Source organism: Asaia prunellae JCM 25354, assembly GCF_000613885.1.
Lineage (GTDB): Bacteria > Pseudomonadota > Alphaproteobacteria > Acetobacterales > Acetobacteraceae > Asaia > Asaia prunellae.
The window spans coordinates 1-115343 of record NZ_BAJV01000002.1; the positions used below are offsets into that span (position 1 = coordinate 1).

At 56.1% G+C, this 115343-nt stretch carries 99 protein-coding genes, 4 tRNA genes, 1 other RNA gene and 14 pseudogenes (1 of these 118 running past the window's edge); 54 read left to right on the forward strand and 64 right to left on the reverse strand.

Annotated elements, in window-relative coordinates; all coding sequences use genetic code 11:
- Window positions 1-46: 46 nt before the first annotated feature.
- The 9 genes from JCM25354_RS19640 to JCM25354_RS01395 form a co-directional block, all read right to left on the reverse strand.
- Window positions 47-601, reverse strand: coding sequence for an alpha-hydroxy acid oxidase (locus JCM25354_RS19640; protein WP_084294590.1), 555 nt, complete (start codon window positions 599-601; stop codon window positions 47-49).
- Window positions 573-1223: an alpha-hydroxy-acid oxidizing protein gene (locus tag JCM25354_RS19645; protein WP_051537155.1), complete on the reverse strand. Its 651-nt coding sequence runs from the start codon at window positions 1221-1223 to the stop codon at window positions 573-575. The genes JCM25354_RS19640 and JCM25354_RS19645 overlap by 29 nt, the downstream gene beginning before the upstream one ends.
- Before the next feature lie 18 nt (window positions 1224-1241).
- Window positions 1242-2006, reverse strand: a complete 765-nt coding sequence (locus tag JCM25354_RS22875; protein ID WP_199899881.1) for an MFS transporter — start codon at window positions 2004-2006, stop codon at window positions 1242-1244.
- A 5-nt stretch (window positions 2007-2011) separates the two neighbouring features.
- Entirely contained in the window at window positions 2012-2527 is a 516-nt protein-coding gene (locus JCM25354_RS22880; protein WP_199899882.1) for an MFS transporter, read from the reverse strand.
- A gap of 73 nt (window positions 2528-2600) precedes the next feature.
- Window positions 2601-3527 carry a sugar phosphate isomerase/epimerase family protein gene (locus tag JCM25354_RS01375; RefSeq protein ID WP_025884681.1) on the reverse strand — a complete coding sequence of 309 codons (927 nt, stop codon included), beginning with the start codon at window positions 3525-3527 and terminating at the stop codon, window positions 2601-2603.
- Window positions 3528-3569: 42 nt separating this feature from the next.
- Complete coding sequence (locus tag JCM25354_RS01380) at window positions 3570-4919, reverse strand: MFS transporter (RefSeq protein WP_025884682.1); 1350 nt, start codon at window positions 4917-4919, stop codon at window positions 3570-3572.
- A gap of 78 nt (window positions 4920-4997) precedes the next feature.
- Window positions 4998-5984 carry a D-erythronate dehydrogenase gene (denD, locus tag JCM25354_RS01385; protein WP_025884683.1) on the reverse strand — a complete coding sequence of 329 codons (987 nt, stop codon included), beginning with the start codon at window positions 5982-5984 and terminating at the stop codon, window positions 4998-5000.
- Between the two features lie 68 nt (window positions 5985-6052).
- Window positions 6053-7006 carry a LysR family transcriptional regulator gene (locus JCM25354_RS01390; RefSeq protein WP_025884684.1) on the reverse strand — a complete coding sequence of 318 codons (954 nt, stop codon included), beginning with the start codon at window positions 7004-7006 and terminating at the stop codon, window positions 6053-6055.
- 55 nt (window positions 7007-7061) lie between these two features.
- Complete coding sequence (locus JCM25354_RS01395; protein ID WP_025884685.1) at window positions 7062-8030, reverse strand: LysR family transcriptional regulator; 969 nt, start codon at window positions 8028-8030, stop codon at window positions 7062-7064.
- 147 nt (window positions 8031-8177) lie between these two features.
- Here JCM25354_RS01395 and JCM25354_RS01400 point away from each other — a divergent pair, with 147 nt between their 5' ends.
- The 7 genes and pseudogenes from JCM25354_RS01400 (at window position 8178) to JCM25354_RS01420 (ending at window position 15608) form a co-directional block, all read left to right on the forward strand.
- Window positions 8178-9167: a 3-hydroxyacyl-CoA dehydrogenase family protein gene (locus tag JCM25354_RS01400; protein WP_025884686.1), complete on the forward strand. Its 990-nt coding sequence runs from the start codon at window positions 8178-8180 to the stop codon at window positions 9165-9167.
- A 500-nt stretch (window positions 9168-9667) separates the two neighbouring features.
- Window positions 9668-10213 carry a biliverdin-producing heme oxygenase gene (locus JCM25354_RS19650; protein ID WP_148301343.1) on the forward strand — a complete coding sequence of 182 codons (546 nt, stop codon included), beginning with the start codon at window positions 9668-9670 and terminating at the stop codon, window positions 10211-10213.
- Window positions 10206-10607 carry a hypothetical protein gene (locus tag JCM25354_RS22885; RefSeq protein ID WP_199899883.1) on the forward strand — a complete coding sequence of 134 codons (402 nt, stop codon included), beginning with the start codon at window positions 10206-10208 and terminating at the stop codon, window positions 10605-10607. The genes JCM25354_RS19650 and JCM25354_RS22885 overlap by 8 nt, the downstream gene beginning before the upstream one ends.
- Window positions 10604-11875 (forward strand): GAF domain-containing protein, encoded by a 1272-nt coding sequence (locus JCM25354_RS21525; RefSeq protein WP_199899884.1) that lies wholly within the window; start codon window positions 10604-10606, stop codon window positions 11873-11875. Before JCM25354_RS22885 ends, JCM25354_RS21525 begins: the two co-directional genes overlap by 4 nt.
- Window positions 11821-12750 carry a response regulator gene (locus JCM25354_RS21530; protein ID WP_199899885.1) on the forward strand — a complete coding sequence of 310 codons (930 nt, stop codon included), beginning with the start codon at window positions 11821-11823 and terminating at the stop codon, window positions 12748-12750. Before JCM25354_RS21525 ends, JCM25354_RS21530 begins: the two co-directional genes overlap by 55 nt.
- A 128-nt stretch (window positions 12751-12878) precedes the next feature.
- Window positions 12879-14109, forward strand: a pseudogene (locus JCM25354_RS15820) (putative DNA modification/repair radical SAM protein).
- Window positions 14106-15608: a UdgX family uracil-DNA binding protein gene (locus JCM25354_RS01420; protein ID WP_025884688.1), complete on the forward strand. Its 1503-nt coding sequence runs from the start codon at window positions 14106-14108 to the stop codon at window positions 15606-15608. Before JCM25354_RS15820 ends, JCM25354_RS01420 begins: the two are co-directional and overlap by 4 nt.
- Here the strand turns inward: JCM25354_RS01420 and JCM25354_RS01425 are convergent, their stop codons facing one another.
- Both JCM25354_RS01425 and JCM25354_RS01430 read right to left on the reverse strand, forming a co-directional pair.
- Window positions 15609-17270: a glycoside hydrolase family 13 protein gene (locus JCM25354_RS01425; protein WP_025884689.1), complete on the reverse strand. Its 1662-nt coding sequence runs from the start codon at window positions 17268-17270 to the stop codon at window positions 15609-15611.
- Between the two features lie 110 nt (window positions 17271-17380).
- A complete protein-coding gene (locus tag JCM25354_RS01430; RefSeq protein ID WP_456303677.1) occupies window positions 17381-18856 on the reverse strand; it encodes an ABC transporter substrate-binding protein in 1476 nt (491 codons plus the stop codon).
- Window positions 18857-19211: 355 nt separating this feature from the next.
- On the opposite strand from JCM25354_RS01430, the gene JCM25354_RS01440 reads away from it, so the two are divergent.
- The 12 genes and pseudogenes from JCM25354_RS01440 (at window position 19212) to JCM25354_RS15830 (ending at window position 30745) form a co-directional block, all read left to right on the forward strand.
- Window positions 19212-19739, forward strand: a complete 528-nt coding sequence (locus JCM25354_RS01440; RefSeq protein WP_159103428.1) for a Spy/CpxP family protein refolding chaperone — start codon at window positions 19212-19214, stop codon at window positions 19737-19739.
- A 196-nt stretch (window positions 19740-19935) separates the two neighbouring features.
- Window positions 19936-21333, forward strand: coding sequence for a signal recognition particle protein (gene ffh / locus JCM25354_RS01445; RefSeq protein WP_025884692.1), 1398 nt, complete (start codon window positions 19936-19938; stop codon window positions 21331-21333).
- A gap of 50 nt (window positions 21334-21383) precedes the next feature.
- Window positions 21384-21719: a 30S ribosomal protein S16 gene (gene rpsP, locus JCM25354_RS01450; protein WP_025841964.1), complete on the forward strand. Its 336-nt coding sequence runs from the start codon at window positions 21384-21386 to the stop codon at window positions 21717-21719.
- 31 nt (window positions 21720-21750) lie between these two features.
- Window positions 21751-22308 carry a ribosome maturation factor RimM gene (gene rimM / locus JCM25354_RS01455; RefSeq protein ID WP_025884693.1) on the forward strand — a complete coding sequence of 186 codons (558 nt, stop codon included), beginning with the start codon at window positions 21751-21753 and terminating at the stop codon, window positions 22306-22308.
- Entirely contained in the window at window positions 22305-23006 is a 702-nt protein-coding gene (trmD, locus tag JCM25354_RS01460) for a tRNA (guanosine(37)-N1)-methyltransferase TrmD (RefSeq protein WP_025884694.1), read from the forward strand. The genes rimM and trmD overlap by 4 nt, the downstream gene beginning before the upstream one ends.
- Before the next feature lie 24 nt (window positions 23007-23030).
- A complete protein-coding gene (gene rplS, locus JCM25354_RS01465) occupies window positions 23031-23411 on the forward strand; it encodes a 50S ribosomal protein L19 (protein ID WP_025884695.1) in 381 nt (126 codons plus the stop codon).
- Window positions 23412-23434: 23 nt separating this feature from the next.
- Window positions 23435-24853: a 3-isopropylmalate dehydratase large subunit gene (leuC, locus tag JCM25354_RS01470; protein ID WP_035446599.1), complete on the forward strand. Its 1419-nt coding sequence runs from the start codon at window positions 23435-23437 to the stop codon at window positions 24851-24853.
- The gene (gene leuD / locus JCM25354_RS01475; protein ID WP_025884697.1) at window positions 24853-25485 is read left to right on the forward strand and encodes a 3-isopropylmalate dehydratase small subunit; all 633 of its coding nucleotides are present in this window, start codon (window positions 24853-24855) and stop codon (window positions 25483-25485) included. Before leuC ends, leuD begins: the two co-directional genes overlap by 1 nt.
- Window positions 25482-26591 carry a 3-isopropylmalate dehydrogenase gene (gene leuB / locus JCM25354_RS01480; RefSeq protein ID WP_025884698.1) on the forward strand — a complete coding sequence of 370 codons (1110 nt, stop codon included), beginning with the start codon at window positions 25482-25484 and terminating at the stop codon, window positions 26589-26591. The genes leuD and leuB overlap by 4 nt, the downstream gene beginning before the upstream one ends.
- 19 nt (window positions 26592-26610) lie before the next feature.
- Window positions 26611-27812: pseudogene (locus tag JCM25354_RS15825) on the forward strand (pyridoxal phosphate-dependent aminotransferase).
- Window positions 27813-27822: 10 nt separating this feature from the next.
- A complete protein-coding gene (locus tag JCM25354_RS01490) occupies window positions 27823-29028 on the forward strand; it encodes a pyridoxal phosphate-dependent aminotransferase (RefSeq protein WP_025884699.1) in 1206 nt (401 codons plus the stop codon).
- A gap of 36 nt (window positions 29029-29064) precedes the next feature.
- Window positions 29065-30745: pseudogene (locus JCM25354_RS15830) on the forward strand (M3 family oligoendopeptidase).
- Window positions 30746-30787: 42 nt separating this feature from the next.
- Here JCM25354_RS15830 and JCM25354_RS01500 read toward each other — a convergent pair.
- The gene (locus JCM25354_RS01500) at window positions 30788-31336 is read right to left on the reverse strand and encodes a thioredoxin family protein (protein ID WP_025884700.1); all 549 of its coding nucleotides are present in this window, start codon (window positions 31334-31336) and stop codon (window positions 30788-30790) included.
- Between the two features lie 112 nt (window positions 31337-31448).
- Here JCM25354_RS01500 and JCM25354_RS01505 point away from each other — a divergent pair, with 112 nt between their 5' ends.
- Window positions 31449-31760, forward strand: coding sequence for a hypothetical protein (locus JCM25354_RS01505; protein ID WP_025884701.1), 312 nt, complete (start codon window positions 31449-31451; stop codon window positions 31758-31760).
- On the opposite strand, the gene JCM25354_RS01510 is transcribed toward JCM25354_RS01505, so the two are convergent.
- The gene (locus tag JCM25354_RS01510) at window positions 31733-32119 is read right to left on the reverse strand and encodes a DUF423 domain-containing protein (RefSeq protein ID WP_025884702.1); all 387 of its coding nucleotides are present in this window, start codon (window positions 32117-32119) and stop codon (window positions 31733-31735) included. The two genes, JCM25354_RS01505 and JCM25354_RS01510, sit on opposite strands and share 28 nt — an antisense overlap.
- 91 nt (window positions 32120-32210) lie before the next feature.
- Here JCM25354_RS01510 and JCM25354_RS15835 point away from each other — a divergent pair, with 91 nt between their 5' ends.
- The 3 genes from JCM25354_RS15835 to JCM25354_RS01525 all read left to right on the forward strand — a co-directional run bounded on the left by JCM25354_RS15835 (window position 32211) and on the right by JCM25354_RS01525 (window position 34374).
- The gene (locus JCM25354_RS15835; RefSeq protein ID WP_025884703.1) at window positions 32211-32771 is read left to right on the forward strand and encodes a DUF4142 domain-containing protein; all 561 of its coding nucleotides are present in this window, start codon (window positions 32211-32213) and stop codon (window positions 32769-32771) included.
- 13 nt (window positions 32772-32784) lie between these two features.
- Window positions 32785-33324 (forward strand): cob(I)yrinic acid a,c-diamide adenosyltransferase, encoded by a 540-nt coding sequence (locus JCM25354_RS01520; protein ID WP_025884704.1) that lies wholly within the window; start codon window positions 32785-32787, stop codon window positions 33322-33324.
- Window positions 33325-33762: 438 nt separating this feature from the next.
- Window positions 33763-34374 (forward strand): hypothetical protein, encoded by a 612-nt coding sequence (locus tag JCM25354_RS01525; protein WP_025884705.1) that lies wholly within the window; start codon window positions 33763-33765, stop codon window positions 34372-34374.
- Between the two features lie 79 nt (window positions 34375-34453).
- Here JCM25354_RS01525 and JCM25354_RS01530 read toward each other — a convergent pair whose 3' ends face one another.
- From JCM25354_RS01530 to JCM25354_RS19655, 5 genes are all read right to left on the reverse strand, one after another.
- Window positions 34454-36394 carry an OPT family oligopeptide transporter gene (locus JCM25354_RS01530; protein WP_025884706.1) on the reverse strand — a complete coding sequence of 647 codons (1941 nt, stop codon included), beginning with the start codon at window positions 36392-36394 and terminating at the stop codon, window positions 34454-34456.
- A gap of 50 nt (window positions 36395-36444) precedes the next feature.
- Entirely contained in the window at window positions 36445-36825 is a 381-nt protein-coding gene (locus tag JCM25354_RS22890) for an alginate export family protein (RefSeq protein ID WP_279379526.1), read from the reverse strand.
- Window positions 36720-38138, reverse strand: a complete 1419-nt coding sequence (locus JCM25354_RS15840; RefSeq protein ID WP_279379527.1) for an alginate export family protein — start codon at window positions 38136-38138, stop codon at window positions 36720-36722. The genes JCM25354_RS22890 and JCM25354_RS15840 overlap by 106 nt, the downstream gene beginning before the upstream one ends.
- 92 nt (window positions 38139-38230) lie before the next feature.
- Complete coding sequence (locus JCM25354_RS15845; protein ID WP_051537156.1) at window positions 38231-38599, reverse strand: hypothetical protein; 369 nt, start codon at window positions 38597-38599, stop codon at window positions 38231-38233.
- On the reverse strand, window positions 38596-38796 hold the full coding sequence (locus tag JCM25354_RS19655) for a hypothetical protein (protein ID WP_051537157.1): 201 nt from the start codon (window positions 38794-38796) through the stop codon (window positions 38596-38598). The genes JCM25354_RS15845 and JCM25354_RS19655 overlap by 4 nt, the downstream gene beginning before the upstream one ends.
- A 223-nt stretch (window positions 38797-39019) precedes the next feature.
- Between JCM25354_RS19655 and ispH the strand changes: the two genes are divergently transcribed.
- The 3 genes and pseudogenes from ispH (at window position 39020) to rnhA (ending at window position 41509) form a co-directional block, all read left to right on the forward strand.
- Window positions 39020-40033 (forward strand): 4-hydroxy-3-methylbut-2-enyl diphosphate reductase, encoded by a 1014-nt coding sequence (ispH, locus tag JCM25354_RS01545; RefSeq protein WP_025884707.1) that lies wholly within the window; start codon window positions 39020-39022, stop codon window positions 40031-40033.
- A 45-nt stretch (window positions 40034-40078) separates the two neighbouring features.
- Window positions 40079-41040 (forward strand): annotated as a pseudogene (thrB, locus tag JCM25354_RS15850) (homoserine kinase).
- Window positions 41033-41509, forward strand: coding sequence for a ribonuclease HI (rnhA, locus tag JCM25354_RS01555; protein WP_025884708.1), 477 nt, complete (start codon window positions 41033-41035; stop codon window positions 41507-41509). The pseudogene thrB and the gene rnhA overlap by 8 nt, the downstream one beginning before the upstream one ends.
- Before the next feature lie 39 nt (window positions 41510-41548).
- Here the strand turns inward: rnhA and JCM25354_RS01560 are convergent, their stop codons facing one another.
- A complete protein-coding gene (locus JCM25354_RS01560; protein WP_025884709.1) occupies window positions 41549-42151 on the reverse strand; it encodes an ABC transporter substrate-binding protein in 603 nt (200 codons plus the stop codon).
- A complete protein-coding gene (locus tag JCM25354_RS01565) occupies window positions 42106-42525 on the reverse strand; it encodes a substrate-binding domain-containing protein (protein WP_025884710.1) in 420 nt (139 codons plus the stop codon). Before JCM25354_RS01565 ends, JCM25354_RS01560 begins: the two co-directional genes overlap by 46 nt.
- Before the next feature lie 112 nt (window positions 42526-42637).
- On the opposite strand from JCM25354_RS01565, the gene JCM25354_RS01570 reads away from it, so the two are divergent.
- Window positions 42638-42713 (forward strand) — tRNA-Asn (locus tag JCM25354_RS01570).
- Between the two features lie 19 nt (window positions 42714-42732).
- Here JCM25354_RS01570 and JCM25354_RS15855 read toward each other — a convergent pair.
- Window positions 42733-43992, reverse strand: a pseudogene (locus tag JCM25354_RS15855) (MFS transporter).
- A gap of 96 nt (window positions 43993-44088) precedes the next feature.
- On the opposite strand from JCM25354_RS15855, the gene JCM25354_RS01590 reads away from it, so the two are divergent.
- The 4 genes from JCM25354_RS01590 to JCM25354_RS01605 all read left to right on the forward strand — a co-directional run bounded on the left by JCM25354_RS01590 (window position 44089) and on the right by JCM25354_RS01605 (window position 45166).
- Complete coding sequence (locus JCM25354_RS01590; protein WP_025884712.1) at window positions 44089-44442, forward strand: hypothetical protein; 354 nt, start codon at window positions 44089-44091, stop codon at window positions 44440-44442.
- Window positions 44442-44924 carry a xanthine phosphoribosyltransferase gene (gene gpt, locus JCM25354_RS01595; RefSeq protein ID WP_025884713.1) on the forward strand — a complete coding sequence of 161 codons (483 nt, stop codon included), beginning with the start codon at window positions 44442-44444 and terminating at the stop codon, window positions 44922-44924. The genes JCM25354_RS01590 and gpt overlap by 1 nt, the downstream gene beginning before the upstream one ends.
- Window positions 44925-44988: 64 nt before the next feature.
- Window positions 44989-45065: transfer RNA gene (locus tag JCM25354_RS01600), tRNA-Pro, on the forward strand.
- A 24-nt stretch (window positions 45066-45089) separates the two neighbouring features.
- Window positions 45090-45166 (forward strand) — tRNA-Arg (locus JCM25354_RS01605).
- Between the two features lie 91 nt (window positions 45167-45257).
- Here JCM25354_RS01605 and JCM25354_RS01610 read toward each other — a convergent pair.
- The gene (locus JCM25354_RS01610; RefSeq protein WP_025884714.1) at window positions 45258-46190 is read right to left on the reverse strand and encodes a restriction endonuclease; all 933 of its coding nucleotides are present in this window, start codon (window positions 46188-46190) and stop codon (window positions 45258-45260) included.
- 1061 nt (window positions 46191-47251) lie between these two features.
- On the opposite strand from JCM25354_RS01610, the gene JCM25354_RS01625 reads away from it, so the two are divergent.
- From JCM25354_RS01625 to JCM25354_RS15860, 5 genes are read left to right on the forward strand one after another with little or no spacing between them, the layout of a single operon-like run.
- On the forward strand, window positions 47252-47767 hold the full coding sequence (locus tag JCM25354_RS01625; RefSeq protein ID WP_025884716.1) for a hypothetical protein: 516 nt from the start codon (window positions 47252-47254) through the stop codon (window positions 47765-47767).
- Complete coding sequence (locus tag JCM25354_RS01630) at window positions 47764-48360, forward strand: hypothetical protein (RefSeq protein WP_025884717.1); 597 nt, start codon at window positions 47764-47766, stop codon at window positions 48358-48360. The genes JCM25354_RS01625 and JCM25354_RS01630 overlap by 4 nt, the downstream gene beginning before the upstream one ends.
- A complete protein-coding gene (locus JCM25354_RS01635) occupies window positions 48344-48706 on the forward strand; it encodes a hypothetical protein (RefSeq protein WP_025884718.1) in 363 nt (120 codons plus the stop codon). The genes JCM25354_RS01630 and JCM25354_RS01635 overlap by 17 nt, the downstream gene beginning before the upstream one ends.
- A gap of 46 nt (window positions 48707-48752) precedes the next feature.
- A complete protein-coding gene (locus tag JCM25354_RS01640) occupies window positions 48753-49265 on the forward strand; it encodes a lysozyme (RefSeq protein ID WP_025884719.1) in 513 nt (170 codons plus the stop codon).
- Between the two features lie 44 nt (window positions 49266-49309).
- Window positions 49310-49546: a hypothetical protein gene (locus tag JCM25354_RS15860; protein WP_051537158.1), complete on the forward strand. Its 237-nt coding sequence runs from the start codon at window positions 49310-49312 to the stop codon at window positions 49544-49546.
- Window positions 49547-49838: 292 nt separating this feature from the next.
- On the opposite strand, the gene JCM25354_RS15865 is transcribed toward JCM25354_RS15860, so the two are convergent.
- Together JCM25354_RS15865 and proP are read right to left on the reverse strand one after the other, a co-directional pair.
- Window positions 49839-51224 (reverse strand): Hint domain-containing protein, encoded by a 1386-nt coding sequence (locus JCM25354_RS15865; RefSeq protein WP_025884721.1) that lies wholly within the window; start codon window positions 51222-51224, stop codon window positions 49839-49841.
- 338 nt (window positions 51225-51562) lie between these two features.
- Complete coding sequence (gene proP, locus JCM25354_RS01655) at window positions 51563-53017, reverse strand: glycine betaine/L-proline transporter ProP (RefSeq protein ID WP_025884722.1); 1455 nt, start codon at window positions 53015-53017, stop codon at window positions 51563-51565.
- Between the two features lie 439 nt (window positions 53018-53456).
- On the opposite strand from proP, the gene JCM25354_RS01660 reads away from it, so the two are divergent.
- From JCM25354_RS01660 to JCM25354_RS01680, 4 genes are all read left to right on the forward strand, one after another.
- The gene (locus JCM25354_RS01660) at window positions 53457-54629 is read left to right on the forward strand and encodes a GAF domain-containing protein (protein WP_025884723.1); all 1173 of its coding nucleotides are present in this window, start codon (window positions 53457-53459) and stop codon (window positions 54627-54629) included.
- Window positions 54626-54793, forward strand: coding sequence for a hypothetical protein (locus tag JCM25354_RS21270; protein ID WP_159103429.1), 168 nt, complete (start codon window positions 54626-54628; stop codon window positions 54791-54793). Before JCM25354_RS01660 ends, JCM25354_RS21270 begins: the two co-directional genes overlap by 4 nt.
- The gene (locus JCM25354_RS19660) at window positions 54790-55083 is read left to right on the forward strand and encodes an HWE histidine kinase domain-containing protein (protein ID WP_025884724.1); all 294 of its coding nucleotides are present in this window, start codon (window positions 54790-54792) and stop codon (window positions 55081-55083) included. Before JCM25354_RS21270 ends, JCM25354_RS19660 begins: the two co-directional genes overlap by 4 nt.
- Window positions 55084-55366: 283 nt before the next feature.
- A complete protein-coding gene (locus JCM25354_RS01680) occupies window positions 55367-55750 on the forward strand; it encodes a response regulator (protein WP_025884726.1) in 384 nt (127 codons plus the stop codon).
- 21 nt (window positions 55751-55771) lie between these two features.
- Here the strand turns inward: JCM25354_RS01680 and JCM25354_RS15875 are convergent, their stop codons facing one another.
- From JCM25354_RS15875 to JCM25354_RS01845, 30 genes and pseudogenes are all read right to left on the reverse strand, one after another.
- On the reverse strand, window positions 55772-56701 hold the full coding sequence (locus JCM25354_RS15875) for a DMT family transporter (protein ID WP_243443825.1): 930 nt from the start codon (window positions 56699-56701) through the stop codon (window positions 55772-55774).
- Window positions 56702-56761: 60 nt separating this feature from the next.
- Window positions 56762-58336 carry a PepSY domain-containing protein gene (locus JCM25354_RS01690; RefSeq protein ID WP_025884727.1) on the reverse strand — a complete coding sequence of 525 codons (1575 nt, stop codon included), beginning with the start codon at window positions 58334-58336 and terminating at the stop codon, window positions 56762-56764.
- A 25-nt stretch (window positions 58337-58361) separates the two neighbouring features.
- A complete protein-coding gene (locus JCM25354_RS15880) occupies window positions 58362-58973 on the reverse strand; it encodes an isochorismatase family protein (RefSeq protein WP_243443826.1) in 612 nt (203 codons plus the stop codon).
- A complete protein-coding gene (locus JCM25354_RS01700; RefSeq protein ID WP_025884728.1) occupies window positions 58957-59904 on the reverse strand; it encodes an HlyD family efflux transporter periplasmic adaptor subunit in 948 nt (315 codons plus the stop codon). Before JCM25354_RS01700 ends, JCM25354_RS15880 begins: the two co-directional genes overlap by 17 nt.
- A 13-nt stretch (window positions 59905-59917) precedes the next feature.
- The gene (locus tag JCM25354_RS01705) at window positions 59918-60112 is read right to left on the reverse strand and encodes a DUF1656 domain-containing protein (RefSeq protein ID WP_035446625.1); all 195 of its coding nucleotides are present in this window, start codon (window positions 60110-60112) and stop codon (window positions 59918-59920) included.
- Between the two features lie 33 nt (window positions 60113-60145).
- On the reverse strand, window positions 60146-62221 hold the full coding sequence (locus JCM25354_RS01710; RefSeq protein ID WP_243443827.1) for an FUSC family protein: 2076 nt from the start codon (window positions 62219-62221) through the stop codon (window positions 60146-60148).
- Window positions 62222-62330: 109 nt separating this feature from the next.
- A complete protein-coding gene (locus tag JCM25354_RS01715; protein WP_025884731.1) occupies window positions 62331-63671 on the reverse strand; it encodes a hemolysin family protein in 1341 nt (446 codons plus the stop codon).
- Between the two features lie 85 nt (window positions 63672-63756).
- A complete protein-coding gene (gene ligA, locus JCM25354_RS01720; protein ID WP_408734973.1) occupies window positions 63757-65826 on the reverse strand; it encodes an NAD-dependent DNA ligase LigA in 2070 nt (689 codons plus the stop codon).
- Window positions 65823-67538 (reverse strand): DNA repair protein RecN, encoded by a 1716-nt coding sequence (recN, locus tag JCM25354_RS01725; RefSeq protein WP_025884733.1) that lies wholly within the window; start codon window positions 67536-67538, stop codon window positions 65823-65825. The genes ligA and recN overlap by 4 nt, the downstream gene beginning before the upstream one ends.
- Before the next feature lie 78 nt (window positions 67539-67616).
- Window positions 67617-68431 (reverse strand): annotated as a pseudogene (locus tag JCM25354_RS15885) (outer membrane protein assembly factor BamD).
- Between the two features lie 142 nt (window positions 68432-68573).
- Window positions 68574-69581 carry a UDP-3-O-acyl-N-acetylglucosamine deacetylase gene (lpxC, locus tag JCM25354_RS01740; RefSeq protein ID WP_025884734.1) on the reverse strand — a complete coding sequence of 336 codons (1008 nt, stop codon included), beginning with the start codon at window positions 69579-69581 and terminating at the stop codon, window positions 68574-68576.
- 168 nt (window positions 69582-69749) lie between these two features.
- Window positions 69750-71239: pseudogene (gene ftsZ, locus JCM25354_RS15890) on the reverse strand (cell division protein FtsZ).
- Window positions 71240-71323: 84 nt separating this feature from the next.
- Window positions 71324-72724, reverse strand: a complete 1401-nt coding sequence (gene ftsA / locus JCM25354_RS01750; RefSeq protein WP_025884735.1) for a cell division protein FtsA — start codon at window positions 72722-72724, stop codon at window positions 71324-71326.
- Window positions 72606-73742 carry a cell division protein FtsQ/DivIB gene (locus JCM25354_RS15895; protein ID WP_025884736.1) on the reverse strand — a complete coding sequence of 379 codons (1137 nt, stop codon included), beginning with the start codon at window positions 73740-73742 and terminating at the stop codon, window positions 72606-72608. Before JCM25354_RS15895 ends, ftsA begins: the two co-directional genes overlap by 119 nt.
- Window positions 73739-74677 carry a D-alanine--D-alanine ligase gene (locus tag JCM25354_RS01760; RefSeq protein WP_025884737.1) on the reverse strand — a complete coding sequence of 313 codons (939 nt, stop codon included), beginning with the start codon at window positions 74675-74677 and terminating at the stop codon, window positions 73739-73741. The genes JCM25354_RS15895 and JCM25354_RS01760 overlap by 4 nt, the downstream gene beginning before the upstream one ends.
- The gene (gene murB, locus JCM25354_RS01765; RefSeq protein ID WP_035446601.1) at window positions 74674-75570 is read right to left on the reverse strand and encodes a UDP-N-acetylmuramate dehydrogenase; all 897 of its coding nucleotides are present in this window, start codon (window positions 75568-75570) and stop codon (window positions 74674-74676) included. Before murB ends, JCM25354_RS01760 begins: the two co-directional genes overlap by 4 nt.
- Window positions 75567-76985: a UDP-N-acetylmuramate--L-alanine ligase gene (gene murC / locus JCM25354_RS01770; RefSeq protein ID WP_025884739.1), complete on the reverse strand. Its 1419-nt coding sequence runs from the start codon at window positions 76983-76985 to the stop codon at window positions 75567-75569. The genes murB and murC overlap by 4 nt, the downstream gene beginning before the upstream one ends.
- A 51-nt stretch (window positions 76986-77036) precedes the next feature.
- Window positions 77037-77789, reverse strand: a complete 753-nt coding sequence (locus JCM25354_RS15900; RefSeq protein WP_369345707.1) for a glycosyltransferase — start codon at window positions 77787-77789, stop codon at window positions 77037-77039.
- Entirely contained in the window at window positions 77786-78151 is a 366-nt protein-coding gene (locus JCM25354_RS21915; RefSeq protein WP_243443828.1) for a glycosyltransferase, read from the reverse strand. The genes JCM25354_RS15900 and JCM25354_RS21915 overlap by 4 nt, the downstream gene beginning before the upstream one ends.
- The gene (locus tag JCM25354_RS01780; RefSeq protein WP_025884740.1) at window positions 78148-79341 is read right to left on the reverse strand and encodes an FtsW/RodA/SpoVE family cell cycle protein; all 1194 of its coding nucleotides are present in this window, start codon (window positions 79339-79341) and stop codon (window positions 78148-78150) included. Before JCM25354_RS01780 ends, JCM25354_RS21915 begins: the two co-directional genes overlap by 4 nt.
- Before the next feature lie 28 nt (window positions 79342-79369).
- Window positions 79370-80720 (reverse strand): annotated as a pseudogene (murD, locus tag JCM25354_RS15905) (UDP-N-acetylmuramoyl-L-alanine--D-glutamate ligase).
- 1 nt (window position 80721) lies between these two features.
- A pseudogene (gene mraY / locus JCM25354_RS15910) lies at window positions 80722-81812 on the reverse strand (phospho-N-acetylmuramoyl-pentapeptide-transferase).
- Window positions 81812-83171 (reverse strand): annotated as a pseudogene (locus JCM25354_RS15915) (UDP-N-acetylmuramoyl-tripeptide--D-alanyl-D-alanine ligase). The pseudogenes mraY and JCM25354_RS15915 overlap by 1 nt, the downstream one beginning before the upstream one ends.
- On the reverse strand, window positions 83168-84637 hold the full coding sequence (locus JCM25354_RS01810) for a UDP-N-acetylmuramoyl-L-alanyl-D-glutamate--2,6-diaminopimelate ligase (RefSeq protein WP_025884744.1): 1470 nt from the start codon (window positions 84635-84637) through the stop codon (window positions 83168-83170). The pseudogene JCM25354_RS15915 and the gene JCM25354_RS01810 overlap by 4 nt, the downstream one beginning before the upstream one ends.
- 3 nt (window positions 84638-84640) lie before the next feature.
- The gene (locus tag JCM25354_RS01815) at window positions 84641-86623 is read right to left on the reverse strand and encodes a peptidoglycan D,D-transpeptidase FtsI family protein (RefSeq protein WP_025884745.1); all 1983 of its coding nucleotides are present in this window, start codon (window positions 86621-86623) and stop codon (window positions 84641-84643) included.
- Between the two features lie 127 nt (window positions 86624-86750).
- Window positions 86751-87716 carry a cell division protein FtsL gene (gene ftsL / locus JCM25354_RS01820; protein WP_025884746.1) on the reverse strand — a complete coding sequence of 322 codons (966 nt, stop codon included), beginning with the start codon at window positions 87714-87716 and terminating at the stop codon, window positions 86751-86753.
- Window positions 87713-88714 carry a 16S rRNA (cytosine(1402)-N(4))-methyltransferase RsmH gene (gene rsmH, locus JCM25354_RS01825; protein WP_025884747.1) on the reverse strand — a complete coding sequence of 334 codons (1002 nt, stop codon included), beginning with the start codon at window positions 88712-88714 and terminating at the stop codon, window positions 87713-87715. The genes ftsL and rsmH overlap by 4 nt, the downstream gene beginning before the upstream one ends.
- Window positions 88711-89184, reverse strand: coding sequence for a division/cell wall cluster transcriptional repressor MraZ (mraZ, locus tag JCM25354_RS01830; protein ID WP_025884748.1), 474 nt, complete (start codon window positions 89182-89184; stop codon window positions 88711-88713). Before mraZ ends, rsmH begins: the two co-directional genes overlap by 4 nt.
- A gap of 477 nt (window positions 89185-89661) precedes the next feature.
- Window positions 89662-90060, reverse strand: an RNA gene (rnpB, locus tag JCM25354_RS19770) — RNase P RNA component class A.
- 108 nt (window positions 90061-90168) lie between these two features.
- Window positions 90169-92526 (reverse strand): alpha-galactosidase, encoded by a 2358-nt coding sequence (locus tag JCM25354_RS01845; protein WP_025884750.1) that lies wholly within the window; start codon window positions 92524-92526, stop codon window positions 90169-90171.
- 261 nt (window positions 92527-92787) lie between these two features.
- Between JCM25354_RS01845 and JCM25354_RS21920 the strand changes: the two genes are divergently transcribed.
- A complete protein-coding gene (locus JCM25354_RS21920; protein WP_243443829.1) occupies window positions 92788-93207 on the forward strand; it encodes an alpha/beta hydrolase family protein in 420 nt (139 codons plus the stop codon).
- The gene (locus JCM25354_RS21925) at window positions 93150-93782 is read left to right on the forward strand and encodes an alpha/beta hydrolase (RefSeq protein WP_243443830.1); all 633 of its coding nucleotides are present in this window, start codon (window positions 93150-93152) and stop codon (window positions 93780-93782) included. The genes JCM25354_RS21920 and JCM25354_RS21925 overlap by 58 nt, the downstream gene beginning before the upstream one ends.
- Before the next feature lie 31 nt (window positions 93783-93813).
- Here JCM25354_RS21925 and JCM25354_RS01860 read toward each other — a convergent pair whose 3' ends face one another.
- Together JCM25354_RS01860 and zwf are read right to left on the reverse strand one after the other, a co-directional pair.
- The gene (locus tag JCM25354_RS01860; RefSeq protein WP_025884751.1) at window positions 93814-94287 is read right to left on the reverse strand and encodes a hypothetical protein; all 474 of its coding nucleotides are present in this window, start codon (window positions 94285-94287) and stop codon (window positions 93814-93816) included.
- A gap of 9 nt (window positions 94288-94296) precedes the next feature.
- On the reverse strand, window positions 94297-95766 hold the full coding sequence (gene zwf, locus JCM25354_RS01865; RefSeq protein WP_025884752.1) for a glucose-6-phosphate dehydrogenase: 1470 nt from the start codon (window positions 95764-95766) through the stop codon (window positions 94297-94299).
- Window positions 95767-96006: 240 nt separating this feature from the next.
- Here zwf and JCM25354_RS01870 point away from each other — a divergent pair, with 240 nt between their 5' ends.
- The 6 genes from JCM25354_RS01870 (at window position 96007) to JCM25354_RS19670 (ending at window position 102563) form a co-directional block, all read left to right on the forward strand.
- Window positions 96007-96306 (forward strand): DUF2312 domain-containing protein, encoded by a 300-nt coding sequence (locus tag JCM25354_RS01870; protein WP_051395789.1) that lies wholly within the window; start codon window positions 96007-96009, stop codon window positions 96304-96306.
- A 150-nt stretch (window positions 96307-96456) separates the two neighbouring features.
- Window positions 96457-96957, forward strand: coding sequence for an RNA polymerase sigma factor (locus JCM25354_RS01875; RefSeq protein ID WP_025884753.1), 501 nt, complete (start codon window positions 96457-96459; stop codon window positions 96955-96957).
- A complete protein-coding gene (locus tag JCM25354_RS01880; RefSeq protein ID WP_025884754.1) occupies window positions 96954-97829 on the forward strand; it encodes a FecR family protein in 876 nt (291 codons plus the stop codon). Before JCM25354_RS01875 ends, JCM25354_RS01880 begins: the two co-directional genes overlap by 4 nt.
- 93 nt (window positions 97830-97922) lie before the next feature.
- A complete protein-coding gene (locus tag JCM25354_RS01885) occupies window positions 97923-100466 on the forward strand; it encodes a TonB-dependent receptor domain-containing protein (protein WP_159103430.1) in 2544 nt (847 codons plus the stop codon).
- 11 nt (window positions 100467-100477) lie between these two features.
- A complete protein-coding gene (locus JCM25354_RS01890) occupies window positions 100478-101686 on the forward strand; it encodes a histidine-type phosphatase (RefSeq protein WP_025884756.1) in 1209 nt (402 codons plus the stop codon).
- Between the two features lie 73 nt (window positions 101687-101759).
- Window positions 101760-102563, forward strand: a complete 804-nt coding sequence (locus tag JCM25354_RS19670) for a hypothetical protein (RefSeq protein WP_025884757.1) — start codon at window positions 101760-101762, stop codon at window positions 102561-102563.
- Window positions 102564-102572: 9 nt separating this feature from the next.
- Here the strand turns inward: JCM25354_RS19670 and proB are convergent.
- From proB to rplU, 4 genes and pseudogenes are all read right to left on the reverse strand, one after another.
- Window positions 102573-103689 (reverse strand): annotated as a pseudogene (proB, locus tag JCM25354_RS15930) (glutamate 5-kinase).
- Complete coding sequence (gene obgE, locus JCM25354_RS01905) at window positions 103686-104705, reverse strand: GTPase ObgE (protein ID WP_025884758.1); 1020 nt, start codon at window positions 104703-104705, stop codon at window positions 103686-103688. The pseudogene proB and the gene obgE overlap by 4 nt, the downstream one beginning before the upstream one ends.
- A gap of 94 nt (window positions 104706-104799) precedes the next feature.
- Window positions 104800-105066, reverse strand: coding sequence for a 50S ribosomal protein L27 (gene rpmA / locus JCM25354_RS01910; RefSeq protein ID WP_025840841.1), 267 nt, complete (start codon window positions 105064-105066; stop codon window positions 104800-104802).
- Between the two features lie 28 nt (window positions 105067-105094).
- Window positions 105095-105409 (reverse strand): 50S ribosomal protein L21, encoded by a 315-nt coding sequence (gene rplU / locus JCM25354_RS01915; RefSeq protein ID WP_025840840.1) that lies wholly within the window; start codon window positions 105407-105409, stop codon window positions 105095-105097.
- Between the two features lie 266 nt (window positions 105410-105675).
- Between rplU and JCM25354_RS01920 the strand changes: the two genes are divergently transcribed.
- The 3 genes and pseudogenes from JCM25354_RS01920 (at window position 105676) to JCM25354_RS01930 (ending at window position 107314) form a co-directional block, all read left to right on the forward strand.
- Window positions 105676-105765, forward strand: a tRNA-Ser gene (locus tag JCM25354_RS01920).
- Between the two features lie 222 nt (window positions 105766-105987).
- Window positions 105988-106334 (forward strand): annotated as a pseudogene (locus JCM25354_RS15935) (zinc ribbon domain-containing protein YjdM).
- 23 nt (window positions 106335-106357) lie between these two features.
- Window positions 106358-107314 carry an alpha/beta hydrolase gene (locus JCM25354_RS01930; protein WP_199899886.1) on the forward strand — a complete coding sequence of 319 codons (957 nt, stop codon included), beginning with the start codon at window positions 106358-106360 and terminating at the stop codon, window positions 107312-107314.
- Between the two features lie 19 nt (window positions 107315-107333).
- Here the strand turns inward: JCM25354_RS01930 and guaD are convergent, their stop codons facing one another.
- Window positions 107334-108656 (reverse strand): guanine deaminase, encoded by a 1323-nt coding sequence (gene guaD, locus JCM25354_RS01935; protein ID WP_025884760.1) that lies wholly within the window; start codon window positions 108654-108656, stop codon window positions 107334-107336.
- Window positions 108653-110815, reverse strand: coding sequence for an FUSC family protein (locus JCM25354_RS01940; RefSeq protein ID WP_035446638.1), 2163 nt, complete (start codon window positions 110813-110815; stop codon window positions 108653-108655). The genes guaD and JCM25354_RS01940 overlap by 4 nt, the downstream gene beginning before the upstream one ends.
- 911 nt (window positions 110816-111726) lie before the next feature.
- Here JCM25354_RS01940 and JCM25354_RS01960 point away from each other — a divergent pair.
- From JCM25354_RS01960 to JCM25354_RS01970, 3 genes and pseudogenes are all read left to right on the forward strand, one after another.
- A complete protein-coding gene (locus JCM25354_RS01960) occupies window positions 111727-112218 on the forward strand; it encodes a MucR family transcriptional regulator (RefSeq protein ID WP_025884762.1) in 492 nt (163 codons plus the stop codon).
- 98 nt (window positions 112219-112316) lie between these two features.
- Window positions 112317-113298: pseudogene (sppA, locus tag JCM25354_RS15940) on the forward strand (signal peptide peptidase SppA).
- Window positions 113299-113314: 16 nt separating this feature from the next.
- Window positions 113315-113611, forward strand: coding sequence for an integration host factor subunit beta (locus tag JCM25354_RS01970; RefSeq protein ID WP_025884763.1), 297 nt, complete (start codon window positions 113315-113317; stop codon window positions 113609-113611).
- Between the two features lie 65 nt (window positions 113612-113676).
- Here JCM25354_RS01970 and JCM25354_RS01975 read toward each other — a convergent pair whose 3' ends face one another.
- Together JCM25354_RS01975 and trxB are read right to left on the reverse strand one after the other, a co-directional pair.
- Window positions 113677-114567, reverse strand: a complete 891-nt coding sequence (locus JCM25354_RS01975; protein WP_025884764.1) for a LysR family transcriptional regulator — start codon at window positions 114565-114567, stop codon at window positions 113677-113679.
- Window positions 114568-114743: 176 nt separating this feature from the next.
- Window positions 114744-115343: pseudogene (gene trxB, locus JCM25354_RS15945) on the reverse strand (thioredoxin-disulfide reductase) (it continues 356 nt past the right edge of the window).

A 115343-nucleotide genomic window follows, 5' to 3' on the forward strand; every position in this document is an offset into this window, starting at 1 on the left:
CGCGCCATGGCTGTATGGGTATTTCCCGTAAATATCCTTTCCGATCTCAGGCAGTTCCAGAGTGGCGTTGCATGCGTTCAACCTCTCTGAGGGCGCGACAGGAATTTACGCCGAGCAGCGACATATCGATATGCAGCTCTCTTTGAAGCACCCTGATTGCATGTTTGATTCCAGCCTGTCCTCCCACAGCGGCGGCATAGAGAAAGGGGCGTCCGATTATGACTGCATCGGCCCCGAGAGCAAGACCTTTGACGATATCCGTACCACGACGAAAGCCGCTGTCCACGAGTACCGTCATATCGTTACTTTGAGCTTTGACCGCTTCCAGAACCTCTACAGGGGAAACCGCGCAATCAAGCTGGCGACCACCGTGATTGGAAACGACTACACCTTCAGCCCCTATTTCACGCGCGAGTCTGGCATCTTCAGGGGAGAGAATGCCCTTTATGATGAAAGCGCCTTTCCAGAGACGTCTTATCATCTCGGCATGTTTCCAACTGAAGCTTGCATATCCTGTAACTGCTGTGATTTCCCGTGAGAAAATCGACGGACGTTGAACCGGATCAATATTGCTAATTTTTGGTACGCCACGCTGCAGCAGGGTGCGCCAGCCTGTACGGTAAAGCCAGGAAGGATGCGCGCCATATCGAGAGCCAGTCGTGTCGTTGGTCGAAACGGCATAGTATAGCCATTTCGCATATTATTTTCCCTATTCGACCTACGGCGACATCAGCAGTCAGGAAATAGGCAGTAAAACCTGCATCGGCTACACGCTTGAGCATGCGGTCTATATTGTTCTCATCAGGCTTCTGGTACCCGGCAAACCAGCTTCCAGGATAACTGCGTCCGATTTCCTCGATCGGGGTGATGGCATTGGCACTCAGAATATAGGGGATATTTGCCACCCTTGCGGCTTTTGCCATCGCGTTATCCGCGTCATGGCCGACAATGGCAGAAGCTCCCATCGGGGCAATCATGAAAGGGCTGGCATAGTGCTGGCCAAAAAGCGTTACGCCTTGTGTGCAGGCTGATACATCTCGAAGTACGCGCGGGACAAGACGTATGTGCGCAAGTGCATCGCGGTTATGGATCAGGCAGGTACCATCATCGGCTCCACCCTGCACATACCCGTATATGGCCTTGGGAAGATGTCTGCGTGCCAGCATCTCGAAGTCATCGAGATTCAAAACCTGCTTGAGAGATTTGATGGATATACCGGTCATGCCTCAGATCCTTGCAGCTCAACTGCCCGTCAACGTTGTCTGTCGGGTGTTTGTATCGAGGGGTAAGGGCGCGATTGACCCCACGATAAAGAGATAGGAAAGGGCACCAAGCAGCCCGAAGGCGCCCGTAGCGCAAAGAGGGATCATGAAGGAGCCATGCGTAAGACTCACCATGAGCCCGGTGAAGCTGGCGATCACGATGCCAGCGATATTGGCTGCGCTGTTCTGCATCCCGCCCAGTGTCGCAACAAGATCCGCATTGGGGGCAATGTCGGCGGGTAAAGACCAGATATTGGCTCCCGTGAAGGCAATGCCACCGAAAGAGAGGGAGAGCAGGGCGATACAGAGCCATGTCTGGGTGACAAAGGCAGAAAGGGCAATGACCGACGATAGAACCAGTCCGCCGACGAGGCAGGTCTTGCGTGCTGCCGTCAGGCTCCAGCCATGCCGGTGCAAAGCATCTGAACTCCAGCCTCCAAGCCAGGCAGCCGGGATGGCAGCCAGGCCGGGGATCATGCCGATCAGCCCCAGATCCTTGAGGGAAAAGCCGTGTGTTGTCACCAGATAGCTCGGAAACCAGGTGGCGTAGAAATAGAAGACGAAATTCGAGCAGAAAAACCCGAGCATCATGCCCCAGACTGTCCGGTGTCTGAGCAAGAGTCGCCAAGCGCCTGGCGGGGATTTCATGGCCGGTGGTTGTGCCGCACGAAGTGTCTCCAGTTCATCAGCGGAAACACCCGGATGACGATCAGGATCATGATAAAGGGCCAGCCAGACGATCATCCAGATCAGCCAAGACCGCCTGTCGCGACAAAGGCAAGGCGCCAGCCGAGCCAGGCAATCAGAAGAGCAACCAGTGGGAGTGAGACCGCAGCACCCGCCCGTGCGCCGCTATCGAAAATCCCTGCAGCAAGACCACGCTCTGTTTTGGGAAACCACAGTGACGCCACTTTGGTATTGGACGGATAACTGCCCGCTTCACCAATACCGAGAGCAAGGCGCAGGCCCAGTATGCTCAGTGGGCCGCGTACAACAGAAGTCAATGCGGTACAGACCGACCACCAGATGACCGCAACGGCATAGGTTGAGCGCACTCCGAAGCGATCCACGATCATGCCAAAAGGCAGTTGCATGAAAGCATAGGTCCAGAAGAACCCGCCCAGGATTATCCCCAGAATAGCCGGATCGATATTGAGTTCTTTCGCCATGAATGGTGCCGCTATGGCGATGGTCGCACGGTCTATGTAATTGATGGTGGTTGCAGCAAAGCAGAGGATGATCATCAGCCAGCGCAGTCGGGGCATGATCTCTCTCCTGTTATTGGAGATCGCGGAACACCTTTCTGCACCGGCAGGCTGCCGGTGCAGGAAATGATGTCTATTTCGGCAGGATACGACGCAGATAATTGCGATTGGTGGCACTTACGCTCAGACCATCGCCACCGTAATGTTCGACAAGAAAAGCACTTCTGAAGCCATGGGCCAACGCCATCTTGATGGCAGCGCGGTAGCTGATCACACCAAATTCCAGCGGTGCCGGGGCTGTGACAACCATGCCTGATGTCGCATCTTCTGTGCGGTAGTAGTTCTTGACGTGCCAGTAGCGGGCAAAAGGCGCGACTTTCTGCATCATGGAAGCCCAATGTTCCACCGGTCGATGCAAGCGCACCAGATTGCCAAGATCGGCATTGATTCCGACATTCGGGTAATCGACATCCTGCACAAACCGTACCGCGCTGTCTGCCGTGCCGAGATAGGTATCCTCGTACATTTCCAGAGACAGTCCGATACCGACTTCCTGGGCGTGACGGGCCAGTTCCCTGATACGGCTGACAGCTTTCGTCCATGTTTCCCTGTCGTCCGGGTTGACCGTACCCTGCGCTGTCCAGAACCATAATGCGGCTTTCTGGGCGGGAGTCAGGGGATAAAAGAGGCCAAACGAGACCTCCTTGATACCCAGTCGCGCCGCAGTATCGATCACGCGATGGCTGTAGGCGAGATTCTCGTCGGCCTGTTCGGGGTCGATGATGGAACGACGTGCCGTAGAGAGTCCGGGTATGGTCAGTCCGGCTTCTTTCACAAGATCGGCAAAGAGCTGCTGGCGCGGCAAGGACAGATCAGCGAGCCTGATCCATGAATCGGTGGGATCTATTTCAGTGAAACCGGCATCCGTGACTTCGGAAAGGGTTGCGGCCCATTCTTCCGGTTTCTGATCCTGCACGCTTGAGCCGTCCGGCAGGATATTGGCGTATTGGATCATTGCAGCGGCAATGGGCCAGTTGGTGCGGTTGAAAGAGGATGACATGGGTTAAGTCCTTTCCAGTTTGCGTGAATTGAAGGCCTGAACTCATCGGGCAGGATGATGACTCTGCTGACTGGTGCGTGGCAGGAAAGCCGCGATACTCAGCCCGATCAGCCCGGAAAGAGCGACCGCGTAGAGTCCGGCCGCAGGGCTCTCCCAGATATGGGAGGCAAAGCTGCGGATATTGGGAGCGGCAAAACCGCCAAGATTGCCGAGAGCGTTGATCAGGGCTATCGCGCCGGCAGCCTGAACCCCTGTGAAATGGGCAAGAGGAAAATTCCAGAATACGGCCTGGACCGTCACGACACCTGCCGCTGCGACGCACAGGCCGATGATGGCGACAATTCCTGAATCAGCACTGGAGATTACCAGTCCGATGGCTGCTGCGCCGAGACAGACGAGCAGACCCATTCTTGGGGCATCGTGCTTCTGCACAAGACGGGTGATGACAAATGTCGAGAGAATGGCAAAAGCCCAGGGTATACCGCTTACGACACCCACGCGAAGACCGATCTTTTCATGCAGGATTGTGGAGACCTGTTCCGGCAGATAGAAGACCACGCCATAGCTCGCGATCTGCATGACCATATAAAGGGCGAGGAACTGGAGCAGCTTGGTGGACTGGAGCAGGGCGCCTATTCTGACGCGTTCATGACCTGCCCCTTCCTTGCTCTCGGCCTCGCGACGCAGAATGTCGCCCAGAGTGCTTTTTTCCTGAGGGGAGAGCCAGTCAACATCCTGGGGTCTGTCCGGTAATATGAACCATGTGGCGACACCCAGAACAACCGCCAGTCCACCTTCGATCAGGAACATCCATTGCCAGCCGGCAAGGCCCAGAATTCCGTCCAGATTGAACAATGCGCCCGAGAGCGGATTGCCAAAAGTCATGGCGAGCGGATAACCGAAATAGAACACGCCGAGAACTCTGGTACGTTCTTTCTGAGGAAACCAGAAGGTGAGATAGAGCATGATGCCGGGGAAGAAACCGGCTTCGGCAATACCCAGTAATGTACGCAGGATAATGAAAGACAGATTACCCTGTGTGAACATCATGGCAGCGGAGACAAGTCCCCAGGTCACCATGATCCGCGCCATCCAGCGTTTGGCGCCTACGCGATAAAGAATGAGATTGCTCGGAATTTCGAAGAGCGCATACCCCACGAAAAATACGCCGGCGCCAAATGCGAACATGGCGTCAGATACACCGACATCAGTATGGAGTGCCTGCTTGGCAGAACCGATATTCGATCGGTCGAGGAAAGCGACAATATACATGAGGATGAGGAAAGGCAGCAGCTTGGCAAAAGCCTTCCCCGTAGCGCTTTCTCTCAGGGTCCCGGCACTGGTGTCGGGAGTCTCTGTGGCAGCGGGTCTGGCTGGTGGATCATTGGTCATGAGGCTCGGCTCCTCATCGCACTCTGAATTGTTGATACGGGGTGCGGATGTGGTCAGGCTGAGAAGGAAAGAGTGATTTCAGGCAATTCGCCCGCCCAGTTCATCGTCGATATGGGCCTGTATGATCTCGTCGAAGCTCTGCTCGGTCTTGAACCCGAGCGCCAGCGCCCGTTGTGGATCGAAGCCGCGCGCCCAGCCTGCGACAATGCGTGCAATGGCCTCGTCCGGTGCTCTCCTGATCAATGCCACAGCCTTGTCGCCTGCAATGCGACGCAGAGCGGCAATCTGCTCGCCTACGGTGATCGAAAGTGCGGGCATGGAAAGATTGGGGCGTTCGCCCAGTAAAGAGAGATCGAGGGTAGCGGCATGGCGCAGAAACTGAACAGCCGAGCGAGGACTCGTCATCCAGTGACGTGTGGTATCCGGCACAGGCAGAATGGCTTCCTGCCCGACAAGAGGCTCACGGATAATGCCCGAGAAAAAGCCGGAAGCGGCGCGATTGGGCTTGCCGGGACGTACACAGATCGTGGGCAGGCGCAGACCAATTCCGTCGAAAATGTTGCGACGACGATAATCGGCGAGAAGCAGTTCACAAATAGCCTTCTGGGTGCCGTAGCTTGTCTGGGGTGTCAGGATGTAGTCGTCGGAAATGATATCGGGAAAATCGCCTCCGAAAACAGCATTTGAGGAAGCAAAAACAACGCGCGGCTTCCATCCTTCACGGTCATTGACCTGTCGGATCGTTTCGAAAAGCGCGCGTGTACCATCAAGATTGACTGCGTAGCCTTTCGTGAAGTCAGCTTCGGCTTCGCCGGAAACGATTGCGGCAAGATGATAGATGATATCCGGTCGGCCATTGAGCAGGCGCTCTGCGGCGCCATGCTGGGTCAGATCGCAGGTCAGGGTTTCACAGTGACCAGTAAAACCCGCAGGCGTATCCGGGGCGATGACATCGGCCAGGGTCAGTCGGAGGGAAGCATGATCAGCAGAGAGTGGTTTTTTGACCAGACTCTCGGCGAATTTGCGTCCGATCATTCCTGCGGCACCAATGACGAGGATATGCATTTTGTCACCTTTCCTGTCGGGAGACCCGAGTCCAGATGAACAAAACCTATCTGAAAGTTAATCAGGCGCTAGACGCAAGATGGAAAGGGGCGATCAGCATTCTTGATCGCCAGTGCTGCAATTGCGTTGAAGACCAGTAATGCTGCCGGGGTCAGCGGGCGTTCTGTCTGACTGATCAGCGAGTATGCGCCCAGAAAATCGGGCATTGATACCGAAAGGCGGCGGATCATACCGGCGCGTTCGTAATGTTTGCTGACACTGCATGGAACGACTGCAAGCAGAGTGGAATGCAGGAGAAGATCGATCGTCGCAAACATGGATGATGCTTCGATAGGGTGTGCAGGAAGAGGAAGAAGAGCCGTTGTGAAGGCGGCTTCGATCGCACGTCTCATGGGGCTGGGTGCGGTTTGGAGAATCCAGCGTTCCCTTGCAACGTCTTCGAGTGTGAGGGTTCCCGGATCATTGAGAGGGTTGTTGCAGCTTGTCACAACACAGAGTGGCTCCTTTGCCAGATCCCGGCAATCAAGCGATGTCGGGCCATGGAGACCGAGTGGGCGCCCGATGACGAAATCAAGCCTGCCGCTCTCCATGCCCAGAAGCAGGGCATCGCTTGTATCGACGGAAAGTGAAAGACTGATACCCGGCTGGGACTGGGCGATTTCAGCGAATACAGGTGAAACAAGGTCGGGCAGGGCTGCGACGATCGAGCCCACACGCACTGTGCCGTATGTTCCTTGCTGCATCGCATTCATATCGAGCTGCAAACGATCGATATCATTGAGCATCAGTCTTGCGTGTCGTGCGGCCAGAACACCGCTGGGTGTCGGAAAGACGCCCTGTGAAGAACGTTCGAACAGGCGTGTATTGAGCGCATGCTCCACCTCCTGCAGTAGTTTGGAGACTGAAGGCTGAGAGAGATTCATCCTTGCCGCGGCACGATGCAGGTTATTGGTGTTCTCCAGTTCCAGTATCAGACGGAGATGTCTGAGTTTGAGGCGATTGATGAGCGAATGGGCCGTCATGGGGTCTGATCCGGAAAAGAGCGCGTTGCAGGCATCAGGGAGCGGGGGAGACGGCTCAGATCTCCATTGGTTCAGCTCTGTTTTCCTGACCCAGGGCTGATCTGAGCAGGGAGAGAACGGTAATGGCGGCAGGGGTAAACGGCCGCTCTTTCGAAATCATGATTCCCCAGGGGGCTACGTCGAAGGTGAAATCGATCGGCATTATGGCGATCTGGCCGATATCGGCCTGCAACTGTGCTGCCGGTGCAGAAAGAATGGTAAGCGCATCAGTGCGGGTGATGTATGTCAGGGTCATCATCCAAGAATCCGAAGAGACAATGCGCACGGGGAGAGAAAGCTCCCGCTCCAGAAGCATCTCCTCGAACCTCTGGCGCGATCGGCTGCCACGGCGCTGGAGGATCCAGGAACAGGAGGCAAGGGCCTCGAGCGACACGGGACTTCTGGCGAGAAGCGGATGATCAGGACGGGATGCAATCACCAGGCGCTCTGCAGCGATTTCCTCATATTGTACAGGATAGGCTGAGGGCATGACAGGGCGTCTGCCGAGCATGATATCGATCTGCCCGTCGCTCAGCATCCGGAACAGGGTATCGCTGGGTCCGCTGCGTATTTCGAGTTCGATCTCCGGGTATGTCTCCTGCGCGACGCGCAGCATGTCCACGAGAGATTGTATGACGGGTCCGTCAATTGCCCCGATAGAAACATGGCCGATGTGGCCGTCGACAAGCGCATTGAGTTCAACACGGGTCCGCTCCAGCTCATCCAGCATGGCTACAGCATGGCGTGTCAGTACATCCCCGGCGAAAGTAGGAATCATGCGTCTTCCTTCCAGACGGAAGAGGCGGATTTTCATCAATTCCTCGAGATCGCCGATGAGTTTTGAGGCAGCTGGCTGCGCCATACCAAGGCTCTCGGCTGCGGCTTGCAGTGTCGCGTGACGTGAAAAAGCGGAGAGAAGCTGCAGGTGTCTCAGCTTGAGTCGCGAAGCGATGAACCAGTAGGGGCCGAGATGCGAATGCGACATAGGTGATTTCATAGTCAAATGGTTATGTATCGGGTGGATACGACTATTGGACGTCCCTCTGATCGAATGACTATTTGTTTCGCCCGGATCATCGCTGGAACACTCCGTTTTCAGCGTCCATCAAAATGATTGTGAAGGTAGGGCGACATGACGGTTCAGATCATCAGAAGTGCAGCAATCATCGGTGCCGGGTATATGGGCGGTGGTATCGCACAGAGCCTGGCAGCTGCAGGGATGCGTGTGACGCTTGCTGATGTCTCGCCTGAAGCGACACAGCGTGCGCTCGAACGCCTTCTTGCAGAAGCCCGTGCGTTCGAGGATCAGGGATTGATCGTACCGGGCAGCCATGAGCGCATCATGAGCAATCTTACCACCGCGTCCTCTATCGAGGACGCGGTGCGCGATGTCGATTTCATCGAAGAGGCTGTATTCGAGCGTGAGGATGTCAAAAAAGAGGTTCTCGGGCGTATCAGTGCTGCCGCACGTCCCGATGCCATTATTGGTACGAATACGTCGACCATACCGGTGCATGTTCTCGCGCCCATGGTAAGTGGCCAGGAACGTTTTCTGACGGTGCATTTCAGCAATCCGGCACCTTTTATTCCGGGTGTCGAACTCGTTTCGGGGACTGCCACGAAGCCCGAAGTGGTGACAACGGTCAGGGAAATGCTGGCGCGGGTGAACCGGCAATCGGCAGAGGTGGCTGATCGTCCGACTTTCGTTTTGAACAGGCTGCAATATGTGCTGTTCAAGGAAGCGAATACGATCATTGAGGAAGGTATTGCTACGCCGGAAGACGTGGATACGATTGTACGGTCCACATTCGGCTTTCGTCTGCCCTTTTTCGGGCCATTTGCGATTGCGGATATGGCAGGGCTGGATGTTTATGTGAACGGGTTTGTTACTGCCGAGAATGCATTTGGTGCGCGTCTGTCCTGTCCTGAAACTGTCAAGCGCCTTGTCAGTGAAGGAAAGCATGGCGTCAAGAATGGCGCCGGTTATTATGGCAGCTATAGCCGGGAAGAGGCAGAAGAACTCGTTGCCTACAGAAACAGGGCCTATGCCAAGATGGCTGAACTGCTTCGTGAGCTCGGACCTTCTCCCCTTGAGAAGAAGAAGCGCAAAACCGGGAAATGAAAGGAATTTCCCGGTTCCCGGGCGTCATTATCCGGCGTGAAAAAAAGTCTTCTTTAGGTGTTTCCTTTCACACTATCTCTTCTGTTCATCGCGTGCTGGCCGAGGCTGCCGCGATGGGACAAGTAGAAAGATTTCTTCATAATTCTTCTGCCAGATGTGAACAGTCAGTGATGTCAAAGTAAAATGTGCAGATTACGATATCGTAATAGAATGAAAGCATATGCGATCTGTCGTTTCCGAGAGTGGTATCGATGCCTGGAACTATTAATGGGGGATTTTGATTATATACGGTTTTATACATGTAAGAATATTTTCAATACATTAATTGATTTTATGACTTTATCATTTAACGATTGGTAAAATCTTGATGTTTACATCTCTGTCCAGTTTGATTTAGATAAAACAACATTCACAGTTGTGGAACAGGACTGATTGCCCATGTCTGGACGGAAGCGTCTCCCCGGATTGCTGTGCTGACTGACCAGACAACCCGACGGCAGGTGCTGCGATCGCGTGTTCACAGGGCGCATGAGGAGCTTGACACCCTGATTGGCGCTCTTGAGACAAGCCGTGATTACAGGCGGTACCTGCGAGGTATGGCGGCGTTTCGTCTGGCGGCCGAGAGTGCGACTGATGCGGCATTTTTTCCATCATGGTTGAAGGGATGGCGCCCGGTCTCAACGCGCGTTGCCTTGGAAAAGGATCTTGCCACTCTGAAACTGGCCCCTCTGTTCATGTCTGCAATAGCACCTCCCGATACGGAGTCAGCGCTTCTGGGTATGCTCTATACGCTCGAAGGGTCTGCCCTGGGTGCGCGTCTGATTGCCAAGCGCGCTGCCTTGCTTGGGTTTACTGAGGCACATGGAGCGAGCCATCTGGCGGTCCAGACCGGAACCCCCGGGAATTGGCGCGCGTTTCTTGACTTGTTGGAAGATGCGCCGGTTTTCGAAGCCGAAGAGGCGGGGCGGGCTGCGTCTTCTCTCTTCGGGTTTGCATATAACGCCATGATCCTTGTGGATCGCGCAGGGGATGAAGTTCATGGCTGAGTTTGGTCAGGTTGATCTGACGAGTTGCGATCGTGAACCGATCCACTTACCCGGTAGCATCCAGCCGCATGGCTGCCTCGTAACCTGCTCGGTAAGCGATTTTGTTGTTCTGCGTCATTCTGCCAATGCACCCGATATGCTGGGGCAGGAGGGTCTGACGCTGGGCAGCAATCTCATTGAGCTTTTCGGCGCAGATATCATACATGACATCCGCAACGGACTCACCTTGAGTGTGACGCAGCGTCGTCCTGTTTTTCTGCTCAATCAGCTTCTGAGTGGAAACAGGCAATTCGATCTTGCTGTCCATATCGTCAATGGCGAGGTTGTCATTGAATGCGAACCTGCTTCTCCGACGCCTCGTGCTACCAAGTTTCTGACCCAGCTCCATGGATGATGGACAGGGTACGCAAGACAACCGATATCACACGACTTTTCGATGTCGTGACCATGCTGATGCGTGGTCTGCTCGATTATGATCGGGTCATGGTCTATCGCTTTGCTGATGACTGGTCGGGCAAGGTGGTTTCCGAAGCGCGTGCCCTCTCTCTGGAGAGTTTTCTCGGGCAGCATTTTCCTAGTGCGGATATACCGGCTCAGGCACGTGAACTTTATCGGCGCTCACCCATACGCATGATTGGTGATGTCGGGTACACGCCTGTCCCGATGGTTGAGACTGAAGGGCTTTCCGCTCTGGACATGTCTCTTGGGCAATTACGCAGCGTATCGCCCATCCATTGCGAATATCTGACCAATATGGGTGTGCGGGCCTCCATGTCGATTTCGATCGTCATTGATGGTGCATTGTGGGGCATGATCGCCTGTCATCATTATTCTCCGCGCATTCTGCCAATCGCAGAACGTGCCGTGGTGCAGATGTTCTCGGAGTTCTTTGCCCTTCAGATCATTGTCATTCTCAAGACGACGCGATTGCAGGTGGCCGAACGCACACATGGACTTATCGAGAGTGTACTGCGTAACGCCGCCTCTGTGTCGGATATGCCTGCCTATCTGCGGGGGCAGATCAGCAGGCTGGCGCCTTTGATCCAGTCCGACGGTATCGCGATATGGATCGATAACGAATGGACAGGTCACGGTATCTCGGCTCCGAAAGACGTGCAGGATCAGTTTGTCGAGCTGGCTTTGAAAAAGGCCGGGACACAGATCTGGCAGTCTGACCACCTTGTTGAAGATCATCCATGGATTGCAGCGCATACGGCCCATGTGGCGGGTGTGCTGATCATACCGATCTCTCCTCAACCCCAGAATTATGTCTTCCTTTTCCGTCGTGAAATTGTTCAGACCATCAATTGGGGAGGCGATCCGCAAAAGACTTATGAACATGGTCCCCATGGCCCACGCCTGACGCCACGCCAGAGCTTTGCTATCTGGAAAGAGCAGGTGCATGAGCGATGCCTGCCATGGTCGAGTTTCGATATCGAGGCTGCTGCTCAGCTTCGTTCTGCGCTGATCGAGGTTATGGGTGTTTACCATCAGCAGCAGCTTTCGGAACGTGCTGATGCTGATCTGCGTCAGCGTATGCTCAATGAAGAGCTTAATCACCGCGTCAAGAATATCCTGGCTGTAGTGCAGTCACTGATCGGGCGCCTGTGGATCGGGACCGGACGATCGAGGACTATGTCGAGGTCCTGCGCGGGCGGATAAAGGCACTTGCCAGTGCTCATGATCAGGTGGCCCGAAGCGATGGCGGTGGCCTGCTTCGTACTCTTCTCGAGGCTGAGCTCGAACCCTATCGGCATCAGCCTTCTGCGGTAGTGCTTGAAGGCGCCAATCTCTGGCTTTCAGGGCCGGCACTTTCGGTTGCGGCGCTGACATTGCACGAGCTGGCGACCAACGCTGCCAAATATGGTGCCCTGTCATTACCTGCCGGAACCTTGTCCGTAAGGTGGTTTCTGGACGAGGCGCAGGAAAACTGGGTGCTGGAATGGACAGAGACAGGTGGCCCGCCTGTCAAGCCTCCCAAGGGAAATGGGTTTGGTTCGGTATTGCTCGAACGGGCGATACCCCATGAGCTGGGCGGGACGTCAATCCGCGAATTCCGCCCGGAAGGGTTGTTCATTCGTCTGACCTTCCCTGAAAGGCATGCTTTTCTGGTCTCCGAAGAGGAGGCAGAGCCTGTGTCAGAGGAGGCGCCTGCAGCGACAGCTGCCCAGACAGAACTTCTCCACGCCTCCTATGTCCTGCTCGTCGAAGACCAGCTTCTTATTGCCATGGAGACCGAACAGGCACTTGAGGCGTATGGTGTGCGTCATATTCGTACCGTTTCGTCAGTCTATGAGGCGGTGCAGGCTATTCGTGAACGCAGTCCCGATGTGGCTCTTCTTGATTTCAATCTGGGCAAGGAAAGCTCACAGGAAGTGGCCACTCTTTTGCGCAAGAGGGGTATCCCCTTCCTGTTTGCGACAGGCTATGCCGATCGCACCATGATTCCGCAGGAATTCCAGGACGTACCAGTACTGCGCAAGCCATATTCCATTACAAATGTGGTTCAGGAACTCCTCAAGATGCTTCCAAGCTGAAAAGCACTACGGGTCGTCTTTTCGCACTTCACGAGGCAGCCGTCTGAAAACGGCTGAGCGTTGCGAAACGGCTATTTTCACGGGTAGGTGTTCTTGACTTGTTCTGGTCCGCTTCCCATCTGTTGAGCATGAAAAAGACCCTTGCTGCCCGTCTGGAAATCTTGTCGGATGCTGCCAAATATGACGCATCCTGTGCGTCCAGTGGGGTAAGCTCCAAGAAAAAGCCGGGTGAAGAAGGACTGGGGTCAAAAGCCTCGAACGGGATCTGCCACGCTTATACACCTGATGGGCGGTGTATTTCATTGCTCAAGATCCTGATGACCAATTTCTGTATCTATGATTGCGCTTATTGCATCAACCGGTCTTCTTCCAAAATAGAACGTACGCGGTTTTCTGTAGAAGAGATCATATGGATTACGCTCGAATTCTACAGGCGCAACTATATCGAGGGGCTCTTTCTGTCTTCAGGCGTTATTCGTTCTTCCGATTACACCATGGAGGAAATGGTGCGTGTGGCGCGCGAGCTGCGCCTGAAACATCATTTCCACGGATATATTCATCTCAAGACCATTCCGGACGCGGCTCCTCATTTGATTGAGGAGGCCGGGCTCTATGCTGATCGTTTGTCGATCAATGTCGAAATGCCGACTGACGATGGACTTGCGGCGTATGCACCCGAAAAGGATGCGGGTCATATACGACAGAGCATGGGAGCCTTGCGTCTCAAAATCGAGGAATCGGGAGATCGCAGCCTGACAGGTCGCAAGCCTCGCCGCTTTGCTCCCGGAGCAGAGCACACAAATGATTATCGGGGCTGATCACTCAACAGACCGCGATATTCTGCGTAGCTCCGCATCCCTTTATTCAGGTTATGCTTTACGGCGCGTCTATTATTCTGCGTTCAGTCCTATCCCGGATGCATCTCTTGCCTTGCCAGCCCAGTCGCCGCCGCTGCTTCGAGAGCATCGACTTTATCAAGCCGACTGGATGGTCCGTTTCTACGGATTCTCGTTTGACGAGATCGTGGCTCAGCGCGAGGACGGTATGCTTGATCTTGAGCTCGATCCGAAGCTTGCCTGGGCCTTGCAGAACCGCGCCCTGTTCCCTGTTGATCTGAACCGTGCCAGCCGTGAGATGTTATTGCGTGTTCCCGGGCTGGGGCCGCGTTCGGTAGCAGCCTTGCTTTCAGCCCGGCGCCATTGCGTTATCCGGCTGGAAGATGTGGAGCGACTGAAAGTCTCTTTGCGAAAGATCCGCCCTTTTATTGTTACGGCAGACTGGACGCCCGCGCGGCTTCTTGATCGTGGCAACCTTTCAGCTCTGTTCAGTCCACAGCCTCAGCAGCTCAGCCTGTTATGAAGTACGTCCACCTTGCCTGCGATTCAGATTTTGACACATGGCGGGACCTCGCTCGTGCCTTGCTTGCTGAGGGCGTTGCCCCAGGTGAGGTCGAATGGAAAAGTGCGGATGAGGAACAGCCCGAGCTGTTTATGTCTGAAAGCGTGGTCGTCGATCGGAATACGGCCATTCAGTCGTGCCATACACCGGTAGGCCATGTTTCCAGGGCAGGGTTGGCTCTGCTTCGCATGATTTTGCGCCATCATGATCCGCAGCGTTTTGCATTGGGTTATCGTCTTTTATGGCGTTTGCAAAGGGAACCCGAGTTGCCTGCAATCGCGACCGACCCGGATATCCGTGAGGCAGCGCGCATGACGCACCAGATAAGGCGTGACATGCACAAGATGAAAGCCTTTCTGCGTTTTCGTGAGTCGAAGAGGGAAGGGGCGGAGGGGCGACGACAGTTTATTGCCTGGTTCGAGCCTGAAAATTACATCCTGGAAAGTGTGGCACCGTTCTTTGCTGAACGTTTTTCGGACATGGACTGGATGATTCTGACGCCGATTGGCTCCATTCTTTTCGAGAGCGGGAAGACATTATGCGATCGGACGCCCTGTGCGCCGCCTGATCTCAGGGATGATGTCGAGACGCTCTGGCACAGCTATTATCAATCGATTTTCAATCCGGCGCGCATCAAGACAAAAGCGATGCGTTCCGAGATGCCGACGAAATACTGGAAGAACCTGCCGGAAACACGTCTGATTCCCCAGATGCTTGCTGATGCTGAAAATCGTGTTGCCGCGATGGTAGCGCTTCAGAATGATGGAAGAGCGCCTGCTTTTCACGCGCGTCACCAGGCAGAATGGCGCGAGAAGGAGGTTCTGGCTCAGGCAGAAGGGGAGGCGCTTACCGGCCTGCCGGCGCTTTCCCATGCATTGGAAACGTGTCAGCGCTGTGATTTGTGCCGCTATGCGACCCAGAGTGTACCTGGAAAGGGCCCCGATAATGCGGCGCTGATGCTGGTGGGCGAGCAGCCTGGTGATCAGGAAGATCTTCAGGGTATCCCATTTGTCGGTCCTGCGGGGAAAGTTCTGGATCGGATCCTGTCAGAGGTCGGGATTGATCGGCAAGACGTCTATCTGACCAATGCAGTCAAACACTTCAAGTTTGTCTCGAAGGGTCGTCGTCGCATTCATCAGACGCCGGGACGTGCCGAAATCGTGGCCTGTTCCTCTTGGCTGCAACAGGAAATCGGACTTGTCAGACCCAGGCTGATCGTCACTCTTGGAGCGACGGCGCTCCAGGCTGTGGAAGGGCGTGTCAGTCGCCTCGGTGACATGAGGGGGTATGTCCGTGACGGAAATGAAAGGCGCCCGGCCAGTCTGGCCACGATCCATCCCTCCTACCTCCTCCGTCTGCCGGAACCGGAAAGGGCCCGTGAGGAGGAGAGACGCTTTGCTCAGGAGCTTGTCATCGCGCGGGATTGGCTCGCCACGTACCAAGAGCAGGTTTCAGGCTGATCAGTCTGCGTTCTCCTGAATCCAGACAGCGGCGTTGGCGGGAAGAAGTCCGGGTTTGTCTATCGGCTGGCTTGCGATCAGGACCTTTCCTTCAGGTATGGTTGCATCGCGATCACCACAGTTGAGAATAATCCTTATGGGACCATTGCGGAATTCGACAATGTCCTTGCGTTCTGCGGCCCATTCCAGAGAACCGTAGCCAAGCCCCAGGGCCTTGCGATGCGCGAGAAGGTCCCGATAGAGTGCAAGAGTGGAAGTCGGGTCTTTTTCTTCTTCGGCTATGGCGTAATTTCTGTAGTTTTGAGGTTGAGGCAGCCAGAGTTTACCACTCTCATTGAAGCCCAGCGAAGGGCCGTCCGCTTTCCACGGAAGGGGGATGCGACAGCCATCACGACCGATTTCCTTTCCGTCTGTACGAAAGAAAGCCGGATCCTGACGGTATTTCCTGTCGAGCTTCGTATGATCAGGCAGACCCAGTTCCTCGCCCTGATAGAGTGTGACCGATCCGGGCAAGGCGAGGGTCATGAAAATTACCGCACGGGCGCGGCGCAGGCCAAGTACCTCATCAGGCTGCTCATGATCTGCATCGATTCCCTGGGGGCGGGCGCCTGCGTCTTTGAGCCCGAGCCGGGAGGCGTGGCGGACTGAATCGTGGTTTGACATGACCCAGGCGGTTGTAGCCCCGACCTTGTGCATGGCATCAAGAGAGTCCGTGATGATCTTGCGGTATTTGGCAGCGTTCCAACGGCAAAGCAGATAATCGAAATTGAAAGTCTGCTGCATTTCGTCGGGTCGGACATAACGGGCAAGTCGCGAAAGCGGCTTTACCCAGGCTTCAGCAACCAGCATCCGGTCACCAGGGTAACTTGCCAGAAGCTTGTGCCAGGCACGGTAGATTTCATGAACGCCATCGCGATCCCACATCGGAGCATCGCTGGGTGTCTTGTCGTCATCCTCGCCAACCATGGTGGCGCGATCAGTGTAAGGAGGCAGGCCCTTTTCCTTGATCAGGCCATGAGCGACGTCGATACGGAAACCGTCCACACCACGATCAAGCCAGAAACGCAGGACAGACTCAAATTCGGTCCGTACTTCCGGGTTGTCCCAGTTGAGATCGGGCTGGCAGCTGTCAAAAAGATGCAGGTACCATTGACGTGGTTTGCCGTCCTTGCGTTCCGGCTCCTGAGTCCAGGCAATGCCTCCGAAAACGCTTTTCCAGTTGTTTGGCGGCTCGTGCCCGTCCTGACCCTTGCCGTCACGGAACAGATAGCGTGCACGGGCGACGCTACCCGGTTCGGAAGCCATCGCCTCTTTGAACCAGATATGCTGGTCCGATGTATGATTGGGCACCATGTCGGCTATGACACGCAGTCCGTGATCATGCGCTTCTCTGATCAGCGCCTCATAATCGGCGACTGTGCCAAAAAGCGGATCAATCTTGCGATAATCGGAAATATCGTAGCCTGCGTCACCCTGAGGTGACTGGAAGCAGGGGGAAATCCAGAGAGCATCGATACCAAGGCGCTCAAGATAAGGCATGTGACTGATAATGCCGGGAAGGTCGCCAATGCCATCGCCATCTGAATCGGCAAAAGAGCGCGGATAGACCTGATAGATTACCGCGTCTTTCCACCAGACTGGATCTGAACCGTTCTGTGCCATGGCTTTTTTCCGTGATCGTGATGAGAACTGAACACGGAAAGAAGCATGTAGTTGGCGCCGTCACACAAAGTTGCGAGGCCGGGAGGTACTGTTCCCCCGGCTCCTGTTTTTTATTTCTGATACCCTGCCTGACGGATCACACGGTTGGTTGCCGCATTTGCGGCGGCAAGTCCGGAATCAACTGTGCTGGAACCGGCAAGGATCGAGGCGACAGTCTGCCCCACCTGGGTGCCAATTCCCTGGAACGGGGTAATATCAACAAACTGGGCGCCGATATAAGGGCGGGGTTGTGCCGTCTGACCGGACGGGTTGGAATTCTCGATGGCTTTCAGCACGAAAGAGGAGAATGGTGCGACCTTCTGATATTCAGGCGACTGGTAGGACGAGCTGCGCGTGCCGGGCGGGATATTGACCCAGCCATCGGTCTTCGCCACGAGTTCGATATACTCTTTCGAAGTAGCCCACTGGATGAAAGTGCTGGCAGCATCGGCATGAGTGGACGAGGCTGGAATGGCCAGATTCCATGACCAGAGCCAGGTTGGACCGCCCTTGAAGCTGCCTGTGGGCAGGGATGCAAACCCGACCTTGTCGGCGACACTGCTTTGTTTGGGATCGAATACGGTCCCGGCCGCGCTTGTCGCGTCAATCCAGATAGCACAGTGACCAGTGGCAAAAAGTGAGAGATTTTCATTGAAGCCGTTTGCGCTGGCTCCAGGTGGTCCAAACTGCTTGAGCAGGGACGTATAATAGGTGATGGCGTTGTGCCAGGCTGGCGTGTTGAGCGTGGGCTTCCAGTTCATGTCGAACCACTGGCCACCGAAGCCGGTCACCATGGTGGTGATGATGGTGATGTTCTCGCCCCATCCGGGCTTGCCCCTCAGGCAGATACCGTAGGTGTCGCTCGCCTTGTCCGTTGTCTTCTCTGCAAATTCGCGGATCTGGTCGTAAGTCGGTGTCTCGGGCATGGTAATCCCGGCCTTGGCAAACAGATCCTTGCGATACAGCGTCATAACGCTCTCGGCATAGAAGGGCAGGGCGTAGACCTTGCCTTCATAGCTCACGCTTTCACGTACAGGCGCAATGATGTCGTTCAGGTCGTATGACGCAGGGAGAGAGTCGAATTTGTAGAGCCAGCCCTGTTTGGCCCAGAGTGGAACCTCGTAATTGCCGATCGTCAGGATGTCGAACTGTCCGGCATGGGTAGCGATATCGGTCGTGACGCGTTGACGAAGCACATTCTCTTCGAGCGTGACCCAGCGCAGGTGGATATCAGGATGCGCTTTTTCGAAGACGGTCGAAAGCTTGCGCATCTCGATCATCTGCACGTTGTTCACCGTTGCGATGGTGAGAGTCGTGTCAGCTTTGGCATGGGCAGCAAGGCCGAAGCCGAGGGCCGCGCTGGCCAGAAGCAGGGTTTTCTTCATATTGGACTGTCCTTGGATAGGCACCTGGTGAGGCTTGCACAAAGAGAAGCGGGTCAGGAGGGGTGGCAGGGAACGTACCCGGGACTTATGTGGCGCAAAAACACCACGCGTAGCTGTGAGACGGGTAAATGTAACAGGAAAGACGAGAATGCGCAGTCGCATTTCTGCCACGATATGGCGTTCTGGATGCAGCCGCTTCAGGCTTGCACAAAGACAGGGTTCGCATGGCTTGTATCGGTCCGGTTCGTCATACGTCACTCCACAGGGAATAGACCGGATGACGGTGTCATTCTTTCCGGAAATTAACAAGGAAATGACATTGGTGTAACGTCAATGTGTTAAACGTGACGAAATTGCTGCGACAATGTGCAGAACAGCCATCCGGCGTTGACCGGTATTCTTGTAACAATCAATACACTCTGTAGTGCTTTGGTCCTAGTTCTCCTTATTCTTCTTGCTAGAGAGAATTCACAGGCATCGTTCTGGATGTCTTCTCAAATATAGGAAGATGACGAGCATGATCTCGAAAAAGACTTTCTGCATGTTGGCAATCGCCGCAGCGCCCTCTTTCATGGCGCTGGCCCATGCACATGCGCCAGTACCCCTTCCTCCAGGACCGCCAGGTCATATGGGACCCATGATGCCGCCACCGCTCATGGGTCTGCTTCGTGGTGTGGATCTGACCAAGGAGCAGCGCGAGAAAATCCATGCACTGATGCATGGTCATCGCACGGAGCGCCGTGAGGCCATGCATCAGCGTTTCGATCTGGATCATCAGATTGCCGCTCTGCTGATGGCGAAGGGGCCGGTCGACAGGGCCAAGCTTGACACGCTGATCAAGCAGAAGGAAGTGCTTAATGCGAAGGATGAGGAAGCGATGGCTGCCGATGCGGTTGCCATTCATGACATTCTGACTCCCGAGCAGCTCGACAAGGCGCGCATGACACAGGAAAAGCTGGACTCTCTTGAAGGCCAGATCCGTGATCTTCTGCGGCCGCCTCATGCGAAGGGTGATGCCGACAAGGACGAGCCCGACGCTCCGTGAGTGAAGGCTCTTGCATGAGATCCTTTCAGGGAAAGTAAGACTCTGTTTTCCTGAATGATCAGACGGGGTGGGCGCACGAGAGACGCTTTTGTCTTGACTTTGTGCTCCCGTCCCTTTAGCTGCCTGACCAGATTTGAAACGCCACCTCGCGAAGGCTCGCGCAGTGGCGTCTTTCTGTTGCTTATAAGGGTTCCACGTGTTCGACACGCTTTCTGGCAAACTTTCCGGTGTATTTGAGGGTCTGTCCAAGCGCGGCAGGCTGTCCGAGGCGGATGTTGCCGAAGCGATGCGCGAGGTGCGTCTGGCTATGCTGGATGCCGACGTGGCGCTGCCCGTCGTGCGCGACTTCGTCAACAAGGTGAAGGAAAATTCCGTCGGGACAGAGGTGCTGGAAAGCATTTCTCCCGGTCAGGTAGTCGCAAAGATCGTCAATGATGCCCTGATCGAGGCTCTTGGCGGTGCGGGTAATGTGCCGCTCAACCTTGCGGCCGTGGCCCCTGTGCCTGTCCTGATGGTCGGTCTGCAAGGATCGGGCAAGACCACGACATCCGGCAAGATCGCCCTTCGTCTGCTCACCCGTGAGCGCAAGCGTGTACTTCTGGCCTCACTCGACGTTCAGCGCCCGGCTGCCCAGCTGCAGTTGCAGCAGCTGGCCGAGCGTGTGGGGGTGGGCTCACTCCCCATCATCGCCGGTCAGCAGCCTGTGGAAATTGCCAGGCGCGCGCTTGAGACCGGGCGTCGCGAAGGCTACGACGTCGTCATTCTCGATACGGCAGGTCGTCTGTCGATCGACGAAGCCCTGATGCAGGAAGTTCGCGAAGTACGCGATGCGACCAATCCGGTCGAAACCCTGCTCGTGGTTGATGCCATGACGGGTCAGGACGCCGTGAATACGGCGCAGCGCTTCAACGACGCTGTCGGCATCACCGGTGTCGTGATGACCCGTATGGATGGCGACGCACGTGGCGGTGCAGCGCTGTCGATGCGCGCCATTACAGGCGCGCCGATCAAGCTCGTCGGTCTCGGTGAAAAGCTCGAGGCACTGGACGATTTCTACCCCGAGCGTGTCGCTGGTCGTATTCTTGGTCTCGGTGATATTGCCGGGCTGGTCGAGAAAGCCAGCGAGACGCTCGACCATGAAGAGAGCGAACGCGTCGCCAAGAAGATGATGGCGGGCAAGTTCGATCTTGATGACTATGCCTCGCAGCTGCGCCAGATCGGCAAGATGGGCTCGATTTCCGGCATCGTCGGTATGCTGCCTGGCATGGGCAAGCTGAAGGAAAAGCTGGGCGATCAGGATCTCGACACCTCGATCTTCAAGCGTCACCAGGCCATCATTTCCTCGATGACCAAGGATGAGCGCAAGACGCCCGCCATTATCAAGGCCTCCCGCAAGAAGCGTATCGCTGCCGGTTCCGGCACGACCGTGCAGGAGGTCAACAAGTTGCTCAAGCAGTTTGACGACATGTCCACGATCATGAAGCGCATCAGCAAGATGGGCCTCGGTGGCATGAAGCAGATGCTTTCCGGTCTCATGTCGGGCGGTGCTCCCGGCGGGCGGCCCGGCGGTGGCTTTGGCGGCCCGCGCCGCTAACCCCATCCGGCATGATTTCACACAGTTTTCGATACCCTGGAGTTTAAAAAATGAGCGTTAAGATCCGCCTTTCACGCGCTGGTGCCAAGAAGCGTCCGTACTACCACATCGTGATTTCAGACAGCCGCAGCCCGCGCGATGGCCGCTTCATCGAGAAGGTTGGCGCTTACAACCCGATGCTGCCTTCCGACCACGCCGACCGCATTCGTCTGAATGACGAGCGCATCAAGCACTGGCTGTCGAACGGCGCGCAGGCGACCGATCGCGTTGCCCGCTTCCTTGGCAATGCCGGTCTGATCGAGAAGCCCGTTTACAACGAGCAGCCCAAGCAGTCCGCACCGAAGAAGCGCGCCCAAGAGCGTGCAGCCGCCAAGGCCGCAGCCTGAGCCATAGACCAGGGATAGGCTTCAGCATTTCATGACGTCCGGCACCGTCTCCAGCAGGATTCTCGTCGCGACCGTGGGCAGGCCCCATGGCGTACGGGGGCTCGTGCATCTTTTTGCGGCTACTGATGACCCGGCTTCGGTCGAGGAAATCGGCACACTGCAGGATGAAAAGGGCAGCGTCTGGCGCGCGGAATGGCAGGGTCAGGGTATCGCACGTCTGTACGATGCTAGCGGCCGTGCCGTAACCGACCGTGATGAGGCCGCACGTCTCGTCAATCTCAAACTGTATGTCGAGCGGGCTTGCCTGCCGGAAACAGAAGAGGACGAGTTCTATCATGCCGATCTGATCGGTCTGCGTGCCGAAACCCGCGAGGGCAAGGTGCTTGGCACGGTTGCGATCATCCATGATTACGGTGCGGGCGTCAGTCTGGAGATTGCCGGAAATGGTCAGGACCTGATCGTGCCGTTCACCCATGCCTGCGTTCCCGAGATCCAGTTCGATCAGGGTCGTGTCATCGTCGAGCCGCCTCATGAGGTTGAGGTCGAAGGTGATCTGTCGGGCAAGGGCGATGTGGCGGTGCGTTCATGACCTGGCGCGCGGATATTCTCACCCTGTTCCCGGACATGTTTCCGGGACCGCTCGGGTTCTCCCTCGCGGGACGGGCACTTGAAGACGGCGTCTGGTCGCTGGGTGTGCATGATCTGCGCGAGTTCGGTCGCGGGCGTCATCGCGCCGTGGATGACACGCCCTTTGGTGGCGGTGCGGGAATGGTGCTTCGGGCCGACGTGGTTTCCGAAGCGCTGGACTCGATCAACGCAGAGGGGCGTCCGGTAATCTATCCGACGCCGCGCGGGGCTCGTCTGACTCAGACGCAGTCCCGTGACTTCGCTTCGGGCAACGGTGTGGTGATGCTGTGCGGACGTTTCGAGGGTGTCGATGAGCGGGTTCTGGAGCGGCGCGGTGTCGTGCAGATTTCGCTTGGCGATTTTGTGCTGTCCGGCGGGGAAATTCCTGCCTATGCGCTGCTCGATTCCTGCGTGCGCCTTCTGCCTGGCGTGATGGGTTCGGAGCTGAGCGACGCCGAAGAAAGCTTTGGCGATGGTCTGCTCGAATATCCGCACTACACCAAGCCCGCCTCATGGGAGGGAATGGATGTACCGCCGGTTCTGCTCTCAGGACATCATGCAGCGATAGCAGCATGGCGTCACGAGCAGGCCTGCCAGACAACCCGGGTCAGACGCCCCGATCTCTGGGCGGCTTATGCTGAAGCCAAGACTAACAGATAAATTTCGTATTCTCGGAGAAGTAACATGAACATTGTCCAGCAGTATGAGGCGCGCGAAATCGAGCGTCTGACAGCCGCCCGTCCGGTTCCCGAATTCCAGGCCGGTGACACCGTGCGTGTTGGCGTGCGCGTTGTCGAAGGCACGCGTGAGCGCGTTCAGGCTTACGAAGGCGTTGTGATTGCCCGTTCCAACAAGGGTCTGAACAGCAACTTCACGGTTCGCAAGATTTCGAACGGTGAAGGCGTGGAGCGTATTTTCCCGCTGTACTCGCCCAGCATCGCCGAGATCGCTGTTGTCCGTCGCGGCAAGGTGCGTCGTGCAAAGCTGTATTATCTGCGTGAGCGTAGCGGCAAGTCGGCTCGTATTGCCGAGCGTCCCCGTGACACGGTGAAGACGGCTTCCTAAATCAGGATAGTCGAAACGGGTTTATGACAAAGGAGAGTGCGGTGGCACGAACATTGTTCGATAAAATCTGGGATGACCATGTGGTCGAACGCCTCCCGGACGGCACCTGCATTCTCTACATAGACCGTCACCTTCTACACGAGGTGACAAGTCCTCAGGCTTTTGAAGGCCTGAGGATGTCCGGGCGTCGTCTTCGCCGCCCGGATGCGACGGTTGCCGTGGTCGATCACAATGTGCCGACCTCCGACCGCTCGCTGCCGATCGAGGAGCCGGAATCCCGGCTTCAGATCGAGACGCTGGAAAAGAATGTCGCCGAGTTTGGCGTTCCCTATTTCAAGTTGCGCTCGAAAGACCAGGGGATCGTGCATGTGGTGGGTCCTGAGCAGGGCATATCCCTGCCTGGCATGACCATCGTCTGCGGTGACAGCCATACCTCGACTCATGGGGCGATGGGCGCTCTGGCTTTCGGCATCGGCACATCTGAAGTCGAACATGTCATGGCAACGCAGACGCTGCTGCAGAAGCCTGCCAAGAACATGCGCATCACGGTTTCCGGGCAAGTTGGCCCCGGCGTGACGGCGAAGGACATCATGCTGGCCATTATCGGCAAGATCGGCACCGCTGGCGGTACCGGCCATGTCATGGAATTTGCCGGTGATGCCATTCGTGCGCTCGACATGGCTGGCCGTATGACGCTCTGCAACATGTCGATCGAGGCGGGAGCCCGTGCTGGTCTTGTTGCACCTGACGAGACGACCTTTGCCTATGTCGAGGGTCGTCGCTTTGCCCCCAAGGGAGAAGATTTCGAAAAGGCCTGTGCGTATTGGCGCACGCTGGCATCCGATGAAGGCGCGGTGTTCGACACCGAGGTCACGCTCGATGCCGCCGAGATCCAGCCGAACCTCACCTGGGGAACGAGCCCTGAAGACGTGATTGCGATTGATGGCATCGTGCCGGATCCGGCGCAGTTCAATGATCCGGCGCGCGCAAGACAGGTCCAGCGCATGCTTGATTATATGGGGCTCGAAGCCGGTCAGAAAATTGCTGGTACCAGGATCGATGTGGCTTTTATCGGCTCCTGCACCAACAGCCGTATCGAGGATCTCCGCTCGGCGGCGGCTATCGCCAAGGGGCGCCATGTGGCCCCCGGCGTCAGAGCGATGGTCGTGCCCGGTTCCGGTCATGTGAAGGCGGCAGCTGAGGCAGAGGGCCTTGATGCGATCTTCCGCGAGGCCGGGTTCGAATGGCGTGAAGCCGGGTGCTCGATGTGCCTTGGCATGAACCCCGACAAGCTCACATCGGGCCAGCGTTGCGCCTCGACCTCGAACCGTAATTTCGAGGGTCGTCAGGGGCCGGGCGGACGCACCCATCTGTGCTCGCCTGCCATGGCAGCAGCAGCAGCGGTTTCAGGCTGCTTTGTCGATGTGCGGGAGATGGCATGATGGACAAGTTCACGACACTCACCGCCATTGCGGCGCCCATGCCGGTTGAGAACATCGATACCGACCAGATCATTCCTGCGCGTTTTCTCAAGACCATCCAGCGCAGCGGTCTGGGCAAGAATGCGTTTGCTGCCCAACGCTATAATGACGATGGTTCGGAGAAACCGGATTTTGTGCTCAATCGCGACCCGTATCGCAAGGCCGAAATCCTGATCACGCTCGATAATCTTGGATGCGGTTCATCGCGCGAACATGCGCCCTGGGCGCTGCTCGATTTCGGGATCCGCTGCGTGATTGCGCCGAGCTTTGCCGACATCTTCTTCAATAATTGCTTCAAGAACGGCATTCTGCCGATCCGTCTGCCACGTGAGATCTGTGAATCGCTCATGGAAGATGCGCAGATGGGGGCGAATGCCCGCATCACTATTGATCTGGAAAACCAGGTTGTGCAGCGTCCCGATGGCAGTACCATTCCCTTTGAAGTGGATAGTTTCCGCAAGCATATGCTGATTGAAGGGCTCGATGATATCGGGCAGACGCTTCAGCATGACGCCGCGATCCAGTCTTTCGAACAGAAGCGTCAGAGAGACGAATCCTGGCGCCCAACTATTGTGATGGAGACGGTTTCGTGAGCCAGGCCACCAAGCTACTTGTTCTTCCCGGTGACGGGATTGGTCCCGAAGTCATGCGCGAGGTCGTCAGGATTGTCCGCTGGCTTGGTGAGGCCAAAGGCCTCTCCTTCGATCTGACCGAAGAACTGGTTGGTGGCGCCTCTCTGGCTGCTCATGGTGTTCCGCTGCGTTCTGAAGTGGTTGCCCTGGCCAAGGAAGCTGATGCTGTTCTTTTCGGCTCGGTGGGCGATCCGAAATGGAGCCATGTCGCTTTTGACAAGCGTCCCGAAGCTGCCATTCTCGGCCTGCGTCAGGAGCTTGAGCTTTTCGCCAATCTCCGTCCGGCCCAGGTCTTTGCGCCACTGGTCAGTGCATCGTCGCTGAAGCCTGAACTGGTTTCCGGGCTTGATATCATGATCGTGCGCGAGACCGTAGGCGGTATCTATTTTGGTGAACCACGCGGCATCGAGACGCTGCCTGACGGGTCACAGCGTGGTATCAATACCGAAGTCTATACGACGTCGGAAATCGAACGTGTTGCTCGTGTTGCTTTCGAACTGGCTCGTCTGCGTGGCAACCATGTCTGCTCGGTCGAGAAGTGCAATGTGATGGAGAGTGGTCTGCTGTGGAAGCAGGTCGTGACAGCCCTTCACGAGCGCGAATATGGTGACGTCAAGCTCAGCCATATGCTGGCCGATAATTGCGCCATGCAGCTTGTGCGCAATCCCAAGCAGTTCGATGTGATCGTGACGGGGAATCTGTTCGGCGATCTGCTTTCCGATCTGGCTTCAATGCTGACCGGTTCACTGGGTATGCTGCCTTCGGCCACGCTCGGTCCGGTTCAGGAGAGCGGCAAGCGTCACGCACTTTATGAGCCGATCCATGGTTCGGCGCCTGATATCGCAGGGCAGGGTATTGCCAACCCGCTGGCGCAGATTCTCTCTTTTGCCATGTTGCTGCGTTATTCGCTCAAGCGTGAAAATGAAGCACGTTTGATTGAACAGGCTGTCTCGAATGTACTGTCGAGTGGCTTACGAACGGCTGATATCATGTCCGAAGGTATGAAGCGCGTCGGCACTGAAGAAATGGGTGCCGCTGTTCTTCAGGAAATGCAGAAGCTGGCCTGAGAGCCAGCTGGAGGAAAACATGTCCCTGATCGCTGCCCGGCTCAACCGGATTTCTCCCAGCCAGACGATCGCCATTTCGCAGAAAGCGCGAGCCTGAAAGAAGCGGGGCGGGACATTATCAGCCTCTCCGCCGGTGAGCCTGACTTCGAGACGCCTCAAAACGTCAAACAGGCAGCCTGCGACGCCATTGCGCGCGGTGAGACACGCTATACCGATGTTGCCGGTACGCCCGCCCTGCGCAAGGCGGTAGCTGCTTGGCTCAACCGTGATTTCGGCCTTGACTACAAGGCCGAGGAGATCGTGGTCTCAACGGGTGGCAAGCAGGTCATCTATGACGTGTTCACCGCAACACTCGATGCAGGTGACGAGGTCATTATCCCGGCGCCTGCATGGGTGTCCTATCCCGATATCGTAGCGCTGGCCGACGGTACGCCTGTCGTTGTGCAGACGAAGCCTGAAAACGGCTTCCGCCTCGATGCAGAGGCGCTGCGCGGTGCCATCACACCCAGGACCAAATGGCTGGTGCTGAATTCGCCCTGCAACCCGACAGGCGCGGTTTACTCAGAGGCCGATCTGCGTGCACTCTGCGATGTGTTGCTTGATCATCCCCGTATCTGGGTGCTGACAGACGATATCTACGCCAAACTGGTCTATGACGGTCTGGTCAGCAAGACGCTGGTTCAGGTCGAGCCGAAGCTGCGCAATCGCGTGGTGACCATGAATGGTGTGTCCAAAGCCTATGCCATGACCGGCTGGCGCATCGGGTTCTCTGCCGCTCCCGTTGAACTGACCAAGGCACTGATCAAATTGCAGGGACAGAGCACAAGCAATCCATGCTCGATTGCCCAGGCCGCGGCCCTTGAGGCAGTAACCGGGCCTCAGGATTTCATTGGCGGTATGGTGTCGGTCTATCAGGAGCGTCGTGATCTCGTGCTCTCGATGCTGGCTCAGGCGCCTGGTCTGACCTGCATCCGCCCCGAAGGCGCGTTTTACGTCTTCCCGTCCATTGCAGGCGTGATCGGCAAGAAGACAAGCACGGGCAAGGTGATCGAGAATGACGAGATTTTCGTCACTGAACTGCTTGAAGAGACAGGTGTTGCTGCCGTGCATGGCAGTGCCTTCCTGACGCCGGGCTATTTCCGTATTTCCTATGCCACCGACACTGAAAGCCTGCGCGAAGCGTGCACGCGTATTCAGCGTTTCTGCGCCTCCCTGAGCTGAGAAACCGATCATGAGCTTTCGTCTGGCACAGCGTCTTCAGGGGCTGCCACAGCCCGCCACGATCGCGATGTCGGCGAAAGCAAGGGCGCTCAAGGCGCAGGGTGTCGATGTGATCTCCCTGGCTCTGGGTGAGCCGGATTTCCCTTCACCTCCCGAAGCTGTCGAGGCGGCTTATCAGGCTGGCTTGAGGGGCGACACCAAATATCCGCCGGTTGGCGGACAGCCTGCACTCAAGGCTGCTGTGGCAAGGAAATTCATCGAAGAGAATGGCCTGAGCTACGCTCCTGATGAAATCCTGATCGGCAACGGTGGCAAGCAACTCATCTACAACGCTTTTGCAGCCAGTATCGACCCGGGTGACGAGGTAATCGTTCCCGCGCCTTACTGGGTAAGCTACCCTCTCATCGCCCAGATGATGGGAGGCGTCTCCGTTCCGGTGGTCTGCCTTGAACAGGACAAGTTCCGGCTCAGGGCGGAAGGGCTTCGGCGAGCCATTACCCCGCGTACGCGTTGGCTGGTCCTCAATTTCCCGAATAATCCCAGTGGCGCGATTATGGAGAGGGACGATCTCGAGGCAATTGCTGCCGTGCTGCGCGATGCGCCTCATGTCATGGTCATGGCAGACGAGATCTACGAGCATCTGACTTTTGACGGAAAGGCTCATGTCTCTCTGGCGAGTGTCGCCCCTGATCTCGGGGACCGTATCCTGACCATCAACGGTATGGCGAAAGCCTATGCCATGACAGGGTGGCGTGTCGGATTCTGCGGCGGGCCCGCAGCCTTGATCAAAGCCATGACAAGTATCCAGAGCAACGCAACATCAGGCATCTGCACCCTGGCCCAGGCAGGCGCCATCGCCGCGCTCGGGACACCTGCATCCGGTCGTGACGCCATGCGCAAGGTGTATCAGGCCCGCCGTGACCTCGTGGTGTCGAGACTGCGCGCTATGCCTTTCGTTACCTGCGCTATGCCTGAAGGGGCCTTCTACGTCTTCCCCGGTATTGCCGGCGCACTTGGCAAGACCAGTATGGGCGGTCGCAGGATTGTCGATGATGTTGCATTTGCCGAAACGCTGCTTGAAGAGGCGCATGTGAGTGTCGTGCCGGGGAGTGCCTTTGGTCAGATGGGTCACATACGTCTGTCTGTGGCCGCATCAGACGAGCTTCTGGTGGAAGCCTGCATCCGGCTTGAGCGGTTTCTCCTGGAACTGTCCTGACTGGACGAAGCCGGGCCGGAATGCGACCATAAAGCCATGATCACATCCTTTCCCGAATTCAGTTCTCTGGATTTTCCGACCCCGACGCGTGCAACGCTCGATCAGGCCTATGCTGCAATTGGTGCTGCGCTGGATAATAATGATCTTGTGGGCGGGCTTGCACTTTTTGACGCACAACGTCGTGCCTATGAGTCCTGGGCTGCATTGGTAGAGCTGCGTTTTGCCCAGGATACCCGTAATGCCGACCATGTGGCAGCACGCGATTATGCCGACAGTCTGACCCCTTATGCCACCAATCTCGAAACGCAGATAAAGAAACTCGTTCTGGCGCGGAGAGAAGAGGTGGCGCCCTATCTTGATGCTCATGTAATCGCTTTGTGGGAAGCCGATATCACCACATTCGATGTCCGTATCGAATCCATGCTGGCAGAAGAGGCCCGTCTTTCGGCTGAATATACTGCCCTTCTTGCCGCTGGCGAGATTACGTTTCGAGGTCAAACCCACAATCTTTCCGGGCTTGAGCCATTTCAGCAGGATGCTGATCGCGCAACGCGTCACGAAGCAGAGGCGGCACGCTGGGACTTCTACGAGGCGAATGGCGCCCAGCTTGATCGTCTGTTTGGTGATCTTGTGCGTCTACGTACTGATATGGCCCATGCTCTGGGATTTGAATCCTATGTCGAGCTTGGCTATCGCCGTATGCGACGCACAGATTACACTGCCCAGGATGTGGCACGTTTTCGCGATCGCATAGTGAGTCATGTAACCCCTCTGGTTCAGGCGCTTTTACAGCGGCGGCAGTTTGAAATGGGGTGGGAAAGCCTGAAGGCGTGGGATGAGGCGCTGGTCGACCCGCAGGGAAATCCTGGCCCTGCGGGCGATTACGACATGATGCTTGTCCGTGCCAAAGAGATGTTTGCCCGCCTCGACGAGACCGGGGAAATGGCGGCATTCTTCTCTGAAATGGTTGATAAAAACTATCTTGATCTGAAGAACCGTGCCGGTAAGGCAGGGGGCGGCTTCTGTACGTCGTTTTCTACGCAGGGTACGCCTTTCATCTTTGCCAATTTCAACGGTACCCATGGTGATATTGGTGTATTTACCCATGAAATGGGTCATGCCTTCCAGAACTGGAAAAGCCGTCATTTACCCGTGATTGATATGCTCTGGCCGACCATGGAAGGCGCGGAGATCCATTCCATGGGGCTTGAGTTCCTCACCTGGCCTGAAATCGATCTGTTGGTGGAAGAAGGGGCTGGCGAGCGGTATCGCCGTCTGCATCTGATCGAGAGTCTGAGCTTTCTGCCCTATGGAGCCTGTGTCGATCATTTCCAGCATGAGATCTATGCCAAACCCGGCATGAGCCTGAGGAACGGCATGCAACATGGCTGCGTCTGGAGAAACACTATATGCCCTGGCGCGACTGGGAGATCTTGCCTATCCGGCAAAGGGTGGCCGCTGGCAGGCGCAGCGCCATATCTATAACTCACCTTTCTACTATATCGATTATACGCTTGCGTTGTGTGTGGCTTTGCAGATCTGGCTGATTGCCCAGGTGGATGCCGGTCGCGCGCTCGAAATTTATCGAGGGCTTTGCGAAGCTGGGGGCAGCCAGGCTTTTTGCACCCTGGTGCGTAATGCAGGTCTGGTTGTGCCATTCGAAGATGATGCTCTGGCCGAGATTGTCGGTGAAGCCGAGCAGATGCTGATGATGTGATACGTTACTCCCTTCTGCAAAGAAGGGAGTAACACCAAGATATCAGCCGCGGCGATTCCACTTGTCGAGCAGATCAAGCACCGATTGTGACGACATGGCACGGGCATTGCCGAGCGTGTTCGCGCCATCAGCATTGAGCAGCTTGCGGCCCGGCGTGACGATCAGGACAGTCGGCACCTCATGGATCGTAACCCCGAATTGCTGCGCGATATCAAGATTTTTGTCGATACGTCCGACATTCACAGGTACGACGACGAATTGCGACTCAAGCCACTGCGCAATTTCTGGCTGGTTGAATACACCTGCGAGCATACGGCAGTCAGGGCACCAGTTGCCGCCGAAGTCGATCAGCACTTTTCGCTTCGTTCGTGCTGCCGTCGCAAAAGCTTCCTCAACCTGGGTCTTGGCAAGGGCAATGTCAGGATAGACGTCTTTTGCCGGCGTTATCTGTACCGAGCTGTCAATTCTGGGCGGAGCAGGAGGGCCCTCTTCGGCAAGGGCGATAGTGCTTCCAAGCGGTACTGCAACCGGAGCGAGGGCGGACAGGCCAAGGACAAGGGAGGTCAGGACGCCAGATTTGCGTTTCAGCACGATGCAGGCCTTTCGAAGCGAAAAAAAGGTTTAGGGAACGGGTGGTTGAAAATCCGCCAAACTATGAAATGTTTTGTTCTGTCGGGGAATACAAGAGTGCAGGGGATATGGAATGAAACAAGGTGATGATATCGCTGGAACCCAAGGAGAAATATCTGTCACCACGACCCTGCTGCGAACTATCAGTCTCGTCGGGCTGACGCTTTTTCTGGCTTGTCTGATCCGGTTCGTGCCGTTCCTGTCGCACGGGGTGCAATGGATTGCTGGTACCAATAGCTGGCAGGCGCTTTATACGCTGCTGGGTATCGATACCAGCCTTGGCCGTGAGCAGCTTATCCTGATCGGGATCATGCTCTGCTGTTTTCTGCTTGCCCTCGGAATTCAGATGGGGCTGGTCTATCTTGTCTCACGTCTGAAACGGTGAGCCAGGCATCCGATAACAGTCAGGCCCAGCCAGGACAGCATGGTCAGTGTGCCGCCGAATGGTGCCAGAAATGCGATATCGGGTCCATGCAGCGCCAGAGAGGTAACAGAAAGAGTAAAAACCAGAGCGCCTGCTCCCATTGGCAAGGCTACCCAGCGCATGATCGGTAAGCCGCTCACGGCCAGAGCAAGCAGTGCCAATACATGCCATATCAGCATCTCGACACCGCGCGACAGCATGACCCTGCCACCGGCGATGAAAGCATGATCGGGTAAATGAGCACCAAGTGCGGCAAGCATGACAGCGAGGCAGCCGCCCATGCCGCAGAAACAAAAAATAAGACGCTGCCAGGGCATCATTCGCGAAACACTTTCGTTCTTTGCTAGTTCAAACGAGGCTATCGGCAGTTCGTGCCAGCCTTTACAAAACATAAAGTTAGAGGTCTTTACCATGAAAGCTGGTCTCTGGATCGCTTTGGCAGCTTTGCCACTTTGCGCTTGCACCCCCGGCTATCCGCGTCTGCCGCCTTTGCCTGACAAGGCACCTCCGTTCACAACTGCCGATGCGGCCTTTCTCCAGCAGGCCAACGAACACGATCTGACTCAGATCGGACTTGGCAAGCTTGCCGCGGATCATGCGCGTTCGGGAGAAGTAAAGTCCTTTGCCAAGACCACGGTTGCGGATTACGAAGCTCATCGCAAGACGCTCGCTGCACTGGCAGGCAAACACGATCTTTCGCTGACCGAGACTCCTCTGGCGAATGACAAGGCGCAGATTGATCGTCTCGATCATCTTCACGGGCCAGCTTTTGATCGTGCCTATATGACGACCATTCGTGACGAGACGCGGGCAAATGAGGGATCGATCGCCTCGGTTTTCTCCACGACCAAGGACAGCGATCTCAAGAATGCCGCGACTTCGCTGCAAAAACTTGATCAGGGGGTGATCTCCTCTGCCTATAGCTGGCTGCCGCAGCTTGCCGTACGCAAATCGCACAAAAAGACCCGTTGAAAGGTAAAAGCCGGTGAGCGTACGTCTGGACAGGATCGTCACACGAGGCGGAGATGGGGGCATGACCTCGCTCGGAAACGGGGAGCGTGTCCGCAAGGATGATTCCCTAATCGAGGCCATGGGAGGCGTCGACGAACTCAACGCCGTATTGGGTCTCTTGCGGATCCATTGTCCCAATCGCCCGGAAATCGCGCGTATCCAGAATCTGCTTTTCGATCTGGGAGCTGTTCTGTGCGTCCCCGAACGTGAATATGACGTGACGTTGTTCAAAGAAAACGTGCTGTGGATTGAGGCTGAAATCGCTGCGCTGCGTGACAGGCAGCTTCCCCTGACAAGTTTCGTCCTGCCAGGAGGAACTCCGGGTGCGGGGTGGGCGCATATGGCGCGTGTTGCGGCGCGGCGAAGCGAAAGACGTCTGGTTGCTCTTGAGCTCTCGCGTCTTGCATCAGCTGTTGTTTTCTTGAATCGGCTGAGCGATTACTTTTTTGTTCTTGCACGTCATATGAATAATGACGGAGAGGCAGACATATTATGGAAACGCGAGACAGGCTGACGCGTTGACGAGACGCAAAAGTGCTTTCTGTCCAAAAACTTTCACGGAAACGAAACGAAAGTTACCCTGAAACAAATTTCTGTGATAATACGTGTTCCAGTATTTTTTGGCTCTGTCATGGTTTCTTGAGGTTGAGATTGATTCTACTTCACCCTTCTGGAGTATGCGCGTATCGCGTAAATCGCTTCATTTAGTGGGAAGCGCACATCAATAATTAACAGGATTTTGACGCTACATTTTCTTTCCTTTTTCAAGTAACAGATATTATGGAATTATTTTTAATATCTTTCTACACGTGCGTGACATGTATAGGGTTTTCAGTTAGTAGTTGTTCACAACAAACCGGGCATGCTGCCGCAATCAAGCGTGAAAGACGCGCGGGTGAGGCAGAGTTGATGCGTTTGGTGCAGTTGATTTCCTCAAATCGGAAGACACAAAGTGAGTATCGACTCGGAATTTTATAACAAGGATACAAGTCAAGACGGGGAGCTCAGCGAGGATTCTCTCAGGCTCGCGCTTGAGCGTCTTGGTGCAAAGAATAACAGTAAGCCTCTCTCGGGAGGTCATAAAAAGAGTGTACCTGATCAGCGTCGTCGTCGTTTTGTTCAGGAAGGCCAGGTTGTGGTCGAACATCATCAGGTGTCGCGTGGTGCCTTGCGTGCCAACGCGGTACAGTCTGATGATCATAGTGAAGAATTGACCAGATTACGTAATCTGCTGAAGCTGGAGCAACGTCGTGCGGAAGATGCACAGCGTGATCTCGGGGATGTGCAGGTGCAGCTACGGACGCTTGAGACGCATCTCGTGCATGAAAAACTGCATGTAACTGAACTCAAAACAAAATGTGCCGAGCTTGAGCAGACCTTGCTTGAGGCTCAGGCGCAGCTGGCGCGTTTACGCGAAGACAGCCAGAAGCAGCGGGCTGAAACGGCTGAAGACAATCTCATTGCTCCACAGCCTGTCAAGCGGGGCAGGGGCCGTCCGCCCCGTATCCGTGAAGCGGCTCCCTTGTCTGACGAACCTGAACCAGTGCGTTGGTGGAAAGAATGACCCTCTGATTCTTCTATATCCAGGCGAGTAATTCATAGTGTTGTCGAGGAAGCCGGGAGTGTCAGTGCCCGGCTTTTTTTCATGTAGGGCGACTGGCTCTGCGCAGGGTCATGGCGAACCAGACAAGGCAAAGAGCAAAAATTCCGGCTCCAGCGAGGTTCTGAAACTGCATGCTGACGGGCAAGGCCAGCAGATCGGTATGGCCGGTCATGCCGCTCAGCATGGCGATTACGACACCGATAAGGCTCTCCCCCACAATGAAACCCGACGCAATCATGGTGCCTGTACTGTCATCGCCATGAGACGCATTATGGGCAGTGCGGTCAAAAAAGAATGCAATGACGGAGCCAAGGGCTATGGTTACCGAAACATCCGGTGGCAGATAAATGCCCATACCGACGGCCAGAGGCGGCAAGGCCAGATTCCTGATCTGTAACAGCCGGTCGATGGCGATCAGTCCTATGCCGACAAAGGCGCCGATGAGGATCATTGTCCAGTCGAGATTTCTCAGCAGAATGCCCCGGGCAATATCGGCCATCAGGGCAGGTTGCGGTGCGGCAAGAGCGTGCGACGGGTCCATACCCGGGCGAGGCAGGCTGCTGCCGAAACCATAGGCCTGATAAAGCACGTTCAGAACGGGTGGGATGACCAGCGCCCCTACGACGCATCCGACGAGAAGGACGATTTCCTGTTTCCAGGGCGAGGCACCGACGAGTTGTCCGGTTTTCAGGTCCTGAAGATTGTCGTTCGAAATTGCTGCTGAGCCAGTCAGGGCGGTCAGTACAAACAGGATATAGGCAATCGCGCTATGCTGATCATGCGCAGAAAGAGCCTCAGGTACCAGATGGAGCGTTTCGAGTCCGAGCAGCGCAAGGCAGAGCGTGACGACACTGATGATCGAGATCCCCGAAATCGGCGATGATGAGGATCCGATAATACCGGCCATATAGCCGCAGGCACTTGCGACCAGAAAACCGATAAAAAGACAGGCTGCAAGCCCCAGTACGAGCATGATCAGCAGAGTGATGTCATGCTGGGTGATCGGCCATAGAAAAAGCGTAAAAAGTGCACCGAGCCCCAGAATGAGAGCAACAAGCAACAAGTTCATGACGAGAGGGGGGAGATCGCGATCCGTTTCCTCCAGAGATGCCCGATGGGTTTGAGAAAATGCCTCGCGCAGACCCCGTAATACAGGCCGCATGAGGGAAAAAACCGTCCAGCAGGCAGCAACCGCGATTGTTCCCGCCCCCATGAAACGGATTTTGTGGACCCAGAGATCGGTGGCAAAATCCGCATTCGAGAGTGACGCCGGATGGGGAATGATAAGACAAAGCCAGGGTATGCCGATCCCCCAGCCAATCAGGACCCCGGCCAGCATGGCCAGACCACCGCCTAGTCCGACGAGATAACCTGTGCCGATGAGAGCAAGGGAATAGGCCCCTTGAAGGCGGAATATCGAGGGGCCGAGCGAGAGAGTCGTGCTCCATCCATCCCTGATTATACGCAATCCGGTGCTCAGAAATGTTACGGAGGCTGCAATCAGACTGCCCCTGATCAGGGCCTGGAGTGCCCGTTGATTCCCTTCCGGCGAGGCGACACGCAGGATTTCAGCGCAGGCGACACCTTCCGGGTAAGGCAGAGCGCTATGGGTAACCAGTGCGCGTCTGAGAGGAATGGTGAACAATACGCCTGTCGCGCCACCAAGTAGTGTAATGAAGAAGCTTTCCCAATAAGGGAAACCGCTCCAGAATCCGATCATGACAAGGCCGGGTATGGTAGCGAAAACGCAGCTTAGCGTTCCTGCCGCGGATGCCTGGGTCTGGACAAGGTTGTTTTCCAGAATTGTACTGCCGCCGAGTGCCCGTAATACCGCCATCGAAATGACAGTTGCCGGGATGGAAGAGGCAAAGGTGAGACCGATTTTCAAGCCAAGATAGACATTGGAGGCGGTGAAGATGATTGTGATCAGGGCGCCGAGAACAAGTCCTCGAATGGTCAGTTCCCGTGTCGCCGATGTCATGCTGTCTCTCTGTCTCGATGGCGTAAGGAACAGCTCCTACGACGAAGTGTCTAGAAACGGAAGACGAAGTTCGACTGGTAATAGCTTCCGTTCTTGCCACCTGCGGCGCGCAGACCGTCAGACCCGATGAAGCGTGCGCCATACTGTGTCCAGGTGAGATGGCGGTTAAGCTGCAAGGTGAGGGATGCCTGAGGCACAATGCCGACAAAGCCGCCATGCAGATTGCTGAAGGCATAGGCGCCTGAGGGACCGTAAACAGAATCACTTGTGGAAGCGCGCCAAAATAACGGGCTCTTGAACTGAAAGCTGAGCCAGTTGCGCGGCGTCAGCCGAATGACGGGCGAAAAGCTGACGAGGTTGCTCGGCGCGATATAGGTTGTCGTATCGAGATAATTCGTCTGAGGGTTGAAGGGCGCGATGTAAGTCCCCACTGAACCATCGTTTCGTTTTGACGAGCCCCCTGAATAAAGATCGGCCTGGAGTCCGATGAAGGATGAAGCGGCGATGGCGTGTGACGATAGCCCGCTATAGCATTGAAAGCGTAAGCCGAGACGGCGCGGTTCTGGCCTGTCCGGTTCAGTTCAAAGCTGCCGCCCTGATAAAGTCCGCCAAGAGAGAATTCGAATGAGGGTGCACCACCGTACCAGCGGAACCCGTAATTCTGCCGTGCAGTCGTTCCGTTAAGTGTGGTCTTGTTGTAGGGCAAAGCTGCCGAGCTGCCACCAACCCGGAAGGCGATAAGGAAAACATCCAGAAAGGACGAGATTTTCTCCTGGCCCAGCGCGAAAGAGGGCGGGGCCCATGTCACGTCTATGCCGTGCAGCCTTGTGCTCCAATCGACTCGATCGTGGAACATTTTGTTGAAGGTGATGTTTGTGCCAACAAAATCGTAGATATCGGCGCGAAGGCGTGGCCAGATGGCGTAACCGCGCAGGCCGTTCCAGGCGAGCGGGACATTGGGCGTTTCACGGTTATAAAGAATGTAGGACGGCGCATCGAGAAATTGCTGCCGACCGATAATCAGACCTGTCCTGGCTTTGGCCAGTTTCGTACGCAACTCGACGAAGCCCTGCTGAAGATCAAGGCGCTTCCGAAATGTGGCGTTGTATCCATAACCACCCCAGCCTGCGGCATCACCGTTCACAAGCTGGCCGAAAAACCGTACATGCTGGCCAAGATGCAGGTCGGCCCCGTAAAGGTTACGCACAGCGAAGCGACCCGAGCCAGGCGAACCTCTTGTGCCGAGGAAAGGTGCCTCTTCTGACCAGTTGCGCAGGCGCGTCTCTCCAGAGAGGGTTAGCCACCACTTGCCTTTGTAAGCAAGCGGAATGAATTTCAGTGGGTCGAACAGGTCATCATGGCGCTTCTTGTCGCGAAGGAACGACCAGTCTTCTGCCCAGGGAGCGACGCCATAGCGTCCGATCGGACCAAAGCCTGCCGACTCACCATTGCCCCTTGTGAATACACCCCAGTCACCTTGCGTGCCGTGAGGGGGCTTGTTCTGCAGGGGGGTGACACGACGTGGCTGACCGACTGGGCCAGCATGTGGATAGTTCTGGATTTCAGGACGCTGGGCACCATTGACGGTAAGATGTTCGTCCAGGGCTGTAGGATCAGCAAGCTGGGAAGTTGTCGTTTTGCCTGGGGTAGCCCGGGACTGTGTTGCAAGGACCATACCTTGCGCCATGCAGGATGAAACGCCAGCAAACAGAAACAAGAAAGGCAGGGCGTGACGTCGGCGCATGATGATATTCCGGAGATCAGGAGTTCTCCAGAATAGCACCGTACAAACACATTACAACGTGATTTTATAAAACCACATCATTATATTGTGTATTAATTGGTATGCATGGTGAATTTGGCGGGACGCAGATGAGTCTGGTTGTATTCCAGCTGTTCATGGCTGAGCTGGAATCCGACCTTGAGGGTATAATTGGTCTGCTGGAGATCGGGGGAGGCTGGCACATCAATGAGGCGAACGGGGGTTCTCAGCGAGACGGTAGATTGATTACCCGCAAATGAGACGGGAATATCGAATTCCTTTTTCTCCAGAATCTTGCCGTCGCGGACTACTGCGATGAAATAGGGCAGGGTGATATCCTTGCCATCGGAGGCCGGGCCACGCTCGACGGTAACGGCCAGGCTCAGACGCGAGCGCACGGTTTTCTTGGGTCCGGCCTCGCAATTGCCGGTGAGACCGCTCATGGAGGCATGTGTGACAAGCTGCCGGCATCAAGGCCATGCCCGTCATACTGGTAGAAATCTGCGGCCTGACCCAGAATCTCGACAGGGGGACAAGTGGGGGCGAAGGCGCTCTGATCATCCTGATCGCAGGCTGTCAGGGCAGCAGAGGAACCGATCAGGGCAAGAAGGGGCAGGAACTGGCGGGCGGATCTGGTCATGAACAAGGCTCTTCGTCTATTCACCGGTGCGGAAAACGAGCGCGGTATGGTAATAAGGCGACACCTAGCCGAATGATCGTACAATGTCGGGCTTGCATACTGACAACGGGTTGCGTAGCTCCCATATGCGAGCCCATATCGCGAAGCGTTGCATCATTCGTCATGCGTGCTGCCTTGGGGCTTGTTCGCATATATACCGCCTGCCGTGAGATTGGGGAACACCATGCCCGACACCTTGACCACTTCACGCCCGCAAGCGTCCTCGGAACAGGGAGCTGAGGCGCAAACGCTTCGTGTCCTTCTGGCTGGGCCTCGTGGCTTTTGCGCCGGCGTCGATCGGGCCATACGTGTAGTAGAAGAAGCGCTGCGCCGCTATGGCGCACCTGTCTATGTCCGCCATGAGATCGTGCATAATCGTACGGTCGTCGAGAATCTCGAAGAACAGGGCGCAATTTTCGTCGAGGAGCTCGATGAGGTTCCGGCTGATGGCCATGTCGTGTTCTCCGCTCATGGCGTGCCGAAATCGGTGCCTGCCGAGGCGCAGCGTCGCAACCTGCTTTATCTGGATGCGACATGTCCTCTGGTGTCAAAAGTCCATCGTGAAGCTGAGCGTCATTTTGCAGGCGGTGGTCCCGATGCACGCCATATCCTGATGATCGGACATGCCGGTCATCCCGAAGTGGTCGGAACGATGGGGCAGCTGCCCAACGGGGCAGTGACGCTTATCAACGATGCGGAAGAAGCCCGCACGGTTCAGCCTGCCGATCCTTCACGTCTGGCCTTCATCACGCAGACTACGCTGTCGGTTGACGACACGTCGGAAATCGTCGCCATCCTGCGCGAGCGTTTCCCTTTGATTGAGGGGCCAAAGAAGGAAGACATCTGTTACGCTACCACCAATCGTCAGGAAGCGGTCAAGGCGATTGCACCAGAAAGCGACCTGGTGATCGTCATTGGCTCGCCGAATTCATCGAATTCGCAGCGTCTGCGTGAAGTGGCCGAGCGGTCAGGGGCCAAGCGCGCTCTGCTCGTTCCCAAGCTCGCGGCGCTCGACTGGAGCGTGCTGGACGGGGTTGGTACCGTTGGAATCACGGCGGGCGCCTCAGCACCCGAGACGCTAGTACAGGAAATGGTCGATGCCCTGTCAACGCGGTATAAGCTTCAGATCGAAGAGCGTATCGTGAAGAAAGAGAATGTGGCGTTTCGTCTGCCGAGCCCTCTCGGCGAGCCTGTCTGAGGGGTTCGGGCACATATCATGACCCCATCATTCCGGGCCTGATTCATGGCGGTCTATACCACCATTCCGCCTGAGAGGCTTGATGCCTTTCTGGCGGAGTATGATCTTGGCGCCCTCAAACAGGTCGACGGCATTGCTGAAGGTGTGGAAAACACCAATTATCTTGTCGAGACTGATTCAGGGCGGGCTATTCTCACGCTCTATGAGAAACGGGTACGGGTTGAGGAACTTCCCTGGTTTCTTGGGCTGATGCAGCATCTCTCGCGTCGTGGACTGAAATGTCCGACTCCCGTTATTGCCCGTGATGGCGTGGCGTTACGCAGTCTGATGGGAAAGCCTGCTGCGATCACCACCTTTCTGCCCGGTCGACCGATCGAGACAATCACACCCTCTGCCTGTTTCAGCCTTGGCCAGTCTCTGGCCCGTTTTCACCTTCTGGGTGAGGATTTCCGGGCAAACAGGGTTAACGCTCTTGGCCCACACGCCTGGCAGCCTCTTCTTGATTCCTGTCGCGGTGCAGGGGATGAGCTTCGTCCCGGTCTGACGCATGAGCTGGGTGCGATCATCAGTGGGATTCTGCAAGGCTGGCCTGATTCCGGTTGTCTGCCGACCGGTCAGATCCATGCTGATCTTTTTCCCGACAATGTTTTCTTTCAGGGTGGAAACGTTTCCGGCTAATCGATTTCTATTTCGCCTGCACGGATCTGCTTGCCTATGATCTGGCGATCTGTCTCAATGCCTGGTGTTTCCCCGATGAAATGACGCCGTCACCAACCCTTATTGCCGGGTTGATGGGGGGATATCAGTCGGTTCGGCCGCTTGGATCTGCGGAAAAATCCGCGCTTCCCGTTCTGGTTGAGGGGGCAGCAATGCGTTTTCTGCTGACGCGCCTCTATGACTGGATCAACACGCCGGAAGACGCCATTGTCACACGCAAGGATCCATTGGCCTATTATCATCGGCTGATGGCATGGCGGCTTAATGCGGAAGAGCTTCTGTATGTCTGATGAGGAAAGGGAGGCGCTCCCCGCTGATGCGCCTTTTGTCGAGATCTGGACCGATGGCGGGTGCAAGCCTAATCCGGGGCCAGGAGGCTGGGGCGCTTTGCTGCGTTCAAAAGGGCATGAACGTGCCCTTTCCGGCGGTGAAAAGGAAACCACAAACAATCGCATGGAGTTGACGGCAGCGGCCGAAGCGCTTGAAGCTCTCAACCGGCCCTGTCATGTCACCCTGCATACGGATAGTGAATATCTGCGTAATGGCATAACGCGCTGGCACACAGGCTGGGTACGCCGTAACTGGCGAAATGCTGCTGGAGACCCTGTGAAAAATCTGGATCTATGGCAGCGTATTCTGGCTGCTGAAAAGCAGCACAAGGTCGAATGGCTCTGGGTGCGTGGGCATAGTGGCAATGCCAATAACGAGCGCGTCGATCAGATGGCCACCGCAGCGCGCGAGAAAATCGAACGCGATTGAGGTTGTGAGGAAAGGCGGTCCTGGCCGCCTTTCCTTGTCCTAGATGGCCAGACAGATGCGATGGGCAATATCTGTCGTCTTGTCGGCATCCGGCATGACGCCAATCAGTTTCAGTTCATCCACATATTGCTCGACCTGTATCCTGAACGGATGTCCGGTTACCGTGTGACTGGCGATTTCACGATCAAGCATTCCTTTGACGTCGTCGGGAGCATCACTGTCCTTTTGCCAGAGCCGGGCCAGCTCATCACGATGGGCGGGAAACTCATGCTGGGCATCCTGAAGAGCCGCAGTAAGAGCAGCGGCCAGCCCCGGATCCTGTGCCAGAGCTTTTGTGCCAACACCCAGAGTCAGATCGATTCGTTCGCGCTCTGCTCCTGTCATGCTGTCCAGCATGTTCCAGCTGATCCCTTGCGTCTCCTGCAGAATGCCCCAGCCGATCGGATCGTGTACTGCCACGGCATCGAGCTCTCCAGCCCGCAGTGCGTCGGCCATGTCATCGGCAGGAATGGCTACCCATTTTACCGAATCAGTCGGGTGGAGTCCCCGGCGTCTGAGCTGAATGCTGATGAATCGCCGATCCGCCCCTTCGAGACTCAGAACGCCGATCTTTTTTCCAGCAAGGTTGCCAACCTTGTGCATATGCAAGTCACGCCTGACGAGCAGGCGATAACTCCCACCGCGAACGCCACAGGCCAGACGGCAGGCAATTCGTCTTCCTCATCCTGATAAAGGACGGGCAGCCAGTCGAGCAGAGGACTTAGCGCGGCATCGGCACGGCTGGTTACGACCGCATCGATTGCACTATTGCCTCCCGATGTTTCCACAAGATCAACGGTCAGGTCATAGCGCCCGAAAATTCCCTGCTGGCACAGCCACAGAAGCGGATCGTAGTCGGGCTCGGGCCATGCCAGGCGGATATGACGCTTCTTGCCATCCGTTCTGATTGGCTTGTGCCGGTGGAAAAAGCTTCGCGTTTGCAAAGCGGTAGCAAGGAGAACGCCGCCTGCACCCATGAGAACAAGACGGCGGGAAGCGCTGCCATCAGAGGAAAAACTCCATATGCAAAAAAAATGACAAAGGGGGGTTTACCCCGGGAAAAGCATTCGCTAGATAGTGCCTCGCCGGTCCCGAATAGCTCAGTTGGTAGAGCAAGCGACTGTTAATCGCTGGGTCGTAGGTTCGAGTCCTACTTCGGGAGCCAGGCATTTTCCTTTCCGATTTCATAGTTCATCCGGTCTGATCGTATCGAGGCGATCCAGTGCCCACAGGCGCGGGAACATCCTGATCCACAGCCCTGCGACGATCAATGTGCCGATACCACCCGCGATGACGGCAGCTTCCGTGCCGATGGCGGTGGCCAGCATGCCGCTCTCGAATTCCCCCAGCTGATTGCTCGAGCCGATGAACAGCATGTTCACGGCAGAAACGCGGCCACGCATGCCATCCGGCGTCGCCAGCTGTGTCAGGGAACTGCGTACGACCACGCTGACCACATCCGCTGCACCAAGTACGGCAAGTGAAACTACCGAAAGTGCAAGGGTATGCGACAGGCCGAAGACGATCGTAGCCATGCCGAAAACGCCGACAGAAGCGAACATGATCGGTCCCGCGTGCCCTCTGAGTGGATAGCGCGCAAGTATGACAGAGCAGAAGTGCCCCGATTGCAGGAGAGGCTCTCAATATACCAAGCCCGATTGGACCCAGATGCAGGATATCATCGGCATAGACCGGGAGCATGGCCGTGGCGCCACCGAGCAGGACAGCGAAAAGGTCGAGGGAGATAGCGCCAAGCAGGTCACGCCGCCGCCGCAGGAAGGCAATGCCTCCAAAGAGCGATTCGAGGCTCATTGGCGAACGGCTGCCTGAATAGGGTTTCAATTTCAGCAGCGAAGTCGAAACCAGGGCAACCGAGAAGCCGATGGCGCAGGTGAAATAGCAGAAATCCGCTCCCACACCGTAGAGCAATCCGCCGAGTGACGGGCCAATGATAGAGGCTGTCTGGAAAAGAGAGGCTGAAAGGGCAGCGGCCTTCGGAAACTGGGCCGGGGTGGTGAGAGAGGGCAGAAAAGTCTGCTGGCAAGGAGCTTCGAATGAACGCAACGCGCCAAAACATGCGACCAGGACATAGAGCGCCCAAGGTGCAAGTTGGCCTGCCATGGACAGGAACGCCATGACCAGTGCGCCGAGGATTTCTACAGTCTGACAGATCTGAACGATGAGCTTGCGATTATAACGATCGGCCACATGACCTGAGATGAAAACCAGGGCCAGCATGGGCATGAATTGTGCGAGGCCGATCAGTCCTAGTGCGGCGACACTATGGGTAAGAGCGTAGGTTTGCCAGGCAACTGCCACGGCGAGAACCTGGCAGAAAGGGCCGAGAGGGTACGGCAGGCGAGAAAGGGACGAAGGCCGGTGATAGCGCTCAGGGCGGTTTCAGGATCTGACGAGCGAGGGGGAGGGGATGTGAGATCTGGCATTACCGTTTCACTATAAACAGAGCGTACGAAACAGAGCCAGCGCGGAGCCTCTCAGGCTCGATTGCTTTTCTTTGTCGGCGCAGGCAATTTCCGCCGATGAACCCAGATCGTGAACCTGCTGCCGACTCGCAGCCCTCTGCCGTTGCTGCGGACATGATGCAGCCTGATATTCGTGTCGGAACCATTGCCTCAGCGCGCGAGGAGGGGGAGAAAATGCTCCTCTGGATCGATTTCGGGGCGCTTCTGGGTGTCCGCCGCGCCACAATGGCCCTTGCGAAACGTTATGGGGCGTCGCAGCTGGTTGGCAGGCAGGTTTGCGCTGTGGTTAATCCCCAGCTGCATTCCGCTTCTATGAATCAAGTTCTGGCGCTCGGTATGCCGGATCGTTCCGGCGATATGGTTCTGATCTGCCCGGACCATCGGGTGCCAGATGGAGGAAAACTGTTCTGATGGCTACCAATTATGCAACCGTCACCTGGGATCAGCTGCATCGTGATGCGCGTACCCTTGCTTCGGCTCTGATGGCGCGCGGTGCGTTCAAGGGTATCGTGGCTGTGACACGTGGCGGGCTGATTCCTGCTGCCATCATCGCCCGTGAACTTGATTGCCGCCTCGTCGAGTCCATCTCGGTGATAAGCTATTCTGGCGAGAGCGCCGAAGACCAGAAAGAACCTCGTGTGGTTAAGGCACCTGTTGCGGCAGGCGACGGCGAAGGTTTTCTGGTTATCGACGATCTGGTTGATTCCGGTGAAACGGCCAAGGTCGTGCGAGAGGTTCTTCCCAAGGCGCATTTTGCCTGTCTTTATGCCAAGCCGAATGGAAAACCCCATACGGATCAGTACGTGATGGAAGTAACTCAGGATACGTGGGTTCTCTTTCCGTGGGACACGGCGCCGCTCTTCGTGCCGCCTCTTGCACGTAACCTCGGATAATTCTTCATTTTTTTGCATACGGCATCTTTCACCCTGCCGCGAGTTGCGGTAGGGTCCGCGCGTTCGGGGCGTGGCGCAGCCTGGTAGCGCGCTTGTTTTGGGTACAAGAGGCCCCCGGTTCGATTCCGGGCGCCCCGACCACTACCACCAGGGTTCAAAAGGCATGCGCCCTTAGCTCAGTTGGATAGAGCAACAGCCTTCTAAGCTGTGGGTCGCTGGTTCGAATCCAGCAGGGCGCGCCAGTTTCCTTGATTATTGGCCCCCAGAGTATGCGCCATTATGAACTGCTGTGTTCTGGTCGCCTCATATAAAATCTTCATGCATGGTTACGGATCAGTCTTCTGTAAAAAAATCCTCATCCATATGCTTGAACTCGATTTTGCGACTGATCCGAACGCCGACTCCATATTCGATCATCAGGTTGGTCAGCCGGTTCCCGTCGATCAGTATGACGCGCTGGTTAAGGTGTTCGACATAATTGCGGGCCTGGCTGCTGAAGCTGGTGGTGGTGACGAATACGCCCTTGGTGGCACCGTGCCCGATAAGGCTGCCGACAAAGGCCTGAACATCGGGGCGGCCGATTACGGAATCAGTATAGCGTTTGGCCTGAACATAGACCCGGTCCAGTCCCAGCCGGTCTTCGTTGATGACACCATCCACACCGCCATCGCCCGAACGGCCGAGCTGCGCTGCCGCACTTCTCTGTGACCCGCCATAGCCCATGGCTAACAGAAGATCGACAATCAGGCGTTCGAAAAACGCCGGGCTGTTCTGGATGATACGATCCAGAAGTTCCGCACGGAGGGCCGATTCCATGGCCTGGTAAGCTGCTTCAATCCGCTCTTCCGGGGTATCAGTCTCGACGTGACAGACATTGACTGCCGGGGTGAAGGCGGTCGAGGCGCTGTCTTCTTCACTTGGCTTCTGCCCGTTATAGAAATCGTTGAAGCTTTGATAGCCCTTGAGTTCATTGACGCCAAGCTGTGAAGGGTGTGTTGCCAGCAAGGTCCGGCCGGTATCGGTGGCAATAAATCGCCCGCGCCTGGGTGAGGTGACCAGCCCAGCCTTTGATAGATAGAATCTTGCCCAGTGAATGCGGTTATGAAGTAAACGCTGGCCACCGCTAGGGAGCAGTTTCTCCCGTTCTTCAGCACTCAGGCCAAGCTCATTGGCAATAAGTTCGGCCGCCTCAGCCACACGCTGTTCACTCGTGGCTGCGAGACGCAAGACGGGCAGCATCAAATCCTGATAAGTTGGAATGGTCATGCGATCGACTTTTCCTTCCATCCATATATGACTTGCGGTGCGGCTTCCCGTTCCGCCCGAATACGGCCGAGCTGCATGCTGGCAGGCTTATTGTTTGGTTTTCGCGGCACCAATTCGCTCCTGAATGTCTTGGCTAATACGTCCTGATCGGGACGATCAATCAGTTTTTGGGTATTTGTCACCTCAGCTGCTGGGGGGGAGGGTCATTCCTGCTTGTTCTTCCGAAGAAGGTAGATGAATCTGAATTCCATTAGTTATTTCGCATTGATGTTGGGCTGGATTACGCCGTCTGTTTTCACTGCCCAATAATAAGCGCGCGCGGCGGGAGAACAGGGATGATACGTTAGGCAGGCAGGTGTCGAACTCGTCCGTCGATGAGATAGTCAACGTGATACGCTGAGATCAGCTCGGCAAACTGGCGCGGTTTGATGATCGATGGAGAACGATCGCCAGGAAAACAGCTACGGGCAAGGGTGCCAGGAGCTACCAGTTGCTCATTACGAGGCTTCAGGAAACTGTAATTTGATGAATTCACGGTTCTTCCAATCTGCTATAGGCTTGGCAGAACTACTTGGCCTGCATAATAGAAATAGAGTAATTTTCTAATTTTCTATACTTATAAAAATTCTATATTTTAATTAAATATCGATCAATTTTGGTATTAAGCATGGTCTGAAGGTGTCTCAGGGCAATTATTCTAACCCACTCGGCAGAGGGGAGGTTAAGCGGTGCCCAGTGTCAGCATAAAATTATGATGGCCAGACAGACTGATTTCGTGCTAAAGAATAAGAACAATGCATGAACATATAATTCTGTATTGCGTGATGCATCTGGTCAATTCCTGAACGGATTGGCTTGTTTTTGGCTAGTGGCATGAGCAAGTGTGCTGGATAAGGCATATGGATCAGATGACAAATCGATCCTCCGACCGCTTGCCTGCTTCTACGGACTTCTGTCAGGCCTATCTGGTGCTCTGCAAGACATTGCCCAGTGGCATTTGCACGACGCTCAATGCGTCTCTGACCATGTCCGCCTGACGGGATTATTCGGGAGATCTATCCATGACCTGGCGACCAAGCGCCAATATTCTCCGCCCCGGCAACGGGGCGGGTGGTGGCGCGTGCCCTTCTTCCAGATCCGCCCTCGCCTGGCCCTCTGCGGCATTGCATGGCGGGGGTGATTACAGCGTTGATTTTGACGGGCTGCTTGCTCCAGGCGAGTTCGTGACGTCCTTTCTGTTCGAGTGCGGTTCCGTCGCCGATCAGGCCTGGACCAACCTTTTTGGCACCATTGTCACCGCTTGGCTGCGCTGGAAAAGCCCCGGCCCGCAGATCGTGACCGTCTGCGCGCTGTCAAACCATGGCAACAGCCATCAGGTGGACGTAGCCATTACAGTGGGCACGCGCGCCTCTCTTGCCCCCGTACCACTGCCACCCGCACCGCAGACGCCCTCTTTGTCGATCACAAGCCAGGCCATGGATGAATGGCTGGCCAGCCTGCCGACCGACCCGGATGAGGTCCGCAATGGCTGGCTGAACAATGCGGGCATACCCACCCGAACCGGAGACCTTCCATGATGAGAACCGTCTTTTCCGGGCGCGTCCCGCTGCTTGTGGCAGGGGTTTTCCTGCTCATGATGCCGGGGGCTTCCGCCGCGCCGCAATTCGTACCGCCCAACGGTCTGCCTCTGGATACGCCTCTGGGCCCGGAGCGCAATGCCGATGGATCGGGTGTCATCTCGTTCCGCACCATGGGGCGGGAGATCGCGCAGAATGCAACGGCCATCGGCGCGCTGGCGGACCAGGCCGTCACGAAAGACGATCTTGACACCGCTCTTGCCCCTTATCAGACGCAGAGACAGGCGGCTGAAACCTATCTTCCCAAAGCAGGTGGCACAGTCCAGACGCTCGCGGTCTCTGCCTCGTTCACGCCACCAAAAATGACCTATGAGCAGGCCACCGCGTCAACCTGCACCGTGGGCACACTCTATTATATCACGAACGGCCAGAAATTCTGGTCGAATGCCTCCTTCGGGGGAGCGGATAATTCACAGGTTCTGATCGCCAGCGATGCGGGTCAGGAAGGCGGGTTCTATGGCTGCGTTTCCATAGGCCCCGGACAGACCAGAATTGTTCCCCTTGTCGTGAATTACAATGGCGGGGCGCGATGATGCTCTACCCGAACGTCTCCATTCCGCTCCGGAGGACGCAACACGCCTGAAAGGCAGGACAATGCCTGACAATCTCACCCCGCAACCCTGGTGGGCTGCCCTTGTCGGCGGGATGCTCTTTACCATCCGCTGGCTGATCGGCTTCGGGGCGTCGAGCGCGAAAGCCACCATCGAATCACAGCGTCAGGATCTGGACCGGCTGAACGCACGCGTGGACAAGCTCGAAGAGCGGGAGAAAGAGTATCTCGCGTTGATCGACGAATTGCGCACACAGAATGCGATGTTACGCAAAGCGATGGGACGGGCAGGTGTGATTATCCCGGATCAAAGCACCTCGAGGCAATAGATCGCCAAAAACTGCATCAGGCGTAATAATAAAAAGAGAAATCGACATGACAGATTCACTGGAAATCGCCCTGGCGCTTTTGCGTCGGGACGATATCGAGGGGCTGCGTCTTGCGCCCTATCTTTGCCCTGCGGGTTACTGGACCATCGGTATTGGCAATCGCTTCCTAGCTGATGGCTCGCCTGTCACGGCCCGCACCAAATCCTTTACCGAAGCCGAGGCCATCGCTTTGGTTCAGCAAACACTGTCAGAGCTGCGCGTGAAACTGCGCGTTTCTGTCACAGTGCCCCTCACCCCCTGGCAGGAAGGAGCGCTGCTTTCATGGCAATTCAATGTGGGCAGCAACGCAATGCGCAGATCCACGCTTGTTAGTGTACTCAACCGGAAATTCTATGCGGCGGCAGGGCAACAATTGCTTGTCTGGGACAAGATAACGGTCAGAGACAGGCTTTCTGGCTTGGATAAAAAGATCGTCTCCACGGGCCTTCAGAGGCGCAGACGGCTGGAGCTTGTCATTTATTCCGGTCGTCCGGTCGCAGGTGTGCCGTTCACGGTCTGACTGACCTCGTTTTTTTCTGAGATTTCTGAAAAGGAGTTACCAGCATGGATCTGGAATGGCAGCAACTTTATGCGTCCATCCTTCCTTTCATTCCTGCCGAAACTGCCAGCGACCTGACAGTGATTGGTACATTTCTCGTTGCGTTGTGCGCCATTGTGGCGCGGTTCTGGCCCCGACCTGCCGCCAGGTCGAAATGGCTTTTTATCTATTTGCTGGTCAATCGTATTGCGATGAACAGCAAGCATGCGTCCAACGCAGATGATGTGAACCGGTCCGATTAGTGGTGGTAGTGACATCTAGTAGATAATTTTCGATAATATTACTTATAATAATTTATCAGTTCGGTTTTAATATATTTATTATAAAGGTAATTTTCGGGTAGATTGTATTGTGGAGGGGATATATAGGAAATTAGCAATAATATATTCAATTCATTAATATTATTTTTGTAATAATGGTATTTTAAATCTACAGGATGGATTTCTATCAGAAATATTTGATATTGCTTTAATGATAAATTTGCAATGTACTATATCAAGTAAAATTTATTGATATAGTACATTGTTTATTTATTCAGGCGGCAATATTTTCTATAGTGGGGATTATTTCTTTTATTTCTATGCAGATAATATAGTCACTCATACTTTCCGGATTGATGTCGCGTAATGGTGCAACACCATTTGTCCAGCGATAGGATGCCTCTTCTTTCCGATGCCAGCCGAAATCAAAGTCTTCTGTGAGATGTATGTCATATTCGTAGGATGAATTCGCTCCATAAACCGAGATCGCGCCTATATGCGCCCCAAGGTGGCGACGATCATCGATGAAACTACCGATCAGATCTGAAGGTCTTGCACAGCTCGAAACCAGCAGAAGATCACGATCAGCAGTATTTACGGCAAATATATATTTTTGGTCTGTTATACGCAGTGGTGTAATAATATTTCCCCTGCCATCCTCAAGCTGAACGAAGGTCGAGCATCGGCTTTCGCTGGAGATTTCATGGTCCCCCCATAGTGTCTTTGCTCTTTCGAGAAGCTGGAGGAAGATACCCTCTACGAAATTCCGCGATGTATCGAGTGGCGCTGCGGCATCGTTCTCCCATGATTTCAGTGTGCCATGCGAGGCGTCGGAGAGGATGGACTGCGCATTTTCCCTTGTGCGGAGGTAACTCTCGGTTTTGAGGTTGTTCGATACAACAATCCTGTGTGTTTCGAATTCAATATGAAAATACTCATATTGATCTATTTCTTCATAAACGATGCTTATACCATTCACGAGCATGCGGACTGGCACGAATTTGCCATCTATGAAAATGCAATGCTCCTCCGTTACCCTCAGATCATTATCCGGAACATTTTCAGAGAAAGCATTTTTCAGAATACGGACGGGCTGATGCCTGATACTGCCAATAAAGTCATCGTTTTTGACCGTTTTGGATTCAACCGAGATGATGCGATCGATTGTTTCCTGGCCTTGCGCATCCAGTACGCAAACTTCCATACCAATACGGAGATCCTCGACGGCAATCATTCCCTGAGGCGTCTTGATCATGCTGCCTGCCAGGAAGCATGCGCCATCCCAGGCAGTACCCATCCAGTTTCTGAAAAGCAGACCAGTTCCTGCTGGTCCATTGACCGTCACGTAAGCCTGACTGACTGAGCTTGGCATCACGAATGAGTATTTCGACAGATCAACACTGTTATCTGCAATAACAATCCAGCCGCCGCTCACCTGTACAACGAGTATCTTGAGTGTTGATAATCCATATACCTGGTTTGCTGTATATGTATAGGTCTTCCCGTCAATGGTTACCTGACGGCCAGTCCCATAAGTTACAGTGCTTTGATGCTTGTATCCTGTGTTTCCCAGTGGGGCACTTGGGAAAAAGTTTGTCTGGTACGTGTATGTGCCTGAGGTGGGAAGGCTGAAGCTTGGATTGGGTGTCTGAATTGCCATGGATTTCTGCCCTTGTTATTGTAATCGGTCCTCATCCAATAAATATTTAGCATCCATAGGAATAAAATTGTCAATTTGGATTGAATTCTTATTTTTGATAAATTAATTCGAAATATATAAATACCGAATATAATTCTCTTTTTCTCTTTAATTGATGTAAATTTAACGATTTTGGGATGGTTTGGCTTCTCAACCCTTTCGCAGTCATGATTGGCAGGTTCTGCGCTGACATGAGGCAATCGGGTTGAACAGGCCAAGGCACACGCTCATCTGGCTTTTCATTGCCGAGCGCAGTCACGGGGTCCGCAGGTCAGGTAATAACTGATCGTTCTTCTTGTTCAGGCGACAGGAGGAGGCGCAGGATCGACGGTGACAGCAGTGCCACTCTGAAGCAGGTCTTTGGCTTCTTCCGGACTACCCACTGCCGGGGGCGATCCACGCAGGGGCATGCCTGCAGTCTCCCGTACGGTCAGCATTGTGACGATACCAATGAAGGCTGCACCCATCAGATACCAGGCAGGGAGATCCAGATAGGATGTCTTTCTCACCAGCCAGGCCATGAGAAGGGGGGTTGTGCCTCCGAACAGGGAAACTGAAAGATTGAAGGCCACTGAAAGGGCCGTGTAGCGAATGGGTGTATAGAACAGGGCAGGTAATGTGGAGGGCATGGAGCTTGTGAAACCAGCCAGGGTGACGCCCAGGAGCATGAGGCCCAGAAAAATAAGGCCGTCGGAATGACTCTGGATCAGATGGAAACACGGTATGGAGAGGATCAGAAGCGCAGCTGAAGCCCCGACAATCATCGGTCTTCTGCCGATACGATCGCTCAGCAGCCCGCCGACTATATTGATGGGCATCATCAGGATCATGACGACGATGATAAGGATCAGGCCCTTGCTCTCGGCATACCCAAGAGACACCGTCATGTAACTGGGAATATAGGCCAGTAGCATGTAATCGGTCACATTGAAGACGAGCACGAGCCCGACACATTTTACCAGTTGTCGCCAGTGTACAGCAAAGAGGTAGCGCCAGCCTGGGCGCGCATGCTCGCGTTTTTCCGACTCAGCGGCATAAGCCTTGAACGAGGGTGTTTCCTCAAGTCTGACACGTGCATAGAGCCCCAGAAGGCCCAGAGGCGCGGCGATAAGGAAGGGAATGCGCCAGCCCCATGAGAGCATTGCTTCCTCGCCCAGGCCCAGTTGGAGCAGGGTTACCACGCTGGCGCCGGCCACGTATCCGGCAAGTGTCCCGAATTCGAGCCAGCTACCCATCAGCCCTCTGCGGCGGTCAGTCGAATATTCAGCAATGAATGTTGCTGCGCCTCCATATTCTCCGCCAGTCGAGAAACCCTGCACCAGGCGCGCGCAGAGCAGCAATATCGGAGCCCATATACCGATCGATGCGTAGGAGGGAATCAGGCCAATAGCAAACGTGCCAAGAGCCATCGATATCATGGTGGCGGCCAGGACCTTCTGCCGACCATATCGGTCTCCCAGCGGGCCGAATATTGCTCCTCCGATAGGCCGTATCAGAAATGCAATCGAGAATGTTGCAAGAGTAGCGATCAGGCTGATCGAGGCATCATTGTCAGGAAAAAAGACCTTGCTCAATGTGACGGCGATATAGCCGTAAACACCAAAATCGAACCATTCCATAGCATTGCCAAGGGCAGCAGCACCCACGGCGCGTTTGAGCATCTCGGAATCAACCACGGTAATATCGTCATGATCGAGTTGCCGACTGCTCTTGAACCATCCAAGGTGATGGGAAGATAATCTGGGTTTCTTCATCAGTAATACTCCCGCATTACTTTGAGGAAGAAAGATTTTTCAGAAGGTTCAGACTGCGTCAGGATGGAGATCGGTAAAATCATTCATCCTGTGTAGCATAAAATCATTAAAATGTCTAAAATGTCATCTTCTTCATTCCGGAACAGGTGTCTGTCTGCGCGGAAAGCGTAGTCCCGAGATATCACCAGCACGCAGTCGTTCGTATGTTATGGAACAGTTCCCGTATCGAACAGGAGCAGCTGGCCAGACTGTATAACGCCTCTCCTCAGTCAGGGGTCAAAGCGAGCTTTCTGGCTGTTCTGCCGTGTTCGGTTTTATTTGCGCTTCTGGAATGAAAGGATTCGTCGTAGGAGCGAAGGGTGACGAAGCCCGTATGCTTGGACCTGCGCTGGAGACGAGATGTCGCTTGGATTAACGCATGGTTGACAGGATACCGTTGATGGTCGGAATAGCCGCATACGATATTTTCGATACCCCTCCCGAACGCGGTTATGACGATCTGGTCCTGCTCGCAGCCCAGATTTGCAATACGCCGATAGCCATCATGAGTCTGGTGGGGGAAGAGCGCCAGTGGTTCAAGGCACGGACAGGTATTCCCTTCTCCGAGACATCTATTGACAGCTCGATCTGCCGTCTGGTGGTCGAAGAGAATGGCCCGATCGAAATTGAAGATCTTGCCATTGATCCGAGAACAGCCGGGAACGAGCTTGTTCTGGAGGCGCCGAAAATCAGGTTCTATGCGGGCATGCCGCTTCGAACGCCATTCGGTACGATCGGAGCCCTGGCGGTTATTGACGATGTGGCAAGGGCGGGAGGACTGTCTGTTGAGCAGCGGGCTGCCCTCGAAAAGCTTGCCGGTCTTGTCGTTGACCTTCTGGAGTTGCGTCGTCGTAGCCTGGCCCTGGCCGTGACCCAGAAGCGTTGGCAAAGTCTGTTCCAGACCATGGAGGAGGGGTTTTTTCTGGCGCAGGTGCTGCGTAATGACGCCGGAGACATTTGCGACTGGGTCTATCATGAGGTCAATCCGGCCTGGGTACGTCAGGTGGGTATTCCTGCAGAGGTAACCATAGGTAAAACGTACGGTGCGCTTTTCCCGTTCGTCGAGGCAGAATGGATCGATCTTGCTGCGAAGGCAGTAGCGGAAGACAGGCCCGTGCCTTTCCTTCAGCGTGTCAAGGCAACTGGCCGCTGGTACGGGGGCGGTTTCTATCCGGTAGGGCAGGGTTTTTTTTCCGGTACTTTTCGCGAAGTGACCAGTGAAGTTGCGGCGCAGAACCGTCAGGCTGGTCTGATTGCTCTGGGCGATGTGCTGCGTGATGAGCGTGATGTCACTGTGATGATCAGTCAGGCCATGGCTGTTATCGGCGAAGCTTTTTCTGCAGATCGTGCCACTTATGGTGAACTTGATCATCACATAGAAACCCTTACCGTGGCCGAGGGCTGGGCGCTGCCCGGAATGCCGCCGATTGCGGGCGTTTATCGGTTTGATGATTATGGCCGTCTGCGTGAAACCCTGCTGGCCGGAGAAGCGCTAGTGATCCGGGATATTCTTACCGATCCGCGTACGCGGGACGACAGTCAGGGGTGGCTTGCGCTCAGGCACGTGGCGTGATCAACGTACCGGTGCGGGAAGACGGGCGTAACGTGGCCCTGCTTCTGGTTCATTTTTCGCATCCCCATGACTGGCTGATGAAGAAATACACTGGCTGCACAATGCTGCAGACAGGCTGGAACATGCGATTGCCCGCAGACGTGCTGATGAACTCCAGATCATGATCAATGGCGAGATTGCCCATCGGCTGCGCAATACTCTGGCCATGGTGCAGGCCGTCGCGCGCATGACGTTGCGGGATGCTCTTTCCAGGGAGGAGGCGACGCGCTTTTATGAGCGGCTGCAATCGCTCGGCCGCGCGCATGATCTGCTTCATTGCGAAGAGCAGCACACCGCACTTCTTGGTGATCTCATTACCAATATTCTGGGCGATGCAAGTGCGCTGGAACGCTGTGAGGTAACGGTCCGGTCGTCCGTCTTGGCTCACGTGCAGCCATGTCCACGGCATTGCTGATTCATGAGATGACAACCAACGCCTGTAAACACGGGGCTCTTACGGCTCCGGAGGGGAAAATTGCCATCACCTGGCATCTTGAGGCCCAGGAAACCGGCAGTGAACTGGTCCTTTTGTGGAAGGAAAGGGACGGTCCCGCGATAACGCCTCCTTCGCACGGTGGCTTTGGATCCCGACTAATATCCTTTGGTCTGATTGGAACGGGAGGCGTCTTTCTGCGCTATGAAAAGGAAGGTCTGTCAGCCAGTTTCCGGGCTGACGCAGAAAAGATCATGAGGACGTAATGGCTCATTCACTTAATGTCAGGGATCGACCGGTGACCACTGTGCTGGTCGTCGAGGACGAGCCTTTGCAGCGTCTGAGCCTCATGGATCTGCTTGAAGAAGCCGGCTATCAGGTTGCCGATGCTTCTGACGCTGATCAGGCTCTGATCATTCTCGAAAACCGCCCTGATATCCGTATTGTTCTGGCTGATGTTGATATGCCGGGTTCGATGGACGGTTTACGCTTGGCTGCCCTTGTTCGTGATCGCTGGCCACCAATCGAGATCATCGTGACCAGTGGTCGAGGTATTCCCCAGCTTTCGGCCATACCGGCGCGTGCCATGTTCCTGCCCAAGCCACTTAATGAACAGCGTGTGAAAGAGGCTCTTCTTCTTTTCAGCTGAGGTGCAGTGTTACTCTTCCTGTCAGGATAATCGGGTGTCGCCTGCAGGTTGGCTGGGTTTACGATGTGCGGCAACACAGCACAGAACGCTCGCAACGATGAAAAGGAACGAGGCAATTTCAAGTGGATGGGGCATGCGCCGGTCCCAGAGAAAACCGTAGAGCAGGGCGAAAAGCGTTTCGAACAGGATCATCTGTCCTGTCAGCGTCAGAGGTAGGAGCTGACTCATCCGGTTCCAGAGCGCATTGCCACAAAGTGACGCAATGACGGCAACCCCGATCGAGACGGCAGCGAAGCGACCCCAAGCCCCTATATCATGAGTGCCGGGCTCAAGGATCAGGGCAAGAGGGAGCATGATGACAGCCTGAGCTCCGGTAATCAGACCTGTCAGCAGGTTCCAGTCATGTGCCGATATATGAGTCAGGCGCGACAAAGCGCGGCTGTTTCCCACGGCGAAACCGGTCCATGATACAAGGGCTGCACAGGCGCAGAACAAGCCGAGCAGGCTGCTGCTGCCTGTATCGGATGGCGGCTGACCCGTATGAAACAATGCCTGCCAGCCAATGCAGAACGCTCCAATCATGCAGAAGAACAATGACGGGGCGAGTTTGAGAAAATGTGGGGCATCCTTGTCTCGGCTACCTATGATCGTTACGGCCACAGGCATGAAACCGATCACAAGTGAGGTAAGCGCAATACCACCTTTCTGTACTGCCATTGAGAGCATGACATAGTAGAAGCTGTTTCCGAAAAACGAGAGCCAGAAGAGCGTATGCCAGTCGCGGCTCTGCAGATTATGACACAGAGCCGGTAATCTGGTGCCGACCAGCATCAGCGCGATCAGACCATAGGCAAGGTAACGCCCTGAAGCGAGGTCGAGTGGTGGAAAATCGCGAGCCAGTTCCGGAGCCAGAAAGACCAGTCCCCACAGGCACCGGCACCGGCACCGCATAACACGCCAAGAGGAAGGTTTTTCTGGTTGCGATTCGAAGGGGAAATCATGTCGTCTCTTCTAGTCCCGTGGGGGGAGGCTGTCTTGTCTCTGCCGATGTTTCCTCGTTGTTGTGATGCGATAGCCAAGGCGCTTTATCCCCAGCAGAAAGCCTGACAGGCAGAGTGTGCTGACCCCAAGCAGAAGGGGTAGCACGATAATGAGCCGGGCGATGGGCTGCCGGAGCCAGGGAAAAAAGTCGAGATCGTGAGGGCCATAGATGATCCAGCGAGATCCTTTTGTACCTGATTCTGCGATCAGGAGCGGGGTTCCTGTTCTCGTATCGAGATAGGCTCTGACCCCGTCAGGACCGGTGACGCGGAATACCGGGAAGAAGCGGGTAAAATGTCGTGTTGAAAAATAATAGGCATCATCCTGACCAAGCGTAATGACCTGGGCAGACACATGGTTGCGGGTCAGGGTTTTCTCGATGTCTTCCTGAGTGAGAGGGACTGGGTTCAGGGAAATACCGAAAGTCGAGGACTTACCATTTTCGGTAGTTGCGGCAATAAAGGGTATGCCACTCCATGAGCTGAGCCTGATATCACGCAGGCCGCATTCCGGATGAGCATGGAGTTCAGTCATTACTTGGGACAATTCGCCGCGTGATACAAAGCCCTCGAATATCTTTGTCCACTCCGGTACAGGGCCGCGCGCGAGAAAACCGGCCGGGTTCATGCTCAGAAAGCCGGTTGTAATCCATGAGAGAAGCATCAGCCCGAAAATAATTCCGCTAACATGATGCAGGCGATGGAAACCCCGGTAGGGCGAAAAACTCTTCCCGCTCCTGATGCGCCGCCATCCGATCCAGAGGCCCGTGGTGGTAAGCGCCACGCCGGACCCGGAAAGAACACATAGCGTATAGACCCAGGCGGTCTGGTGACGCTTGAGCAATGAGGGGTAAAGCCAGTGAGGGATGGCCCCGAACCATGACCAGAACCGGCTGTTCCGGGTTGTGGCCTGCATGACATCGCCTGTCTCGGGAGAGAGATAGACAACGTTTCTATCCGGATCATCCACGGCAAAACGGTAAAATCCGGATTGATGACCTTTCGTGTTGAGGATCCACTGATCGTGGTCGCGAAGTCCGTCGAAATGCGCGCTACCTGCAGTCAGACCGACATAGCGGACAGCGTTTCCGGCCAGATCCTCAGGCGATAAATGATATGGCCTGCCATTGCGCAGATCATAGGTTCTTACAATTCCCGTTTCGGCATAAGCGAGCAGCAGAGGAATCCTGCCAGCCATCAGAACCCTGAAGGCGCGGTACCGCTCTTTCAGGGGAGGCAGAACGGCTGGATCTTCCAGGCTTATGGTGTTGTGGGCCAGGGCAGCCTGAAGCTCGTCACGCTGTGGCCATGCTTTCCAGAGCATGACGACGCCTGAAAGGCACCAGATGCACATCATCAAGCCCAGGGTGATGCCAGACCAGCGATGGAGCAGAAACAGCGTTCTGACGGCTTTCTTGCGTAAAGCCGGTTTCATGAATTCGGCCAGATCGGTCTTGCTTTCAGCCGTCTGCCAGCGTGAGATATTTTGTGATGTACCGCAGAGCGTGAGTTTGTTGCCTGGTCGTGAAGAGAAACTCTGTCGCACGCTCTTTTCTGGAACGCGTTCGCGTTCATGTCTGGTCGATCTGTACGCCGTAGGCGACAAGATCATTCAGGCAGGACGTATCGTCAGTGGAGATACCTCGGCAGGCCGCGCGCTTGATGACAGTCTCAAAGCCCAGCTTGCTGCAATCCCGTGCAGTGGCAGCAACACAGAAGTCCAGAGCAACACCACAGATCGTAACGTGTCCGATACCGAGCCCACGAAGGAGACCATCGAGCCCGGTGGAATGGCGCTGATCGTTATCGAAAAAGGCTGAATAGGAATCGCAGGCAGGATCTAGCCCTTTATGGATGATATGGGTCAGGCGCCGCTGATCGAGAAGTGGTGGAAAATCGGCCCCTTTCGTGCCCGATACGCAATGAATGGGCCAGTCACCTCCATAGGGTGTGAAAGAACTGTGGTTTTCAGGATGCCAGTCCCTGCTGGCAACCAGAACATCGAAATCCTGATTCATGAGTGCATTGACTGCAGGTATGACCAGATCCCCCTGGGGAACCGCCAGACTGCTCCCGGCATGAAATCGTTCTGTACGTCTATGACCAGCAGGGTGCGGCGGGAAAAGGCATTTGGTGATGAGGCCATGAGAGAAAGCTCCACGTATCTCAGTGACCGATAACATGACGCATATCGTCGCCGAAATGATGCAGGGCATCTTTTGCCGACATATGCCGCCTGTGACCGTTTTCAGCCACGATCGTGACGGTGGCTGTCATGCCTGCTGCCAGATGAAGATCGGGCGGCAGCTGGTCAATATGCACACGCACAGGGATACGTTGGGCAAGCCGGACCCATGTATAGACCGGGTCGACAGAGGGGAGGCCCTGTGTCGCCGTGGTGGCATTCATGCTTGAGATACCTCTGGTGATGCTTTCTACATGGCCGAAAACCGGGTGATGTCCGCCCATCAGATCCATGCGTACCGGGTCACCTATCTCAATATTGTGGATCTTGGTCTCTTCGAAATAGCCATCCACCCAATAAGAAGCTGAGTCGATGATCTGGATATTGACATGTCCGGCCGTCGCATAATCACCGGGGCGCATAAGGAGATTTGTGACATAGCCATCAATCGAGCTGTGGACGATCGTACGGTCAAGATCGATGCGTGCCTGACGCAATGCGGCCTGTGCGGCGTCATATTGCGCGCGCGCCTGTGCGGCCGCGGCTGCAAATTGCTGCTTTTCCTCAGTTGATACGGCAACTCCGGGGATGAGGCGGCGGCGCTGGTATTGCGAGATACGGAAGTCCAGATCGGCCTGCCGTTCCGTCAGATTGGCTTCAGCTGTGGCCACACGCACCTTGAAATCGAAAGGGTCGATCACGTAAAGCACGTCGCCACGATGAACGAACTCATTGTCATGTACGCGCACATCAATGATTTCACCGGAAACACGTGGTGCCATATTCACCACCTGGGCACGTACCTGACCATTCCGTGTCCAGGGAGCTGCGGTATAGTAATCCCACAGGATGACCACCACGATCCCGGCAATAAAAAGGATCGACAGGGTGATGAGCCATCTGATCAGACGTGAGGCACGAGCAAGCACGATCGGAGATCTTTCACATGAGCCAGGTATAGAGTCCCAGCAGGCAGACAAGCAGACCAAACTGGGCAAGGGGTGGATTCCAGAAAAAACGCCAGAGGTTCAATCTGCCGAAACACCATCGAATAAGGGCAAGGGTCAGAAGGGCCAGGAAGAGATTGGCCACGAAAGCGGAAATGAGCACGCCTTCGAAATCGATGACTTCACTCATGAGCATTCCCCGGGGGGCTGAATCCGGAAAACGCTACCATCGCGAGCGACCCAGACCGAAATGCATGAGCGTTGAGCGGTTTTCAGCAAGGGTTGAATGTACAGCCTCCAGGCTGCCGGCACAGAGTATGGCAATGGTGCGTTCTCTGGGTGGGGCATTCTGGGCGAGGGCCAGAAATTCGGTACTCAGCCGGGGCAGGGCGAGCGCCAGTGTCGAGAACGAGGCTGAATTTACCAGATGCCGCGCTTCACCTGCGAGGGGAGCGAGGCAGCTGCATCCATCAGCCTCACGCAGATAATGACGGATGCGTGCCAGAGTGGTGGTGAGATCCTCAAGAGCGACCAGACGGTTGAAAACATGACGATTGACCGGGCGTTCGGCACCCTGGTTCCTGGCCGGATGAGCATGAAGCTGCTTTGTCCATGTCAGTAGCTGAACGAGGCGATCATATTTCAGGCTGAGTAGGGCCGCCCCTGCCGGTTTGCCTTTGCCACTCAGCTGGGCTTCGAGATCCTGACCGATCGAGGCGGCAATCCGGAAGCGACGGCTGCGCGGTGTAGGTGGAAACAGCAGAACCAGAATAACGAAGGAAATGACACCCGAAAGCAGAAAAAAGATATTCCGGGAAATAAAGGCAATAGGATCGTAATCGTGATGATTGCTCAGTCCAAGAATAACTGGAAAAAAGGCACCGTAGTTGAAACCGATTGAACTTGTGCGCGCATTCATGAGCATTACACAGGCAAATATCGTATGGGGAAGAAAGACCAGCGCCAGCGCGGCGAATGCTGCAATATGCGGCAGGATCAGATAATTCATGCCAATGGCGACAAACACGGCCAGGGTCAGACCAAGTATGGCCCCCAGGCCAAACTGGGATGTGTCGAGTGCTGTCGAGGCGAGTGTCAGAATGAGTGCGGCCTGGGAGAGTGCTGCCATAGAAGCAGGTTGACCGCTCGCAATGCACAGACCGGCGGTAATCGAAAAACCGAGCAGTACGCGTACCGCATTGATGAAAGCGGCAACATGGTCAGGATGCTGGACAATCTGTGCAAGTTTGAGGGCTTCACCAGCAGGGGTAGCATATTGCAGCGTGTTGATGCCGGTAGAAATATGCAAACGGTTGCTCAGAAGAACGGCGGCACGCTCCAGATAATGCGCATCTGCAGGACAAGGGTGATAATCGGGTTGCTCCTCGCGCATGGTCTTGATCAGCGAGCCGACTGTTTCGTAGCGATCGCTGTGGTCCTCACGTAATTCGTGCCAGGCAAGGACATGACGACGTGCGAGGGCTGAAACGTTTCTGGTACGGAGGATGTGGGCGATGGCTCGACCCGAGCCCAGTACGGTCAACATGCCAATTATGGCCAGACGTGCGCCTGCCGTGCGTCGGGTGGAGCGATCTATCTCGGTTTTCGCGTAGGTGATCTGGGCGGAAAGTGACAGGATATCGCCAGCGAGCGCAGTAGTCTCCATTGCATCGACCACACTCTCGCCTTGCAGGGCACGATGTCCGAATTCGCGGATCTGGCGCGCTCTGATCTCAAGCCCGTCTGCCAGTTTCTGCCATGCCTTTGGAGAGCCGGTCAGCATGTTTACGAAGGCGACCGAGGCGATACCGATGGCAACGCAGCTCGCACGGGACACGGCAACGTCAAAGACATTATGTGGGGTATCGACCACATTGATGGCGACAAGTGCAATCGTATAGCCGGCGAGAAGGGCACCGTACGAACGGAAATGCCGCTCAAGTGAACCAATATAGGTACAACCAGCCATCCAGAGCGCGCAGCCTCCAAGCAGCATGCCGCGATCCTGGCTGAAACAGGCAATCAGCAGAATTGAGGCAATCACGCCCAGTCCTGTACCGATCAGGCGATAGATGGCTTTTGAAAGCGCCTGGCCGCGCAGGGGTTGTGTGATGATCATCACTGTCACGGCGGCCCCCGCAGGGGCATCGAGTTGCGCCCAGAATGCCGTGGCGAGCGCAAGACAGATTGCAGCCCAGCTGCGTAAGGAAAAACCGATCCATCCGGGCGGGAAGGGTGGATTGGGCAGGTCGCCGGGCAGTGGCCACCAGCGCATGCGTGTCTGCACCCCCTCCGTCATTCCGCTCCATCCAGAAAACTGACTTCCTGTTGAAAAAGGCCCTGTTGGTGTGTGAGGTCAAGCACGCAACCCGCTTGCGAGGGCTGAGAAATCTTTTGTCAGATACGGATCAGAAATTACCGCCCTCACCAGGTGCGGCCCGGGAGACGAGCAGCTGGTTGATACGAAACCCGTCTACGTCCACAACCTCAAAGCGGTATCCGGCGGCCTCTATCCGATCGGCCTTGCGGGCCATGCGCCGCAAACGATGCATGACAAAGCCGCCTATCGTGTGGAAAAGATCGCGTTCGGCATCGAGTGTGATGTCCAGCTCGCGAAACACGTCGCCTATTGGTGCTGCGCCATCTATCAGCCACGAATTGGCATCACGGCGCACAATGGCCTGTTCCTCGAACGGACTCGCAAGCCCATCCATCAACGCGCCCATGATATCCTTGAAGGTGATCAGTCCGACAACGAGGCCATACTCGTTCACGATCAGGGCAAAGCCAGCACCATGTGAATCGAACTGGGCCAGCGTATCCCACAGATTCAGCGTGTCCGGCAGGGAAAGCGTATCACGCCTCATGCGGAAGATCTGGTTGCTGATAGGCTGACTCGGGTCGGTATTCGAGGGTACCTCGTCTACAACGGCCACGAGCACGTCTTCGGCGCGTATCGAGCCAATAACGTGATCAAGTCCGCCATCGCAGAGCGGATAGCGTGAATAAGGGCGTATACGCACCTTGTCGCGTTGTGATTCGAGGCTTTCCTGAATGTCGAGAAAGACGATCTCGTCTCGCGGAGTCATGGCCGATGTGACCGACCTGTCCTGAAGCGCCAGCACATTCTGGATGAGCTGATGCTCTTTTTCCTGCAGAGCGCCCGAGGCTGTGCCGGCTGCCAGCATGGCGTTGAGATCTTCAGGCGTGACAGGATCGACTGCGGAAGCTGCCGGAATGCGCAGCAAACCAAGTAACCAGTCCGAAATGATCGAGAAAACCCATACGGCAGGATAAAGAACACGCAGGGCGCCTGTCAGGAACCAGCTGACCTTCAGGGCGACACGATCAGGATTGTTCAAAGCAATGCGCTTGGGCAGCAGATCGGCGAACAGGACAAACAGGCCGGTTACAACAACGAAGGCAAGACTTGCTGCAGTCTTGCCGGCAAGACCGGGCGCCAGACCTGCCTCGATCAAAGCTGAGCTGAAAGCAGGTGTCAGCAGTTCGCTCGAAATGACACCACCAAGCACGCCTACGGCATTGAGGCAGATCTGAAGAACCGTGATGACCTGGCCACTATTACGGCGCAGTTTCAGAAAAGCCGAAGCGCGGGGGTCACCCTGATCAGCCAGCGCACGGAGACGGATATCACGCGCAGCCGCAAAGGAGATTTCCGAAAGCGAGATCAGAATTGAGACGGCTATCGCTGCCACAATGGCCGCGAGGCCCAGAAGCAGCAACGTCACGCGCGTGTCTCCTCGGGAAAACAGGACTTTGAAACAGAAGAACCGGTTCTAGACGTATTACACGCCATATTCCAGTATCTGCGCCTCAATTCGCAGTGGGAAGACCGGCAATTTCACGCCAGCCTGCCTCGTCACATGTGTCGAGGCCGAGTTCGGCAGCCTTTTTTGCTTTGGAACCGGCTTTTTCACCAAGAACGACCAGCCCTGTTTTTTTTGAAACCGAGTCACTGACCTGTGCGCCCAGCCGTTCGGCGATGGCTTTGGCTTCAGGTCGTGTCATGGTGTGCAGGGTACCTGTAAATACGATGGTTTTTCCTGAAAGAGGCCCTTCTTCAGGTCGCGCCTCTTCTTCTATGGTCAACTCGTTACGCAAATCAGTCAGCGTGGCCAGATTATGCGGTTCGGCAAAAAAGGCGAGCAGATCCGCGACAATACTTTCGCCAATGCCCATGATGCTCCCGAGTGCCAGACGATCATCTGAGCCAATCTGTTTTGCCGCTTTCATGGCATCAAACCAGGCTTCATAAGTCTGGTAATGACGTGCAAGGAGCTGCGCATTACGTTCCCCTATGCGCCTTATTCCCAGGCTGAACAGGAAACGGCTGAAAGCTATGCTGCGCCGTTGTTCTATGGCGCGTAGCAGATTGCGGGTCGAAACGTCTCCCCAGCCTTCACGAGAGCGAATCAGATCCGCTTTTTCATGCAGACGAAAAATGTCCCCAGGACGATCAATAAGGCCGATTTCATGGAACTCTCGTATCGAGCGCTCGCCCAGTCCATCGATATCGAAAGCCTGACGTGAAACGAAATGGATCAACCTTTCGACTACCTGTGCTTCGCAGGTCAGTCCACCCGTACAGCGGCGTACGGCTTCGCCTTCAGGGCGTTCGGTCAGAGAATGACAGACAGGGCAATGGGTCGGAAAAACGTAGACTGGCCCTCGCTCCCTTTCCTCCGGCACAGGACCGAGAATCTGGGGGATGACATCACCGGCACGCTGGACACGCACCAGATCGCCAGGGCGGACATCCTTGCGGGCAATTTCGTCTTCATTATGCAAGGTCGCGCGGGAGACGATCACACCGCCTACATTCACGGGTTGAAGATGGGCCGTCGGGGTGAGGGCGCCTGTGCGCCCTACCTGGATCTCGATTTTTTCCAGTCTGGTAATGGCCTGCTCGGAAGGAAACTTCCAGGCGATTGCCCAGCGTGGCGCTCGTCCTGCAAATCCAAGGCGGTTCTGCAGGGCGAGATCATCGAGTTTGAAAACCACACCGTCGATATCATAGGGCAGTGAAGCACGATCACGTGCCAGAGCCTCGATATAAGACGGGATTTCACTGGCATGGGCAATTGCCCTGGAGAGAGGATTGACCACAAATCCCCAAGCTCTCAACTGCTCGAGATAGGCCCAGTGTGTTTCTGCACAGCGTGTACTCGCAAAGCCCTGGGCATAAGCAAAAAGCGAAAGCGGACGTCGTGCTGTCACACCAGCATCAAGCTGGCGGAGAGACCCGGCCGCCGCATTGCGCGGATTGGCGAAGGGTTTTAGGCCCTGTGCCAGCATGGTCTCGTTCAGAGAGAGAAAATCGGCTTTGGCCATGAAGATCTCGCCGCGTATCTCGATCTCCTTCGGTGCATCGCCTTTCAGTTCGCGAGGGACGTCGGCAATCGTCAGAAGATTGGCGGTTACATCCTCGCCAACCATACCATCACCACGCGTAACACCGCGCAGAAGCTTGCCATGGCGATAGGTCAGATTGATCGAAAGCCCGTCGATTTTCGGTTCAGCGACAAAAGCCAGAGCATCGGCTGCCTTGTTATCAAGACCCAGAAAACGCGCAGCCTTTGAAACAAAGGAATCAAATTCAGCAGTCGAAAACACGTTGTCTAGCGAGAGCATCGGTACACGATGCGCCTGTTTGCCGAAAGCGGAATCAGGCGCGGCGCCAACTGCCTCCGTTACACTGCCTTGCGCTTTCAGATGAGGATGGGCTTCCTCAAGAGCGATCAGTGTGCGTCTTGCGCTGTCATATTCCGCATCCGATACTTCGGGAGCATCATTTTGGTGATAGGCGATGTTCCAACGCGCAATAAGCGCGGAAAGCCGGGCGTGTTCGTCTGTAGCTTCCCGGGCGGTCGTGTCGTCCATCATTCCTGTTCCAAAAGACTGTCTGCAGCTGTACGGGCAGCATCTGTAATGGTTTCACCCGCGAGCATGCGCGCAATTTCCTCACGGCGTTCCTCAGCAGAGAGTTTTTCTGCCAGTGTTTCCGTACGCTCCTTGCGTATGCGTTTGCTGATACGCAGATGCTGGTCACCCCGGGCCGCTACCTGGGGGCTGTGGGTGACGACCAGAACCTGCACATCCTGTGCCACGCGATGCAGGCGGTCACCTATGGAAGAGGCGGTGGCTCCTCCCACGCCGGAATCAACCTCGTCGAAAACCAGTGTCGGAATGGCAGAACGCTCGGCGAGGACTACCTTGAGTGCCAGCATGAGGCGCGACAGTTCGCCACCGGAAGCCACCTTGGCCAGAGCACCCGGGGGCTGTCCGGGATTTGCGGCAATCAGGAAGGATGCCTGTTCCTTGCCTCGAAGATTCCAGGCCTCTGGTTCCAGAGAGGTCAGGGAAACGATGAAACGTGCCCGTTCCAGGCGGACCGGTTTGAGTTCGGCCATCACAGCGGTCTCAAGGCGCCGGGCAGCGCGTTCGCGAATAGCGCTCAGTTTTTCGGCTTCAGCGGCGAAAATCTCGCGTGCGGCTTTTGTCTCAGCCTGCAATTGCTCTATCCGCGCATTGCCTGAGTCGAGCGCCTCAAGTCTTGCCTGCAGACTGGAGAGAAGAGTGGCGAGCTCGTTGACGGCTACACCATGTTTGCGACCGGCAGCGCGCAGGGCGAATAATCGTTCTTCCGTTTCCTCGAGCAGGCGCGGATCTGTATCAGCATCAGCCGCGAGGCGGGAGAGGAGGGTTTCAGCCTCAGCGAGCGCCTCTTCCGCCTTTTCCAGAGCAACCAGGGCTTCCTGAGCCTGATGTTGCTGGAGCGAGCCCGGTACGTTTTCCTCGCCCGGTGCAGGCAGTAGCCGGGCCAGAGTACGGCTTGCGCTGCGCAGGGCCGCGGCGGGGGTGGCGGAACGGCGATCACGAGGGGTCAACTCGGCCAATGCCGCAGCAATGGCCTCGCTGCGTCTTTCACCCTGTTGCAAGCCTATGCGCAGAGCAGCAAGTTGTTCTTCTTCATCCTCTTGCGGGGCGAGGGCAGCAAGGTCATCAACGGCCTGTCTCAGCCAGTCTTCCTCGCGTCTGGTTGCTTCCATTTCGGATTGCGCAGCCGCCAGAGCGGCCGTGACTTCGATCCAGCGACGATAACTGCGTGCAACGGCGTCCCGCACGGCACGATCCACACCGAAAGCATCGAGGAGATCGAGATGTGTTGCCTGGTCGGCAAGACCCATCTGGTCGTGCTGACCCTGGATTTCGACGAGCAGGGAGGCAATACGACGCAACAGTCCGACGCCGATGGGCTGGTCGTTGACATAGGCACGTGATCGCGCATCCGCGGTGACCGTGCGGCGCAGCACAACAGGTTCATGAGGGTCGTCGAGCGCAATACCCTGTTCGGCGAGAAGCTGATAAACAGGGTGTCCGTCAGGGATGTCAAAACAGGCTGAAACCGCAGCCTGATCGGCTCCTGCACGTACGAGCCCCCCACTGGCGCGATCACCAAGAGCGAGCCCCAGAGAGTCGAGAAGGATGGATTTGCCTGCGCCGGTCTCGCCCGTCAGCACGGTCAGACCGGGATGAAAAGGCAGATCCAGCCTCTCGATAAGGACCACATCGCGTATCGAGAGGTGCGTTAGCATAAGACAAGATCCTGAAAATTCAGCAAGATGGCCTTCTTGGGGACATAGACCATCTCCAGCGAAAAACCCTGTTCCGGATCAGAAAACCGAATGCCACGCACGGCCGAAAAAGCCGCGTTTTTTGGAAGTGGGTGCCTTGCTGTCTTCTGGCAGGAGACTGCGGTTTCGGAGCAGATTGTAGCTGTAGCGGTACCACTGGCTGTTTGGGTAATTGTAACCAAGTACCGAGGTGGCCTTGCGGGCTTCATCAACCAGACCGAGCTCAAGATTTACTTCGACGATACGCTCTAGGGCTTCCGCCACATGGTTGGTGGTCTGGAAATCAGCCACGACACGCTGGTAACGCCCGAGAGCTGCCTCATAATTATGCTGTTGCTGGTAATAGCGTCCGACAAGCATTTCCTTGCCGGCCAGATGATCGCGGCAAAGATCAATCTTGAGCTGGGCATCACGCGCATAGGCGGTCTGAGGGAAACGCGTCACGACTTCTTCAAGTGCACTGAGAGCCTCGACAGTGCCCTGCTGGTCACGCTGTACTTCGGCAATCTGTTCGTAATAGCAAAGGGCACGCAGGTAATAGGCATAGGCAGCGTCAGGACTTGTAGGGTGCAACAGCAGATAGCGTTCGAGCTGTTGAACGGAAAGCGCATATTCGCCCTGCAGATAATAGGCGTAGCCTTCCATCAGTTCCGCATTTCCGACATAGCCGGAATAGGGTAATTCTGCTGAAGCAGTTCAAATTCGCCACTCGCCAGCGTGTAACGCTTTGAATGCAAAGCATCGATACCGTAATTATAGAGCGTTTCGGCGCTTGCTACTTTGGGAGCCTTGACCTCTTCCTTGTTGGAAAAGATCGAGCAGCCGCTCAGGAGCAGAAAACTGCTTGCCATCATTGCGGCAACGAGACGCTGACGCTTTGGAGCAGGAGTAACGTTACGTTCTATGTTCTGGTGCATGCCGACTCTTCCACTGACGAATGGTCTTATATCACGCCTGACCATTCGCGGAAGACCTGCGCGTATGAGATCGTTTCACTTACGCCATTGCACGAAACTGGGGCTGGCTGGCCCGTTCGCCACCAGTGAGGCGCCAGTTTTCCGACGAGGCAAAAAGGGCATGTAGGAGACGATTGTTCAGTCCATGCCCCGATTTGTGGCCCATGAAACCTGCTTGCAGCGTATGACCGGCAAGATAAAGGTCCCCTACAGCATCCATCAGCTTGTGTCGGACGAACTCCTTGGGATGACGAAGCCCGCATGGATTGAGGACAGTACTGCCGTCAACAACAATAGCGTTATGTAACGAACCGCCACGGGCAAGACCCATTTTCTGCAGGGTCTCGATTTCCTTGCGTTCGACAAAAGTGCGACAGAATCCGACTTCCTGGCGAAAGCGCTCAAGGGTGAAAGGCATGGCATGACGTTGCTGGCCAATAACGGATGCTGTGAAATCAATGGACATGGCCAGAGCCATGCCCGAACGTGCCGGGCGCAGTTCAGCATAGGCACCATGTTCATCTTCAACGCGAACAGGCCGGATCACTTCGATGATCCGTCGTTCAGTCTCCTGTATGGCCGTCCCGGCGCACTGGATAAGGAAATCGAATTCGGCAGCAGAGCCATCGAGCACAGGGGTTTCGGGGCCATCAATCTCGATCAGGGCATTATTGATACCGTTGGCATGCAGGGCTGCCATGAGATGCTCAATAGTGGCGATACGGATTGAGGGTGCCTCGGGATGGGCGATCACAGTGCTCAGTCTGGTGCATACTACATAGTCATGCCGGGCTGGTATGAGACGGGCATCGGGAATGTCGCTGCGTCTGAAAACAATGCCATGGTCGACGGGGGCAGGGTTCAGCGTCATGCGTACGTGACTACCACTATGCAATCCGATCCCGACGCAGGTAATCGCCTGGCCGAGAGTGCATTGATACCGGGTGCGTGCGCCAGCTGCTGAAAGAGAGGAAAAACCTTGGGCGATATTGGAAAGCGGAAGAGGTGTGATCGATGCTTTGAACGGTGTTTCAGCCGTGATCTGCATGATGGGAGGCTCTCCTTGCTTTCCACAGCGTGATGCCGGGATTGTCAGAAGAGCTTTACCCGCTGCGGGGGACGACAGACCAGTCAATGATTATTGCCAAGTATTACGCTCTAAAGCCCTGAAACTGAACCTTAATTTCAGTTTCAGGATGTAACGGTGTTGACGTTCTCAGCGACCCTGGTCACGGCGAAGGAAAGCAGGAATATCAAGACCGTTCTCCTCATTCGTATCATGCGACGAGGACACACGGGGTGACTCTTCACGCTCGACAACCGTTGTTGTGTGACGCGGAGCCTCTTCCTGCGCAGCGCTGCTGACGGGTCCTGGACGACCGCGCAGAGCGCCGGTCACGATGCCAAACAGGCTGCGCGGCTGTGACTGGGGCTCGGGTGCGGAGCGCTGGTTCTGCTCCGAAAACAGACCTGCGCGCGGTGAGGGAACTGACTGGGGTGTAAGCTTGGCGGCCTGAGGGGGGACGGAATGAGGCGAGGGTGCCGGTGCGGCGCCAGAGGTCTGACCGTCAAGCGCATAGTGAGGCTGCTGGCGCGGCACAGTGGCATAGGTCGAGGCTGGCTGGAACGGCGGCTGGCTGCCTTGCTGATGGGTTACTTCCGCACCGTCGGGCGCAACCGGCGCCTGATCAGGCGTTTCGACCGGAACTTCCACATTTTCCGGCTCTGGAGCACGGCTGCCATCGATGCCGGTCGCGACCACGGAAACACGGATACGTCCATTGAGTGTGGAATCGATCGCCGAACCCCAGATGATCGTGGCATCGTCGGCCACTTCCTGTCGGATACGTTCGGCTGCCTGATCAACTTCGTAAAGCGTCAGATCATCACCACCTGTGATATTGATCAGCAGGCCACGGGCACCGGACATGGACGAATCGTCCAGCAGCGGGTTCGAAATGGCACGGTTTGCGGCTTCAAGTGCACGGTCTTCACCCTCGCTTCGCCTGTGCCCATCATTGCCTTGCCCATCTCGGCCATGACGGTCCGGATATCAGCAAAATCGAGGTTGATCAGTCCCGGTGCGAGCATAAGATCGGTTACGCCACGCACGCCCATGTAGAGCACTTCATCTGCCATCTTGAAGGCTTCACGCAGCGTCGTGTGCATGGTGGCCATACGGAACAGATTCTGGTTCGGGATAACGATCAGCGTGTCGACATATTGCTGGAGCTCGGCAATGCCCGCATCAGCGACCTTCTTGCGTCGGGCTCCCTCAAAACCGAAAGGTGTGCTCACGACACCGACAGTCAGGATCTTGCGGTCACGCGCCATCTTCGCAATGACCGGAGCCGCACCTGTGCCCGTGCCCCCGCCCATGCCAGCCGTCACGAACACCATATGGGCACCGTCAATATGACGGCTGATTTCTTCTGCTGCCTCTTCGGCTGCTGCCTTGCCGATTTCGGGTTTTGCGCCCGCACCGAGACCCTGGGTCAGATGCGGACCAAGCTGAACACGACGTTCTGCACGTGATCCGGCAAGGGCCTGTGCATCGGTGTTGGCTACAACAAACTCAACGCCCTGCAGCTGCATTTCGATCATGTTGTTGACGGCGTTCATACCGCCACCACCGACACCGATCACGGTGATGCGTGGTGAGAAATCGGAATAATTATACTGCGGTGCGGTAAGGTTGAGCGTCATGGCGAAATCCGAAACAGGGCTGAAATCAGTCGCGACAGGCAAAAAGATGACTGAGGAGCATGTTCTACATAGGTTACTTTTACCTCATGCGCGACCCCTAATGAAATGTACAAGGCGCTTTAACATCCCATTTGGACGAGGATCCGGGGCATCCGCATCGTGAAAGCTGCGATCTGCCCCTGCTGCCCAAGCAAGCAGGCCGGATGCTGTTGAAAACCCCGCGGAGTTGGCCCCGATTTCAGGCAGACCCACGATGCCCAGAGGGCGGCCGAGCCTGACGGGGCGATCCAGGATACGCGCTGCCATTGGGCCGACACCATCAAGAAGCGACGCTCCACCCGTCAGTACGACACGTTCCCGTCCTGTGCGGCCAAATCCGGCATCGTCCAGCCTGTCACGTACAAGTTCGAGAGTTTCCTCAATGCGCGGGCGAATGGCGGAGACCAATCTTGCACGAGAAACTGTCGTAAGAATGCCGGTCTCCTCGCCAATTTTCTGCAGGGTAATCAGTTCGCTGCTGTCTTCTGCCGAAAGCTCGGCGGCACCATATTTGGTCTTGAGGCGTTCAGCCTCGTCGAGCGAAGTTGAAAGCATACCTGCGAGATCACGGGTCACATGCAGGCCGCCCACGGGCAGGAAGGCCGTATGGCGCAGCATACCTTCACCGAAAACGGCGATCGATGTCGTGCCGCCACCCATATCCACGACCGTAGCACCGAGCTCGCGTTCATCTGCGTCGAGCACGGAGAGACCAGAGGCAAGTGAGGCCGAGACCAGACTGGTCATTTTCAGCTCAGAGCGCATGAGGACCGAATCGAGCGTTCTGACCGCTGCCGTGGCAGCATCAACGACATGTAATCGCGCAGTCAGCTGCTCGCAGACCTGACCACGTGGATCGATAATCCCATAGGTGTCATCCACGGCGTAACCGATGGGAAGGGTATGGATAACGGTACGGCCTTCAGTATAGGCGCGTGATTGTCCTTCAGCGACAACACGCCCCATATCAGCATCGCTCACCTCGTGACCGCCGATCGGCATGCGCGCGTTGAACAGGCGGCTTTCGGGATGGCCGCAGGAGAGATTGACGGCGATATCGTCCAGTCGTCTGTCGGCTGCATCCTCAGCCTGGCCGACCGTGGCCCGAATGGCCTGTTCAGCTTCCTTGAGATCAACAATATTGCCGTTGCGTATGCCGCGTGAGCGACGCCAGCCATAGCCAAGTACACGCAATGTACCGTCAGACTCGCCTCGGCCTATGAGACAGGTCATTTTTGTCGAACCGATATCCAGCACGCCAAAAGTGCCAACCCGCCAATGCCTGGGTGTATTCGGCTCATCGGCAGGGGGAAGAGCCAGAATATGCTCATCGGAACGCGCATGATTCTTGCGCTGCGTGCTGACCGGAAGAAGCGCCCGGCTTCTGACAGTACGACGACGTTTCTTGCGGGGGGCTTCCGGGTCTGTCGGCACGAGGTCGTTCATTCTTCCGGGGCTCCGTCTGCAGGCTGGGGGGGAGAGGAATGCGTTGTGCTACCACGCGCTGCCGGCAACCGGTGGATCTGCCGCCGCCTGATGGTGCCGGTGCTGCTGCAGGGAGAGGTGGCCGATTTCCAGCAGGGGCAGTTTTGTCGGTTGCGCCTGTCTTGGTGGCGTTTGGATCAGGGGGTGAAACAGGTGTCTGATGGATCACCATGCGGTCAGGCAGACGCATATCAATTGATACGACGGGGCGTTCCATCAGTCTGAACTGGGACTGATACTGAGCCAGACGGGCAAGGGCTGCCTGTTCCTGGCCTTCAGGCAACAGAACCGTTGCGCCGTCGCGCAGGGTCAGGTTCCAGCGCCTCTGGCCAACCCGCACAGCCGCGACCACAAAATCCTTGATGCCGGGATTGGCTGTCAGCGCATCGACAAGAGAGGAAGCTGCCAGATTTGCCCCTTCGCCCACAACCAGCGGCAGCCTGATGAAAGCCTGGCCATTCTTGCCCTCCAGTCCTTGGTCAGGGACTCGCTCACCCGCGCGATTGATCAGAATGAACTGGCCATGATCCTGCCAGACAGCAATCGGACTGCGCTCAACGATCTTCACGACAATCGTATCAGGCATATGCCGTTCCACGATGGCATGATCGACAAAAGGCAGAGCATCGATGCGGTCACGGGCGGCTGAAACGGAGAAACCGAAAATAGGCTGACCTACTGATGTGCCAAGCGCTTTTGTCAGATCCTCTTCCGGAGTCAGATTACGGCCCTCAATGCGTATGGTCTTGATCTGGAAGGGCAGATACTGGACCAGTTTTGCCCGATAGGGGGCAAAACGTGATTCCGAGCTGGACAGTTTGAGAGCGGAAGCACCGAAACCGGCGAGAGCGAGCAGAACGAGAAAAGCCAGGATCAGGCGCAGTCCACGCTTGTGACGGCGCATGAACAGGACAAGGCGCGCTGGTCTGTCCTGCTGTATGGGGCCGCGATACGGCGTTTCCGGACGCCTGTCCCTCATAAGGCCGGTTTGCCGCGAATCGCCAGAGCGTCGCGCACCAGCCAGTCACAGAGTTCAGGATAGGTGATGCCGCAATAAGCGGCCTGTTCAGGCAGAAGCGAGGTAGCCGTCATGCCTGGTTGTGTGTTGACTTCAAGCAGGATCAGCCGCCCCGTTTCCTCATCATAGCGATAATCGGCGCGCGAGGTGCCTGAGCATCCCAGGGCACGATGAGCTGCTTCAGCCACGCGCAGCGCCTGCTCGAATATATCTTCCGGCACCCGGGCCGGAACATGATGCACCGATCCTCCCGGCGCGTATTTGGCGTCAAAATCGTAGAAATCGCCGGTTGGAGAGGCCGCGACGATATCGGTTACGGTCAGGGCGCGATCACCGAGTACGGCTACGGTGAGTTCGCGACCTGGAATATACTCTTCAACAAGAGCTTCCTTTCCGAAGGCCCAGTTTGCCGCAATGGCCTGACGACGATTACTGCCGGTGCGTACAATCTCGACTCCGAAAGACGAACCTTCCGCAACCGGTTTGACAACATAGGGTGAAGGCAGAGGATCGGCGGCTGCGAGTTCCTCCATTGTGACAACACGCCCTACAGCGACAGGCAGCCCGGCAGCGGCAAAAATCCGGCGTGAGGCCTCTTTGTCCATGGCAAGAGCAGAAGCTCGTATGGAGGAGTGGGTATAGGGCAGGCAAAGCCATTCCAGCACGCCCTGTATTGCGCCATCCTCGCCGAGTGGTCCGTGCAGCGCATTGAAAACCACGTCTGGCGAGGCTTTGCGCAGGGCGTTGATGGTTTGTACCAGATCTGGCCCGGCATCGACATTCACCACGTCATGACCTGCTTCGATCAGAGCCTGGGCAACGCCGGCGCCGCTACGCAGGCTCACCGGGCGTTCACTTGAGATTCCACCCTGAAGAACGGCAATTTTCAGGCTCATGGCAGTTTTCCCAGACGTTTGATTTCCCAATGCAGCGCAATGCCGCTGTGTTCCTGTACGCGTCGACGCACCTCGTCGCCAAGGGCTTCGAGATCGGTGCTCGTGGCCTCGCCCAGATTGAGCAGGAAGTTGCAGTGTTTCTCGCTCACCTGAGCGCCGCCCTGCATCAGCCCGCGACACCCTGCTTCGTCGATCAACTGCCAGGCCTTGTGGCCTTCTGGATTGCGAAAGGTCGAGCCGCCCGTGCGTGCGCGGACGGGCTGCGACGCTTCGCGCGCGGCCCTGATTTCGGCAATATGCCTGCGAATGGCCGCTGCATCGCCGGGTCTGGCGTTGAGACGCGCCCGGAGCACGATGGCGCCCTCGGGGAGCACGGCATGACGATAGGTAAAAGCGAGCGCCTCGTTGTTCAGACGCGTGACTGTACCATCTGGCAGGAGAACTTCTGCCCAGTCGAGCACGGCTTTCATGTCAGAGCCATAGGCCCCGGCGTTCATGACGACAGCGCCACCAACAGAGCCCGGAATGCCCGCAAGAAATTCCAGCCCCTGGAGTCCGGCATTGGCAGCCTGTTCGGCCACGATCATGTCGAGCGCTGCAGCACCTGCAACCAGCCCGTCCGGCTCGATAACGATATCGGCAAAACCGCCTGCCAGACGCACAACGAACCCGTTGATACCGCCATCTCGTATGATGACATTCGAACAGGCTCCGAGCACTGTGACGGGCGTGTTTTCGGGAAGAGCAATGAGCGTTTCGGCCAGATCCCGGGAGTCTTTCGGTACAAAGAGCGCCTCGGCATTACCACCTGTGCGAAACCACGCGCGCGGACCAAGCGGCACATCAAAACTCAGCCTGCCACGCGGGGTGAGGGAGTGAAGCGCCGTTTTCATGATGTCACGCCGTTCAACGAGGCAAGCTGACCCGGCAGAGCATGTGCCCAGTTGGTGATGGTGCCAGCCCCGAGACAAACCACGAAATCGCCGGGCTTGGCGATGGCATTGATCATCTCGGCCAGATGCTCCGGACCAGGAAGCGGCACTACAGAGCGATGACCACTTGCCCGCAGTCCTTCGATCAGCGAGTCACGGCTGACACCTTCGATTGGTGCTTCTCCTGCAGCATAGACGTCGGTCACGATCACCGTTCCGGCATCATTCATGCAGGTGCAGAAATCACTGAACAGCGCTTCAAGACGTGAATAGCGGTGGGGTTGGACGACAGCAATCACGTCGCGTGCCCCCGCTTGTCTGGCTGCACGAAGCACGGCGGCGATTTCGACCGGGTGATGGCCATAATCATCAATGACCGTAATGCCGTTATACTCGCCGCAACGCGTGAAACGACGTTTGACACCACGGAACCCGGCAAGGGCAAGGCGGATCGTCTCGTCACTGATGTCCATCTCGCTCGCTACAGCGATGGCCGCCAGTGCGTTCAGTACATTATGCTGACCCAGCATGGGCAGGCGGAAAGGACCCGCACGACGGGTGGTCTTTTGCGTACGGCTGGTAATCACCACCTCGAAAGTTGCCCCAAGCCGGTCAGTAATCAGTTTGTCGGCGCGAATGTCTGCCTGAGGGCTGAAGCCGTATGTCACGACGCGATGGTCAGACAGGCGCGGGATCATCTGCTGTACGGCAGGATGGTCGATACAGAGCACGGCAAATCCGTAGAACGGAATATTCGAGACAAACTGATCATAGGCGGCCTGCATGGCTTCTGCCGTACCCCAGTGATCGAGATGCTCGGGGTCCATATTCGTGACAACCGCGATGACGGCAGGCAAACGCAGGAAAGAGCCGTCGCTTTCATCCGCCTCGACCACCATCCAGTCGCCGGAGCCCATACGCGTATTGGTGCCATAGGCTTCGATAATACCGCCATTGATCACGGTTGGGTCGAGTTTCGCCTGTTCGAGAACACAGGCGACAAGACTTGTGGTTGTGGTTTTGCCATGTGTGCCACCAATGGCGACAGCCCAGCGCAGACGCATCAGTTCGGCCAGCATTTCAGCACGACGCACAACTGGAATCAGACGGGCACGTGCTGCCACAACTTCTGGATTGTCTTTTTTGACCGCTGTGGAGGTAACGACAACCTGAGCTTCGCCGAGATTGCTTTCATCATGACCGATCGCAACCGTGATACCGAGCTTGCGAAGGCGCAGTACATTGGCACTTTCACTGATATCCGAGCCCTGAACCTTGTAGCCAAGCATGTGCAGTACTTCAGCGATCCCGGACATGCCAATACCGCCGATACCGACGAAATGGATGGTGCCAATGGATAGGGGAAGTGCGCGCATGAAACAGGCTTTCAGAGAAACAGCAGAAAATCGGTGCGGGAAAATTGACGGTCAGGAAAGTGAAGAGCGGTAATCCGAAATACGGGCCTCGACAAGATCGGCCAGCAGTCTGGCGCTGTGAGCCCGGGCAAAGGCGCGGGCGGCTTTTGCTGCCGTCGCAAGACGATCAGGGTCGTTGAGCAGACCGGCGAGAAAATCAGACAGGCTATCGGGTGTCAGGGCATCCTGTCTGAACATCCAGGCGCCACCCTCATCGACAAGCTGGGTCGCATTCGCCCCCTGCTCGTCAGAGGCGGCAATCGGCAGAGGTACAAGAATGGACGGGCGACCGGCGATGGTAAGTTCGGCGATTGACGACCCCCCGGCGCGGCCGATCACGAGATGGGCTTTTTTCAGAAGGCTGGCAACATCAGAGAAAAAAGGAGCCAGCTCGCAAGTGATCCCCGCTTTTGCGTAGGCAGTGCGCACCTCATCCAGATCCTTTTCATGCACTTGCTGGGTGACATGCAGTCTTGCCCGAAATCCGGCAGGGAGCAGGGCAAGGGAGGCTGGAATGATCGTGGAGAAGATGCGTGCACCCAGGGATCCGCCCCAGACAAGCAAATGAATGGCGTCGCCGGGGGGAGCATAATCCTCTGCAAGGAGTGCTTCTATTTCGGGTCGTACAGGCATGCCTGTCAGGGAGGCACGCAGCCCGAGCGGTAGGCGTGCAACCGTGGGATAAGAGGTTGCGATGGCAGTTGCGAAACGTGCCAGCAAGGCATTGGCCTGACCGAGGACGGCATTTCCTTCATGAAGAATCACGAGCGGACGATGTGCGCCAGATACGAAGCGGCTGCCCAGAATTGGCGGGACCGACGGGTACCCGCCAAATCCGATGACGGCAACCGGTTGAGCTGACGATGCAATCCCCGTGCGGCCCAGGCTCCGCGCAGCAGGGCCGCCACGCCATGCAATTTTGCCGAGATACCCTTGCCGGCAACCCCCGTGCCGTCGAGTACATATTGCGGTCGATCTCTGAAAACGCCGGTTGAACGTTTGCCTGCACGTCTGTCAGTCATGAGCACAAGATCATGACCCCGTGCGGCAAGCTCGGTGGCGAGTGCTTCGGCTGGAAAAAAATGGCCGCCCGTGCCTCCAGCAGCAATCACGATTGGACGGTTCATGACGTCGGTCCTTCCCGGAGAGAGGTCCAGTGGCCCTGGCTGGCATATGTCGAACTGATCGGGCTGGCAGAAACCTGATGACGTGTCAGGGCCAGCACCATGCCCAGAGTCAGGGCGATGGAAAGAGCGGATGACCCGCCATAGGAGATAAGGGGCAGCGTCATGCCCTTGGTCGGGATCAGATGCAAGGTCGAGCCCATATTGATAAAAGCCTGCAATCCGAAACCAGCTACCAGCCCTGAGGCGGCGGTAATTACGAACGGATCACTCTCTCTCATGAGTTTGACCAGAGTGCGTACCACGATCACGGCAAAAACCAAGATGATGAACAGGCAGATGAACAGCCCGTATTCCTCGCCTGCCACGGCGAAGACGAAATCGGCATGAGCATCCGGCAGCAGATCTTTCACACGACCTTCGCCAGGACCACGCCCCATCATGCCGCCGTTGCCAAAAGCACGCAGGGCCGTGTCGATCTGGTAGTGATCGCCGACATTGGGGTGTAGAAATCTCTCCACGCGCGAACGCACATGCGGAAACGCAACATACGCGCCAGCGAAAGCCGCTATCATGGCCCCCACGCCAGCGCCAACAAAAATGACAGGTAATCCGTTCACGAAGAGCTGGATGAAAAACACCATCGTGATGACAGACAACATGCCGATATCAGGCTGTGATTTGAGCAGAAGCAGGATCAATCCAAAGCAGCCGAAAGCGATCAGCATACCGGGAAAGCGGATTGATCCCATGATCTTGCGACGGCGCTGCTCGGCCAGAAGCCAGCCGGTAACAACTGCAAAAAACGGTTTCAGGAATTCCGAGGGCTGAACCGACATCATGGGAAGTGCAATCCAGCGCCGGGCGCCCTTGATTTCCACACCATGAACCAGTGTCATGAACGTTGCGGCAAGCGCTATAACGCCACCAATCAGGGCAAGACGTCTGACTGCCGGACGGGAAAGTGATGATACCACCAGTACGACCATGCCAGCCAGAAGCAGGAAGACAACCTGCTTGAGAATGAACATCTCGCGTGAAGCACCGATACGCACAGCCACGGCAGGGCTCGCGGCGAGCATGAGGATATAACCGAATGCGATCAGGATCCCGACACAGCAAAGTGTGACGCGATCGATATTGCGCCACCATCGCCCAATTCTGGACGTATCGACACGTGAAAGCCCTGCCATATTTTCCTAACCCCTCCGGCCCCTAGGATCAGGGCGTGTCTGAATCGCGCAAACGAGTCAGGATATCGACAAAATATGAGCCGCGCGCCTCAAAACTGGTAAACTGGTCGAAACTCGCACAGGCAGGTGAGAGCAGAACGACCGGTACATCATGCGCTTTTGCCGCGGCAAGACCGGCCGTTGTTGCAGCCTCAAGCGTGCCGACGATCTCGACGGGCACATGATGTTCTTTCAGGGTCTTTTCCAAGACGGACGCATCGCGTCCGATCAGAAATGCCTTGGCAATACGACCGAAAAGCGGCGTCAGGGTCTCGATCCCGCCTGATTTGGCGGTGCCGCCCGCGATCCAGACTACCCTGTCGTAACAGAGCAATGCCTTTTCGGCGGCTTCGGCATTGGTGGCCTTGCTGTCGTTGATGAAGCGGATACCATCGATCACCCCAGCCAGGGCCTGACGATGCGGCAGGCCCGGATAGCTGCGCAGTCCTTCGGCAACAGCGTCATCATCAAGGCCCAGATGATGCGCCATGGCAGCCGCTGCGAGCGCATTTTGCAGATTATGCACGCCAGGCAGGTCGGTGCCTCACGCATCGGAACCGCAATTGCCGCCACGGAATGTGCGTCATTGACCGAAAGCGTCATGACCGTGAGGCCCTGTGCCGTGTAATCCTGTGCGATCTCTTGGCAATAATCATCATCAATGCCGATCACGGCGAGATCGTCGCGTGTCATGTTATCGAATACATGACGCTTGGCGGCGGCGTATCCAGCCATGTCACCATGACGGTCGAGATGATCGGGCGTCAGATTGAGCAGACATGCCGTGTCGGCGTGAAAAGAGTGCAACCGCTCCAGCATGTAGGATGACATCTCGATCACATAGACGCCATCATCGGGCAGGAGGGGCAAGGCCAGCGAGGCGGTGCCGAGATTGCCGCCAGCGGCAACCGGTCGGCCGGCTCTTTCTAGCATATGGGCGAGAAGCGCGTGGTGGTCGATTTGCCATTCGTGCCGGTTATGGCCGCGAAACGAGCCCTCGACCCGGCACGGCGCACCGCCTGAAACAGGATCTCCGCATCGGACAGAATAGGTACTCCGGCTTCTCGCGCCCTGACGGCTACTGCATGCGGTGCGGGCAGGAGGTGCGGAATACCCGGCGAGAGAATGAGCGCGTCGAAGCCTGCCAGTGTCTCGATGGGCGCCGCAGTAAAGCGCGGCTGGGCCGGGTCTGCTTCAGGCGGGCTCTTGTCGTCCCAGGCCTGCACCTCGGCACCCATCGCGAGCAGGGTTTTCACGACTGCGCTGCCATTACGGCCCAGGCCCGCCACGGCAAAGCGTGAGCCGGCAAACAGACCTGCAGGGAAGGCGCGACCTGTCATCTCAGCGCAGTTTCAGCGTGGCGAGGCCAGCCAGACCGAGCAGGATCGAGACAATCCAGAAACGGATGACGATCTTGGGCTCCTGCCAGCCCTTCTTTTCGAAATGATGATGCAGGGGGGCCATCAGAAAGACGCGACGCTTTGTGCGCTTGTACCAGAAGACCTGAATCACGACCGAGAGGGTTTCGACCACGAACAGCCCGCCCACTATGCACAGCACCAGCTCATGCTTGACGGCCACAGCGACGGCGCCAAGCGCCCCCCCGAGCGAGAGCGAGCCCGTGTCGCCCATGAACACATCGGCGGGTGTAGCATTGAACCAGAGGAAACCGAGACCGGCGCCGATCAGCGCGGCGCAGAAAACCGCGAGTTCTCCCGTGCCGGGCACGAGATGCAGTTGCAGATAATCGGCAAAAACACGATTGCCGACCAGATAGGCTATCAGCGCGAAAACAAGGGCTGCGATCACCACAGGCACTATCGCCAGACCGTCGAGCCCGTCAGTGAAATTCACTGCATTGCCGAAGCCGGTCATGGTGAGCATGGCGAAAAGCGGAAAGGCGAAACCGAGCGGCAGCAGAAAGTCTTTCACAAAGGGAAAGGCTACCATGTTGCGCAGTTCCGGCGGCATCAGGCTTTCCATCCAGTATCCGGCAATCAGCGAAGCAGCAAACTCACTCCCCAGACGGGCGCGCTTGGAGAAACCAGCCGTATTGCGCTTGGAGAGCTTGAGATAGTCATCGGCAAAACCGACTGCACCGAAGGCCGCGGTGACGAACATGACAGCCCAGACGAAGCCATTGGTCAGATCAGCCAGAGCAGGGTGGACACGAAAAGCGCGATCAGGATCAGCATCCCCCCCATGGTGGGGGTACCGGCCTTCTCGAGAATATGCCGCTCGGGGCCGAGCGTACGTATGGGCTGCCCCTCACGCTGGATGCGTTTGAGCTGGGCGATAAACGGACGCCCGAAAACCAGCGAAATGACAAAAGCCGTCAGACAGGCCCCGCCAGAGCGGAAAGTCAGATAATGGAAGAGATTGAAAAAACCGCCATGGGTCGTGTCGTGAATGGCGATGAGATTGTAGAGCATCAGGCTTTCGCGCCCCCCGCAAGAAGAGGGGCGACAATGTCGCGCATGCGACTGCCAAGACTGCCTTTTACGAGAACCACGTCACCGGCTTTCAGATTGGATTGGACGATGGGGGCGAGAGATGCCGCGTCTGCTTGCCAGACGCCACGTTTTTCTTCTGCAAGAGCGTCAAAAACATGGCGCATATGTGGGCAACAACAAAACACCAGATCAGCATGGGCCATCAGATCCGGAACAAGGGAAAGATGCTCACGTTCGGCGAAATCCCCCAGCTCCCTGATGTCACCCAGCACAGCGACACGGCGCTTCGCGGGAATAAGGGAAAGAGTTTCCAGTGCCGCGCGTATGGAAAGGACGGAGGCATTATAACTTTCGTCGAGCAGCGCAGCTGTCCCGCCCAGTATCGGTTGTATCTGGCCTCGCCCGGCACTAGGGCGCCATAGAGAAAGTGCAGCAATGGCGGCATTGAGCGGCAGGCCGAGCGCGTGTAGTGTTGCAAGGGCAAGGGCAGCATTACGCACCAGATGGCGCCCTGGTGCATTCAGCGACACGTTCAGTCCGTTGAAAACAAAACTGGAGCCGTCGGGCGTTGTGACCAGATTGGTAAGATGGTCGTCCGCATCTTCCGAAAAACCGACATGACGCAGCCTGATCCCGGCTTTTTTCGAGACATTTCGGAAGATCGTATCCATGCCGGTATCATCAGGCACGATTGCTACACCATTTGCAGGAAGCGCTGCGATCAGATCCGATTTTTCTTCAGCAATTGCTTCTATGCTGCCCATATGGCCGAGATGTGAACTCCCGATCGTGGTGATGATGGCGACATCGGGACGCACCATGGCAGCCAGTGGTGCAATCTCTCCACGATGATTCATCCCAACTTCTGCCACGCAATATTCTGTCTTGCGCGGCATTCGGGCCAGGGTCAGCGGGACGCCCCAATGGTTATTGTAGGACGCAATGGCAGCATGGGTCGGACCGAGCGCGGAGAAGGCGCAATGTAGCATGTTCTTGGTGGTGGTCTTGCCCACCGAACCTGTCACGCCCACCATTCTGCTTGAAACGGGCGCGTGCCGCATGACCAAGAGCCTGCAATCCGATCATTGTATCGGCTACATGCAACAGGCGAGGGTCGTTGCTCGGCAATGACCGGTGGACCATGACGCAGGCTGCACCTTTCTCAAAAGCTGTTGCTATGTGAGCATGGCCGTCACTGTTCTCCCCAACAAGCGCGATGAAGAGATCGCCTTTTTCCAGAGTACGTGTGTCAATTGAAATGCCATTGACTGTCAGCTCGGCATCCAGACGACCCTGCGTTGCCTCACGCAGTTCTGTGCTGGTCCAGAGAGAGCTCATGTTGACGCTCCCGCCAGTTCACGGATGACGGCACGATCATCGAAAGGCGTAGTAATGCCCGCAATTGTCTGACCGCTTTCATGACCCTTGCCAGCCACCACAACTACATCGCCCGCCCGGGCCTCGGAAAGCGCTGTGGCGATAGCCGTGCGTCTGTCACCGATTTCGAGAGCATCAGGGCATGCGGCGCGTATCGCTGCGCGTATGACAGAGGGATCCTCGCTGCGAGGGTTGTCGTCTGTCACGATAGCCAGATCGGCAAGTTCAGCGGCTACCTGTCCCATGAGAGGGCGCTTGCCACGGTCGCGGTCACCTCCTGCGCCAAATACAACAATCAGCCGGTTCTGCGCGTGAGGACGCAGGCTATGGAGCAGATGGGCGAGGGCATCAGGGGTATGGGCGTAATCGACGTAAATACCAGCTCCATGATCGAGCGTGACGGCTAGTTCGGCACGACCTCGCACACCACCGAGTTCGGGAATGAGGTCGAGTACAGAGCGCGCCTGTGAATCCTCTTCCCAGGCGAGAGCTGCTGCAAGCAGAACATTATCAATCTGGAAACGCCCGGTCAGAGCAAGTTCGTAGTCGGGGAGTGTGACGCCGTGGAGTGCGAGCGATACAATCTGACCATGTGGCAGGGGCGTCGCGCGCAAGAGCCTGATGGTTTCACCCTGTTTGCCCACACTGCGCGACCGTAATCTGCGCGCCTGCACCACATCGCGCAGGATCGAGACTGTCTCTGCTTCCATATCGGCATTCAGCGCAGCAATGGCGCCTTCCGGGAGAAGCTCTGTAAAAAGCCTGAGTTTGGCAGCACGATAGGACTCCATCGTGCCGTGATAATCGAGATGGTCCCGCGTGAGATTGCTGAACCCGCCTGCACTCAGGGTTACGCCATCGAGACGATGCTGATCGAGCCCATGCGAGGAGGCTTCAAGAGCCACATGATCCACACCGGCAGATTGGAGGCGAGCGAGACTTTGTACCAGAGAGACAGCATCAGGTGTTGTCAGGGGAGGTGGGGCTGCGACCGGGATATCACTGATCAGGCCGAGTGTACCAATACTGGCTGAAGGCGCTCCTCTCAGAGACCAGAGCTGACGCAGGAAATCTGCTGCGCTGCTTTTGCCATTTGTTCCCGTGACAGCGGCAATATGTCGTGGCTGGGGGCCTGCCAGAATCTGTGCAATGACGGCCAGGCTATGACGCGGTGTCGGGACCGTAAGTCCGGGGACGGGAAGTCCGTCCTGTATCTGTGTCCCATCGGGCAGGAGCAGGGCTGCGGCTCCCTGCGCCAGAGCCTGGGGAATAAATCTGGCGCCATCCTGGGCGACACCAGGCAGGGCTGCAAAGATCATGCCTGATGAAATCTGGCGGCTATCGGCGGTGATCCCGGTAATTTCAGGGTCGACGGCCAAGGTCGGGCCTGTCAGACCGGCCCGGTGCAGAAGAGCAGAAAGGCGCATGACTCAGCCTCGTTCGGGGGAGTGGCGTAAGCTACGTTCGGATGCCTTGGTAGCAAGTCGAGCAGCTTTTTCGGCGGCCTTGGCAGCGGCCTTTTCCTGTTTTTCTTTTTGGGCCGCAATACGTGGATCGCCCGGGTCGTTGCCGGGGCCGAGTGCACGCTTGCCCGGTGGAATCCCGGGTTCAAGCGGGATTGCCATTTCAGCATCGATTTTTGCAGCATTCTTTGTATCAGGGAACATGCCGAGCATCGGACCGATACGCGCAATCAGCTTGCCGGCGGCTGGCGTTGCGTTCCAGCCGGATGTCACAAACCCATGGGTCTTGGGTGTCGGATGTGGTGAATCGAGCATGAGATAGACTGCATAACGCGGCGCATTCATCGGAAAGATCGAGGTGAAGGCCGATATATTGACGTGTTTCAGATAGCGCCCATTGGGCCCGACTTTCTCAGCTGTGCCGGTTTTGCCGCCGACAAAATAGCCAGCGACCTCAGCATTGCGGGCTGTCCCCTGTGTTACGTCAAGACGCAGCATCTTGCGAATGAGCTTCGAGTTCTCTTCTGATATCACGCGTAGCCCTTCCGGTGCAGGGGAAGGAGATGGGGCGTCACTGGAAGTATTGCTGGTGTTGTCCGGTCTGAAAGCTGCAGGCACGACCGGCGCGGCTGGTGATGCTGTGCCTGGGGTGTTGTCCGGTGGCAAGGTCCCGTTATCAGGCTTGGCTGCTTCGTCTTGCTCCCGCGCGAGAAGGGTGGGTTTTATCAGAATTCCCCCGTTTACTGTCGCAGCTGTGCCCCGGACGATGGCGAGGGGTGATTCGGCTACACCGTGGCCAAACCCGACGGTCATGACTGTTGAAATTCCCCAGTTTTTGGAGGAAGGCACAATGGGACGGCCAGCTTCTGGCAACTCGACAGGAACCCGGCTCAAGAACCCCAGATTGCGCAGCCAGTCCTGTTGTCTTTTGGCGCCGACATCGAGCGCAATATGGGCGGCAGCCGGATTGGATGATTTGGCGAGTACGTTGGGCAAGGCAAGCCAGGGCGCAAAATGGTCGGATTTGATATCAGAGATGGTGAAACGGCCAATATGGATCGGTATGGTTGAAAAACGATCCCAGATATGGGCGACACCATATTCGATTGCCATAGCAGCTGTCTGGAGCTTGAACGTCGATCCTGGTTCATACATGCCGGTCACGGCCCGGTTGAACCGGGAGTCCGCAGGTGCATGACCGAAATCATTGGCATCATAATCGGGGAGACTCACCATTGAGATGATTTCCCCCGTATTGACATCCATTACGATAGAAGCCGCCCCGATTGCCTGAAATTCGTCCATTGCGGCCTGGGTTACTTCGCGTGCAACAGCCTGGATACGCACATCAAGCGAAAGGCGCAGCGGCGTGCGGTCCTTGGTCAGGCGCTCGTTGAAGAAGCGTTCAATCCCGGCCACACCATGGTCATCAATATCTACGCCACCCAGAATCTGGGCTGCGGTACGACCCAGTGGATAATGACGACGCTCACTTGCTTCAAAATAGATGCCTGGAATTCCGAGGTTATTAATCGCGATTTCCTGCACCGGGGAAATATCGCGAGCGATATAGACAAATTGTTTCTTGAGTGAGAGGCGCCGCGTTGTTTCGGCCTCGTCGAGCTGTGGCAGGACGCTTTTCAGTTTCCTGGCAGCGTCAGCAGCGTCGATCAGCTCCATCGGGTTGGCGTAGACCTGAGCTACCGGCAGAGAAAGAGCAAGAGTCTGGCCGTTACGATCAATAATACTCGCACGGTGCACATCAGGCAGCGCGAAATCACCCGCAATCTGCCCTTTGGGGTCACTTTTGGGAATTTCAGGCACCTGAGACGCAATCTGGCGCTTCTCCGGTGCCATGGGCATGAACACCGTTGCAAGGCTCAACTTGGCTGCAACCATACCAAACAGAAGCAGAAAGCCGAGTCCGACACCAATCAGCCTCGTATGCATCTGATCCAGCGATGCTCTGATGCGTTTCGGGCTTCTGCTTTCAGGGCGCGAGGGCGCACCGTCGGTATGGCCCGACCTTTTCGGGGGAGGAGTCCTGCCAACCATTGTCAGCCGCTTTCATATCCGCTCAATTGGCGATTGGCATGGGCGGTGGCAGTGCATCACCATAGCCTGCGAGAGAAGATGATGATCCTGAGTCACTCTGGACGTGACGTGATTTGGGAGGCTGAATGGCAATGTCGACATTCTGTCGTGTAGCATGGGCCGTGGCGACTGCACGAGGATTACGCCACGACGTTGCAGCTGTCGCCTGGGGACGATCGCCGCGGAACGTTGCCAGTCGGACAGTAGGATCGGCATCACTGCCATTTTGTGTTTCGTGAGGCCGGGACGTAGCGTGGACAACAGCGTCATAGCGGCGATTATGATGCGTCGTCTGGCCGAGTTCGTCTGAAACCACATGACTGTGATTGTTCTGCTGCGCCAGTTCGAGCGCGGGGCGGGCAGGTGGGATTTGCCGGTTGGCACGCGGTGTCACAGTCGGTCGTGCCGGGTGTGGCGTTGTCGCGGCCAATGTTACATGGGGGGCAGGGATAGCCGGTGTGGACGCTTTGGCAGATGGCGGATGGCGACGCACAGCATCGGCACTGGCCATAAGCGCGGGCGTATCCTCATGAACAGCCTTGGGTTTCTGCTCGACTGGCTTCTGTTCGGGCGTGATCTGATGCTGAACCAGAGGTGCAGGCGCGTTGGAAACCGCAATGCTCAGGCTCTCGCGCGGATCATGAAAGGCTGGTCTCGTGCTGGGGGCAGGCAAGGCGTCGATCATGTTGGCCAGACGTACATATTGTGTGGGCGCCATGGGGTGAAGCTGGCCGAGAAAACGCGTTGAAAGGGCACTCAGTCGATCAGGCTGGTTCAGCAATGCCCATTGCGTACGCAGCATGGCAGTCTGGGATCGTACACGCTCCGTCTTCTGGACCACGGCCGTAATATGCTGATCGAGTACGGTCGTTTCATGCTTCTTGGTGTAAAGAAACATTCCCGAGCCACCAGCGAGAAGCGCACAAAGGATTGTAAAAGGCCGGATCATGAGCGAGACCCCCTAAAAGAGGCTGAAGGTGCGGTACGAAGCAGACTGCGTAGCTTGGCGCTGCGTGAGCGGGGATTGCGACGGATCTCTTCTTCTGAGGCGAGAACCGGTCGCGTGTGAGGCAGAACGAAATCAGGAGCGATAAAACGCTCCGTCATGGGTTCGTGTCTTGAGGGACGGCTGACGCGTCCGGCGGCCTGGGCAAGGGCACGCTTGACCAGACGGTCTTCAAGCGAATGAAAAGTGACAATAACCAGCCTGCCACCTTCGGCCAGCAGACCGGGAGCCGTGTCCAGCGCGCGCTGCAATTCGCCCAGCTCGTCATTTACGGCAATGCGCAGCGCCTGAAAGGTGCGTGTGGCCGGATGAATGCCTGTTTTGTCAGGGCGTACGACGCTGCGGACGATATCAGCCAGACGTGCTGTCGTACGGATCGGTTCTTCGGCACGGGCGCGAATGATGGCAGCGGCGATACGACGCGACATGCGATCTTCACCGTAATGATAGATGATGTCAGCCAGTTCGTCGGCTTCAGCCTCGTTGACCAGATCAGCGGCAGAGCGGCCTGACTGCGACATGCGCATGTCAAGTGGCCCATCATGGCGGAAGGAGAAGCCACGCTCTGCCTCATCAATCTGGTAGGAAGAGACGCCAATATCCAGAACGATTCCGTCGAAAGGTGCTTCATCGGCCAGAAGCTCGCCCATTGCGCCGAATGTGCCAGGCACGGTGACCAGTTTGCGAGAAGGCGCTCTGGATTCGAGGTCAGCCGAAAGCGCCAGGGCACGGGCGATCGCCGTGGGGTCGCGGTCTATTCCCCAGACCGTACACGCGGCATGGCTGAGCATGCCGCGTGTGTAGCCGCCACCGCCAAAGGTGCCATCAATATAGCGTCCGCCATCATGGGGACTGAGGGCATCGAGTATTTCCGCCAGCATGACAGGAACATGCCCCGGATCGTGATCCATCAGCAGGGCAAGGGGCGTAATCGCGTTCATGATGCCTTTTCCCCTGGGGCTGCATTCGGTCGGGTGGTCATGCGGCGTGCGCGCATGCGGGCTTCTTCGCGGCGCTTTGCGCCAGCCTCGGGCTCCCAGATCTGAAAGACGCGGCCAAGGCCCATAAAGGAGACCTCATCCAGCAGGTTGGCGTGACGCTTGAGCACATCCGGCAGGATAATGCGCCCCTCCTTGTCAGCATCGATCGGGTAGGCATCCGCATAGAGGCTTGCCGCGAGATCGTCATGGTCGTCGGAAAAGATGTCGAGCGAGTTAACTGGCCCGGCAAGTGTAGCAAAAGCAGCACTCGGCCAAGCTTCGATGCAGGGATGGAGATGGGAGGGACGCAGAATGACCAGGCTTTCGTCAGGCTGTGCCTGCGCCCGAAGGGCAGCGCGAAAGGATGCGGGAATGGACACGCGGCCCTTGGCGTCGAAACGGTTCTGATGCGTGCCAAGAAACACACTCACGCCGTTCGATGCCTCCTCTGCGCTATGGAGCAATTACACAAGACGTTTCGTGCCCGGAGCGGGACATAACCGCTTGCTGTATGTCTGAAGGGACCATCCGGGACGAGTTTGGGATACCATGGGATTTCATGGGGCGTCAAACAATTCGCTGAAAAAAACGGCGAAATTCCGGGTTTTTTTTCAGATATACCAATATAGTGTTCTTATTATGTTCTCGTTTTAATGATGAGCAAAGTCCCAGTGATGCATTATTCAGGGTTTTTGTTATGTTCTTATTAAGGCATCAATTGCCATAATTGCGGCATCATTGTGGTAATCTGAAAAGTTAGTGACTTCTCTTTATCGACAAATAACAAGATATTTTGTCCTGAATATTCTTTTTTCCGGCAATAAAGCATCATGATTTGCCATTTCTGATGCAATGCTTCGAGTAGACGACACACTCTTCCTCGGAAGATATGATTTCGGATCGGGAATAATGTCAGACGGTCTGTAAGCCGGGTTCTGTCCGCCAATGGCGAGGCGATCATTCCTCTGGGACCGGTCTTGCAACCGGCCTCACGCAACCAACCCGAATGACAAGGCGGGAGAGCCTCTGATCCCATCCCGTAAGAGACGGATCCGCCATTCCTATTCGGTCTTGCTCCCGATGGGGTTTGCCCTGCCTCCCGCGTTACCGAAGGAGCGGTGCGCTCTTACCGCACCGTTTCACCCTTGCCTGCAGCCCGAAAGCCTGGCAGGCGGTTTGTTTTCTGTGGCACTTTCCCTAGGGTCACCCCCGCCGGCCGTTAGCCGGCATCGTTCTCCCGTGGAGCCCGGACTTTCCTCCATCGCGTCGGTTCGCACCAACGCCACAGCGATCGCCCGACCGTCTGACGGGCGCAACCTGACCGATGCCTGGTGCGGGGTCAAGCCGCACCAGTGGATTTTCTCGTCAGGCTTTCACAAGTCTGCCACGAAGATTGGGCGGGGTTACCTTCTTGGTCAGATGGCTTGACATTCAATGATGATGGCAGATTGCGGCGGCATTCTTGGTAGAAACAGGCCGACTTCGTTAAGGATGGCGCCCTCCATTTCAAGACCTTTATCCAGAAGGGTCTCCTGCATGTCGGATGGTCGCCGTGCCTGCAGTTGCTGTGGTGCGGGGAGCGTGAGACGGTAGCGGATGGCATCGGACAGGCCTGGCAAACGGATAAGTGCAGGAAGATGAACCTGCGGCCAATCACGCTGCGCAATGAGGAAAATTCCTGTGCGACTATCGTGGCTTGTAACCCCCCGTATGACGCGTGCAGACGTGTCCTCACCGAACTGCGCCAGACCTGCATGCAGAACAGACCTCAGTCTTTTATACAGAATGATCCATTGTCTGAGCCGCTCGCTTTCCTCGGCTGTCAGATGCATCGGGTTGAGTTCAAGACCAAGATGTCCGAACAAGGCGATAGCTGCCCTGAAATCGAGCGACGTTTCCCGTTTGTCGAGCCAGTTCGGGCTCGCCGAAATATGACAGCCAGTAATTTCTGGCGGCAGAAAATGCCAGGCTTGTCCCTGCATACGCAGGCGATCAACGGCCGAGGTATTATCAGATAACCATACGCGCTGGGTATGTGCGATGGCCCCCCAGTCGGCACGACCGCCTCCCGAGGCGCAACTCTCGATTTCCAGTGTCGGGTGCGCCGCATGCAGGCGATCCCATAAAGTATAGACCGCGATGACCTGCGCACGATAGGCGGCGCGTCCTCGACTGTCCGAGGCATCAAGCAGGTCGCGATTGAAATCCCATTTGATATAATCAATCCGCCATTCAGTGACCTGTTTCCTGATCGTCTCGAACAGCCATTTCGAGACCTCCGGCCGTGAAATATCGAGCACAACCTGGTCCCGCGACGTCAGTAATGGTCGCCCACGACTATGCAGGACCCAGTCAGGATGAGCGCGATAGAGATCGCTGTCCGGATTAACCATTTCGGGTTCGTACCATAATCCGAATTCCATGCCCCTTGCATGAGCATAGTCTGATAGGGGGCGCAGACCGTTCGGAAAAATAGTGGACGCGGCTTTCCAGTCACCCAGGCCCAGGCGATCGCTACGTCGTGCACCAAACCACCCGTCGTCGAGCACAAAGCGTTCGACGCCCAGCCGCGACGCTGCATCAATCTGACTACGCAGATGCGACTCTTCGAGTGCGAAGCCATTGCCCTCCCATGAATTCAGTAATACGGGGCGTGGCTTCATGCGGCCAGAAGGCCAGCGCAACAGGGTGCGTCTTGCGAAGCTCTGGCAGGCTTGTGCAATCCCCGTGCGGCCAGCGGGAGAAAACACGGCGTAGGACGGGGCTGGTCGATAGGTTTCACCTGCAGCCAGGATTATCTCTCCCGGATAGAGATACTCGCTGGCAGAGACGCGATAGCGACTGTCTTCCATACGTTCGGCTGTAAGATGATGTCCTCCGCTCCAGCCCAGCAGGACGGCCCAGGCCTCTCCCTCATTTTCCGTGGTCGCCGCTGTCGTGGCGATGAGGGCAGGAAAATGGTCGTGGGAACGGTTGCGTCGGCTTTCGATGATGAGGCCGCCCTGTATCAGCGGCTGCGTGGACGCGCCAAATTCTGCCGTCCAGGCACCATGCATTACCGTAAAAACCCCGGCCTGTTCCGGAAGCAGGAATGCTCCTGACACAAAGCGCTCAACCTCTAACGGTGTATCGCCTTTATTGGTCAGGGCATATTGTGTTGTCAGGACATCCTGATCATCCAGCGAGACACGCAGGCTGACACTCAGGGCGCAGACCTCGTCTTGTGCGTCGATCGTCACGGTGCCGGGCTGCCGATGTATTGCTGTAATCGTAAATTCTGCTGTCCAGTTCGTGCCGTCCTGTCGACACGCGACAAGCCCGGGCATGTCGAAATTCCAACTGCCTAGCGTATCAAGCAGCGTAATGGAGGGGCGCCACTGGTCCGGGCCATTTTCAGGTGTTTCAGGAGCGCGTGCAGCGAAAATGTCTTCTGCCGGCAGATGATCAGGGAGGCGCTTCCCCCAATAGGCTATTTCCGGCAATCCGGTTCTGCGGGCAATCAGAAGCAAGGTCGCCTTAGTCCCATCCAGGCGGATCAGGCCAGTCGGGTATGTCTGACCGTCTCCTGCCCGTTCCTGTTTCGGGATAGCCGGAGGATGAAACGGGAGCGAGGATGAGGCATGCGGGGCACCGCCGGGGGAATTTGCAGTAGCTGACCCCGCTTTTGCAGCGGCGCGGGCTTCGCCGCCTATAAAAGGTATGGCGCCTGCCATGCCCAGAATCTTCCAGGCATTGCGGCGTGTCAGTCGCGGTGACGAGGCATTTTCGGTCATGGATTATGTCTCTCCTCCCGTTTGCTCTCACCGCTATGAAGCTAGACTGTTATCGGAGAAACAAAAGTAACTTGGCTGTGTCGGAGCTGCCTTTTGTGACGAGGCGGTTTTTCTGTTCGTCTGTTTTCGGTTTTGCGGCTGTCCCGCGTGCCGGAGAACAGATTCTGTCAAACTTGGCCATTCGTGGCAGGAGATCTACTTTTTCTGCCAAGGGTCACATTTCCCTGGATAAGAGAATGGTTGGAGCCGTAATTTCAGTGCATGACCGATTTTCCTGTTTCCCGTCCCGGCTGGCTGTATCGCCTTTTTCTGCACTGGCTCAGGAAGGCGGCCAAGGGACAGGACGGGTTACCCCTGCCACAAAGCCTGACGCCGGAATCCCTTGCTGCGCTCCGGCGTATGACTGGCATGCCGAGCTTTCCCCAGCGGCTTTCTTCATTGCAGATCAGGAGATGGTCATCCCTGTCTGTGCCTTGCGGCAATCATTTTCGTCCGGCGAGGCTTTATCGCCCCCGCGGGAAGGTGACAGGACTTGTGCTTTTTCTGCATGGGGGAGGATTCGTTCATTGCGATCTGGTTTCCCATCACGCATCTGTTGCCGTTTGGCGCGTCATTCAGGAGCCATGGTACTTTCCCTTGATTATCGTCTTGCGCCTGAAGCCCCTTTTCCTGCGGCTGTAGAGGATAGCTGGGCGGCCCTTCTCTGGCTGAACGACCAGGCCAGAAAATCAGGCCTGTCTCTCGCTGTCTGTGGAGACAGTGCAGGGGGTAACCTGGCCGCTGTGCTGGCGCTGCGGGCCAGGGATCGGGGTCTGGCTGCATTGGTCGGTCAGATGCTTTATTATCCTGCTGTCAGTGGCTTGTGGTCTCCTTCCAGCAGGGAAGTCTTTGCGGAAGGCTATATGCTGACGGCGCGTCTTCTTGACTGGTATGGAAGACAATATGTCCGGGATGACAGGGAGATGCTTGACCCGGATTTTGCTCCTGTCTTTGCCAGGGACTTGGCCGCTCTGGCCCCTGCCATGATTGTCACTGCAGGTTTTGATCCGTTGCGGGGGGAGGGGGAGCTTTATACACGTTTACTAAGGGAAGCCGGGGTGAGCGTGAGGCTGATCTGCTTTCCTCGTGCAATCCATGGATTTCTGAATTTTTATGCGGCTCTTGTTGACGGAAGGCGCGCTCTTCGTCTCGGGGGACGTTTTCTGAGAGACTGTCTTGCTGCCGGTAGCAAGCGGAGACACAGCACACAGGCATGAAGAAAGCCGGGATGGGAACCCGGCTTTCCTCTTATTGCTGAGTCATTGCGTGAAAACGGCCAGGAGAACCCTGATCCGTCGCCAGCAGACGGTCGGCCCTGTTCACCTTGATCGTGAAGAGCCGGTTGAATGTACCCGGCTGACCGGGGCAACCATCATTGGTGCGCTGCATGAAATCGACCCGCGTTGCTTCCGGTGGGTCGTTTCCGTTGATAATCGGTACCAGGCATTTGCCGGGGACGTCAGTCATACCGTTATGTGTCACCATGACGCGCAGATGTTCGACCAGCTTGGTGTTGTCGAACCAGGCCAGACGATCAAACTGTATCTTGTCTGCCGCCTGGTCCAGCCATCCCATTTTCATGACAACAACAGCCAGAAGAGAGGCTGGTACCAGTACGATCAGACGACGCAGAAGATGTTGCTTGAGCGTGCGTGGTTTGCGACGCCCTGAGCCAAGCTTTGGAGCGCCGGATCGGGATGTTGTTTTCGGATCGGATGCCAAGGGAGTGCCTTATTCCATTTCTTCGTGCCAGATCTGTCCGTCACGGGCCAGCATCTGACGCGCTTCCTCAGGTCCCCAGCTGCCAGCGGCATACTGCGCCATGGGCACCTCGTTCCTGCCCCAGGCATTCATGACCGGAGCGACCCATTTCCATGCGGCTTCAACCTCGTCACGACGAATGAAGAGGACCGGATAGCCACGTACGGCATCAAGCAGCAGGCGCTCATAGGCATCTGGATAGCGAACGGCAAATTCACGTTCGAAACTGACGTCCATATCGGTCTCCCAGAGGCCGAAATCATCGTCCATAGGGTTCTTGACGCTGAAGCGGTAAGACAGGCCTTCATCCGGCTGGATGCGAATGACGAGGACATTCTTTTCAGGCCGGGAGGGAAAGAGCTCGGTTGCGGACGCCTTGAACGTCACAACGATCTCGCTGACCTTTGCCTTCAGACGTTTCGCAGAGCGGATATAGAAGGGGACGTTCTTCCAGCGCGGCGTGTCGATTTCGGCGCGCAGCGCGACATAGGTCTCGGTATTGCTCTCATGACCCAGTTCATCGAGATAGCCATCGACCTTGGCTCCCTTGATGCTGCCTTTCGTGTACTGGGCGCGTACCGTACTGGTTTTGAGGGTTTTTTCATCGAGCGGGACAAGCGATTTGAGAACCGTCACCTTGGCATCACGTACGTCATCGGCCTGAAGCGATGCCGGTTTTTCCATGGCAACGAGGCAAAGCACCTGAAGCAGATGGTTCTGCACCATATCGCGCAGGGCACCGGAATTGTCGTAATACGCCGCGCGTCCTTCAACGCCAACGACTTCGCCAGCCGTGATCTGCACGGATTCAATATGTTCGGCTGACCAGACCGCTTCAAAAAGCGGATTGGCAAAGCGCAGGGCAATCACGTTCTGGACGGTTTCCTTGCCCAGATAGTGATCAATACGGAAAACGTTGTTTTCCTTGAAATACTGGCCGACGCCTTCGTTGATCTCTTCAGCTGTTTTCAGATCAATACCGATCGGCTTTTCGAGCACGACACGGCTGTCGTCGGTGACAAGCCCTTCCTGGTGCAGGTTTTTCGAGATCGCACCATAGAGATCAGGGGCGGTCGCATAGTAGAACACGCGCACATGCTCTTCGGCCTTATGGCTCAGTACCTCGCGCAGTCCTTCCCAGTTGCTGTCCGGCTTGGAACCGTCAAGGCTTACATAATGAACCATTTCCAGAAAGCGATCGACGGTGTCCTCGTCGAAATCATCGCTCTTAACGAAGCGCTTCAGGGCATCCCTGGCACGTGTCTGGTATTCGCTGCGCTTGAGAGGGGAGCGCGCCGTACCGATAATGCGGGCCGTATCCGGTACCTGCCCCATGGTAAGACGATAATAAAGGGCGGGAAGCAATTTGCGCATGGTCAAATCGCCGGTGGCGCCAAAAATGACGTAATCGAAAGGGGCGACCTGGTGGCAATTGGTCATCGGCCTGGCTCTCCGGTTCTCGATGGGGACAGTGCGATCTTATGACATGCACGCCCTTGCGGGGTAAAGGTAGCAAACAGAACGCAGCCCTTGAGGCAGCGTTCGGGAGCAATATGCGTTGACCCACCCCGGTGAGCCGCGATAAGCCGCCTCTCTTCGCAAGTGTCTGCCCGGATGCTTGCGGCTTTGGCTCCTCAGGAGCCATGTGCAACTCCCGCTTTCGAGGTCACCATGTCCGACATGCCTTTTGATATCGACGAAGCCGCCGCCAGCCGTGCGCGTCAGGCTGCTGATCCTGACTCGAATGTCGGTGGCATTGCGGTCGATCGCCTGCGCAGCGTGATCGAGCGTGTCGAGCGTCTGGAAGAAGAGCGCAAGGCTCTTGCCGGTGACATCAAGGATATTTTCAGCGAAGCCAAATCGGCCGGTTTTGATGTCGCAACCATCAAGAATATCATCAAGCTGCGCAAGAAAGAGCCTAACGAGATCGAAGAGCAGGAAACGCTGCTTGATATCTATCGCCGTGCGCTGGGCATGTAAAAGCGTTCGCCGCGCCACTTCGTCCATGGGGTGAAGGGCGCGGTTTCTGTTAAGATTTGAAGACAGCACGCCTCTCGCGCTGACAATATGATCCGCCATTGATATGAACCGGCGCATCCCCGGTTTCTCATTATTTCTGGCAGGTAAAGCATGTCAGCGGCAGAATGGTGCCCAAGACAGTCCGTATGGACGTCCCTGTATGAGCGTATCCGGCGGCAGAGCCGTCGTCCTGATGCCGATGACCTGCTTCAGACAGCTTTGCTGCATCTTTTCGAACGCGGCACTGAAGGAATTGAACACCCTGAGGCCTATGTGCTGCGTACAGCACGTAATCTGGCCATTGATCGTGCCAGACGCGAGAAGCGCATCCGTTTTTCTCCTCTGGATATTGAAGATGGCGTCGAGCCTGTCTGCGCCGAACCCGGACCGGAGCGTGTGTTGCTGGGGTGCGAGCAGCTCGAGCGTGTACGTGCGGCTTTCATGACGCTCGATGCCCGTACATCCCGTATTTTCCTGATGCACAGGCTTGATGGTCTGACCTATAGCCGTATTGCCAAAACCCTGGAACTGAGTGTCAGCACGATCGAGAAATCCATCGCCCGTGCGTTGGCTCATCTGGCTCTCGCCCTGATGGGCGACAGGCTTTCATGACGCCATATCAGGTCGAGCAGGCAGCAAACTGGCAGGCGCGGCTGTTATCGGATCACTGTTCCGAGCAGGATCGCGCCTGTTTTGCCACCTGGCTCGCCGAGAATGAGGCGCATCAACAGGCCTTCGGGCTGGTGTCGCAAATCTGGCAATCCGGTGAGTTCACCCGGCGCAGCGCCTCTCGCAAATTCGGTCGTCGTGCCGCCCTGTCATGCGGTCTGGTTCTGGGGGGACTTACGCTTTTCGGTGCCTCCGGGGCCGATGCGAAGGAAATCCGCACGGGGCGTCACGAGCGGCATCGTTTCGGGCTGACTGGCATGGATATCGAAATGGATGCATGCAGCATCATTCTATGTGGCCCGTCCCATGGGCAGGTCACGATAGAAAACGGGCGCTATGCCCTCAGTTTCTATCAGGATTGTATGAAAATCCAGTGTTCAGGCTGGACCATTTCCGGGGGCAAGGGGCGATATGCGCTGGATCTCAGCGATAAAACCCTGGATCTGGCTGTGCTGGAAGGCGGTCTTGGCATGAGCCGCTCTGGCCATGCCCGCATTGCCTTGACCGAGGGGCAGGCTGTCAGCCTTGACCGGCTGACACAGCAGAGCACGGTCACCATCGTCCGGCCGGATGACATGCTGGCCTGGCGTGAGGGACGCGCTGTGTTTCGCAATACCCCGCTGGATCAGGCCATAGCTGAAATGGCGCGTTACAGCGACAGGCCTGCGCGGCTGGTCTCGCCGTCCCTGGCAAGGCTGCGTATCAGTGGCGTGTTTCATACACAGGACCCTGCGCGATTTTTCAGGGCGCTGCCTCATCTGCTGCCTTTGCGGGTGATATTCGGACCGACACAGATCGAGATTGTTAAGCTTTGATGAAACGAGACTCAAACGGGTGAGGGAATGCTGAGCCGGGTCGTCCCACAGGGGAATGGCCGCTCCGGCCCCAGCCCGATGGAAGTTGCTCTCATGATCCGTGTCCCGTCTGCGTCACCGCACCAGCGCAGAAATCTTGCCGTTGTCCTGTTTTCCCTTACGGCTCTGCCTTGCGTGGCTCTTGCCCGGGGAGAGGCGGGGCGCGCGACCCTGCACCAGGGCGACGGGCAAAAGGTGCTCAGCCTGAGCCAGCCTGCAGGCATGCTGGAAGATGCCCTGACCGGGCTCGCTCGTCAGTCAGGGCGCGATATCCTGTTTTCGAGTGATCAGGTACGTGGCCACAAGGCTCCGGCTATCAGGGGCAGACTAACGCTCGACAAGGCCCTTGAGCGTGTCCTTGGAGGATCGGGGCTGAGCGCGCATATTCAGGCTGATGGTGTCGTGGTGATTGCCTCTGCCGCGCGGGGCAGCAATTTCAGTCATGACGCCCATGAGGATCATACAGGGCAGGAGCGTATCACCGTGATCGGGCGGGCCGAGCGTCTTGCACCCTCTACCGTACCGCTGACCATTACCGAACCTACCTCAGTCATTCAGAAGCGCTTCATCACCAACAATATTGTGCCTCTGGCGAGTGTGGACGACATCATCAAGTTCCAGCCCAGCATCTGGACGCAAAATCCGAATGGCCCCGGCATGGGCAAGGCTGAAACCATGAGCCTGCGTGGTTTTCAGGACGGGCAGTACAACATGCTGTTCGACGGCATTCCGTTCGGCAATGCGAGCGATCTGCACCATACGACGTCATCACTTTTCATTTCGCATTTTCTGGGGGAGGTGCAGGTCAATCGCGGGCCCGGTACGGCCTCGACCATTGGCAATGCGACGTTTGGCGGCACGATCGGCTTTCAGTCCCGCACACCCGCGCAGCATTTCGGTGTCACCCCCTATGGCACCTATGGCAGTTTCAATACGCGTGCCGGCGGAGTGGAGGTGGATTCAGGAAAGACACGTTTTGGCTCAATGGTTCTCGATCTTCAGCATGAGGAAACAGACGGTTATCTGACCGGCTCAGGGGAGCGACGCAATAACCTGTTGTTCAAGGACGTAGCGAAGCTGGGTGAGCATACGACGCTGACCCTTCTGACCACCTATAACTGGGAAAACCAGAACACGACCCAGGGCGCCACGATCCAGCAATATAAGAAATACGGCAAGAACTATGGGCTTTGTGCCAATCCGACCCTTCAATGCTACTCGGGTTATCAGCCGAGCACCTATACGGCGGATTTCGACTATATCGATATCAAGAGTCATGTCCTGAGCTGGCTGACCATAGAGAACCGGCTTTATACCAATGGTTTCGAGCATGATTATACGGAAGCGACCGATGCCAGTTCGGATAATCCGGGGGCCAACGGTGTGACCTTCTATTCCGCCAGCGGCAAGAAGCTTGCGACTTACAAGAACGACGTCCCCGGCAAATATGCGGATGCGAAATTTCGCGATTATGGCGATACGCTCACATTCAAGGCCCATACTGCGCAAGGGGATGTGCTGGTTGGCGCCTGGGCCGATCTGCAGGATGACCGGCGCTATACCTATGCAGTGGACCTGACGAAAGGCAGCATTATGGTGCCTGGCAAGACAGGTTCCGCCTACAGTTATGACATTTCGGATTTCAATACGACGGTGCAGCCTTATCTCGAATTCGACTGGAAGCCCTTCAGGAACACAGTCATCAAACCGGGTATCAAATATTCCTATTTCCGTCGTGACTATGATGCTGCCATCAATAAATCGACCAAGGTTCCCCTGAACGCCACACAGAAATTCACGTCATGGCAGCCCTCGATTTCGGCAAACCAGGTCATCCTGCCGGGCTGGAGTGCCTATGGCCAGATCGCCCGTGGCTTTCTGGCACCGCCTATGAGCGTCTTCCAGACCCAGAATGTCGGTAATGTCAGCCCGGAGACCACGCTCAATTATCAGGTCGGTACAGTGGTACAGCAGAAACACTGGACGCTGTCTTTTGATGCCTATTACATCAATTTTTCCAATTTCATTGCCTCAGCCCAGATCAAGGTGCCCGGCTTCGGTACGCAGACAACCTCGGTCAATAGTGGTGGCGCGATCTACAAGGGGCTGGAAGTCGAGGGCCAGTATGCCCTTGGCCATGGTGTATCGCTCTACGGCAATTACAGCGTCAATGATGCGCAGTACAAGCACAGCTCGGTGCGTGTGGCTGCCACACCGAATGTGCTGGCTTCGTTCGGTGTGCTCTATGACGACAACAAGGGGCCGTATGCGTCGCTGATCGGGAAATTTGTTGGTAATCATTATGGGCTCGACAGCACCACCAACAGTGCAGGCAATACGGTTTTTGCCAATCAGTACCGTATCGGCAGCACGACAACCGCCGATCTCGCGCTGGGCTGGCATTTCAAAAAGCTGGGCGGTTTCATGCGTGACGTCACACCGAGCCTGAAGATCGCAAACCTGTTCAACAACCGTGCGATCAGCGATTTCGCAGGAAACCAGTCAGCCGCAAGCGCTGGCTATCCCGATGGCGCGCCGCTCTATTGGCGTCTGGCAGGACGAAGCGTGTTCTTCAATCTGACCGTGACCCTGCCTTGAGGAGAAGCAGCATGAGAACGTTCTGTTTCGCCCTCATCGCCCTTGGTCTGATCCAGGGTCATGCAGCATTGGCCAGCCCTGTAATATTTGAGACAACACCTCTGCCTGCCCATGTGCAGCTCGAGCGGGTGGTGCTTGTAGCGCGCCACGGTATACGCAGCCCGACCCATTCACCTGAAATTCTTGAAAAGGAGACAGGTATCGTCTGGCCTGTCTGGCCTGTTGCACCGGGGCAGTTGACCGATCATGGCCGCGCCACTCTTGCGCACATGATGCGGGATATCGCGGCGTATTATGATCTCGCCTGCACACATCATGAGAGGCCATGCCTCGGTCAGCCCGACCCGGTAGTCTGGTCGGATTCCGGCGATGACCGTACAAGGCAGAGTGGGCAGATCATGGCAGAGGCTTTCGCACCGGGCCGCCATCTCAAAGCGCAATCCCTGCCGGCCGGGGCGCATGACCCGCTTTTTGATTCTGTCACGCCGCAATTTCTTGCTGAAAACGGTGCGCATATCCTGAGCGAGATGCAGGCAGTACAGCAGGGTGAAAGGCAGGCACGGCCCGAGGCTGTGCAAAAGGGACTTGCGGCTTTGCAAAAACTGATCGCCCCTGAGGGCTGCCTGAATAATTCTACCCCCTGTTTTTCTGCGCCTCTTGCACTGGGACGCAAAAAAGATCGGCCTGTGCTTCAGGGCGGACCGGTACTGGCTGCCTCCATCGCTGAAAATCTCCTGCTGGTGCATGTGCAGGGTCTTGAGGGAGTAGCGCCGATTGCAGGGCGCACCATCACATCTGCGTATCTGACGGAGATTTTGCCGGTGCATGAGTATCTCTCGGATCTGACGCGCCGCAATGGCCTGCTGGCAAAGGAAAAATCCCGCCTTCTTGGGGCTGCTATCATGCAGTTTCTGAACGGGGAGGCGGTTTCGCTTTCTGATGGGTCAGTAGTTTCACGCAAGACACGTCTGCTCGCCTTTGCCGGTCACGACACCACGCTTGATGCTCTTGCAGCCCGGTTCGGGCTGGGCTGGCATTTTGCCGATCAGCCGGATCGCACTGCACCGGATACGACCCTCGCATTCGAATCCTGGCGTGACCGGGAGCGCCACATGTATTATCGTGTGGTGGTTTTCCATCAATCGCTTGCTGCCCTGCGCAGTGGTGGAGGGCTTGATAGGCTGCATGGCGGTGTCATGAACGCAGCCGTGACACAATAAAAACGGAAGGGGAACACGACGGGTGCAACTCTTCTCTTGGCGGTGCCGCTGAAATTCGCCTAGATCGCAGATCATGACGACAGCGCTTCTCTCTCTCCCTTTATGGATGCAGTTTCTGGCAGGGTTCATTTTGCTCGGGCTGGGGCTTGTATTCATTCTCATGCCATTTTCCGTTTTCGGTGTGAAACCGAGGCTGGAAGAGGTCGAGTTGCAACTCAGTGAGGTGCGTGCCGAATTGCGTATTATCGCAATGCGGCTGGCGCAGGGGGGAAATGAAACCGGGCCATCCGGAGAACCCGTCTTTGTACCCCCGCGCCGCACTGCCACTCCCGCAGAGCCGGCGCCCCCTGTCGCCACGCCGGCAGCACGAAATGCTCAGCCCGTGCGTAATCCTGAACCCATGCCCTGGTCGTCCGAGGCAACCCGTCAGGCTGCATCGCGGACTCTGTCGGAAAGAACCGAAACGGCGCGTCAGGAGGTTCCTGTCAGGCGCGAGATTCAGCGTGACTCTCCGATGGCTGGTGATCGCCGCGAACGGCCTGCCGCTCTTCCGGAAGCCCGTGACGATTACAGTTATGCAGAATCCGGCGCTCAGGAAAGTGTGCATCGCATACTGAGGCCGACCCATTTTGATCCGCCAGCCTCTCGCGAGGCGCCACGTCCGCCACGCCCGCCCATGGCTGATGTCAATAGTCAGCCGACGCCTGCACAGCCCGACCGGCAGGAGCAGGATGATGCATGGCGTTTCAAGGTGCAGCGTCAGGAAATGGCGCCACGTGCTGCTGCAACTGAGGCAGAGCGTCTGAGGCAGGCGGAAGAAGCCGGATCGCGCCGGATGCGATCCGAGCCCACATTGCGTTGGCCACCGCGTCCCTGAGTGTTTTTCCTAGCGGATCAGTACCAGATCGTCGCGATGGATCAGCTCGTCTCGCCCGCTATGCCCAAGGCAGCCTGTGATGTCTTCGGAACGATGCCCGGCTATTTTGCGTGCGTCCTCGGCATCATAGGCAGTCAACCCACGACCGATTTCATGGCCGCCCTCATCAAGAATGACGACCAGATCACCCTGCGTAAAGCTGCCATCGATGCTCTGACGCCAGCAGGTAGGAGCGAACTGCCCTTGAGCAATGCCCGTGCAGCACCCTGATCAACAATCACGCGGCCCTTCGTCTGAATGGCTCCGGCAATCCAGCGTTTGCGCGCTGGGCCTGCCTCTTCCGAGGCGAGGAACCATGTACAACGTCCTGTATCGAGAAGCGTACTGACCGGATGGGGCGAAAGACCTGAGGCAATGGCCATACGGGCACCAGCGCGGGTTGCAATCTGGGCTGCCAGAAGCTTCGTGTGCATACCGCCTGAGGAATAGCCGGGTGGTGGGGCTCCTCCCATGGCCATGATCGAGTCTGTCAGGGCCTCGACGACCGGAATATGCTCTGCATCCGGATCAAGCCGCGGATCGGCTGTATAGAGTCCGTCTATATCAGAGAGCAGGATCAACGTATCAGCGCCGATCATCTGCGTGACACGGGCTGCCAGGCGGTCATTATCGCCAAACCGTATTTCCGATGTGGCAATGGCATCATTCTCGTTGATAACCGGTACGCAACCCAGATCGAGTAGGGTACGCAGGTTCGCCCGCGCATTCAGATGGCGTTTGCGGTCTTCTGTATCACCGGGTGTCAGCAGTAACTGACCAGCGGTCAGGTTCTGCTGTGCCAGAGCAGAACTCCAGGCCTGGGCAAGCTGTATCTGTCCGACGCTGGCGGCAGCCTGTTTTTCATCAAGACGTAGCCTGCGTCCGGTAAGGCCCAGACGTACGCGGGCAAGGGCAATCGCTCCGGAGGAGACCACGACAACATCCGCGCCCAGGGCACGCAACCGGCAATATCTTCACAGACCGTATTCAGCCAGTGATGGCGAAGCTCGGCGTTTTTGGCATCGACCAGAAGGGCAGAGCCTATCTTGATGACAACGCAGCGCGCTTCAGCCAGTCGATTGGTCACAGAGTAGTCTCGCGTTCTTTCAGACGGTGTTCGGTAACACGATCCTGCACCAGACGCAGCAGCTCCGCCAGCCCCTCATGCGTTGCTGCCGACAAGGTGAAGATCTCGGCATCGGATGCCTTGGCGAGTGCCTTCGTTTTGGCAGTGATCTGGGTTTTTGTCAGAGCATCGCATTTGTTCAGAACGATGATCTCGGGTTTTTCAGCCAGAGTCTCGTCATAGGCGGCCAGCTCGCTTCTGATCATCCGGTAGTTCTTGACCAGCTGGCTTTCCGTACCGTCGAGCAGATGGATAAGCATGGCGCAACGTTCGACATGACCCAGAAAGCGGTCGCCGAGACCGGCCCCTTCGCTGGCACCCTCGATCAGCCCGGGAATATCGGCAATGATGAATTCCTCTGTAGCCGAAAGACGTACCACGCCCAGCTGCGGATGCAGCGTGGTGAAGGGATAATCGGCAATCTTGGGCTTGGCGCGCGAGCAGACCGAGAGCAGGGTGGACTTGCCGGCATTCGGCAGACCCACCAGCCCGACATCGGCAATCAGCTTCAGGCGCAGCCAGACCCAGCGTTCCTCACCTGGCCAGCCCTTGTCCGCACGACGCGGAGCCCGGTTTGTGCTGGTCTTGAAGTTCGCATTGCCAAAGCCGCCATCGCCGCCCTTGCAGAGCAGCACTTCCTTGCCGTCTTCATCGAGATCGGCCAGCATGGTCTCGCGGTCATCGTCGAAAATCTGCGTGCCGATCGGCACGTTGATGATGACGGTCTCGGCCTTGGCTCCGGTGCGGTCCGATCCCGCACCGTTGCCGCCTTTGCGTGCCCGGAAATGCTGTGTGTAGCGGAAATCGATCAGCGTGTTCAGGTTGGGTACGGCACGGAATATGATGTCACCACCGCGACCGCCATTGCCGCCATCGGGGCCGCCGAATTCGACATATTTCTCGCGACGGAACGCAACAACACCATCCCCGCCATCGCCGGAACGCACATAGATCTTGGCCTGGTCGAGGAATTTCATGGTCTGTCTCGTCTTCGTCCAAAAATAACGGTCCAAACAAGAAAGGCCGGCCCATGCGGACCGGCCTCTCCCGTAAACTGGTTGTGGCCAGTCTTTACTCTGCGGCTTCTGCCAGCGTCACGGAAACGTGGACGCGGCCTTCAGCGCGGCGCGTGAACTTCACGGCGCCATCGGCGAGGGCGAACAGGGTGTGATCGCGGCCGACGCCAACATTCGAGCCAGCCATCATCTTCGTGCCGCGCTGACGGACGATGATGTTGCCGGCGATGACGGCTTCGCCACCGAACTTCTTGACGCCGAGACGGCGGCCTGCACTGTCGCGTCCGTTACGGCTCGAACCGCCTGCCTTTTTTTGTGCCATGGAGGTCTCTCCTTCTCTCTAGCGTCAGTTACGCTGCGTTGATCGCGTCGATGCGCAGGACAGTCACGTGCTGACGATGACCGTTCTTGCGACGGCTGTTCTGCCGGCGGCGCTTCTTGAAGATGATGACCGTGTCCAGGCGGTCCTGGGCGATCACGGTTGCCGTGACGGTAGCGCCAGCGACCAGCGGAGCGCCGATCTTGATGCCAGCGTCAGAGCCAACAGCCAGAACGTCGGAGAAGGTGATGGTCGTGCCGGCTTCGGCTTCGAGCTTCTCAACCTTCAACGTGATCTGCGGGGTGACGCGATACTGCTTTCCGCCGGTGCGGATGACTGCGAACATATTAAAACTCTCTCAAGTCCGATCTCTTGGCAATTTTGCCGGGGTTTTCCCCCAGTCGGCATTGCCCAGTCGCTTTTTGTTATTGGCGGGCGCGCAAGCACTCCCGCGAGGGGGGCTCACTACAGGAGGCGGTATGGCTGCGTCAATCATTATCGCGCCCTGTGATCGGGAAAATGGAGAGAAGGCAAAAAGAATCGCCAGTGCCCCTCTTGCGCGCGGCGCGATCTGCCCCTTATAAGCCGCCCACGACCAGGTGATCCTGCTATGGAGAGGTGCCAGAGTGGTCGATTGGGACGGTCTCGAAAACCGTTGTGCCTTCACGGGCACCGTGGGTTCGAATCCCACCCTCTCCGCCAGACCCTTTTGAAAGGGTCTCTTATCACAGAAAACTTTCATGCAATAAATACAAGAGGCCAGAAGTTATCGTCGATTGTTCACATGAATACTATCGACTGTAATTGAATCCGATCAGGTCTCGGTTTTCATGCTCTGGTAGCTTCTGTATTGATAAACAAGGCAGGATCCCGGTGTCGGGCGACTTTGTCATGAACCTGCCAGGATAAAGACAGGACAATAAAATCGTGAAAAACGATCTCTGCCCTCAGTGTGGCTCTGAACATATCTATCAGGATGGCAGTCTCTGGATCTGCCTGAATGTGCTCTTGAATGGAGCATAGGGACAGACACCGTTCTGAACGCTAGTGATGAGACAGTGCGTGACGCCAATGGCAATCCTCTTGCGGATGGTGATAGCGTAACCATCATCAAGGATCTGAAGGTCAAAGGGTCATCATCTGTTATCAAGGGCGGTACCAAGATCAAGGGTATTCGCCTGACCGATGGGCATGACGGGCATAACCTGTCCTGCAAAATTCCTGGTATTGGTGCCATGAACCTGAAGTCAGAATTTGTTCGCAAGGCCTGAGGCCAGAAGTGAAGGGAGAGGGAATGGGACGCGATCTTGTCGCTGGGATGCGATTGGGACGCCGCACCCTCATCACTTCCTCTTTTGCCGGTTCTTTCTCTTTTCTTTCAGGCTGTCAGGAAACCATGCCTTCACGGTCACCCCGTCAGATCATGCTCTGGCCGGAAACACCACCAGGGGGTGGTGGCCCTAAAGGGGGTGAGCGGACAACGCCTGGGGGGGCACTCTATAATATAAGAGAACCGCGGCTTGAGATATTCAGACCGGAGCGCCCCAATGGTAGTGCTGTTCTTGTTGCAGCCGGGGGCGGTTATCAGCGTATCGGTATGCGCAGGGAGGCCTATCCGGCGGCACGATGGCTCAACGCCCGTGGGATAACAGCTTTCATACTGGTTTATCGCCTGCCTGGCGAAGGCTGGGTGCAAGGCCCTATGGCTCCGCTTCAGGACGCCAGGCGTGCTCTGGCGCTGATCAGACAACATGCTTCTGCTGAAAATCTTGATCTGGCGCGTCTGACTGTGCTGGGGTTTTCAGCTGGCGGCCATCTGATGGGGATGACCGCCACAGGCTGGGCCGGATCCGGTTCCGGGGCTGACACAGGAACAGTTTTGCCCGCTCTTGCTGGAGCTGCCCTGATATATCCGGTGATTACGCTGGAGAAACCTTACGACCACACCTCAACACATCGGGTTCTTGTCGGAACGAGAGCTGATGCTGCTCTTGCGCGATTATGGTCTGTACAAACTCATGTCATTCCGGGTTATCCGCCAGTTTTTCTGACCCAGGCGGATAATGATCATATTGCCAATTCGTATAATGCTACCTTGATGGCAAAATGCTGCCAAGCCGTTGGTACGGAGGCCGATTATCGTCGCTTGCCTTCCGGGGGGCATGGATTTGGTATGGGCGAGTCTGGCCGCATTACGGCGCAATGGCCAGGCTGGTATCAGGACTGGCTCACGACGCACGGCCTGATCTGATCAGGCAGAAAAGCGGTCCCTACCTTGCGTGCGGGCTGTGCCGGCGTCCCATTATATAGGTCGCGGCTATGGCGCGGTCATCACCGAGCATTGAAAGCGCAAAAAGAAGATCCGAAACGGATTCTGCACGCTTGGCCCGTTGGGCCATGATAGGTGTTGCCATCGGATCCATTATACAGAGATCTGCTTCGTTTCCCGGTTCAATCCGGCCGATCCGTGTCTCGAGACCGAGCGCCTTGGCGGCACCGGCAGTCGCCAGCCAGTAAGACTGAACGGGATGCAGGCTCGTGCCGTGTGACTGTGCAGCCGTATAGGCATCATTCATGACGCGCAGCATCGACAGACTGTTACCTCCGCCAATATCCGTGCCGAGCGTCACGTGCACACGACGATCAGAACGCAGGGCATCGAACAGGCGGAAAGTACCGCTGCCCAGGAATGCATTTGAGGTCGGACAATGGGCGAGAGTGCATCCCGCATGGGCACAGCGCGTGAGATCTTGTTCGGTCACGTGAACAGCATGGCCAAAAATACTGCGCGGGCGGACAAGCCTGGCATGATCATAGACATCGAGATAACCGGAACGCTGGGGAAAAAGAGTCCGGACCCATTGAGCCTCCTGTCTGGTTTCAAGCAGATGGGTCTGCATGAAAAGATCCGGTGCGATGTCCAGAAGACTTCCCGCAAGAGCAAGTTGCTCTTCCGTGCTGGTGGGTGCGAAACGTGGTGTAACCGCATAAAGCTGACGACCCTTGCCATGCCATTCCTCGATCAGGCGTCGGGAGTCATCATAACCGTCCTGTGCTGTGTCACACAGATAATCGGGTGCATTACGATCCATCAGTATCTTGCCAGCAATCATGCGCGTGTTGCGTTCCTGCGAGGCCGTAAAGAAGGCATCGACTGATTCCGGATGAACCGTGCAATAGACAGCAGCTGTTGTTGTGCCGTTGCCTAGAAGGCTGTCCAGAAAGGAGTCGGCAATCTCTTTGGCATAGGTACGTTCAGCGAAACGCCTCTCTTCCGGGAAGACATAGCGCTCCAGCCAGGAAAGAAGCTGCTCCCCATACGAAGCCATGACGCCGAACTGAGGGTAATGCACATGCGTGTCAATAAAGCCCGGTCCGATGAGCTTGCCTCTGTGATCAACTATGGGAACTTCATGGGGCAGGGTATGTACAAGGGTATCATAGCCACCGACAGCGGAGATAAGTCCGTTTTCAACGATGATCAAACCATCTGGTTCGACCTGCAGAGCCTCTTGAGGAGGCATGTCGAACGGACTGCCTGCAAAGCGCAGTATCGTGCCGCGCAAAGCGAGACTCGGCAGATTGAAAGTCATCCAGCCTTCTCCTGTAGTGTCCGGCTCGTGAAATTCCTGTTTTCGTCAAGAAAGGCTGCATTGGCGATAAGCTCGTCCCTGATGACCACCAGATAGGAAATCCCTCTGATAAGCTCGAGGCGTGTAACAAGATCTCGCTCGGTACGATCAAGGGCACGCAATCGACGTACTGCGGCAGCTGCTACGCGCGCGGGTCGATCATGACGGTCGCGCGTATACTCCATCCGGTCAAGCAGCAGCTCGATGGCACGACGTGCCGTGACAGGAAGATGTTCACGATCGAGCAGGGTACGCAGTCTGATTGCGTTCAGGCCGATTGTCATGACCGCCAGTGTTCCCTGCAGATAGCTCTCGACGACGGGTAGGGGGGACGGACCGGCATGGCGTATGAGGCGGGCGAAACGATCAATGTTCCGCCCGATCCAGAGGCGTGTTTCAGGGGCTTTGCGCAAATGGCACAGGGAGCGCAACTCCCCCAGCATCTGTACGCGCAGGCGCGATCGCTCGGATTGTGGATTGAAGGGGAGAAAGGTGTGAAAGACCAGAACAGCTGCACAGGCAGCCAGCAGGGTCGAGACCGCGCCATTATAGAAAGCAAGTTCGTTGAGACGATGATGATTCTGTACGTTCACCATACTTGGCATCAGCAGCCCGTAGGCAGCAGCGGCGCCCGCGGTTGGAAGGTTGAAACGGGCGAGACCGCCAATGAACATGGCGGGGCCGAATGCCATGACAAACATCTCATACGTGTCGAATTTCGGCACGAAAATGAATGTGAGGATGGCCCCTGCAATAACGGACCAGACTGTTCCCTTGAGGAAGGTGGCCGTGCCCAGCACAGGATTTTCCTGCGTTGCGAAAAGACCGCAGATCAGCGCCGTCATTGAGATGAAAGCTGTACCGTTAGGCCAGGCTGTTATCTCCCAGATCAGCGCTGTGAGCAGAATGGCTGCCATGACGCGCAAGCCGTTATTGATGGCATTGCGTGGGTCATGATGGGATTGCAGTCTGAACTGAAACCGGTCTCCAGGAATGAGGTGAGTGCTGGCGTCATATTCGATGATGGCGATCTCAAGGTCGTTGAGTAGTTCTCCTAGCGCCACGTGCAGAACACGTTCATCTACCGGCCCGAGCAAGGCCGGGTCTTCCGTGTCGGGACGGATGAAGGGCGCCGCATGGATACGGCATTCCTCTACAAGAAGATGCAGGTCGGCAAGAATCGTTTGAACGGGTTCCTTTGCCTGTAATCGTTTTTCCAGGCCGCGCAGAAAGCTCTGGGCATGGTGTGAGGTTTCTCGAAAGCTTCCGTGACTGTGTGACAAGGCTGCCAGGCGTGCGGCCATTCCAAAGCCACGGGAGAGCAGGATCGATACAGCAGCCAGAGCGGCTCTCGCATGGTCTCCTTCATGTCCATGAGGTCCCATCTCGATTTCGGCGAATTCGATTTCACTGTTGAGCCTGAGGATCGTGGCAAAAAGCTCACGTGCCTTGCGCTGCGTCGTGGCGGCATCAGAGAGAATATCGGCGATGGAGAGCGAAACCAGAGAGAGTGCGGATTGCAGCTTTGTGCGTACGGCGTGCCGGGCCTGACGTTCCTGGCTTGTAGCGAAAACGAGCCCCATTGCAGCCTCGCAGATTACCCCGAGTGCAATATAGGTCGAGCGTGAGACCGCTATCATGAAGACGTTCTCAGGGTCGTAGACGGCGCCCATGGCGATGATCGCACAGGTGTAACCGGACAGGACGAGCGCATAAGCGCGAAAATTACTGACGAACGTGGCCAGACCGGCACAAAGCCCCATCCACAGCGCCAGTGTAATAAAGAAGAGAAGGGGTTGCTGCGGAAAGACTGTGAAGAGCGCTACTGCCGCGATGGCCCCGAGAACGGTGCCGACAATACGCCATCTGGCTTTGGACAGACTTTCACCGCGCGTGTTCTGAGCGACTGCCCAGACAGTCATTGTTGCCCAGATGGGGCTGTCGAGCTCCATCCACATGGCAATTCCGAGGGCGAGCAGCGCAGCAGCTGTATTGCGTAAGGCAAATTCGACCGCCTGGCCCGTTGGAGCGTAGAGCCACGCCCAGCGATCGTGACCGAAGAAACGGAGCTTGCGGGTCGACGATTCTGGTCTCGGAAACAGACGGGTGAAAGAGCGCAAGACTGCCAATGACGGGATTCACATGGTTGAAACGGCCAGTATGGCACGAGGTCATCATGATGCCTGTCTGTGTGGAGGAAGAAAAGCGATCACCTCCTGCGTAGATCTAAACATTCATTAATTCGACTTGCTTCGGTCCGGGAAGGCGTCAGTTCCTTGTGTGATTTTTCGGATGAGAAGCAGCATATCTATGAGCCTGCATTCCGAGAGCACGGAAATGATTAACAAGCGTTATTTTTCTCTGCAGAAAGCAGCGATATCTCTCATGGACGTTGCGACAGAGATCCAGAAGTGAGGCTGTTGGGAAATAGTTAACACTGTTACGATTCTGTTTCTTTAGTATCAATTTGATGCGGTACAATTGATAGATCGTGTCTTTCAAAGACGAGAAAATAATAGATTTGATCCTGGATACCTCAAAGCGATGAAAGACTGGATTCGCGTGATACGTTGGCAGGAAAACCAAGCAATCTCAAAAGCCCTTGTTGTTGCCGTACTTGTTCGCCTAGAAGGAAGCATCAGAAAACAGATTGGAGGTATGTTGATTGCAAAATAGGTAGAACAATACGATACGTTAAATATTCAATAATCCTTTATTCCTACGAAAACTTCTCTTGATGCAAAAAAATTCTTCCCAAATAACGAACTTTTATCAAAAAATTTACAAAGTTTCTCTACTATGTTTTGACGATTATTGACGTAGTGGGATAAAAAAGAAGCACCTGACCATAAGATTTGAGGAAATTTTTCTTGAGATGGAAACGAAAAGATTGCGAATTCAGCATGTCTTTAACGACTCATGCTAAAAACAATAAAAACGATAGAAGAAATCGTTAAAGCTATTTACCTCACAAAGGTGATGGTATAAAAGATTCGGTTATAAGAGTTAAACATCAACAAAGAGAAAATAAATGTCAGAGTCTGAAACCAACGTCGCGCTCCTCGAGCTGACTGCCCAGATTGTTTCCTCTCACGTTGCCAATAATCCCATGGCCGGAGATGAACTCCCGGGTATGATCAAGCACGTATACAATGCACTTCAGGGTGCCGGTCAGGCTGATCCGGAGCCGGAGCGTCCGCAGCCAGCGGTACCGATCAAGCGTTCTGTTTTTCCTGATTACATTGTCTGTCTTGAAGACGGTAAGAAACTGAAGATGCTCAAGCGCCATCTGCAGAGCGCCTATGGCATGTCACCTGAGCAGTATCGTGAGCGTTGGGGCCTGCCGAGCGATTATCCGCTTGTTGCGCCGAACTATGCCGAGCGTCGTTCTCATCTGGCTCGTGAAATCGGGCTGGGTCGCAAGATCAATGCCGGCGTCGATGCGGCCGCTCGTGCGTCCTCTTCCGAGGAGAGCGAAGGCGACGAGCGTTCGGTTCGTCGTGGACGTGCCAAAAAGGCCTGAGTCACTCTTTCACGCTAGACGTTCTGCAAAAGGCAACTCATCCTGTGGTGAGTTGCCTTTTTTATTGCCGACAGAGGATGCAAATCATGGCGATCGACATGTCATCGGAAGATGATACCGGTCAGGTATATCGATATCAGCGCCGTCGTCTTCTGCTCTGGCGCGGGGTCGCCCTTGCATCGCTTCTGGTAGCAGGCGCCTCGGTCTTCGTGGGCGTTCCTCGGCATGTTCCGGCAGACTCGATAGCACGGTTTGAAATCAAGGGAGTTATTGCCGATCGTGTTCGTCCACAGGTTGAGGCGATCAAGCGCGCAGAGCACGACCCGCATGTCAGAGGGCTCTTGCTGGTTATTGATAGTCCAGGGGGGGGGGTAACTGGTGGTGTGGCTTTGCATGATGCTGTGGAGTCTTTTGCGGCCCACAAGCCAGTCGCTGTATCCATGCAGGGGACAGCAGCATCAGCAGGTTATATGATAGCAGTCGCCGCACAGCGTCTGTTTGCCTATCCGTCAAGTATAACCGGATCGATCGGTGTTATCATGATCAGGCCGGATGCCTCCGGTCTGCTCGGTCGAATCGGACTGGCGGCAGATACAATCACTTCAGGTGCTATGAAGGATCAGTCGCAGCCTTTTGTGCCGCTCAAACCCGAAGCGCGTCATGTTACAGGGAATTGTGAACGATCTCTTCGATCAGTTTGTTACCATGGTATCCAGAGGTCGCCACCGGTCTCTTGATGAAATTCGTGTTCTTGCTGATGGTCGACCGTATACAGGACGACAGGCTGTGTCCCTGCATCTGATCGATCAACTGGGTGACGAGGATACGGCAGTTCTCTGGTTGCGTAGCCAGATCCGGAACGGCAAGGATATACCAGTCAGAAAAATCTCGCCTGCCAGACCGCCGGAGTCATTTCTGGGGCGTGTTGGTCATAGAATTGGCGGGGATTGGCTCGGTGTTCCTCAGGCTATCGAAGAATTGACTGCTTATCAGAAACTTGACGGCGCGGTAGCATTTTGCCACGGTAACCAGGAAAATATCTTCCAGATGAGCCGGCTGATCCGGTTTCGTCAATTTTGAGAGCGCATAGTTTTTTATGACGAAATCTGAACTTATTGCCGAGCTTTCTGCAGCGCATCCGCATCTCAATGCCCGCGATATTGAATTGATCGTACAGACGATCCTGTCCGAGATTTCGTCAGCTCTCACACGGGGTGATCGGGTCGAGATACGCGGATTCGGAGCGTTTATTGTAAAGAAGAGAGAGGCGCGACAGGGACGTAATCCCCGTACAGGCTCAGCAGTGACTGTTGAGGAAAAAACGATACCATTCTTCAAAGCCGGAAAAGAGCTGAGAGAACGGGTAAATGGTTTGACCGGTCGTAAAAGCTGATCAGTCTGGGCTGATGCCAGTCGGAATGACCCGTCCGGATTCATGAAACATGTTATCGAGAAAAATTACAGCCTTGCACTCTGAATTTCACTGAGCAGGAAGTCGCGCAGGACAGTGATGCGTTTCGACATCTTAAGTTCTTCAGGATAGACAAAGAAAGCCTCAACCGTTGGAACAGGTTCATGGGGCAGAATGCGTATCAGCTCCGGATGGGACTGCGCGAGATAGGTTGGCAGCGTCCCTATCCCGGCGCCATTGGCTATCGCGCTGGCAATAGCCGGGAAACTGTTGATTTCAAGCTTGTTGCGTACAGACCCATGACATTGTCGTCGCACCAGTTCAATCAACCAGAATGCATCTGGCAAAGGTGGTGAGAGGCCGGCAAAACCCACAAGATGATGATGAGCAAGGTCGGCAAGGCTGAGTGGCATGCCGTGTTGGTCGATATAGGCCTGACTTGAGTAGATCGGCATCAGGAAATTGGCGAGATGGCGCTGGATCAGGTCGGCCTGCCGGGGCGGATGCATGCGTATGGCGACATCGGCCTCTCTCATCCCGAGATCGAGATCCGTATCCTCCATGATAAGGCTGACTTCTATGTCCGGGTGCAGGGCAAGAAAACGCCGAAGTCTCGGTGCCAGCCAACCAAGGCCAAAGCCGGAAGTCGTCGTAATCTTAAGTTTGCCCTTGGCCTTTGCCTTGCTTTCACTCAGATAGGCTTGGGTGAGAGCCAGTTTGGAAAAAACCTCTCTCACCGTATGATTGAGGGTCTCGCCCTGTTCCGTCAGTATCAGGCCGCGCGCATGACGATGAAACAGCGGGACATTAAGGGTCTCTTCCAGCGCAGAGATCTGACGGGATACGGCAGACTGGCTGAGATTGAGCCTGTCTCCGGCGTGAGTGAAAGACCCTGCTTCGGCGACAGCATGGAAGATTCGTAGTTTGTCCCAGTCCATGCAGCTTTCCTAGAGCTCATCCCGGACCGCAAGACGAGAAAACGCCTGGTACGATATGATACCTGCGTGTTTTCCATGCGGTCATGAAGTGTTGATGGAAGTGAATTGGCAGCATTCAGGGGCGCTGCCAAGTCATTTTATGCGTCAGACGCTGCGCTTGAATAACGGTCCTGTGCTCAGGACAGTCCTGCAAGGAGATGTTCTGCTTCAAGAGCCGCCATGCAACCGGTCCCGGCTGCCGTGATTGCCTGCCTGAATTTCTTGTCCTGTACATCACCTGCGGCAAACACGCCTGTAACCGAAGTCTTGGTGCTGCCGGGAGTCGTCAGGATATAGCCCTCGGAGTCGCAATCTATTGTCTCGCGGAAAGGTCCCGTATTCGGTGTATGACCAATCGCCACGAACACGCCATCAACATCGAGCTTTTGTTCACTGTTGTCCTGCGTATTACGTAGCCTCACGCCGCAGACAACCTCAGGCGTACCCGCACCAAGAATTTCTTCCACGGCGTGGTTCCACAGCACGGTAATTTTTGGATTGGCAAAAAGACGATCCTGCAGAATGCGCTCGGCGCGCAGCGTGTCCCGTCTATGCACAAGCGTCACATGATCGGCGTGATGGGTGAGGTACAGGGCTTCTTCGACGGCTGTATTTCCTCCGCCAATAACCGCTACCTTTTTGCCACGATAGAAGAATCCGTCACAGGTCGCACAGCTGATACGCCGCCACTCTGCAACCGGGCTTCGGATGGCAGGCCGAGCCATTTGGCCTGAGCA

Coding starts and splice junctions, on each gene's coding strand:
- JCM25354_RS19645 (WP_051537155.1), bottom strand. CDS start 1,223: ATGACCGGTATATCCATCAAATCTCTCAAGCAGGTTTTGAATCTCGAT.
- JCM25354_RS22875 (WP_199899881.1), bottom strand. CDS start 2,006: ATGATCGTCTGGCTGGCCCTTTATCATGATCCTGATCGTCATCCGGGT.
- JCM25354_RS22880 (WP_199899882.1), bottom strand. CDS start 2,527: ATGCCCCGACTGCGCTGGCTGATGATCATCCTCTGCTTTGCTGCAACC.
- JCM25354_RS01375 (WP_025884681.1), bottom strand. CDS start 3,527: ATGTCATCCTCTTTCAACCGCACCAACTGGCCCATTGCCGCTGCAATG.
- JCM25354_RS01380 (WP_025884682.1), bottom strand. CDS start 4,919: ATGACCAATGATCCACCAGCCAGACCCGCTGCCACAGAGACTCCCGAC.
- denD (WP_025884683.1), bottom strand. CDS start 5,984: ATGCATATCCTCGTCATTGGTGCCGCAGGAATGATCGGACGCAAATTC.
- JCM25354_RS01390 (WP_025884684.1), bottom strand. CDS start 7,006: ATGACGGCCCATTCGCTCATCAATCGCCTCAAACTCAGACATCTCCGT.
- JCM25354_RS01395 (WP_025884685.1), bottom strand. CDS start 8,030: ATGTCGCATTCGCATCTCGGCCCCTACTGGTTCATCGCTTCGCGACTC.
- JCM25354_RS01400 (WP_025884686.1), top strand. CDS start 8,178: ATGACGGTTCAGATCATCAGAAGTGCAGCAATCATCGGTGCCGGGTAT.
- JCM25354_RS22885 (WP_199899883.1), top strand. CDS start 10,206: ATGGCTGAGTTTGGTCAGGTTGATCTGACGAGTTGCGATCGTGAACCG.
- JCM25354_RS21525 (WP_199899884.1), top strand. CDS start 10,604: ATGATGGACAGGGTACGCAAGACAACCGATATCACACGACTTTTCGAT.
- JCM25354_RS01420 (WP_025884688.1), top strand. CDS start 14,106: ATGAAGTACGTCCACCTTGCCTGCGATTCAGATTTTGACACATGGCGG.
- JCM25354_RS01425 (WP_025884689.1), bottom strand. CDS start 17,270: ATGGCACAGAACGGTTCAGATCCAGTCTGGTGGAAAGACGCGGTAATC.
- JCM25354_RS01430 (WP_456303677.1), bottom strand. CDS start 18,856: ATGCGACTGCGCATTCTCGTCTTTCCTGTTACATTTACCCGTCTCACA.
- JCM25354_RS01440 (WP_159103428.1), top strand. CDS start 19,212: ATGATCTCGAAAAAGACTTTCTGCATGTTGGCAATCGCCGCAGCGCCC.
- rpsP (WP_025841964.1), top strand. CDS start 21,384: ATGAGCGTTAAGATCCGCCTTTCACGCGCTGGTGCCAAGAAGCGTCCG.
- rimM (WP_025884693.1), top strand. CDS start 21,751: ATGACGTCCGGCACCGTCTCCAGCAGGATTCTCGTCGCGACCGTGGGC.
- trmD (WP_025884694.1), top strand. CDS start 22,305: ATGACCTGGCGCGCGGATATTCTCACCCTGTTCCCGGACATGTTTCCG.
- rplS (WP_025884695.1), top strand. CDS start 23,031: ATGAACATTGTCCAGCAGTATGAGGCGCGCGAAATCGAGCGTCTGACA.
- leuC (WP_035446599.1), top strand. CDS start 23,435: ATGACAAAGGAGAGTGCGGTGGCACGAACATTGTTCGATAAAATCTGG.
- leuD (WP_025884697.1), top strand. CDS start 24,853: ATGGACAAGTTCACGACACTCACCGCCATTGCGGCGCCCATGCCGGTT.
- JCM25354_RS01490 (WP_025884699.1), top strand. CDS start 27,823: ATGAGCTTTCGTCTGGCACAGCGTCTTCAGGGGCTGCCACAGCCCGCC.
- JCM25354_RS01505 (WP_025884701.1), top strand. CDS start 31,449: ATGAAACAAGGTGATGATATCGCTGGAACCCAAGGAGAAATATCTGTC.
- JCM25354_RS01510 (WP_025884702.1), bottom strand. CDS start 32,119: ATGATGCCCTGGCAGCGTCTTATTTTTTGTTTCTGCGGCATGGGCGGC.
- JCM25354_RS15835 (WP_025884703.1), top strand. CDS start 32,211: ATGAAAGCTGGTCTCTGGATCGCTTTGGCAGCTTTGCCACTTTGCGCT.
- JCM25354_RS01530 (WP_025884706.1), bottom strand. CDS start 36,394: ATGACATCGGCGACACGGGAACTGACCATTCGAGGACTTGTTCTCGGC.
- JCM25354_RS15840 (WP_279379527.1), bottom strand. CDS start 38,138: ATGCGCCGACGTCACGCCCTGCCTTTCTTGTTTCTGTTTGCTGGCGTT.
- JCM25354_RS15845 (WP_051537156.1), bottom strand. CDS start 38,599: ATGAGCGGTCTCACCGGCAATTGCGAGGCCGGACCCAAGAAAACCGTG.
- JCM25354_RS19655 (WP_051537157.1), bottom strand. CDS start 38,796: ATGACCAGATCCGCCCGCCAGTTCCTGCCCCTTCTTGCCCTGATCGGT.
- ispH (WP_025884707.1), top strand. CDS start 39,020: ATGCCCGACACCTTGACCACTTCACGCCCGCAAGCGTCCTCGGAACAG.
- rnhA (WP_025884708.1), top strand. CDS start 41,033: ATGTCTGATGAGGAAAGGGAGGCGCTCCCCGCTGATGCGCCTTTTGTC.
- JCM25354_RS01560 (WP_025884709.1), bottom strand. CDS start 42,151: ATGCACAAGGTTGGCAACCTTGCTGGAAAAAAGATCGGCGTTCTGAGT.
- JCM25354_RS01565 (WP_025884710.1), bottom strand. CDS start 42,525: ATGGGTGCAGGCGGCGTTCTCCTTGCTACCGCTTTGCAAACGCGAAGC.
- JCM25354_RS01590 (WP_025884712.1), top strand. CDS start 44,089: ATGAACCCAGATCGTGAACCTGCTGCCGACTCGCAGCCCTCTGCCGTT.
- gpt (WP_025884713.1), top strand. CDS start 44,442: ATGGCTACCAATTATGCAACCGTCACCTGGGATCAGCTGCATCGTGAT.
- JCM25354_RS01610 (WP_025884714.1), bottom strand. CDS start 46,190: ATGACCATTCCAACTTATCAGGATTTGATGCTGCCCGTCTTGCGTCTC.
- JCM25354_RS01625 (WP_025884716.1), top strand. CDS start 47,252: ATGACCTGGCGACCAAGCGCCAATATTCTCCGCCCCGGCAACGGGGCG.
- JCM25354_RS01630 (WP_025884717.1), top strand. CDS start 47,764: ATGATGAGAACCGTCTTTTCCGGGCGCGTCCCGCTGCTTGTGGCAGGG.
- JCM25354_RS01635 (WP_025884718.1), top strand. CDS start 48,344: ATGGCGGGGCGCGATGATGCTCTACCCGAACGTCTCCATTCCGCTCCG.
- JCM25354_RS01640 (WP_025884719.1), top strand. CDS start 48,753: ATGACAGATTCACTGGAAATCGCCCTGGCGCTTTTGCGTCGGGACGAT.
- JCM25354_RS15860 (WP_051537158.1), top strand. CDS start 49,310: ATGGATCTGGAATGGCAGCAACTTTATGCGTCCATCCTTCCTTTCATT.
- JCM25354_RS15865 (WP_025884721.1), bottom strand. CDS start 51,224: ATGGCAATTCAGACACCCAATCCAAGCTTCAGCCTTCCCACCTCAGGC.
- proP (WP_025884722.1), bottom strand. CDS start 53,017: ATGAAGAAACCCAGATTATCTTCCCATCACCTTGGATGGTTCAAGAGC.
- JCM25354_RS01660 (WP_025884723.1), top strand. CDS start 53,457: ATGGTCGGAATAGCCGCATACGATATTTTCGATACCCCTCCCGAACGC.
- JCM25354_RS19660 (WP_025884724.1), top strand. CDS start 54,790: ATGATCAATGGCGAGATTGCCCATCGGCTGCGCAATACTCTGGCCATG.
- JCM25354_RS01680 (WP_025884726.1), top strand. CDS start 55,367: ATGGCTCATTCACTTAATGTCAGGGATCGACCGGTGACCACTGTGCTG.
- JCM25354_RS15875 (WP_243443825.1), bottom strand. CDS start 56,701: ATGCGGTGCCGGTGCCGGTGCCTGTGGGGACTGGTCTTTCTGGCTCCG.
- JCM25354_RS15880 (WP_243443826.1), bottom strand. CDS start 58,973: ATGTTATCGGTCACTGAGATACGTGGAGCTTTCTCTCATGGCCTCATC.
- JCM25354_RS01705 (WP_035446625.1), bottom strand. CDS start 60,112: ATGAGTGAAGTCATCGATTTCGAAGGCGTGCTCATTTCCGCTTTCGTG.
- JCM25354_RS01710 (WP_243443827.1), bottom strand. CDS start 62,221: ATGACGGAGGGGGTGCAGACACGCATGCGCTGGTGGCCACTGCCCGGC.
- ligA (WP_408734973.1), bottom strand. CDS start 65,826: ATGATGGACGACACGACCGCCCGGGAAGCTACAGACGAACACGCCCGG.
- recN (WP_025884733.1), bottom strand. CDS start 67,538: ATGCTAACGCACCTCTCGATACGCGATGTGGTCCTTATCGAGAGGCTG.
- lpxC (WP_025884734.1), bottom strand. CDS start 69,581: ATGCAGATCACGGCTGAAACACCGTTCAAAGCATCGATCACACCTCTT.
- ftsA (WP_025884735.1), bottom strand. CDS start 72,724: ATGAACGACCTCGTGCCGACAGACCCGGAAGCCCCCCGCAAGAAACGT.
- JCM25354_RS15895 (WP_025884736.1), bottom strand. CDS start 73,742: ATGAGGGACAGGCGTCCGGAAACGCCGTATCGCGGCCCCATACAGCAG.
- JCM25354_RS01760 (WP_025884737.1), bottom strand. CDS start 74,677: ATGAGCCTGAAAATTGCCGTTCTTCAGGGTGGAATCTCAAGTGAACGC.
- murB (WP_035446601.1), bottom strand. CDS start 75,570: ATGAAAACGGCGCTTCACTCCCTCACCCCGCGTGGCAGGCTGAGTTTT.
- murC (WP_025884739.1), bottom strand. CDS start 76,985: ATGCGCGCACTTCCCCTATCCATTGGCACCATCCATTTCGTCGGTATC.
- JCM25354_RS21915 (WP_243443828.1), bottom strand. CDS start 78,151: ATGAACCGTCCAATCGTGATTGCTGCTGGAGGCACGGGCGGCCATTTT.
- JCM25354_RS01780 (WP_025884740.1), bottom strand. CDS start 79,341: ATGGCAGGGCTTTCACGTGTCGATACGTCCAGAATTGGGCGATGGTGG.
- JCM25354_RS01810 (WP_025884744.1), bottom strand. CDS start 84,637: ATGCGCCTTTCTGCTCTTCTGCACCGGGCCGGTCTGACAGGCCCGACC.
- JCM25354_RS01815 (WP_025884745.1), bottom strand. CDS start 86,623: ATGCATACGAGGCTGATTGGTGTCGGACTCGGCTTTCTGCTTCTGTTT.
- ftsL (WP_025884746.1), bottom strand. CDS start 87,716: ATGATCCGGCCTTTTACAATCCTTTGTGCGCTTCTCGCTGGTGGCTCG.
- rsmH (WP_025884747.1), bottom strand. CDS start 88,714: ATGAACGCGATTACGCCCCTTGCCCTGCTGATGGATCACGATCCGGGG.
- JCM25354_RS01845 (WP_025884750.1), bottom strand. CDS start 92,526: ATGACCGAAAATGCCTCGTCACCGCGACTGACACGCCGCAATGCCTGG.
- JCM25354_RS21920 (WP_243443829.1), top strand. CDS start 92,788: ATGACCGATTTTCCTGTTTCCCGTCCCGGCTGGCTGTATCGCCTTTTT.
- JCM25354_RS21925 (WP_243443830.1), top strand. CDS start 93,150: ATGGTACTTTCCCTTGATTATCGTCTTGCGCCTGAAGCCCCTTTTCCT.
- zwf (WP_025884752.1), bottom strand. CDS start 95,766: ATGACCAATTGCCACCAGGTCGCCCCTTTCGATTACGTCATTTTTGGC.
- JCM25354_RS01870 (WP_051395789.1), top strand. CDS start 96,007: ATGCCTTTTGATATCGACGAAGCCGCCGCCAGCCGTGCGCGTCAGGCT.
- JCM25354_RS01875 (WP_025884753.1), top strand. CDS start 96,457: ATGTCAGCGGCAGAATGGTGCCCAAGACAGTCCGTATGGACGTCCCTG.
- JCM25354_RS01880 (WP_025884754.1), top strand. CDS start 96,954: ATGACGCCATATCAGGTCGAGCAGGCAGCAAACTGGCAGGCGCGGCTG.
- JCM25354_RS01885 (WP_159103430.1), top strand. CDS start 97,923: ATGATCCGTGTCCCGTCTGCGTCACCGCACCAGCGCAGAAATCTTGCC.
- JCM25354_RS01890 (WP_025884756.1), top strand. CDS start 100,478: ATGAGAACGTTCTGTTTCGCCCTCATCGCCCTTGGTCTGATCCAGGGT.
- JCM25354_RS19670 (WP_025884757.1), top strand. CDS start 101,760: ATGACGACAGCGCTTCTCTCTCTCCCTTTATGGATGCAGTTTCTGGCA.
- obgE (WP_025884758.1), bottom strand. CDS start 104,705: ATGAAATTCCTCGACCAGGCCAAGATCTATGTGCGTTCCGGCGATGGC.
- rpmA (WP_025840841.1), bottom strand. CDS start 105,066: ATGGCACAAAAAAAGGCAGGCGGTTCGAGCCGTAACGGACGCGACAGT.
- rplU (WP_025840840.1), bottom strand. CDS start 105,409: ATGTTCGCAGTCATCCGCACCGGCGGAAAGCAGTATCGCGTCACCCCG.
- JCM25354_RS01930 (WP_199899886.1), top strand. CDS start 106,358: ATGGGACGCGATCTTGTCGCTGGGATGCGATTGGGACGCCGCACCCTC.
- guaD (WP_025884760.1), bottom strand. CDS start 108,656: ATGACTTTCAATCTGCCGAGTCTCGCTTTGCGCGGCACGATACTGCGC.
- JCM25354_RS01960 (WP_025884762.1), top strand. CDS start 111,727: ATGTCAGAGTCTGAAACCAACGTCGCGCTCCTCGAGCTGACTGCCCAG.
- JCM25354_RS01970 (WP_025884763.1), top strand. CDS start 113,315: ATGACGAAATCTGAACTTATTGCCGAGCTTTCTGCAGCGCATCCGCAT.
- JCM25354_RS01975 (WP_025884764.1), bottom strand. CDS start 114,567: ATGGACTGGGACAAACTACGAATCTTCCATGCTGTCGCCGAAGCAGGG.